111 protein-coding genes (2 of these 111 cut by a window edge) are annotated in these 114,745 nt (G+C 63.5%); 33 read left to right on the forward strand and 78 right to left on the reverse strand.

Annotation, left to right across the window (positions count from 1 at the left end; all coding sequences use genetic code 11):
- The 18 genes from nuoG to KPG71_RS00640 all read right to left on the reverse strand — a co-directional run.
- A protein-coding gene (gene nuoG, locus KPG71_RS00555; protein ID WP_216335974.1) for an NADH-quinone oxidoreductase subunit NuoG crosses the window boundary here: on the reverse strand, positions 1-1,941 show its 5' portion. It extends 81 nt beyond the left edge of the window; 1,941 of the gene's 2,022 nt are visible here — the first part of the coding sequence; the start codon lies at positions 1,939-1,941; the stop codon falls past the left edge of the window.
- 6 nt (positions 1,942-1,947) lie between these two features.
- The gene (locus tag KPG71_RS00560) at positions 1,948-2,349 is read right to left on the reverse strand and encodes a DUF5333 domain-containing protein (protein ID WP_216335976.1); all 402 of its coding nucleotides are present in this window, start codon (positions 2,347-2,349) and stop codon (positions 1,948-1,950) included.
- 127 nt (positions 2,350-2,476) lie between these two features.
- Positions 2,477-2,806: a hypothetical protein gene (locus KPG71_RS00565; protein WP_216335978.1), complete on the reverse strand. Its 330-nt coding sequence runs from the start codon at positions 2,804-2,806 to the stop codon at positions 2,477-2,479.
- Positions 2,807-2,811: 5 nt separating this feature from the next.
- The gene (gene nuoF, locus KPG71_RS00570; protein WP_073032355.1) at positions 2,812-4,107 is read right to left on the reverse strand and encodes an NADH-quinone oxidoreductase subunit NuoF; all 1,296 of its coding nucleotides are present in this window, start codon (positions 4,105-4,107) and stop codon (positions 2,812-2,814) included.
- 6 nt (positions 4,108-4,113) lie between these two features.
- On the reverse strand, positions 4,114-4,341 hold the full coding sequence (locus KPG71_RS00575; protein WP_216335980.1) for a DUF5337 domain-containing protein: 228 nt from the start codon (positions 4,339-4,341) through the stop codon (positions 4,114-4,116).
- Positions 4,342-4,358: 17 nt separating this feature from the next.
- Positions 4,359-5,099 (reverse strand): NADH:ubiquinone oxidoreductase, encoded by a 741-nt coding sequence (locus KPG71_RS00580; protein WP_216335983.1) that lies wholly within the window; start codon positions 5,097-5,099, stop codon positions 4,359-4,361.
- 37 nt (positions 5,100-5,136) lie between these two features.
- On the reverse strand, positions 5,137-6,330 hold the full coding sequence (locus KPG71_RS00585; RefSeq protein ID WP_216335985.1) for an NADH-quinone oxidoreductase subunit E: 1,194 nt from the start codon (positions 6,328-6,330) through the stop codon (positions 5,137-5,139).
- Positions 6,331-6,618, reverse strand: coding sequence for a hypothetical protein (locus tag KPG71_RS00590; RefSeq protein WP_253195992.1), 288 nt, complete (start codon positions 6,616-6,618; stop codon positions 6,331-6,333).
- The gene (locus KPG71_RS00595) at positions 6,615-7,832 is read right to left on the reverse strand and encodes an NADH-quinone oxidoreductase subunit D (RefSeq protein WP_216336684.1); all 1,218 of its coding nucleotides are present in this window, start codon (positions 7,830-7,832) and stop codon (positions 6,615-6,617) included. Before KPG71_RS00595 ends, KPG71_RS00590 begins: the two co-directional genes overlap by 4 nt.
- A complete protein-coding gene (locus tag KPG71_RS00600; protein ID WP_216335986.1) occupies positions 7,832-8,440 on the reverse strand; it encodes an NADH-quinone oxidoreductase subunit C in 609 nt (202 codons plus the stop codon). Before KPG71_RS00600 ends, KPG71_RS00595 begins: the two co-directional genes overlap by 1 nt.
- Positions 8,441-8,495: 55 nt before the next feature.
- On the reverse strand, positions 8,496-9,029 hold the full coding sequence (locus KPG71_RS00605) for an NADH-quinone oxidoreductase subunit B family protein (protein WP_073032376.1): 534 nt from the start codon (positions 9,027-9,029) through the stop codon (positions 8,496-8,498).
- Entirely contained in the window at positions 9,020-9,385 is a 366-nt protein-coding gene (locus KPG71_RS00610) for an NADH-quinone oxidoreductase subunit A (protein ID WP_073032378.1), read from the reverse strand. The genes KPG71_RS00605 and KPG71_RS00610 overlap by 10 nt, the downstream gene beginning before the upstream one ends.
- A gap of 264 nt (positions 9,386-9,649) precedes the next feature.
- The gene (locus tag KPG71_RS00615; RefSeq protein WP_216335987.1) at positions 9,650-10,432 is read right to left on the reverse strand and encodes a crotonase/enoyl-CoA hydratase family protein; all 783 of its coding nucleotides are present in this window, start codon (positions 10,430-10,432) and stop codon (positions 9,650-9,652) included.
- A 39-nt stretch (positions 10,433-10,471) separates the two neighbouring features.
- Positions 10,472-11,326, reverse strand: coding sequence for a hydroxymethylglutaryl-CoA lyase (locus KPG71_RS00620; RefSeq protein WP_216335988.1), 855 nt, complete (start codon positions 11,324-11,326; stop codon positions 10,472-10,474).
- Complete coding sequence (locus KPG71_RS00625; protein ID WP_216335989.1) at positions 11,319-11,987, reverse strand: glutathione S-transferase family protein; 669 nt, start codon at positions 11,985-11,987, stop codon at positions 11,319-11,321. Before KPG71_RS00625 ends, KPG71_RS00620 begins: the two co-directional genes overlap by 8 nt.
- Positions 11,984-13,939, reverse strand: a complete 1,956-nt coding sequence (locus KPG71_RS00630; RefSeq protein WP_216335990.1) for an acetyl/propionyl/methylcrotonyl-CoA carboxylase subunit alpha — start codon at positions 13,937-13,939, stop codon at positions 11,984-11,986. The genes KPG71_RS00625 and KPG71_RS00630 overlap by 4 nt, the downstream gene beginning before the upstream one ends.
- A 116-nt stretch (positions 13,940-14,055) precedes the next feature.
- The gene (locus KPG71_RS00635; RefSeq protein WP_216335991.1) at positions 14,056-15,018 is read right to left on the reverse strand and encodes a nitronate monooxygenase family protein; all 963 of its coding nucleotides are present in this window, start codon (positions 15,016-15,018) and stop codon (positions 14,056-14,058) included.
- Positions 15,019-15,057: 39 nt separating this feature from the next.
- Entirely contained in the window at positions 15,058-16,662 is a 1,605-nt protein-coding gene (locus KPG71_RS00640; RefSeq protein WP_216335992.1) for a carboxyl transferase domain-containing protein, read from the reverse strand.
- 155 nt (positions 16,663-16,817) lie between these two features.
- Here KPG71_RS00640 and KPG71_RS00645 point away from each other — a divergent pair, with 155 nt between their 5' ends.
- Entirely contained in the window at positions 16,818-17,432 is a 615-nt protein-coding gene (locus KPG71_RS00645) for an OmpW family protein (RefSeq protein WP_216335994.1), read from the forward strand.
- Positions 17,433-17,506: 74 nt separating this feature from the next.
- On the opposite strand, the gene KPG71_RS00650 is transcribed toward KPG71_RS00645, so the two are convergent.
- The 5 genes from KPG71_RS00650 to KPG71_RS00670 form a co-directional block, all read right to left on the reverse strand.
- Positions 17,507-19,066, reverse strand: a complete 1,560-nt coding sequence (locus KPG71_RS00650) for an AMP-binding protein (RefSeq protein WP_216335996.1) — start codon at positions 19,064-19,066, stop codon at positions 17,507-17,509.
- Between the two features lie 16 nt (positions 19,067-19,082).
- Positions 19,083-19,544 carry a lysozyme inhibitor LprI family protein gene (locus KPG71_RS00655; protein WP_216335998.1) on the reverse strand — a complete coding sequence of 154 codons (462 nt, stop codon included), beginning with the start codon at positions 19,542-19,544 and terminating at the stop codon, positions 19,083-19,085.
- A gap of 81 nt (positions 19,545-19,625) precedes the next feature.
- Positions 19,626-20,789, reverse strand: a complete 1,164-nt coding sequence (locus tag KPG71_RS00660) for an isovaleryl-CoA dehydrogenase (RefSeq protein ID WP_216336000.1) — start codon at positions 20,787-20,789, stop codon at positions 19,626-19,628.
- A gap of 267 nt (positions 20,790-21,056) precedes the next feature.
- Complete coding sequence (locus KPG71_RS00665; protein ID WP_216336002.1) at positions 21,057-22,250, reverse strand: DegT/DnrJ/EryC1/StrS aminotransferase family protein; 1,194 nt, start codon at positions 22,248-22,250, stop codon at positions 21,057-21,059.
- Positions 22,251-22,353: 103 nt separating this feature from the next.
- Positions 22,354-23,019, reverse strand: a complete 666-nt coding sequence (locus tag KPG71_RS00670; RefSeq protein ID WP_216336004.1) for an HAD-IA family hydrolase — start codon at positions 23,017-23,019, stop codon at positions 22,354-22,356.
- 143 nt (positions 23,020-23,162) lie between these two features.
- Between KPG71_RS00670 and glmU the strand changes: the two genes are divergently transcribed.
- Both glmU and glmS read left to right on the forward strand, forming a co-directional pair.
- Complete coding sequence (gene glmU / locus KPG71_RS00675; protein WP_216336006.1) at positions 23,163-24,518, forward strand: bifunctional UDP-N-acetylglucosamine diphosphorylase/glucosamine-1-phosphate N-acetyltransferase GlmU; 1,356 nt, start codon at positions 23,163-23,165, stop codon at positions 24,516-24,518.
- Entirely contained in the window at positions 24,518-26,341 is a 1,824-nt protein-coding gene (glmS, locus tag KPG71_RS00680; RefSeq protein WP_216336008.1) for a glutamine--fructose-6-phosphate transaminase (isomerizing), read from the forward strand. The genes glmU and glmS overlap by 1 nt, the downstream gene beginning before the upstream one ends.
- Before the next feature lie 69 nt (positions 26,342-26,410).
- Here glmS and KPG71_RS00685 read toward each other — a convergent pair whose 3' ends face one another.
- Positions 26,411-26,926, reverse strand: a complete 516-nt coding sequence (locus KPG71_RS00685) for a hypothetical protein (RefSeq protein ID WP_216336010.1) — start codon at positions 26,924-26,926, stop codon at positions 26,411-26,413.
- 86 nt (positions 26,927-27,012) lie between these two features.
- Here KPG71_RS00685 and moaA point away from each other — a divergent pair, with 86 nt between their 5' ends.
- The 4 genes from moaA (at position 27,013) to KPG71_RS00705 (ending at position 31,039) form a co-directional block, all read left to right on the forward strand.
- Positions 27,013-28,020, forward strand: coding sequence for a GTP 3',8-cyclase MoaA (moaA, locus tag KPG71_RS00690; protein ID WP_216336012.1), 1,008 nt, complete (start codon positions 27,013-27,015; stop codon positions 28,018-28,020).
- A 7-nt stretch (positions 28,021-28,027) separates the two neighbouring features.
- Positions 28,028-29,308 carry a 3-deoxy-D-manno-octulosonic acid transferase gene (locus tag KPG71_RS00695; RefSeq protein ID WP_216336015.1) on the forward strand — a complete coding sequence of 427 codons (1,281 nt, stop codon included), beginning with the start codon at positions 28,028-28,030 and terminating at the stop codon, positions 29,306-29,308.
- Positions 29,309-29,343: 35 nt separating this feature from the next.
- Positions 29,344-30,390 (forward strand): glycosyltransferase family 4 protein, encoded by a 1,047-nt coding sequence (locus KPG71_RS00700; protein ID WP_216336017.1) that lies wholly within the window; start codon positions 29,344-29,346, stop codon positions 30,388-30,390.
- Between the two features lie 85 nt (positions 30,391-30,475).
- Positions 30,476-31,039 carry a DedA family protein gene (locus KPG71_RS00705; protein ID WP_216336019.1) on the forward strand — a complete coding sequence of 188 codons (564 nt, stop codon included), beginning with the start codon at positions 30,476-30,478 and terminating at the stop codon, positions 31,037-31,039.
- Between the two features lie 85 nt (positions 31,040-31,124).
- On the opposite strand, the gene KPG71_RS00710 is transcribed toward KPG71_RS00705, so the two are convergent.
- Positions 31,125-32,288 carry a M20 aminoacylase family protein gene (locus KPG71_RS00710; RefSeq protein ID WP_216336021.1) on the reverse strand — a complete coding sequence of 388 codons (1,164 nt, stop codon included), beginning with the start codon at positions 32,286-32,288 and terminating at the stop codon, positions 31,125-31,127.
- A 334-nt stretch (positions 32,289-32,622) separates the two neighbouring features.
- On the opposite strand from KPG71_RS00710, the gene KPG71_RS00715 reads away from it, so the two are divergent.
- From KPG71_RS00715 to KPG71_RS00725, 3 genes are all read left to right on the forward strand, one after another.
- The gene (locus tag KPG71_RS00715) at positions 32,623-33,669 is read left to right on the forward strand and encodes a YeeE/YedE family protein (protein WP_216336023.1); all 1,047 of its coding nucleotides are present in this window, start codon (positions 32,623-32,625) and stop codon (positions 33,667-33,669) included.
- Positions 33,670-33,776: 107 nt separating this feature from the next.
- A complete protein-coding gene (locus tag KPG71_RS00720; RefSeq protein ID WP_216336025.1) occupies positions 33,777-34,193 on the forward strand; it encodes a DUF4177 domain-containing protein in 417 nt (138 codons plus the stop codon).
- Between the two features lie 156 nt (positions 34,194-34,349).
- A complete protein-coding gene (locus tag KPG71_RS00725) occupies positions 34,350-34,973 on the forward strand; it encodes a DnaJ domain-containing protein (protein ID WP_073032432.1) in 624 nt (207 codons plus the stop codon).
- A 47-nt stretch (positions 34,974-35,020) separates the two neighbouring features.
- Here the strand turns inward: KPG71_RS00725 and msrB are convergent, their stop codons facing one another.
- The 4 genes from msrB to KPG71_RS00745 form a co-directional block, all read right to left on the reverse strand.
- The gene (gene msrB, locus KPG71_RS00730) at positions 35,021-35,497 is read right to left on the reverse strand and encodes a peptide-methionine (R)-S-oxide reductase MsrB (protein WP_216336026.1); all 477 of its coding nucleotides are present in this window, start codon (positions 35,495-35,497) and stop codon (positions 35,021-35,023) included.
- Positions 35,498-35,589: 92 nt separating this feature from the next.
- Positions 35,590-36,147 (reverse strand): fasciclin domain-containing protein, encoded by a 558-nt coding sequence (locus KPG71_RS00735; protein ID WP_216336027.1) that lies wholly within the window; start codon positions 36,145-36,147, stop codon positions 35,590-35,592.
- Between the two features lie 121 nt (positions 36,148-36,268).
- Positions 36,269-36,961: an anti-sigma factor gene (locus KPG71_RS00740; RefSeq protein WP_216336028.1), complete on the reverse strand. Its 693-nt coding sequence runs from the start codon at positions 36,959-36,961 to the stop codon at positions 36,269-36,271.
- A complete protein-coding gene (locus KPG71_RS00745; protein WP_216336029.1) occupies positions 36,958-37,500 on the reverse strand; it encodes a sigma-70 family RNA polymerase sigma factor in 543 nt (180 codons plus the stop codon). The genes KPG71_RS00740 and KPG71_RS00745 overlap by 4 nt, the downstream gene beginning before the upstream one ends.
- 145 nt (positions 37,501-37,645) lie before the next feature.
- On the opposite strand from KPG71_RS00745, the gene cobS reads away from it, so the two are divergent.
- The 17 genes from cobS (at position 37,646) to KPG71_RS00830 (ending at position 58,033) form a co-directional block, all read left to right on the forward strand.
- Positions 37,646-38,632, forward strand: a complete 987-nt coding sequence (cobS, locus tag KPG71_RS00750) for a cobaltochelatase subunit CobS (RefSeq protein ID WP_216336030.1) — start codon at positions 37,646-37,648, stop codon at positions 38,630-38,632.
- Positions 38,629-39,006: a hypothetical protein gene (locus KPG71_RS00755; protein ID WP_216336031.1), complete on the forward strand. Its 378-nt coding sequence runs from the start codon at positions 38,629-38,631 to the stop codon at positions 39,004-39,006. The genes cobS and KPG71_RS00755 overlap by 4 nt, the downstream gene beginning before the upstream one ends.
- Entirely contained in the window at positions 39,003-40,883 is a 1,881-nt protein-coding gene (cobT, locus tag KPG71_RS00760) for a cobaltochelatase subunit CobT (protein ID WP_216336032.1), read from the forward strand. Before KPG71_RS00755 ends, cobT begins: the two co-directional genes overlap by 4 nt.
- 172 nt (positions 40,884-41,055) lie before the next feature.
- On the forward strand, positions 41,056-42,864 hold the full coding sequence (locus KPG71_RS00765; RefSeq protein WP_216336035.1) for an aminopeptidase P family protein: 1,809 nt from the start codon (positions 41,056-41,058) through the stop codon (positions 42,862-42,864).
- A gap of 57 nt (positions 42,865-42,921) precedes the next feature.
- Positions 42,922-43,263 carry a DUF427 domain-containing protein gene (locus tag KPG71_RS00770; RefSeq protein WP_216336037.1) on the forward strand — a complete coding sequence of 114 codons (342 nt, stop codon included), beginning with the start codon at positions 42,922-42,924 and terminating at the stop codon, positions 43,261-43,263.
- A 342-nt stretch (positions 43,264-43,605) separates the two neighbouring features.
- The gene (locus KPG71_RS00775) at positions 43,606-44,682 is read left to right on the forward strand and encodes a response regulator (protein WP_216336039.1); all 1,077 of its coding nucleotides are present in this window, start codon (positions 43,606-43,608) and stop codon (positions 44,680-44,682) included.
- Between the two features lie 190 nt (positions 44,683-44,872).
- Positions 44,873-46,252 (forward strand): serine/threonine-protein kinase, encoded by a 1,380-nt coding sequence (locus KPG71_RS00780; RefSeq protein WP_216336041.1) that lies wholly within the window; start codon positions 44,873-44,875, stop codon positions 46,250-46,252.
- A gap of 10 nt (positions 46,253-46,262) precedes the next feature.
- Positions 46,263-47,510, forward strand: a complete 1,248-nt coding sequence (locus KPG71_RS00785) for an FHA domain-containing protein (RefSeq protein WP_216336042.1) — start codon at positions 46,263-46,265, stop codon at positions 47,508-47,510.
- Positions 47,494-48,402 (forward strand): PP2C family serine/threonine-protein phosphatase, encoded by a 909-nt coding sequence (locus KPG71_RS00790; RefSeq protein ID WP_216336043.1) that lies wholly within the window; start codon positions 47,494-47,496, stop codon positions 48,400-48,402. Before KPG71_RS00785 ends, KPG71_RS00790 begins: the two co-directional genes overlap by 17 nt.
- A 25-nt stretch (positions 48,403-48,427) precedes the next feature.
- Positions 48,428-49,669: a hypothetical protein gene (locus KPG71_RS00795; RefSeq protein ID WP_216336044.1), complete on the forward strand. Its 1,242-nt coding sequence runs from the start codon at positions 48,428-48,430 to the stop codon at positions 49,667-49,669.
- Positions 49,670-49,835: 166 nt separating this feature from the next.
- Complete coding sequence (locus KPG71_RS00800) at positions 49,836-51,899, forward strand: dynamin family protein (protein ID WP_216336045.1); 2,064 nt, start codon at positions 49,836-49,838, stop codon at positions 51,897-51,899.
- Positions 51,896-52,813: a dynamin family protein gene (locus tag KPG71_RS00805; RefSeq protein WP_216336046.1), complete on the forward strand. Its 918-nt coding sequence runs from the start codon at positions 51,896-51,898 to the stop codon at positions 52,811-52,813. The genes KPG71_RS00800 and KPG71_RS00805 overlap by 4 nt, the downstream gene beginning before the upstream one ends.
- A 76-nt stretch (positions 52,814-52,889) precedes the next feature.
- On the forward strand, positions 52,890-53,267 hold the full coding sequence (locus tag KPG71_RS00810; protein ID WP_216336047.1) for a hypothetical protein: 378 nt from the start codon (positions 52,890-52,892) through the stop codon (positions 53,265-53,267).
- Complete coding sequence (locus tag KPG71_RS00815; protein WP_216336049.1) at positions 53,267-54,073, forward strand: hypothetical protein; 807 nt, start codon at positions 53,267-53,269, stop codon at positions 54,071-54,073. The genes KPG71_RS00810 and KPG71_RS00815 overlap by 1 nt, the downstream gene beginning before the upstream one ends.
- A 376-nt stretch (positions 54,074-54,449) precedes the next feature.
- Complete coding sequence (locus tag KPG71_RS00820; RefSeq protein ID WP_253195993.1) at positions 54,450-55,061, forward strand: acyl-homoserine-lactone synthase; 612 nt, start codon at positions 54,450-54,452, stop codon at positions 55,059-55,061.
- A gap of 201 nt (positions 55,062-55,262) precedes the next feature.
- A complete protein-coding gene (locus tag KPG71_RS00825; RefSeq protein WP_073032474.1) occupies positions 55,263-56,405 on the forward strand; it encodes a PleD family two-component system response regulator in 1,143 nt (380 codons plus the stop codon).
- A gap of 281 nt (positions 56,406-56,686) precedes the next feature.
- Complete coding sequence (locus KPG71_RS00830) at positions 56,687-58,033, forward strand: cytochrome P450 (RefSeq protein ID WP_216336050.1); 1,347 nt, start codon at positions 56,687-56,689, stop codon at positions 58,031-58,033.
- 19 nt (positions 58,034-58,052) lie between these two features.
- Here KPG71_RS00830 and KPG71_RS00835 read toward each other — a convergent pair whose 3' ends face one another.
- Complete coding sequence (locus KPG71_RS00835) at positions 58,053-59,429, reverse strand: FAD-binding oxidoreductase (protein ID WP_216336051.1); 1,377 nt, start codon at positions 59,427-59,429, stop codon at positions 58,053-58,055.
- Between the two features lie 83 nt (positions 59,430-59,512).
- Between KPG71_RS00835 and KPG71_RS00840 the strand changes: the two genes are divergently transcribed.
- Both KPG71_RS00840 and KPG71_RS00845 read left to right on the forward strand, forming a co-directional pair.
- Positions 59,513-61,201, forward strand: a complete 1,689-nt coding sequence (locus tag KPG71_RS00840) for a chloride channel protein (protein ID WP_216336052.1) — start codon at positions 59,513-59,515, stop codon at positions 61,199-61,201.
- Positions 61,202-61,418: 217 nt separating this feature from the next.
- Positions 61,419-62,738 (forward strand): sensor histidine kinase KdpD, encoded by a 1,320-nt coding sequence (locus tag KPG71_RS00845; RefSeq protein ID WP_253195994.1) that lies wholly within the window; start codon positions 61,419-61,421, stop codon positions 62,736-62,738.
- A gap of 59 nt (positions 62,739-62,797) precedes the next feature.
- Here the strand turns inward: KPG71_RS00845 and recN are convergent, their stop codons facing one another.
- The 13 genes from recN to ftsW all read right to left on the reverse strand — a co-directional run bounded on the left by recN (position 62,798) and on the right by ftsW (position 77,719).
- A complete protein-coding gene (gene recN, locus KPG71_RS00850) occupies positions 62,798-64,447 on the reverse strand; it encodes a DNA repair protein RecN (protein WP_216336054.1) in 1,650 nt (549 codons plus the stop codon).
- A gap of 39 nt (positions 64,448-64,486) precedes the next feature.
- Positions 64,487-65,335 carry an outer membrane protein assembly factor BamD gene (locus KPG71_RS00855; RefSeq protein ID WP_216336055.1) on the reverse strand — a complete coding sequence of 283 codons (849 nt, stop codon included), beginning with the start codon at positions 65,333-65,335 and terminating at the stop codon, positions 64,487-64,489.
- Positions 65,336-65,445: 110 nt separating this feature from the next.
- A complete protein-coding gene (gene lpxC, locus KPG71_RS00860) occupies positions 65,446-66,366 on the reverse strand; it encodes a UDP-3-O-acyl-N-acetylglucosamine deacetylase (RefSeq protein ID WP_216336057.1) in 921 nt (306 codons plus the stop codon).
- A 218-nt stretch (positions 66,367-66,584) separates the two neighbouring features.
- The gene (gene ftsZ / locus KPG71_RS00865) at positions 66,585-68,210 is read right to left on the reverse strand and encodes a cell division protein FtsZ (RefSeq protein ID WP_216336058.1); all 1,626 of its coding nucleotides are present in this window, start codon (positions 68,208-68,210) and stop codon (positions 66,585-66,587) included.
- A 206-nt stretch (positions 68,211-68,416) separates the two neighbouring features.
- Positions 68,417-69,751, reverse strand: coding sequence for a cell division protein FtsA (ftsA, locus tag KPG71_RS00870; RefSeq protein ID WP_073032488.1), 1,335 nt, complete (start codon positions 69,749-69,751; stop codon positions 68,417-68,419).
- Between the two features lie 4 nt (positions 69,752-69,755).
- Positions 69,756-70,622: a cell division protein FtsQ/DivIB gene (locus tag KPG71_RS00875; protein WP_288942001.1), complete on the reverse strand. Its 867-nt coding sequence runs from the start codon at positions 70,620-70,622 to the stop codon at positions 69,756-69,758.
- Positions 70,610-71,488 (reverse strand): D-alanine--D-alanine ligase, encoded by an 879-nt coding sequence (locus KPG71_RS00880; protein ID WP_253195995.1) that lies wholly within the window; start codon positions 71,486-71,488, stop codon positions 70,610-70,612. Before KPG71_RS00880 ends, KPG71_RS00875 begins: the two co-directional genes overlap by 13 nt.
- 104 nt (positions 71,489-71,592) lie before the next feature.
- The gene (gene murB, locus KPG71_RS00885) at positions 71,593-72,513 is read right to left on the reverse strand and encodes a UDP-N-acetylmuramate dehydrogenase (RefSeq protein ID WP_216336060.1); all 921 of its coding nucleotides are present in this window, start codon (positions 72,511-72,513) and stop codon (positions 71,593-71,595) included.
- On the reverse strand, positions 72,500-72,763 hold the full coding sequence (locus KPG71_RS00890) for a DUF2484 family protein (RefSeq protein WP_216336061.1): 264 nt from the start codon (positions 72,761-72,763) through the stop codon (positions 72,500-72,502). Before KPG71_RS00890 ends, murB begins: the two co-directional genes overlap by 14 nt.
- Positions 72,760-73,947 (reverse strand): APC family permease, encoded by a 1,188-nt coding sequence (locus KPG71_RS00895; protein WP_216336062.1) that lies wholly within the window; start codon positions 73,945-73,947, stop codon positions 72,760-72,762. The genes KPG71_RS00890 and KPG71_RS00895 overlap by 4 nt, the downstream gene beginning before the upstream one ends.
- A 63-nt stretch (positions 73,948-74,010) precedes the next feature.
- Positions 74,011-75,411, reverse strand: a complete 1,401-nt coding sequence (gene murC / locus KPG71_RS00900; RefSeq protein WP_216336687.1) for a UDP-N-acetylmuramate--L-alanine ligase — start codon at positions 75,409-75,411, stop codon at positions 74,011-74,013.
- 29 nt (positions 75,412-75,440) lie between these two features.
- Positions 75,441-76,556, reverse strand: coding sequence for a UDP-N-acetylglucosamine--N-acetylmuramyl-(pentapeptide) pyrophosphoryl-undecaprenol N-acetylglucosamine transferase (locus KPG71_RS00905; RefSeq protein WP_216336063.1), 1,116 nt, complete (start codon positions 76,554-76,556; stop codon positions 75,441-75,443).
- Positions 76,553-77,719 carry a putative lipid II flippase FtsW gene (ftsW, locus tag KPG71_RS00910; protein WP_216336065.1) on the reverse strand — a complete coding sequence of 389 codons (1,167 nt, stop codon included), beginning with the start codon at positions 77,717-77,719 and terminating at the stop codon, positions 76,553-76,555. Before ftsW ends, KPG71_RS00905 begins: the two co-directional genes overlap by 4 nt.
- A gap of 295 nt (positions 77,720-78,014) precedes the next feature.
- Between ftsW and KPG71_RS00915 the strand changes: the two genes are divergently transcribed.
- A complete protein-coding gene (locus KPG71_RS00915; RefSeq protein ID WP_216336067.1) occupies positions 78,015-79,202 on the forward strand; it encodes an NAD(P)/FAD-dependent oxidoreductase in 1,188 nt (395 codons plus the stop codon).
- Here KPG71_RS00915 and KPG71_RS00920 read toward each other — a convergent pair whose 3' ends face one another.
- The 15 genes from KPG71_RS00920 to KPG71_RS00990 form a co-directional block, all read right to left on the reverse strand.
- Positions 79,203-79,601 carry a hypothetical protein gene (locus KPG71_RS00920; protein ID WP_216336069.1) on the reverse strand — a complete coding sequence of 133 codons (399 nt, stop codon included), beginning with the start codon at positions 79,599-79,601 and terminating at the stop codon, positions 79,203-79,205.
- Between the two features lie 208 nt (positions 79,602-79,809).
- A complete protein-coding gene (gene murD, locus KPG71_RS00925) occupies positions 79,810-81,207 on the reverse strand; it encodes a UDP-N-acetylmuramoyl-L-alanine--D-glutamate ligase (RefSeq protein ID WP_216336071.1) in 1,398 nt (465 codons plus the stop codon).
- 293 nt (positions 81,208-81,500) lie between these two features.
- On the reverse strand, positions 81,501-82,583 hold the full coding sequence (mraY, locus tag KPG71_RS00930) for a phospho-N-acetylmuramoyl-pentapeptide-transferase (RefSeq protein ID WP_216336073.1): 1,083 nt from the start codon (positions 82,581-82,583) through the stop codon (positions 81,501-81,503).
- A complete protein-coding gene (gene murF, locus KPG71_RS00935; RefSeq protein WP_216336075.1) occupies positions 82,584-84,029 on the reverse strand; it encodes a UDP-N-acetylmuramoyl-tripeptide--D-alanyl-D-alanine ligase in 1,446 nt (481 codons plus the stop codon).
- Positions 84,026-85,534 carry a UDP-N-acetylmuramoyl-L-alanyl-D-glutamate--2,6-diaminopimelate ligase gene (locus tag KPG71_RS00940; RefSeq protein WP_216336688.1) on the reverse strand — a complete coding sequence of 503 codons (1,509 nt, stop codon included), beginning with the start codon at positions 85,532-85,534 and terminating at the stop codon, positions 84,026-84,028. The genes murF and KPG71_RS00940 overlap by 4 nt, the downstream gene beginning before the upstream one ends.
- Before the next feature lie 19 nt (positions 85,535-85,553).
- Positions 85,554-87,338 (reverse strand): penicillin-binding protein 2, encoded by a 1,785-nt coding sequence (locus KPG71_RS00945; RefSeq protein WP_216336076.1) that lies wholly within the window; start codon positions 87,336-87,338, stop codon positions 85,554-85,556.
- The gene (locus tag KPG71_RS00950; RefSeq protein ID WP_216336078.1) at positions 87,335-87,682 is read right to left on the reverse strand and encodes a cell division protein FtsL; all 348 of its coding nucleotides are present in this window, start codon (positions 87,680-87,682) and stop codon (positions 87,335-87,337) included. The genes KPG71_RS00945 and KPG71_RS00950 overlap by 4 nt, the downstream gene beginning before the upstream one ends.
- Positions 87,682-88,674, reverse strand: coding sequence for a 16S rRNA (cytosine(1402)-N(4))-methyltransferase RsmH (gene rsmH / locus KPG71_RS00955; protein WP_216336080.1), 993 nt, complete (start codon positions 88,672-88,674; stop codon positions 87,682-87,684). The genes KPG71_RS00950 and rsmH overlap by 1 nt, the downstream gene beginning before the upstream one ends.
- A 3-nt stretch (positions 88,675-88,677) precedes the next feature.
- Positions 88,678-89,181 carry a division/cell wall cluster transcriptional repressor MraZ gene (gene mraZ / locus KPG71_RS00960; RefSeq protein ID WP_216336082.1) on the reverse strand — a complete coding sequence of 168 codons (504 nt, stop codon included), beginning with the start codon at positions 89,179-89,181 and terminating at the stop codon, positions 88,678-88,680.
- Positions 89,182-89,827: 646 nt separating this feature from the next.
- Positions 89,828-90,343: an N-acetyltransferase family protein gene (locus tag KPG71_RS00965; protein WP_367397290.1), complete on the reverse strand. Its 516-nt coding sequence runs from the start codon at positions 90,341-90,343 to the stop codon at positions 89,828-89,830.
- Between the two features lie 127 nt (positions 90,344-90,470).
- Positions 90,471-90,887, reverse strand: a complete 417-nt coding sequence (locus tag KPG71_RS00970) for a universal stress protein (RefSeq protein ID WP_216336086.1) — start codon at positions 90,885-90,887, stop codon at positions 90,471-90,473.
- Positions 90,888-91,089: 202 nt separating this feature from the next.
- Positions 91,090-92,085, reverse strand: coding sequence for an acryloyl-CoA reductase (acuI, locus tag KPG71_RS00975; RefSeq protein WP_216336088.1), 996 nt, complete (start codon positions 92,083-92,085; stop codon positions 91,090-91,092).
- Positions 92,086-92,193: 108 nt separating this feature from the next.
- The gene (locus KPG71_RS00980) at positions 92,194-92,703 is read right to left on the reverse strand and encodes a DinB family protein (RefSeq protein WP_216336091.1); all 510 of its coding nucleotides are present in this window, start codon (positions 92,701-92,703) and stop codon (positions 92,194-92,196) included.
- Positions 92,703-93,332 carry a DUF1326 domain-containing protein gene (locus tag KPG71_RS00985; protein ID WP_216336093.1) on the reverse strand — a complete coding sequence of 210 codons (630 nt, stop codon included), beginning with the start codon at positions 93,330-93,332 and terminating at the stop codon, positions 92,703-92,705. The genes KPG71_RS00980 and KPG71_RS00985 overlap by 1 nt, the downstream gene beginning before the upstream one ends.
- An 18-nt stretch (positions 93,333-93,350) precedes the next feature.
- Positions 93,351-94,109 carry a DUF2182 domain-containing protein gene (locus KPG71_RS00990; protein WP_216336689.1) on the reverse strand — a complete coding sequence of 253 codons (759 nt, stop codon included), beginning with the start codon at positions 94,107-94,109 and terminating at the stop codon, positions 93,351-93,353.
- Between the two features lie 60 nt (positions 94,110-94,169).
- On the opposite strand from KPG71_RS00990, the gene KPG71_RS00995 reads away from it, so the two are divergent.
- The gene (locus KPG71_RS00995) at positions 94,170-94,904 is read left to right on the forward strand and encodes a FadR/GntR family transcriptional regulator (protein ID WP_073032563.1); all 735 of its coding nucleotides are present in this window, start codon (positions 94,170-94,172) and stop codon (positions 94,902-94,904) included.
- A 4-nt stretch (positions 94,905-94,908) separates the two neighbouring features.
- On the opposite strand, the gene KPG71_RS01000 is transcribed toward KPG71_RS00995, so the two are convergent.
- The 5 genes from KPG71_RS01000 to KPG71_RS01020 form a co-directional block, all read right to left on the reverse strand.
- Positions 94,909-95,118, reverse strand: a complete 210-nt coding sequence (locus KPG71_RS01000; protein ID WP_216336095.1) for a Trm112 family protein — start codon at positions 95,116-95,118, stop codon at positions 94,909-94,911.
- Complete coding sequence (locus tag KPG71_RS01005) at positions 95,115-95,774, reverse strand: LON peptidase substrate-binding domain-containing protein (RefSeq protein WP_216336097.1); 660 nt, start codon at positions 95,772-95,774, stop codon at positions 95,115-95,117. Before KPG71_RS01005 ends, KPG71_RS01000 begins: the two co-directional genes overlap by 4 nt.
- 27 nt (positions 95,775-95,801) lie before the next feature.
- Complete coding sequence (locus KPG71_RS01010; protein ID WP_216336099.1) at positions 95,802-96,713, reverse strand: co-chaperone YbbN; 912 nt, start codon at positions 96,711-96,713, stop codon at positions 95,802-95,804.
- Between the two features lie 305 nt (positions 96,714-97,018).
- Positions 97,019-97,807 carry an exodeoxyribonuclease III gene (locus KPG71_RS01015; protein WP_216336101.1) on the reverse strand — a complete coding sequence of 263 codons (789 nt, stop codon included), beginning with the start codon at positions 97,805-97,807 and terminating at the stop codon, positions 97,019-97,021.
- A 286-nt stretch (positions 97,808-98,093) separates the two neighbouring features.
- Complete coding sequence (locus KPG71_RS01020; protein ID WP_216336103.1) at positions 98,094-98,780, reverse strand: response regulator transcription factor; 687 nt, start codon at positions 98,778-98,780, stop codon at positions 98,094-98,096.
- A 175-nt stretch (positions 98,781-98,955) separates the two neighbouring features.
- Here KPG71_RS01020 and ribA point away from each other — a divergent pair, with 175 nt between their 5' ends.
- Positions 98,956-100,047 carry a GTP cyclohydrolase II gene (ribA, locus tag KPG71_RS01025; protein WP_073032574.1) on the forward strand — a complete coding sequence of 364 codons (1,092 nt, stop codon included), beginning with the start codon at positions 98,956-98,958 and terminating at the stop codon, positions 100,045-100,047.
- A gap of 35 nt (positions 100,048-100,082) precedes the next feature.
- On the opposite strand, the gene KPG71_RS01030 is transcribed toward ribA, so the two are convergent.
- From KPG71_RS01030 to KPG71_RS01055, 6 genes are all read right to left on the reverse strand, one after another.
- Positions 100,083-100,331: an aspartate aminotransferase gene (locus tag KPG71_RS01030; protein WP_216336105.1), complete on the reverse strand. Its 249-nt coding sequence runs from the start codon at positions 100,329-100,331 to the stop codon at positions 100,083-100,085.
- Positions 100,332-100,419: 88 nt separating this feature from the next.
- Positions 100,420-102,618 carry an excinuclease ABC subunit UvrB gene (gene uvrB / locus KPG71_RS01035; RefSeq protein WP_216336690.1) on the reverse strand — a complete coding sequence of 733 codons (2,199 nt, stop codon included), beginning with the start codon at positions 102,616-102,618 and terminating at the stop codon, positions 100,420-100,422.
- Between the two features lie 149 nt (positions 102,619-102,767).
- Positions 102,768-103,325 (reverse strand): rhodanese-like domain-containing protein, encoded by a 558-nt coding sequence (locus KPG71_RS01040; RefSeq protein ID WP_253196046.1) that lies wholly within the window; start codon positions 103,323-103,325, stop codon positions 102,768-102,770.
- 144 nt (positions 103,326-103,469) lie between these two features.
- Positions 103,470-103,877 carry a universal stress protein gene (locus tag KPG71_RS01045; RefSeq protein ID WP_216336107.1) on the reverse strand — a complete coding sequence of 136 codons (408 nt, stop codon included), beginning with the start codon at positions 103,875-103,877 and terminating at the stop codon, positions 103,470-103,472.
- 71 nt (positions 103,878-103,948) lie between these two features.
- The gene (locus KPG71_RS01050) at positions 103,949-104,260 is read right to left on the reverse strand and encodes a DUF5665 domain-containing protein (RefSeq protein WP_216336109.1); all 312 of its coding nucleotides are present in this window, start codon (positions 104,258-104,260) and stop codon (positions 103,949-103,951) included.
- Positions 104,261-104,581: an antibiotic biosynthesis monooxygenase gene (locus KPG71_RS01055; RefSeq protein WP_073032585.1), complete on the reverse strand. Its 321-nt coding sequence runs from the start codon at positions 104,579-104,581 to the stop codon at positions 104,261-104,263.
- 144 nt (positions 104,582-104,725) lie between these two features.
- Between KPG71_RS01055 and KPG71_RS01060 the strand changes: the two genes are divergently transcribed.
- Positions 104,726-105,385, forward strand: a complete 660-nt coding sequence (locus KPG71_RS01060; RefSeq protein WP_253195996.1) for a hypothetical protein — start codon at positions 104,726-104,728, stop codon at positions 105,383-105,385.
- A 22-nt stretch (positions 105,386-105,407) separates the two neighbouring features.
- On the opposite strand, the gene KPG71_RS01065 is transcribed toward KPG71_RS01060, so the two are convergent.
- The 9 genes from KPG71_RS01065 to KPG71_RS01105 all read right to left on the reverse strand — a co-directional run.
- Positions 105,408-107,702: a glycosyl hydrolase family 28-related protein gene (locus KPG71_RS01065; RefSeq protein WP_216336111.1), complete on the reverse strand. Its 2,295-nt coding sequence runs from the start codon at positions 107,700-107,702 to the stop codon at positions 105,408-105,410.
- Between the two features lie 167 nt (positions 107,703-107,869).
- Positions 107,870-108,313, reverse strand: coding sequence for a universal stress protein (locus tag KPG71_RS01070; protein WP_073032589.1), 444 nt, complete (start codon positions 108,311-108,313; stop codon positions 107,870-107,872).
- A 10-nt stretch (positions 108,314-108,323) separates the two neighbouring features.
- A complete protein-coding gene (locus KPG71_RS01075; protein ID WP_216336112.1) occupies positions 108,324-109,610 on the reverse strand; it encodes a TRAP transporter large permease in 1,287 nt (428 codons plus the stop codon).
- 3 nt (positions 109,611-109,613) lie between these two features.
- Positions 109,614-110,210, reverse strand: a complete 597-nt coding sequence (locus KPG71_RS01080; RefSeq protein ID WP_216336693.1) for a TRAP transporter small permease — start codon at positions 110,208-110,210, stop codon at positions 109,614-109,616.
- A gap of 145 nt (positions 110,211-110,355) precedes the next feature.
- A complete protein-coding gene (dctP, locus tag KPG71_RS01085) occupies positions 110,356-111,369 on the reverse strand; it encodes a TRAP transporter substrate-binding protein DctP (RefSeq protein ID WP_216336115.1) in 1,014 nt (337 codons plus the stop codon).
- Positions 111,370-111,528: 159 nt separating this feature from the next.
- A complete protein-coding gene (locus tag KPG71_RS01090; RefSeq protein ID WP_216336116.1) occupies positions 111,529-112,917 on the reverse strand; it encodes a PLP-dependent aminotransferase family protein in 1,389 nt (462 codons plus the stop codon).
- Between the two features lie 43 nt (positions 112,918-112,960).
- On the reverse strand, positions 112,961-113,374 hold the full coding sequence (locus tag KPG71_RS01095; protein ID WP_216336117.1) for a c-type cytochrome: 414 nt from the start codon (positions 113,372-113,374) through the stop codon (positions 112,961-112,963).
- Between the two features lie 30 nt (positions 113,375-113,404).
- Positions 113,405-113,821: a c-type cytochrome gene (locus tag KPG71_RS01100; protein WP_253195997.1), complete on the reverse strand. Its 417-nt coding sequence runs from the start codon at positions 113,819-113,821 to the stop codon at positions 113,405-113,407.
- 90 nt (positions 113,822-113,911) lie between these two features.
- A protein-coding gene (locus KPG71_RS01105) for an Ldh family oxidoreductase (protein ID WP_216336695.1) crosses the window boundary here: on the reverse strand, positions 113,912-114,745 show its 3' portion. It continues 156 nt past the right edge of the window; the window shows 834 of its 990 coding nt (coding positions 157-990); its start codon lies beyond the right edge, outside the window; it ends in the stop codon at positions 113,912-113,914.

The raw sequence follows: 114,745 nt of genomic DNA on the forward strand, positions 1-114,745 counted from the left end.
CGGGTTCGTCAGATAGAAATCCCGGATCGTCAGGCGGAAATCGGCCTTGCCAAGTTTGCCTGCCGACAAGGGCTGCCAATCGTTTTCGGGAACCTGGTCTATTTTCGCCAGATGCGGCACCTCGGCCACCAGAGCCTTGCGAAGCTGAACCAGGCTGTCATAGGGCAGCGCCTGCCCCATCTCACCCGACAACGCACGCAGGATCGCCCAGTTTTCCTTGGCCTCACCCGGTGCGAATCCGGCGCGCAGCGCCAGTTGCGGACGGCCTTCGGTATTCACGAACAGGCCCTGTTCCTCGGTGTAAGCGGCGCCCGGCAGGATCACATCGGCGCGATGCGCGCCACGGTCGCCATGGCTGCCCTGATAGATCACGAAGGGGCCGTCCTGAATCTCGACCTCGTCCGCGCCGAGATTGTAGATTACATCGGCCCCGTCGATTGCCGCCGTCATGCCGCCCTCGGTGACGCATCCGGCATCCATCGCGCCGACACGCGCCGCAGCGCTGTGCAGAACCATGAGTTTCGATTGCGTGTCCTCGGCCAGCTTCATGGCCGCCGCCAAAACCGCCTCGCCATCGGCTTCGTTGAGCGCGCTCTGGCCGACGATCACCACGGAAGGTGCTTCGAGAACTTGCCCATAGTCCTTGTCGAGCAGCGATTTAAGAGACTCACGGCCCGTCCCGACATGCTCGTATTCATAGGTCAGATCAACGGCTTCGCCCACAAGGCCAACCTGTGCCCCCCTGAGCCACGCCTTGCGAATGCGTGCGTTCAAAACCGGCGACTCGACCCGCGGGTCGGTGCCGATCAACTGAATGAACTTCGCATTGTCGATGTCGTCGATAGACGCCGTGCCGACATACCCCGAACGGTTGCCCGCAGGCAGGCGCACCCCGTCAGTACGGCATTCCACGGAACCGCCCTGCCCCTCGACCAATTGCCTCAGGGCAAATGCGGCCTCGACCGGGGCAAGGTCACCCACCAGACCGGCAAGTTTCGACGCGCCCTTGATCGCTTCTGCGGTCTTGGCCAGTGCCTCGCCCCAGGTGGCAGTGCGCAGCTTGCCGTTATCGCGCACATAGGGGCGGTCCAGCCGCTGGCGGCGCAGCCCGTCCCAGACAAAGCGCGTCTTGTCTGAAATCCATTCCTCGTTCACGCCATCATGGTTGCGCGGCAGGATACGCATCACTTCACGCCCCTTGGTATCCACCCGGATATTGGCACCAAGCGCATCCATCACGTCGATGGTTTCGGTCTTGCGCAACTCCCACGGGCGGGCCGTGAAGGCGTAGGGCTTGGAGACAAGCGCCCCAACCGGGCACAGGTCGATGATGTTGCCCTGCATGTTGCTGTCCAGCGTTTCGCCCAGATAGCTGGTGATCTCGGCGTCTTCGCCCCGGCCCGTCTGGCCCATCTGGTTGATGCCCGCCACCTCGGTTGTGAAACGTACGCAACGGGTGCAGGAAATGCAGCGCGTCATGTGGGTTTCGACCAGCGGGCCAAGATCCAGATCATCCACCGCACGCTTGGGTTCGCGGTAGCGGCTGAAATCCACACCATAGGCCATGGCCTGATCCTGAAGATCACACTCGCCGCCCTGATCGCAGATCGGGCAATCAAGCGGGTGGTTGATCAGAAGGAATTCCATCACCCCCTCGCGGGCCTTCTTGACCATCGGCGAATTCGTCTTGACCACCGGCGGCTGGCCCTCGGGGCCAGGCCGCAGGTCGCGCACCTGCATCGCACAGGAGGCGGCCGGTTTCGGCGGGCCGCCGACCACCTCGACAAGGCACATACGGCAGTTGCCGGCAATCGACAGCCGCTCGTGATAGCAGAACCGCGGGATTTCGATCCCGGCCTCTTCGCAGGCCTGGATCAGCGTCATGGCGCCGTCCACTTCCAGTTCCTGATCGTCGATGATGATCTTGCGCAGGTCAGACATGATTTCTCACTTCGCTTTCAGCAGCAGGCCAATCTGGCTCTGCTTCCGGATTTCTTCGCGGCCAAGGCTACACAGGCTGGCAGGGTCCAGATTGCTTGCGCCGCGGGCCTTGAAATAGGCATTGCGCTTCATGCGCATCTTGGCCTTTTCCACGTCGTTGTTGATGTAGGAGTCGATCTCGGCTTCCGAATACCCCTGCTCGGCAGCCCGATCCTTGAGATCGGTCAAGTAGGCGCGCGCGGTGAACAACCGCGCCGAAATGGAATCGCATTCGCGGCGTATCTTGTCGGCCACCGCGACCACCAGAAGACCGGCGTTGATTTCTTTCTCGGCAGGCAGGCCTGGCTTTGCAGTGGCGGCAGTCGCCGCCATCACGGCACCGAGAACCAGGGATTTCATCATACGCATGGCACATATCCTTTCATTGCATCAGCAGGCCGCGCATGACGCGCCGGCCCATCTGCGGCGCAGATGGGGGCCAAGGCGCATGCTATGCAATAACATGCCCCCCAAGCCGCTGATATAAAAAGGAGTTTCACCATAGAGAGCAGCGCCCCCGGAATGTCAAACTACCACCCGACAGCATCACGGTTCCGTCCTCGGCATCGGGGCCCTGGCTCCAGTCGATCTCAGAGGTCCCGAAATTCTGCAGGCAATAGCGTGTGCCCTCATAGCGTCCCGCTTCCCGTGCGAGTTCCAGGTTCTGCTCGGCCTTGCGAACCGTCACGACAAAATCCTGACGGTCATCCGAAGCCTTCTTGGACTTCAACGGGAAATAAACACCGTCGAACGTCACCCGCTCGGTTTTCTTCGCACAGGCCCCTAGGGCCAATGCCGCCATCAAGATGAGAGTTGCCTTGCGCATACCGCTTACTCCGCCGCCACTGCGCTGACACGACCGGATTTCTGGGCCTTGATACGGTCCTCGATCTCATCGCGGAAGTTGCGGATCAGGCCCTGGATGGGCCAGGCCGACGCATCGCCAAGCGCGCAGATCGTGTGCCCCTCCACCTGTTTGGTCACATCGAACAGCATGTCGATCTCTTCGACTTCGGCCTCGCCACGCACCAGCCGGTCCATGACCCGCATCATCCATCCCGTGCCTTCCCGGCATGGGGTGCACTGGCCACAGCTTTCGTGTTTGTAGAATTTCGACAGGCGCCAGATCGCCTTGATGATATCGGTCTGCTTGTCCATGACGATCACGGCCGCCGTACCGAGGCTCGATCCGACCTCGCGCAGGGCGTCGAAATCCATAACCGCGTCGCGCATGTTCTCGCCCCGCACACAGGGCACCGACGACCCGCCCGGAATCACGGCCTTGAGGTTGTCCCACCCCCCGCGAATACCGCCGCAATGCTTGTCGATCAGCTCTTCGAAGGTGATCGACATCGCCTCTTCGACAACGCAGGGATTGTTGACATGGCCAGACACCGCAAACAGCTTGGTTCCCGCATTGTTGGGCCGCCCGAACGAAGCGAACCAATCCGGTCCGCGCCGCAGGATCGTCGGCACGACAGCAATGGATTCCACGTTGTTCACCGTGGTCGGACAACCATAAACGCCAGCCATTGCCGGGAACGGCGGCTTCATGCGCGGCATGCCCTTCTTGCCTTCGAGGCTTTCCAGCAGCGCGGTTTCCTCGCCGCAGATATAGGCCCCGGCCCCGTGATGCAGGTAAAGATCAAAATCATAGCCCGATTTGCAGGCGTTCTTGCCGATCAGCCCGGCCTCGTAAGCCTCGTCGATCGCGGCCTGCAATGCCTCGCGCTCACGAATATACTCGCCGCGGATGTAGATATAACAGGCATGCGCGTTCATCGCGAAAGACGCGATCAGACATCCTTCGACCAGGGTGTGCGGATCATGGCGCATGATTTCGCGGTCCTTGCAGGTGCCCGGCTCGGACTCATCCGCATTGACCACCAGATATGACGGACGCCCATCACTTTCCTTGGGCATGAACGACCATTTGAGACCGGTCGGAAAGCCCGCACCGCCACGGCCCCGCAGCCCGCTGGCCTTCATCTGTTCGATGATCCAGTCGCGACCGTTTTGCAGGATTTTCGCCGTCCCGTCCCAATGTCCACGTGCCTTGGCCCCGTTGAGGGAGCGGTCATGCATCCCGTAGAGATTGGTAAAGATACGGTCTTCGTCCTTGAGCATCCGTTATCACCCTCGGTTATCCCGGCGCGCGCGCCAGATTTGATAAGTTACCACCAAGGCCCAGATCAGGGCCGCGATGGCGGCAAGATCGAACAGAAAGACAAAGCGCACCGGCCAGCCCATCTGCCCTCCCAGCCATTGGGCGCCCATCCAGACCAGCATCGTCACGGCAATCACCACACCCACGGTGCGGCCCTTGCGTGCCAGATACATATCGGTCGAACGGTCTCCCATCGTTTCGTTTCACTCCGTCAATACACGTCGCCGTCTTCGACGCGCTTGGAGAATTCCGTTTCACCACCCCCGGCCAGAATCCGGGCCTGCTCGACCCAGTTGTCGCGGCTGACCCGCCCGCGGAACCCCTTGAGGTTGGCATCGACCCAGGCGACCTCATCCACGCCCCAACCGGCGATCTGGTCGAAGTGGTAGAATCCCAATTCGTTGCACAAGAGTTCCAGTTTGGGTCCAACCCCCTTGATCTGCTTGAGATCATCGGCATTTCCACCGCGCGGCGCGGACAAACCTTCCGGGCGGCTGCCCTCTTCGGTGCCTTCCTTGACGCCGTCACCGTCATAATCGGGAATGGCGTCTTTCCCCGAAGCTTTGGCCGCCTCTACCGCATCGCCAGCCGTGTCCTTGGCCGACTTTGCCGCCTTGGCGATATCACTGGTGGCATCTTTCGCGGCGGCTGCGGCTTTCTCACCGGCGTCCCCGGCCATTTTTGCTGTATCGGCCGCAACGGTCCTGGCCTTGTCGGCCACATCGGCAGCGGTGTCCTTGACCGGGTGCGAGGCCGCGACAGGTTGTCCGGCTGCCGCGCAGAAAAGGCGTGTCAGGACCAAACCCAGAAATACCGCGACGGCTGCGCCGGCCAACAACGCCGCCACGAAACCTACTGCCGGCGTCGTGCCCCACAGCACCAGCACGCCAACAACGGCGGCGATGGCCCAGCAAACGATGCGGCACATGCTCCAACCTTCCGAATTCGACATCACTAACTACCCCCTATTGGTGTCTAGACGGGCGCCTTCAATAGACGCCTCCTTTCTTGACCTTGGAGGAAAACTCCGTCTCCTTGCCCTCGGCCAGCAGTTTCGCCTGTTCGACCCAATTGTCGCGGCTGACACGGCCCTTGAACCCTTCAAGGTTCTGGTCAACCCACTGCACCTCGTCCTCGCTCCATTTCGCCACCTGGTCGAAATGGAAGAATCCCAGCTCGTGAAGCAGTTTTTCAAGTTTCGGTCCGACGCCCTTGATCTGCTTGAGGTCATCGGCGCCCGCCTTGCGGGGCGCTTTCATCGTACGTGGTTTCTTACCCGGCCCGGCGGCCTTGGGTTCCGCGGCAGGTTTGACGTCGGGTTTGGCCTTGGTTTCGGCCTGCGCCGCGCGCTTGGAAATCCCCGTTTTATCAACGCTGGCATTGCCCGCAACCTTCGGTTTCGCGGCCTTGGCCCCCACCTCTTGAGGAGAGGCGTTCAGCTTGACGGCCGGGTCGGCGGGCTGATGGTTGGCCCCACGGTCACGCCACGGGGACAATAGCGGCACCTCGGTGCCGTCGATACGCTTGATCGTGTCGCCGATATCGGTGGCGCGCTGCACGCTGGCATTGTACTGGTGCCGACCGCTTTCGAAATCCTTGAGGCTGGTCAATCCCGACGCCGGTTCACTTGCATAACGGCCATTTTGCGGGCCCGGCGTGGGCACCTTGCCTGCGGCCATCTCGTCGATGAGGCGTGCGAAACTCTCGGCTGTCAGGTCTTCGTAGTAATCCTTGCCGATCTGCGCCATGGGCGCGTTCGCGCAGGCACCAAGGCACTCCACCTCTTCCCAGCTGAACTTGCCATCCGCCGACAGCTCATGCGCGTTCGGCGCGATCTTTTCACGGCAAACCGCGATCAGGTCTTCGGCACCGCAGATCATGCACGAGGTCGTGCCGCAAACCTGAATATGCGCCACACTGCCGACCGGCTGAAGCTGGAACATGAAATAGAAGGTCGCGACTTCGAGAGCGCGAATATACTGCATCCCCAGCATCTCGGCGACGTATTCGATCGCCTTGCGGGTCAACCAGCCTTCTTGCTCTTGCGCGCGCCACAACAATGGGATCACCGCACTGGCTTGGCGGCCCTCGGGATACTTGGTCATCTGAGCCTCGGCCCAGGCCTGGTTTTCAGGCGTGAAGGCAAAGCTGTCGGGCTGCTCGTGGTAGAGACGTCTCAGCATCTAGGCACAGGCTCCTGTCGTCAGTTTCACACCGCCTTCGGGCAAGCGTTCTGCCTTGCCCGTGGCCAGCATGTAAGAGGTAATCGCCTTGGATTGCTCGCGGGTCAGCCCCGCTTGCAACTCGACCGGCTGATAATCGGCTTCGGTCACCATTTGACAACCGATGGTCGCTACGGCCAGTTCGTATTCCGAAATATCGGCAGGTTCGACACCTTCGGGCGGTACATCACAGGCCGCCAGCGGAAGGATACACAGCGCGGCAAAGGCTTTCGTCAGATAGTTGATCAACGGTCGATCTCCCCGAACACAACATCCATGGTCCCGATAATGGCCGCCACATCGGCCAATTGATGCCCGCCAGCCACATGATCCATTGCCTGCAGATGCAGGAAACCGGGCGCGCGCAGCTTGGCGCGATAGGGTTTGTTGGTGCCATCGGCCACGAGGTAGACACCGAATTCCCCCTTGGGGGCCTCGACGGCGGCGTAAACTTCGCCCTCGGGCACGCGGAACCCTTCGGTATACAGCTTGAAGTGATGGATCAACGCCTCCATCGAGGTCTTCATCTCTCCACGGGCCGGCGGGGTCAGCTTGCCACGCGCCAGAACATCGCCCTGCCCTTCGGGCGCTCGCAGCTTCTCGATCGCCTGATGGATGATCGAAAGCGATTGGCGCATCTCTTCCATCCGCACCAGATAGCGATCATAGCAATCGCCGTTCTTTCCTACGGGAATCTGGAATTCGAACTCGTCATAGCATTCATAGGGCTGCGCCCGGCGCAGATCCCACGCCAAACCGCTGCCGCGCACCATCACGCCCGAAAAGCCCCAGTTCTGGATGTCTTCTTCGGTCACGACACCGATATCGGCGTTGCGCTGCTTGAAAATCCGGTTCTCGGTCAGCAGGCCGTCGATATCGTCAAGGGCCTTGGGAAATTCATGGGCCCATGTTTCGATATCGTCGATCAGGGCGGGCGGCAGATCCTGATGCACCCCACCGGGGCGGAAGTAAGCCGCGTGCAGGCGCGCGCCACAGGCACGCTCGTAGAATTCCATCAGCTTTTCGCGCTCTTCAAACCCCCAGAGCGGCGGGGTCAGCGCGCCCACGTCCATCGCCTGCGTGGTGACGTTCAGCAGGTGGTTCAGGATACGGCCGATTTCAGAATAGAGCACCCGGATCAGCTGTGCCCGGCGCGGCACCTCGACGCCCGTCAGCTTTTCGATGGCCAGACACCAGGCATGTTCCTGGTTCATCGGCGCCACGTAATCCAGCCGGTCGAAATAAGGCAGGTTCTGCAGGTACGTGCGGCTTTCCATCAGCTTTTCGGTGCCACGATGCAGCAGACCGATATGCGGGTCGCACCGCTCGACAATCTCACCGTCGAGTTCCAGCACAAGCCGCAACACCCCGTGCGCCGCCGGGTGCTGAGGCCCGAAGTTCAGGTTGAAATTGCGGATCTTCTGTTCGCCCGTCAGGGCATCGTCAAACTTGGAGCCGTCCATCATTTCGCTTCCTCCTTCTTCTCATCGCCAGGCAGGATGTATTCCGCCCCTTCCCACGGCGACATGAAGTCGAACTGTCGATACTCCTGAACCAGGCTGACGGGTTCGTAAACGACGCGCTTTTGCACCTCGTCATAGCGCACCTCGGTATACCCGGTGGTCGGGAAATCCTTGCGCAGCGGATGTCCGCGAAAGCCATAGTCGGTCAGGATGCGACGCAGGTCCGGATGGCCCGAAAACAGGATCCCGAACATGTCGAACACTTCGCGCTCGAACCAGTTGGCCGAAGGATGCACATCGGTGATCGAGGGCACCATATCCTCTTCGCGCACGGCAACACGCAGGCGAATACGCTGGTTCTGATACATGCTCAGGAAATGGTAGACCACATCGAACCGCTTGGCCCGCTCGGGGTAATCGACGGCGGTGATGTCCACCAAACTAGAGAAACGACAGGTCTGGTCGGTTTTCAGAAACTCCACCAGTCCCACGATATTGGCCAGCGCGACATCCACGTTCAGCTCGTCATGGGTGACATCCCAACCCAGCACGCAATCGGGGCGTTTGACCTCGATATGGGCGCCCAGTTCTTTCAGCGCGTTGCTCATCGTTTTCGTCCTTTCGCGCGGCCCGTATTGGCCCGCCGTTGTCTGTCAGGCGCGCTTAGCGCACGATCGTCCCGGTCCGGCGGATTTTCCGCTGCAGTTGCATGATGCCGTATACCAGCGCCTCGGCGGTCGGCGGGCAGCCCGGCACGTAAACGTCGACCGGCACGATCCGGTCGCATCCCCGCACAACCGAATAGCTGTAGTGATAATAGCCGCCCCCGTTGGCGCAGGACCCCATCGAGATCACATAACGCGGCTCGGGCATCTGGTCGTATACCTTGCGCAGAGCCGGGGCCATCTTGTTGGTCAGCGTACCGGCCACGATCATCAGGTCCGACTGGCGCGGACTGGCGCGCGGTGCGGTGCCAAAGCGTTCGAGGTCATAGCGCGGCATCGAGGAATGCATCATCTCGACCGCACAACAGGCCAGGCCGAAGGTCATCCAGTGCAGGCTGCCGGTCCGCGCCCAGTTGATGATGTCCTCGGTCGAGGTGACAAGGAACCCCTTGTCCTGCAACTCGCGGTTCAACTCCTGCGTGGCGACCTCGCGGTCGACCCCGGCAGTGTTCAGTCCGGTCGCTACTCCCATTCCATTGCCCCTTTCTTCCATTCATAGGCAAAGCCGGCGGTCAGCACGGCCAGGAACACCATCATCGACCAGAAGCCCACCATCGACACGTCCTTGAAGGCGACGGCCCAGGGGAAAAGCATCGCGATCTCCAGATCGAAGATGATGAACAGGATCGAGACCAGGTAGAACCGGACATCGAATTTCATGCGCGCATCGTCGAAGGCGTTGAAACCGCATTCATACGCGCTCAGTTTTTCGGGGTCGGGATGACGGACCGCAGCGACAACCGCCGCAAGGATGAGCACCAGACCAAGACCAATGGCAATGGCCAGAAGAACCAGAATGGGAAGATATTCCCTCAGCATCTCGTCCACGGGATGGCTCCTTTCATGCGCGTCGCACACGCATTCAGATGGCTGTACAGACTATCGCAGGGTTTACCCCCGCCCCCGATCAGGGTCAACCGACGCAGAACATATTCCAATCCGTGAAACTGTTTGCTGCAATCAATGTATTCCACAGTATACCAATAAGGCGAATACGCTGAACTTATACGCAGAAAACCCAAGCAGGCCAGGGTTTCAGGAGAATTGAACAAGACGGACGCACACGCCTTATCCGCGGGCCTGCCGAATCTTTCAGCCTGTCCAGGACGGTTTGCTCTTGCCGAAAAATGCGCCGATCCCTTCCGGGGCTTCCTCGCCCCGCCAGCACGCCGCCAGTTCCTCCACCGTGTGAGCGATAACCGAGTCGTCGATACGCGGGCCGAGATGGCGCAGCAGCGCCTTGGCCCGCGCGACCGCCCCTGGCGCGCACTCAAGATACGGGACGACTTCGGCTTCTATGGCCGCATCCAGTTCGGCCTCGGGCACGGCGCGGGCCAAAAGGTTCAGCGTCACCCCCTCATCCGCACCGAACCGGCGGCCCGACATGAACACACGCCGCGCCTTGTCTTCGCCCATCCGGGCGCAGACGTAAGGCCCGATGGTCGCCGGGATCAACCCCAGCCGGGTTTCCGTGAATCCCAGCAGGATATGATCGGCCCCGATGGCCACGTCACATACGCTGGCCATGCCCAACCCTCCGCCAAAGGCATTGCCATGCACCCGCCCGATCATGGGTTTCGGCAGGGTGTTGAGCGCCTGCAACATATGCGCCAGCTTGGCGGCTTCGCTCGAACGCGTTTCGGGATCGGCTTCGAACTGCTCGCGCATCCAGCCCAGATCTCCGCCCGCACAGAACGTCTTGCCCTTCGCAGCCAGAACAACCACGCGCACTTCATCATCCGCACCCAGTTGTCCTGCGGCCTGCGTCAGCTCCGCGATCATCTGCGCCGACAAGGCATTATGCTTTTCCGCCCGGTCCAGCCAAAGGGTGGCCACACCACGCGCGTCACGCTCGATACTGATGGTTTCAAACATTCCTTACCCTCCTGCAATCCCGACGTTGAGCGACCGGCGTCAACCGGCCCGCATCGCACGCGCCATGTCCGCCGCCTTGTCCAGAACCGCGCGGTCAAGGCCGGTCGCATATCCAAGCGCGGTCAGACGATCATGCACCGCCTCGGTCGCGACATTCCCGGCAGCACCAGGGGCGTATGGACATCCGCCCAAGCCTCCCACAGCGGCATCGAAAATCCGCAAGCCATGCGCCAGCGACGCCTCGATATTCTCCAGCGCGCGACCGCCGGTGTCATGATAGTGTCCGGCCAGCCTGTCCGCCGGAACCGCCTGACAGACAGCGTGCAACATCGCGTCGATGCTTTCGGGAGTGCCCTGTCCGATGGTGTCACCCAATGACACCTCGTAACAGCCCATCTCGAACAGCCTGGCCGCCACATGCGCCACATCGGACGGGGCAACCGGCCCGTCATAGGGACAATCCGTCACACATGACACATACCCCCGCACCGGCAAGCCGACGGTTTTCGCGGCCTCCATGACCGGCGCGAACCGCTCAAGACTTTCCTCAATCGTCGCGTTGATATTGGCCTTCGAAAACCCTTCCGAGGCCGATCCGAACACCGCCACCTCATCGGCTTTCGCCGCCACCGCGCCCTCGAACCCGCGCAGATTGGGGGTCAGCGCCGTATAATGCACCCCCGGCGCACGGGTGATCCCCGCCAGAACATCCGCCGAATCCGCCATTTGCGGCACCCATTTCGGGCTGACGAAACTGGCCACCTCGATACGCCGGAAGCCCGCGCCGCTCAGGCAATCGACCAGGGCGACCTTGTCCGCCGTCGGAATCTGGCGTTTCTCGTTCTGCAACCCGTCGCGTGGGCCTACCTCGAAAATCTCGACCGTCTCAGCCATCCCATACCTCATAGAAATCCTGTTCATAAATCAAGGAACTCTCCGCCCTCGGCAAAGACGCCTGAAATCCCTCGCGTTCGGTAATCCGCTCAAACCATTTTCCGGTTTCAGGGAACTCCTCCAGCCGCGCGAAGCGACGCGCCATATATACCGCCTGGCCGACAGCGATATCGCAGGCCGAGAACCCTCCCGTCAGCAGGTAATCGCGATTTTCCAAAGGCGTGGACAGGCGTGCCTCGATCGCCTCATAGCATTTGCGAATACGTGCGGCCTCGAGCTTCATGACGATCGGACTGCGCATCGAATCTTCGTAGAGCATGATATGCTGCTGCGTCAGCGCCGCCACATGCTGACTGACGGTTTCGGCAAAATGCACCCAGACCAGCCACGCCATGCGATCCATGCTGCCCGGCAACCGGCCAAGCCCCGCCTCGGGAAAGCGTTCGCAAAGATATTCTACCATCGCGCCGGATTCGAACATCCGCTCGCCTTCGATCTCGAGCGCGGGCACCCGCCCCGCCGGAGACAGCGACAGGAATTCGGGCGCGCGCAAGGATTTGTCGAAGGCGTGTTCGACCACCTGAAAGTCTACATCCAGTTCATGCAACAACCACAAGACCCGCATCGAACGGCTTTGCGGAACATGATGCAGGGTGATCATGCCGCCTCTCCTTCCTCGTCCTCGCTGGCCAGCCGGATCAGCGCCGCTCCGGCCTCGACCTGCGCGCCTTCCTCGACCAGCACCTCGTCAACCGTGCCGTCTCGCGCCGCCAGCAGGGAATGCTCCATCTTCATGGCCTCCAGCACCGCCAGCCGGTCGCCTTCGCTGACCTCCTGCCCCGGTTTGGCCAGAACCGCCTTGACCAGTCCGGGCATCGGCGCCTCGATCACGTCACGATCCCCGCCAGCCATGGCCGCGCGATCCAGTGGATCGACGATATCGAACCCCAGACCGTAGTCGTCGAACACCGTCACCAGATGCCCCGACACCGCCACGTTTGCGGCCGCCTGCCCATCGAGTTGCCATCGCCCCCCCACGCGCCGCGCTTCCACCTTGATGTCACCGAGATGCACATCATGGGCCTCCGGCGACAGGCTCTGAACACGCGCTGCAATCTCATCGCCCTGACGGTGCAGGTGCACCGTACGGGTCAGCGGCGACCACAGGGCGAAGCCCGTCGCGCCGTCTGTTGCATCCAGCACGCCCATGGCGGCAAGGGCGGCCAGGGCGATATCGCGCGTATCCGGCACGGACTCGACCACCAGCATATCCAGATCGCGCGCGATCAGGCCCGTGTCGACTTCGCCCGCGGCAAACCCCTCATGCACGGCCAGGGCCCCCAGAAAGCCGAGATTGGTCACCGTCCCCGCCACCTCGCAATCCCGCAAGGCGGATGACAGGCGGCGCAGCGCGCCCGCACGGGTTGCCCCGTGAGTGATCAGCTTGGCGATCATCGGGTCGTAATGCGGCGATATCTCATCGCCCGCACGCACCCCGGTATCGGCGCGCGCCCCATCGGGGAACCGCAGATGCGCCAGCCGCCCCGTCGCGGGCAGGAACCCCTTGGGCACATCCTCGGCATAAAGCCGCGCCTCGAAGGCGTGACCGTTGATCTGCAACTCATCCTGCCGTTTGGGCAGCCCTTCGCCACTGGCCACGCGCAGCTGCCACTCGACAAGGTCAACGCCGGTAATCGCCTCGGTCACCGGATGCTCGACCTGCAAGCGCGTGTTCATTTCCATGAACCAGAACCCGTCCGAACGCAGCCCGCGGCTTCCATCCACGATGAACTCCACCGTCCCGGCCCCGGCATAGCCGATCGCCTCGGCGGCACGCACCGCCGCCTGCCCCATCGCCGCGCGCATCTCCTCGGTCATGCCCGGCGCGGGCGCCTCTTCGATGACCTTCTGGTGACGGCGCTGAAGCGAGCAATCACGCTCGAACAGATGAACGGCGCCTTGCCCGTCGCCGAAAACCTGCACCTCGATATGGCGCGGCTTCTGGATGAACTTCTCGATCAGCACCGCATCGTTGCCAAAGGCGGTCCTGGCTTCACTGCGCGCGCTGTCCAGCGCATCGGCAAAATCGCCTGCACGTTCCACCAGCCGCATACCCTTGCCGCCGCCCCCCGCAACGGCCTTGATCAGCACCGGATAGCCAATCGCATCGGCAGCCCCCGACAGGTGCTCGGGGTCCTGGTTGTCGCCGTGATACCCCGGCACCACCGGCACGCCCGCCTCTTCCATCAGCACCTTGGCCGCATCCTTGAGCCCCATGGCGCGGATCGCCCTGGCCGACGGCCCGATAAAGGCCAGCCCCGCCGCTTCGACCGCCTCGACGAAATCGGGGTTCTCGGACAGGAACCCATAGCCGGGATGGATGGCCTGCGCCCCGGTCTGCAACGCCGCCTCGATGATCGCATCGCCCCGCAGATAACTGTCCGCGGGGGCCGGCCCACCGATATGCACGGCCCGGTCCGCCATTGCCACATGGCGCGCGGCCCGGTCGGCATCGGAATACACCGCCACCGTGCGCACTCCCATCTTCCTCGCGGTGTCGATCACCCGGCAGGCGATCTCGCCACGATTGGCTATCAGGATCGTTTCAAACATCGGTTTCTCTCCTGTCGGGCAGGTTTCGCCCGCGTTTCATCTTTCCCAAATACTCCCGCCGGAGGCATCATGCGTCTGCCCCGAACGGACCGGCATTAGAATAGGCAGAGGGCACGTCACCACTGGCCCAAGGCCTCCTGCGCCTCTGCGACCATACGCGCGACGATCTCGCCCGCCGGTCGCACCTCATGGATCAGGCCAACGGCTTCACCGGCAATGCCCGGCGCACCCGCCGCATCCCCATCGGCCACCGCCTTGACATACCCCGCCCGCGCCTGCGCCGACGCGGGTCCACCCGGCACATCCTGCCAATGATCGGTCCAGGCGTTGCGAAGCGTGCGGATCGTGTATGGTTCGGGCCATTTCAGCCCCCGTGCGATATCCGGCAGGGACGAGCGTAACGTGCGGTCCCCATCCGCATCCACTGCCGCGCGGTGGAATCCCGGCGCGACAAGCGCCTCGTCGCTGGCCCAGAACCGGGTGCCCACCAGCACCCCGTCGGCGCCCAGCATCAGCGCCGCCGCCAATCCCCGGCCATCGGCAATGCCCCCGGCGGCCAGCACAAGCGCGCGCTCGCCCACCGCATCCACCACCTCGGGCACAAGGCTGAACGTGCCGCGCGACGCGCCATGCCCTCCGGCCTCGCTCCCTTGCGCGACGACCACATCGGCCCCGGCCAGCGCAGCATCGCGTGCGCCCTGCACCGTCTGAACCTGCGCGAACACCGGCACAGCTGCGGCTTGCGCGCGTTCGGCAAAGGGCGACAGATCGCCAAATGACAGGAACACCCCCGCAGGCTTGCGGGCAAGCACGGCATCGAACACCCCCGGTGCTTCCGCCTCGCGCTCGGCCAGGGCCCAGGTGATGAAACCACAGCCCACGGCGCCATTCCCGGCCTCGGAAAACTGCGCATCGATCCATTCGGCATCGCAATAGCCCCCGCCGATGAACCCAAGCCCCCCGGCCCCGCTGACCGCAGCCGCCAGACGCCCGCCCGCAGCCATCGCCATAGGGGCCGACACGATCGGGGCGTCCAGACCGAACCGCTCGGTCAATCGGGTTGTCAAAACTGCGCTCATGTCACCTGTCCTGTTGCTTCCACTGACCGCCTTGTCCGATTACATGCGGAACACGCCAAACCGGGTTTCGTCGATGGGCGCGCACAGCGCCGCGCTCAGGCTCAGCGCCAAAACCTCGCGCGATTTGCGCGGATCGACGATTCCGTCATCCCACAGCCGCGCCGACGCGTATAGAGGGTGCGACTGGCGCTCGAACATCTCGATGGTGGGGCGTTTGAACTCAGCCTCTTCCTCGGCGGACCAAGCGCCACCCTTGCGCTCGATCGCGTCGCGGCGAACCGTGGCCAGCACGCCCGCCGCCTGTTCGCCGCCCATCACGCTGATCCGGCTGTTGGGCCATGACCACATGAAGCGCGGCTGATAGGCCCGCCCGGACATGCCGTAATTCCCTGCCCCGAACGAGCCGCCGACCACCATGGTCACCTTGGGTACGCGGGTCGTCGCCACCGCCGTCACCATCTTGGCGCCGTGGCGCGCGATGCCCTCGTTTTCGTATTTCCGGCCCACCATGAAACCGGTGATGTTTTGCAGGAACAACAGCGGGATCTTGCGCTGGCTGCACAATTCCACGAAATGCGCGCCCTTCTGCGCGGCCTCCGAGAACAACACGCCGTTATTGGCCACGATCCCCACCGGACAGCCCTTGAGATGCGCGAACCCGCAGACCAGCGTTTCCCCGAATCGCGCCTTGAACTCGTCAAAACGCGATCCATCCACCAGCCGCGCGATGACCTCGCGAATATCGTAGGGCGTGCGCAGACCGGCAGGCACGACGCCCAGCAATTCATCGGGATCATAGGCCGGGTCTTCGGGGCTGGCCCAATCGACCGTCGCGGGTTTCACCCGGTTCAGACCGGCCACCGCCCGGCGGGCCAGGGCAAGGGCATGCGCGTCATCCTCGGCCAGATAATCGGCAACGCCCGACAGGCGCGTATGCACGTCGCCGCCCCCCAGGTCCTCGGCTGTCACGACCTCGCCCGTCGCGGCCTTGACCAGCGGCGGACCGGCCAGAAAGATCGTTCCCTGATCCTTGACGATGATGGTCACATCCGACATCGCCGGAACATAGGCCCCGCCTGCGGTGCAGGACCCCATCACCACCGCGATCTGCGGGATTCCCTTGGCGGACATATTGGCCTGATTGTAGAAAATGCGCCCGAAATGATCCCGGTCGGGGAAAACCTCGTCCTGATTGGGCAGATTCGCACCTCCCGAATCCACCAGGTAGATACAGGGCAGATTGCATTCTTCCGCGATCTCCTGGGCACGCAGGTGCTTCTTGACGGTCATCGGGTAATAGGTGCCGCCTTTGACCGTGGCATCGTTGCACACGATCATGCATTCCAACCCCTGCACCCGGCCGATTCCCGCAATCACCCCGGCGCAAGGCGCTGCGCCTTCGTACAGCCCATGCGCCGCCGTCGCCCCGACTTCGAGGAAAGGCGAGCCGGGGTCCAGAAGGTTGGCCACCCGTTCACGAGGCAGCATCTTGCCGCGGCTCAAATGGCGCTCGCGAGCCGCCTCACCCCCGCCCGCTGCGGCCAATGCCGCGGCCTCCTGAACCACGCGGATCGCTTCAAGATGACCGTCGCGATTGGCCTGAAACTCGGCTGACGACGGAATTGCCTTGGACTGAAGCTTCATATTGCCCCCCAGAGTGGTCGGGGCCGGTATAAACCCGCCCCGAATGTTGCATTAATGCCGCATCGCGGCGAGCGTTTCGCAATTTGACCTGAATCAATGAGAAATTGCCCGGCGGCCACCATGTTCGCGAACACTCGCATAGGAATGGAAAGACCATGAAAAAGATCACCGCATTTACACTTGCAACTGCCCTGGCCACGGCAGCCGCACCGGCGCTGGCGCAGGAACAAGGTGATATGACTCTCGGCTTCGGCTTTGCCTCGGTGATGCCCGCCGACAAGACCAACACCACACTGGCCGGGAATCTCAGCGTCGACGACAACGTGCGCCCGACCCTGACCTTCGAATATTTCGTCGCGGACAATATCGGCGTCGAAGTTCTGGCCGCATGGCCGTTCGAACACACCGTCAGCCATCCGGCGCTCGGCGATATCGTCAAAACCAAGCACCTGCCGCCGACGATCTCGGTCAACTATCACTTCACCAACAAATCGTCGGTCACACCCTTCGTCGGTGTCGGTGTGAACTACACCACCTTCTGGGACGACAATGCCATCGGCCTGCTGACCGGCACCCCCGTCAGCCTCGACGACAGCTGGGGCATCGCCCTGCATGCCGGTCTGGACTTCAAACTGACCGAGCGTTCCTCGCTGCGCACCGACATTCGCTGGATCGACATCGACACCGACGTGACCGTCGGCGGCACCGATATCGGCACCGTCTCGATCGACCCGCTGGTTGTCGGCGTCTCCTACGTGATGAAGTTCTGATCCATATCGGAACAGTGACGTCAGGGGGCCGGCCATTGCGCCGGCCCCTTTCGTTATATGCGTGAGCCAAGCCATCATGACGCGGCCTCGGCAGTTGCACGCGCTTTCAGTTCACGGCGGATCACCTTGCCGGTCACCGTCATCGGCAACGCGTCGAGAAACCCGATCTCACGCGGGTAGGAATAGCTCGCCAGCCGCGCCTTGACGAAGCCCTGCAACTCCTTTGCCAATTCGCCGGACGGCGCGACACCCGGTTTCAGCACCACATACGCCTTGACGATCTCGGTGCGCAGCGCATCGGGCTTGCCCACCACGCCCACTGTCGCCACGGCCTCGTGCTGCAACAGGCAATCCTCGATCTCGGCAGGTCCGATGCGATAGCCCGCGCTGGTGATCACGTCGTCATCGCGGCCCACGAACCGCAAATAGCCTTCGTCCCACACACCGCGATCCCCGGTCAGCATCCACGCGCCCCGGAACTTGGCGGCTGTTTCATCCGGCTTGTTCCAGTACCCCAGCATCATGCTGGCCGCGCCGCGACGCACAGCGATGTCACCTTCGCCATCCGTTTCCTCGCCGCTGTCGTCAATCACGCCGATCCCGAACCCCGGCGCCGGTTTCCCGATACACCCCGGACGCGGCGGAAACAGCCGGTTGCAGGAACTGGCCACCATGTTGCATTCGGTCTGGCCGTAGAATTCGTTGATCGTCACGCCAAAGGCCTGCCGCCCCCATTCCAGCATCTCGGCCCCCAAGGGCTCTCCGCCACTGGCGATACTGCGCAGGCCCGCAATATGCTGATCCGCCGCCTTGAGCATACGCAGCGCCGTGGGCGGAAAGAACACGTTGCGCACCCCGCCCTCGCGCACGATCCGCGCGCAATCCTCGGGCGTGAACTTGGGCAGGCGCGCGGCCACCACCGGCACCCCAAGCGCCAGCCCCGGCATCAACACGTCGAACAGCCCCCCGATCCAGGCCCAATCCGCAGGCGTCCACAGGCAATCGCCCGGCTGTCCCAGGAAGTCGTGGCTCATCTCGACACCGGGCAAATGCCCCGTCAGAACTCGATGCCCGTGCAACGCCCCCTTGGGGCTGCCCGTGGTGCCGCTGGTATAGATCAGCACCGCCGGATCGTCCGGCCCGGTTTCGACCGGCTCCAACGGGTCACCGTCCAACACCAACTCTTCGGGGATCAGCGGTGTTGCCCCCGCGATCCCGTCCAGCATCCCTGCCCCCTCGGCATCGCAGATCACCCACGCCGCCCCGGCATCGCCCACCCGGCTGGCCAGCGCATCATGACGAAACAGCTTGAACAGAGGGATCGACACCGCGCCGATCTTCCAGATCGCCACATGCGCGGCCACGCACCACGCATCCTGACTGCGCAGGACACCCACACGATCGCCGCGCCCGACCCCGCGGGCCAGCAGATCGCGCGCCAGACCGTCCGACAGGCGTTTAAGCTCGCCATAGGAGGTCTCCCGACGCCCCTGCGTCAGGTCGATGACCGCCACGCGGCCCGGCTGATCCGCCGCCCAATCGTCGCAGACCTGCACGGCCATGTTCAACCGCTCGGGCAAATTCCAGCGGAAATTGCCGGTCAGCACGTCATAGCTGTCGCCCCGGCTCAACATGGCCGCTCCGGCGATTCTATTTGTTCAGCGCGTAATAGAACTCCACCGCCCGTTTTGCCGTCAGGTCGCGTTGGCATTCGGCACCATAGATCACCCGGATCGACCCGCCTCCGGCGGACGCGTAGGCGCGCTGACATTCGGCATCCCGCGCCTTGATCCATTGCCGTTGCGCGTTCAGCAGCCGATCCCAGTTGCCGTTGGCCTGCGCCCGCGCCTTCATGGGCTTCCACCAGGCATTGAGCAGGTAATCCCACGCTGCCGTTTCGCGCATGATGCATTCGGCGATCTCTATGGTTGTCTTGTTGCGGCAGGCGCCGTCGATGATTCCGACACATCCGCCGATCACCCGCTCCTGCGGAGCCCCTTTCGAATAGTTGCGAACGCAGTCCTCGATCTGCGCAACATCCGATCGGCTGGCGGATTGAGCATGAGAAACTGAAGGTAAAATCAAAATGAAAAGCAGTACGATCCAGCGCATAGCGACCCCCGTGGCAGTGCGGCGTGACACGCTCCACACTACCACAGATCGCCCTTGACGCACAGATGCGGCCAGAATGGCTCAACTCATGGCTCCCATCAGTTCGCGCCCCACCAGCATCCGGCGGATTTCCGAGGTGCCCGCGCCGATTTCCATCAGCTTGGCATCGCGGAAAATCCGCGCCACCGGTGCATCGTTCAGAAATCCGGCACCGCCCATGGCCTGCACCGCCTGGTGCGCCTGCACCATGGCCTGTTCGCTGGCGTAAAGACAGCACGCCGCGGCATCCTGACGGGTGACATCGCCCCGGTCGCAGGATTTGGCGACTTCGTACACATAGGCCCGCGCAGAATTCATCGCCGTATACATATCGGCGATCTTGCCCTGCATCAGTTGGAAATTCCCGATGGGCTGCCCGAACTGTTTGCGCTCGGCCATATAGGGCATGATCTCGTCCAGACAGGCGGCCATGATCCCCGTGCCGATACCCGCCAGAACGACGCGCTCGTAATCCAGCCCCGACATCAATACGCGCACGCCCTTGCCCTCTTCGCCGAGAATGTTCTCGAACGGGACTTCGACATCGTCAAAGATCAACTCGGCGGTGTTGCTGCCGCGCATCCCCAGCTTGTCGAAATGCGGGCTGGTCGAGAACCCTTTCATGCTTTTTTCGATCAGAAAGGCCGTGATTCCCCTGGAGCCTGCCTCGGGATCGGTCTTGGCGTAGACCACCAGCGTATCGGCATCCGGTCCGTTGGTGATCCAGTATTTGTTGCCGTTCAGCTTGTAGTGATCGTTGCGCTTTTCAGCGCGCAGCTTCATCGACACCACATCGCTGCCCGCACCGGCCTCGGACATGGCCAGGGCGCCGACATGCTCGCCACTGACCAGCTTGGGCAGGTATTGCGCCTTCTGCTCATCATTGCCGTTCAGCTTGATCTGGTTCACGCACAGGTTGGAATGCGCCCCGTAGCTGAGCGACACCGAGGCCGAGGCGCGCGCGATCTCTTCTACCGCGATCACATGCGCCAGATACGACATGCCCGCACCGCCGTATTCCTCGGGCACCGTAATACCCAACAGGCCCAACTCGCCCATCTCTTTCCAAAGTTCGTTGGGAAAGGCGTTGGTTTGGTCCACCTCCGCCGCCATCGGCTTGACGCGCTCCTGCGCCCACCTGTGAACCATATCCCGAAGGGCGTTCACATCCTCACCCAGGTCGTATTGCATCACCGCGTTGAACATCCGCCTTGCCTCCCGCTTCCGGCATTTATTGAACACTTGTTCATTTATAGGCGCAAGAGTCGAGTCGGGTCAATCCCGTCGTGGTGTCCGGCCCGTTAACCCTGGCCGATCCGACCCCGCGCACCGACGCGACACCGATGCATTACCGACGTGATACCGACACGGCAATTTGAGGCGTTTGACCTTGTTAACAAGGGAAATTCCGGCGCACCGACTCATCCGCGGCGCGGCGGCACAAGGTTTTGCTCATAGAGGTTAAGATCAGCCTTACGCAGCCTGATACACAGCGCCCACCTCGGCCCGGATGATCCGCGCAATCAATGCGCAATCCTCCAGGGAGAAGGTCAAAGGCAGGCGCATATCCAGAATCCCGCGCAGAATACGGTCGGACTCGGGCATCGCCTCGCTCGGCGCATAACGCCAACTGTCATAGCGGCTGGTAAAGCCCACCGGCTCGGCCCCGCCGAACCACTTCAGCTCGACCCCCCGCTTCAGGCAACGCGCGATGACCTCGTCAATCGCGCTATCCCCCCAATCCAAAAGAAGAAACTGGATCGACGAGCCGACATAGGTTTCCTCTTCGGGACGCTCCACCACGGCCAGGCCCGGCGTGCCGCGCAGGCCATCTTCGACCACCTTGTAACGGTCGTTCCACGCCGCGCACTGCGCATCCAGCCGGGCCAGTTGCGGTCGCAGGATTGCCGCGCGCAGATGGTCCATCCGCCCGGAAACATTGGGGGTTTCGTATTTCACCCCCTCGAACACGTCCTCAGGCGGCACCGTCCCGTTGCGCCCATAGAGCATGTAAGAGCCCGACAGGATCGTGGCGCGCGCCGCGATCTCGTCTTCATCGGTGATCAGCAATCCGCCTTCGCCGGAATTCATATGCTTGTAGGTCTGGGTCGAATAGCACCCCACCTTGCCCCACCGCCCCGAAGCACGCCCCTTCCACGCCGCGCCCATGGTGTGCGCACAATCCTCGATCACGGTTATTCCGGCGTCATCGCAGATGCGCATCAGCCGCTCCATGTCGCACAGATGCCCGCGCATATGGCTCAGCATCAGCACATCGGCCTGGTCCGACTTGGCCTTCAAGTCATTGAGATCAATCGTCAATTCACCGGTAACGCCGACGAATACCGGCACCGCGCCGACACTCGCGATAGCCCCTGGCACCGGGGCCAGCGTAAAGGCGTTGGTCAGCACCCGGTCGCCCGTCCGGACGCCCACGGCCCGCAATGCGGTGGCCAAAGCATACCCGCCCGACGCCACGGCCAGTGCGTATTTCGCCCCGGTATAGGCGGCAAATTCCCGTTCCAGAAGGGCCGTTTCCCCCGGTTCGTCCGGGGCAAGGTTATAGCGATGCAACCGACCGCTGCGCATCACCTCGAGCGCCGCGGCAATCCCGTCCTCGGGGATCGGCTCCTGCTGGGTGAAATTGCCTTTGAATATCTCAGTCATGTCCCTGTTCTGAGGGGCAAAACCTGCGCGGTCAATCTGTTTACCACAAAGCGCATGCAGAGTTCGGTATTCCCGAACATTCCCTGCACAACCATCGAACGCCCTACCCGATCAACCGGCGGGTGATATCCGGCAACTCGCTGTAATCGCTCAACAAGGCCTCCGGCATCAGATCGGCCACCGAGTGCCCGTCCGGCCCGAAGGTCACCAGCACCGACGGCACCCGCGCCGCCCGGCTGGTTTCACGATCGGTCACGGTGTCCCCGACCAGCAAACAGCGCTCAGGGTTTCCACCCGCCCGGCGCACCGCCTCGCGCAGCGGTTCGGGATCGGGCTTGCGCACGGGCAAGGTATCCGCTCCGATCAGCGCACCAAAGGCGTCCAGCACCCCCAGCCGGGTCATCAGCAAATGCGCCAGTTTCTCGGGTTTGTTGGTGCATATCGCTACCCTGTACCCCGCGCTGCGCAACGCCTCGACCGCGTCCATCGCACCGGGATACAGCAGCGTGTGCGTGTCGATAGCCGCCTCATAGGCCTGCAAAAGCAGCGGATACTGACGGTCCACTTCGGTCTCGCATTTCGTGTGCCCCAGACGTTCCAGCCCGAGCTTGAGCATCGCACGGCCCCCGCGAAACGCCGTGGCGGCGTCGTCCCGCACATCCAGCTGATCGCCCACACCCATAGCGCGAAAACAGGCATTTGCCGCCGCAATCAAATCGGCGCTGGTATCCGCCAAAGTTCCGTCCAGATCGAAAACAACCGTCCGCATCGCCACCTGCCCTTTTTTGCTTAAATGCGCAGTTTTCCGCGCATGGCTGACATATACCGCAATTCAGTTTGATGCACTGCCTCCTTGCGTAGCGGTGGCAACCCGATAAAACGGTCAACGCAGGAATACAAAGAGAAACATCCATGAGTACAGCCTTGATCATCCTGGCCGCCGGTCAGGGCACGCGCATGAAATCGGACCTGCCCAAGGTACTGCATCAGGTGGCCGGTGCGCCGCTTTTGGTCCACGCGATGAAAGCTGGTGCAGCCCTTGCGCCAGACCGGACGGTGATTGTGGCCGGGCATGGGGCCGAGGCCGTGACCGAGGCCGCGCAGGACTTTGATGGCGACGCGCAGATCGCCCTCCAGTCAGAACAGAAAGGCACGGCGCATGCCGTGGCACAGGCGGCACCACTGCTGGACAGCTACGAAGGCGATGCGCTGGTTCTCTATGGCGATACGCCGTTCATCCAGCCCGAAACGCTGGCCCACATGGCCAAAGCACGGGAGCAACACGACATCGTGGTTCTCGGGTTCGAAGCGGCGGAGCCGGGCCGGTATGGCCGCCTGAAGATGACGGGCGAAACCCTTGAAAAAATTGTCGAATTCAAAGATGCCGATGAATCCGAGCGCGCCATTACGTTCTGTAACTCCGGTGTCATCGCGGCCCCCGCGCCCCTGTTGTTCAGCCTGATTTCAGAGATCGACAACAACAATGCCAGTGGCGAATACTACCTGACAGACATCGTGGCTCTGGCGCGTAAGCGGGGCTTGTCGGCGACAGCCGTGGCCTGTGACGAATCCGAAACGATGGGCGTGAATTCGCGTGCCGAACTGGCCGTAGCCGAAGCCGCTTTTCAGACGCGCGCACGAGCAACGGCCCTTGCCGACGGAATCACACTGACCGCCCCCGAAACCGTGCATTTCGCCCATGATACCGTGATCGGCCGGGACTCTGTCATCGAACCCAATGTCGTGTTTGGCCCCGGAGTGACCATCGAATCCGGCGCGCGGATCAGGGCGTTTTCGCATCTCGAAGGATGCCATGTGTCACGCGGTGCGGTGGTCGGCCCCTATGCGCGCCTGCGGCCCGGCGCTGAACTGGCCGAGGATACACGCATCGGCAATTTCGTCGAGATCAAGAATGCGGTGATCGACGCCGGTGCGAAGGTCAATCACCTCAGCTATATCGGCGACGCCCATCTGGGCGAGGCGACGAATGTTGGCGCGGGGACGATTACCTGCAACTATGATGGTGTCATGAAGCACCACACCGAGATTGGCCGCAATGCCTTTATCGGGTCGAACACCATGCTGGTCGCTCCGGTCAGCATCGGCGACGAGGCGATGACGGCCTCGGGGTCGGTCATCACGCGCGATGTCCCGGATGGGGCGCTTGCCATCGCCCGCGGGGACCAGACGGTCAAACCCGGCATGGCACGTAAATTGTTCGATATTCTAAAGTCTAAAAAAGCGAAACGTGACAAAGGGGCAGGATAATGTGCGGTATTGTAGGCATACTCGGACAGCATGAAGTTGCCCCAACCCTGGTTGAGGCCCTGCGGCGGCTGGAATATCGCGGCTATGACAGCGCCGGGATCGCCACGCTGAAAGATGGGCGCCTGGATCGGCGCCGAGCTGTCGGCAAGCTGGTCAACCTGTCGGACCTGTTGGTGCACGAACCGCTGGCGGGCAAGGCCGGGATCGGGCACACCCGATGGGCCACGCATGGTGCGCCGAATCTGGCCAACACCCATCCGCACCGCGCCGGGCCGGTGGCCGTGGTGCACAACGGCATCATCGAAAATTATCGCGATCTGCGCGCCGATCTGGCGACGAAGGGGATCGGCCACGAAACCGACACCGACACAGAAACCGTCGCCCTGCTGGCCCGGCATTTCCTCGATCAGGGCCTGCCTCCGGTCGAGGCGGCGAAACGCACCATCGAACGGCTCGAAGGCGCGTATGCCCTGTTGTTCCTGTTCGATGGCGAGCCCGATCTTCTGGTCGCCGCACGCAAGGGCAGCCCGCTGGCCGTTGGCCACGGCACGGGCGAAATGTTCGTTGGTTCCGACGCCATCGCTCTGGCGCCGATGACCGACCGCGTAACCTATCTGGACGAGGGCGATATCGCCGTCGTGACGCGCGAGGGCGTCACGATCACCGACGAAACGGGAAACACCGTCGACAGACCGGTCAAGCGTATCCGCATCGGCAATACCCGCGTCGACAAGGCCGGGCACAAGCATTTCATGGCCAAGGAGATTGCCGAGCAACCCGCCGTGATCGGCGATGCGCTTGGGCATTACCTGTCGGCGGACGGGCGTGACGTGACCTTGCCCGGCGACGGGCTGGATTTCAGCGGGTTCGACCGGCTGACCATGGTGGCCTGCGGCACCGCGTATTACGCCTGCCTGACCGCGAAATACTGGTTCGAACAACTGGCCGGCATGCCCGTCGAAGTCGATATCGCATCCGAGTTCCGCTATCGCGAACCGCCCGTAACCCCCCGAACTTGCGCGATTTTTGTCAGCCAGTCGGGCGAAACCGCCGATACGTTGGCTGCTCTGCGCTATTGCGAGGGGAAGGCCGATACGATCCTGTCGGTGGTCAATGTGGATGAAAGCTCGATCGCGCGGGAAAGCGATCTGGCGCTGCCGATTCATGCCGGAGCCGAAATCGGCGTTGCCTCGACCAAGGCCTTTACATGCCAGTTGACGGTGCTTCTGTTGCTAGCGCTGAAGGCCGCCAAGGACCGGGGTGCGATGTCGGCCGATGACATGGCCGACACGCTGTCGAGCCTGCGCGGGCTGCCCGCCACGATCAATCACGCGCTTGAACTGGACGATGATTTCGCCAAGGCCGCGCGCCGTCTGTCCGAGGCTGACAACGCGCTGTTCCTGGGCCGGGGGCTGATGTATCCTCTGGCGCTTGAAGGCGCCCTGAAACTCAAAGAAATCAGCTATATACACGCCGAAGCTTATGCGTCTGGCGAGTTGAAACACGGCCCCATCGCGCTGATCGACAAAAGGATGCCGGTCGTGGTGATGGCTCCGCGGGATGGCTTGTTCGACAAGACCGTTTCCAACATGCAGGAGGTCATGGCGCGTGGCGGTAAGGTGATGCTGATCACCGATCATGCGGGCGCTGCGGAAACCGACGATGGGGTGTGGCGTCTGATCGAAATGCCCGAGGTCGATCCGCTTCTGGCGCCGATCCTCTATGCGATTCCGGCGCAATTGCTGGCCTATCACACGGCGGTTGCAAAAGGCACCGACGTGGATCAGCCGCGCAATCTGGCGAAATCGGTGACGGTGGAATAGCCTCGGAGTTTCGTACGTTTTGTACGAAGTGTACGCGGGTTTCGTACGAAACGTGCACAGCGCCCCAATTTAGTCGGGAAGGCGATACACCCGAAGCTCGGGCAGGCCGGTCAGATCGGCCCCGATCACGCGCATGGCGGCCAGCGATATCTGGCTGCCCGCACCCGGCGCGTCGGCGAGCGGGATCAGGTCGACCACGACGGAGGTTCCCTTGTCCGGGTATTCGACCCGCCCCTTGCCCGGCACATCGGCCAGCGGCGTCTTGAGCCAGAACCCCGGCTCGCCCGGTGCGCCAAGGGACGCGATGGTCGTGCCGAGATCGGTTTCACCGCCTGCCGGTGCGGCCCCGGCCACGGCCTCGGCGCGTTGCTGTTCGGTGGTGGTGTCGAATGCCTCGGCGGTGCGTGCGCCGGACACGGGGACCGGCGCGGTTTCCGGCGGGCGAACGCCGGACGGATCGACCTCGGAGGGAACGGCTGCGGAGTCCTCTGCCGCCGTTGCGCGGGAGCGGTCAAAAAGTCCCTCGACCTGGGCGCAACCGGCCAGGGAAATACCCAGAACGACACTGATCAACACGGGTTTCATATCCTGACCATACTGCCGCCCACGGGGCGCTTCAATCTGCAAGATCAGCCTTGCCCCATACCGCGTCACGCCTTAGGTAAATTCTTATGACCGCACCATTGATCGACCCTTTCCAACGCGCGATTTCCTACCTGCGCGTCTCTGTCACGGACCGCTGCGATTTCCGCTGCGTCTATTGCATGTCCGAGAACATGACCTTTCTACCCAAGAAAGAACTGCTGACGCTGGAGGAGCTGGACCGCATGTGTGCGACCTTCGTGCGCATGGGTGTTGAAAAGCTGCGCATCACGGGGGGTGAGCCGCTGGTGCGCAAGGGAATCATGACCTTTTTCAACGCCATGACCCGGCATCTGGACTCGGGCGATCTGAAGGAACTGACGCTGACCACCAACGGCAGTCAGCTGGAGCGGTTCGCCGACGATCTCTATGCAGCGGGCGTGCGGCGGGTGAATATCTCGCTCGATACGCTGGACGAGAAGAAATTCGCCGATATCACCCGCTGGGGCCGCCTGCCACAGGTGATCAAGGGCATCGACGCGGCGCAACGCGCCGGTTTGCGGGTCAAGATCAACACCGTGGCGCTGAAGGGGTTCAACGAGGACGAGTTGTTCGCGCTGGTCGACTGGTGCAAAAGCCGCGACATGGACCTGACCTTTATCGAGGTCATGCCGATGGGCGATATCGGCAACGAGGACCGGCTGGACCAGTATTGGAAGCTGAGCGATCTGCGCAAGGATCTGGCGCAGCGATACACGCTGACCGAGTTGAGCGAACGCACCGGGGGGCCTGCGCGGTATGTGCGGCTGGAAGAGACCGGGCAGAAGATCGGCTTCATCACGCCGCTGACCCATAATTTCTGCGAAAGCTGCAACCGGGTGCGCCTGACCTGCACGGGGGAATTGTACCTGTGCCTGGGACAGGAAGACATGGCCGACCTGCGCGCGCCCTTGCGCAACAATCCCGGCGACGACGCCCCGCTGGAGGCCGCGATCCGGCAGGCGATCACGCTCAAGCCCAAGGGGCACGATTTCGACTATTCCCGCCAGACGGTGGACGGGCGCGTGTCGCGCCACATGAGCCATACGGGCGGCTGAGGCGCGCATGGGCCGACGCCCCCTGCCCCTGCGGCTGTATGCGGCCGCGGCCAACCTGCTGGCCCCGGTGGCCTATAACCGGGTCAAGGCCAAGCTGCGTGCGCAGGGCATCCCCCCGGCCCGGTTCGGTGAGCGAATGGGCCGGGCCACGCAACCCCGCCCCGAAGGAACGCTGATCTGGTTTCATGCCGCCAGCGTAGGCGAAAGCCTGTCGGTGCTGCGGCTGATCGCGCATATGGCGCAGGCGCATGACGACTGGCATTTCCTGATCACCTCGGGGACGGCGACTTCGGGCAAGATACTGGCCGACCGTTTGCCGCCGCGTAGCACCCATCAGTTCGCCCCGCTGGACAGCGGCCCGGCGGTGGGGCGGTTTCTGAATCACTGGCAGCCCGATCTGGCGGTGTTCGTCGAAAGCGAATTCTGGCCGCAGATGTTGAACAAGACCCATGCGACGGGTGTTCCCATGGCGCTGCTGAACGCGCGCATTTCGGACGGCTCGGCGCGGAACTGGAAACGGTTCAGCACCACGGCGCGGCATTTGCTGAGCGTGTTTTCCATGATCCATTGTCAGGACAAGCGCACCGAGGGGCATTTGCGCGATATCGGGCTGACCCATGCGCAGGTGGGGCAGAACCTGAAGTCGCTGTCCGGGCCCCTGCCCTTTGACGCAGAAACCCTCGGCCAGATGCGGCAGAGTATCGGCGCGCGCCCGGTCTGGCTGGCCAGTTCCACCCATCCCGGCGAGGACGAGATCGTGCTGGAGGCGCATCGGCAATTGCTGGAGACGCACCCCGAGCTGTTGCTGATCCTCGTGCCGCGCCATCCCGAACGGGCAGGCGACATCGCCGCGCTGATCGGCAAGGCCGGGCTGCGCCATGCGCAGCGCTCTGCCGGGGCGCTACCGGGCACGGGCGATCAGGTGTATCTGGCCGACACGTTGGGGGAAACCGGGCTGTGGTATGCACTGTCGCCCATCACCTGCCTGTGCGGGTCGTTCAGCCCGGTGGGCGGGCACAACCCGTATGAGCCCGCCCATGCGGGATCGGCCCTGATCCACGGTCCGCTCTATGCGAATTTCGCGGATACCTATGGTGAGCTGGACGCGGCGCGCGCCAGCACCGAAGTGACGGATGCCGGGGCGTTGGCCGGGGCTGTCGCGCTGTGGCTTGACGATCCGGCGGCATTGCAGGGCGCGCGGGATCGCGTTTCGGCCTTTGCCGCTGCGCAGGAGGATGCGTTGGATGCGCTGGCGCTGGACCTTTCCGCGCTGGTCGATCCGGTGTAAGAGCGCGCGAAACCAGTTCAGCCAAGGCCGCCGTCATGCCCAACCCCGCCGACGCCATCGACGTGATCGCCCCGAATTTCAAATCCCGAATGTCGGGCGTGACCTCGACCGTGTTCCGGCTGGTGCCGATTCAGGCGCGCAGCATGGCGGTGGCGACCTGCGGGCCGAACATTCCCGAAGGCATCCCGCACATCCCGCCCGGTTGCCTGCCGACGATGAGCCGACGCCGCCGCGTGTGGCATGCGCGGCGTAACAACGAGATGCTGGCGGGGATCGCGCTCAAGCGCCTGTTGCGCAAGGATCTCAAGCTGATGTTCACCTCGGCGGCGCAGCGCGACCACAAGAAGCTGACCAAGTGGATGATCCGGCAGATGGACAAGGTGGTGGCGACCTCGGCGCGCTCGGCCTCGTTCCTGGAGGTCGAGTCGCAGGTGATCCATCACGGCATCGACGTGGAGCGGTTCGCCCCCGTGGCCGACAAGGCGGCGCTGCGGGCCGAATTGGGCCTACCGCAGGACAAGGTTCTGGTGGGCTGTTTCGGGCGCATCCGCCCGCAGAAGGGCAACGATCTGTTCACCGACATGATGCTGCGCCTGCTGCCCGAACGGCCCGATGCGGTGGCGGTGATGATGGGCGGGGTGACCGATCAGTTCCGTGATTTTCACAAGGGGCTGGTGGACAAGGTCGCGGCGGCGGGGTTGCAGGATCGGTTCCTGTTCCTGCCCGAAGACCCGCATTGGGACGTGTCGCGCTGGTTCAAGGCGCTGGATCTCTATATCGCGCCGCAACGCTGGGAAGGGTTCGGCCTGACCCCGCTGGAGGCGATGGCCTGCGGCAGTCCGGTGGTCGCCACCCGCGCGGGCGCGTTCGAGGAGCTGGTGCAGGACGGGCAGACCGGCACGCTGGTCGACATCGAGGATCTGGAGGCGATGACAGCGGCCACCGCGCGGCTGCTGGACGATGCGGACCTGCGCGCCGAATGGGCCCGCAACGCCCGCGCCCATGCCGAAACCCATTGCCGGATCGAACAGGAGGCCGAGGCGCTGTGCGCGATTTACCGAGGGTTGCTGGACGAGGCGTGAACCTTGTGCGGCATGAATCAGATGTACTGTGCGAGCCGGCCGTGTAACCCTTGGCCGCCAATATGCCGCCTTGTCAGAGACAGTCATGACCACGACCGAAGCCCTGATTGAAAATTATGGTTTGCTGGCCGTTTTCGCGGGCAGTCTTCTGGAAGGTGAAACCATCGTTGTTTTGGCGGCGTTGGCAGCCCATCACGGCATACTGTCCCTGCCATCGGTTTTTTTCGTTGCGGCATGTGCCGCGACAATCGGAGACCAGATTTGGTTTGCGCTTGGCCGCTTCGGTTCGGAGCGAAAAATCGTCAAACGCATGGTTGCCAGATCAATGGTGCAGCACTCCCTGACGAAAGTTCACCAACACCCCACGACATTCGTTCTGTCGTTTCGCTTTATCTATGGCTTGCGGATCGCCGGGGCACTTGCCTGTGGGCTCAGCCGAATGCCGCTTCCTGTGTTCGTGATCCTGAACATCATTGCGGCCTTGCTGTGGACGGCGGCCATTCTGGCCCTTGGCTATTCCTTCGGAAGTGCGATCGAGGCTTTCTTTGGCCAGGCCAAACAGATCGAATGGAAATTGATGGCGGCAATCGTCGCTTTCGCCGTCGTCTTCACGATCGGTCATTTGCTTTCAAAGCGAAAGAAAAAGTAGCGCCGGATCAAAAGCCGCGGGCATTTCCGCGATGGAGGCCCGCGAACGATGCCGGACCAACGCCCTGTACGCGCACCCGCCGGTTTCAGCCCAACGGCATCCGCTGTTCCACGATCCCGGCCCACCAACTGCATCCGGCGGGGATCACCGCGTCGTTGAAATTGTAATCGGGGCTGTGGACCATTGCCGTGTCACCGTTTCCGACAAGGATATAGGCGCCGGGGCGTTCTTCGAGCATGAAGGCGAAATCCTCGCCGCCCATGACCAGCGGCGCGTCGGCGCATTGCCCCGAGACCGAGCGCGCCACGTCGGCGGCAAATTCGGTCTGGGCGTCGTGATTGACCATCACCGGATAGTTGCGCTCGTACTCCAGCACAGCACGGCCACCGAACCCCGCCGGGATACTGTCGCACAGCGCCTGCATCCGGTTCTGGATCAGGTCGCGCATTTCGGGGCTGAGGCTGCGGGCGGTGCCCAGCAACTCCACCCGGTCGGGGATCACGTTGAACGCGTCCGAGCCGGTTTTCATCGCCGTGACCGACACGACGGCCTGCTCGGTCGGGTCGGCGTTGCGGCTGACGATGGATTGCAGCGCCAGCACGAGATGGCTGGCGATCACCACCGGGTCTATCGTGTCATGGGGTTTGGCGGCATGGCCGCCCTGCCCGGTCACGGTGATCTCGAACTTGTCGGTCGCGGCAAAGAACGGCCCCGGTCGGATGGCGAAGGTGCCTTCGGGCACGCCGGGCCAGTTGTGCATGCCGTACACTTCCTGAATGCCGAAGCGGTCCATCAGCCCGTCGGCGCACATCTCGCGCCCGCCGCCGCCGCCCTCTTCGGCGGGCTGGAAGATCACAACGCAGATGCCGTCGAAATTGCGGGTTTCGGCCAGGTATTGCGCCGCGCCAAGCAGCATCGCGGTATGTCCGTCATGGCCGCAGGCGTGCATCTTGCCCGGTGTCTGGCTGGCATAGTCGAGCCCGGTGGTTTCATGGATCGGCAGCGCGTCCATATCGGCGCGCAGCCCCACCACCTTGCCCGAGCCGGTATTGCGCCCCCTGATCACCCCGACAACCCCGGTGCGGCCCAGGCCCGTGACGACCTCGTCACAGCCGAAGTCGCGCAGCCTGTCGGCCACCAGCGCCGCCGTGCGATGCGTGTCGAACAGGATTTCGGGATGGGCATGAAGATCGCGCCGCCATTCGGTGATCTGGTCGTGCAACTCGGCAAAGCGGTTCTTGACGGGCATCGAAGTGTCCTTTCCTGCGGCGCGTGTGGCGTGACGCTACAGCCGGGCAGGATTGGCGTCAAACGGCAAGCCGCCGGAACCCGAGCGCAGCGCCGTTTACAGGCATTTGGCCAGGGATCGGTGCCTCAGAGCAGAAAAGAAAGCCGGTCACGGCGAGGGCGGGCGGCATGGATCATTAACCCGCCGCATCGCCACAAGCGAAACAGATGTTTTACCTCACCCCTATGCACGGTATTTTGTTCCGCTTCGCATAAGTTCACTCGATTTATACAGCCTTGATCGAAAGCCGATTCCGCTCCATTTGGGAAAAAATTCCGATTTCGGGAGAATCGATATGTTTGAGACACTGGGTTTCGAATCCCTGACCGCCCCGCAAGCCGCCGTCTGGTTCGCACTGGGGCTTGGCGTGCTGTTCGGTGCGCTGGCGCAGGTGACCCGTTTCTGCCTGCGCCGTGCCATCGTGGCCGGTGAGGATCGCCGACAGGCCGCCGGTGTCTGGCTGACCGCGCTGGCCGTGGCGGTTCTGGGCACGCAGTTTGCCGTCGCTCAGGGCTGGATCGGCTTTGGCGATCACCGGTTCATGGCGGGCGACCTGCCGATACTGGCCATCGTCGCCGGGGGCGTGATGTTCGGGATCGGCATGGTTCTGACCCGCGGCTGCATCTCGCGGCTGACCGTGCTGAGCGGGGCGGGCAACCTGCGCGCCGCGCTGGTTCTGGTGATTTTCGCAATCACCGCACATGCCACCCTCAAGGGCGTTCTGGCCCCGGTGCGCACCGCGCTCGGATCGCAGACCGTGGCGCTGGACAATGCCGCGCTGCCCGGCAATCCGGCGATCTGGGCCGGGCTGATCGCCATAGCGGCGCTGGCTTTTGGACTGCGTTCGGGCAATCGTGCGGGCGTTCTGGCCCTGGCGGCCCTGATCGGGGCGCTGGTGCCTCTGGGCTGGGTCGGCACGGGGTTCGTTCTGTATGATGATTTCGATCCCATCGCGATGCAATCGCTGTCCTTCACCTCGCCTGCCGCGGATGCGCTGTTCTATTCCGTCGCCTCGACGGCGGTGGGCGCGAATTTCGGTGCGGCGCTGATCGGCGGCGTGCTGATCGGGGCGCTTGCGGCGGCGCTGCTGAGCGGCGGTTTCGCCTGGCAGAGCTTTGAAAGCCCGCGCCAGACCGGGCGCTATATCGCCGGTGCGGTTCTGATGGGGCTGGGCGGCGTGCTGGCAGGCGGCTGCACCGTGGGGGCCGGTCTGGCCGGTATCCCGACGCTGTCGCTGGCGGCCATTCTTGCGCTGCTTTCGATTGTCGCGGGTGGCGTGCTGGCCGACAGGCTGTTGCGCGGTGCGCCCCGGCCCGCAACGCAGGTTCAGCCCGCCGAATAACCGGCCCGACGCCAAATTTCAGGCCCCCGTGCAAGCGATTGCCGGGGGCCTTGCGCTGTCCGGCTGTGCGGGTAGGATGCGCCAGCCATGAAACTGGACGGAACGCGATGCCCGCAACATTCGAATACAAGGTGATCCCTGCCCCGGCAAAAGGGCGCAAAGCGCCCGGCGTCAAAGGGGCCGAGGCCAGATTCGCCCATACGCTGGAGGCCGCGCTGAATGAAATGGCCGCGGAGGGGTGGGAATACCTGCGCTCGGATATCCTGCCATCGGAAGAACGGCAGGGGCTGACCTCGTCGCACACGGTGTATCGCAGCGTGCTGGTGTTTCAGCGCGCCTTGCAGGAGGGCGAGCGGCTGGACCCCGAACCCGCGCAGGCCGAAGCGGCCGTGCCCGACAGCGAGGCGGACACGGACGAACAGGACGGCATTGCGCCCGAAACCGCCAGCGAGGACGACGCGGCGCAGGGCGATATGGATACGTCCGGCGAGACCGACCCCAAGGCCCGGCCCGAGCGCCCCTGACACGGTTTCATGCGCCCGGCGTCCCGGTTGGGTGGCGTAGATTCGGCTGGGATCATGGCGGGTTTGCGCTGATCAACGGGATTTTTTGCACCCTGCCCCCTTCTATTCGCGCGCGTTTAGCATAAACTCTGCGCTCCGAGTCGCAAAGGTAGAGCCATGTCCAAGACAGATCCCTTCGGTTTCGACATGTCGGTTTCGTCGGCCAAGAAGAAGAATCCGCGTGGTCGGCGCGGCATGTCCGGCGCATCCGAAACGTCAACGCGCATCTGCGAGAAAGAGGGCTGTCAGGAGCCGGGCAAATATCGAGCCCCCAAGGCGCCCGACGTGCTGGATGAGTTCCACTGGTTCTGCAAGGAGCATGTGCGCGAATACAACCAGCAATGGAACTTCTTCCACGGCACGACCGAGGCCGAGATGAACGCGCAGATGTCCAAGGACAAGGTCTGGGAGCGTGAGACCAAGGCGTTTGTCGATCCCGAAACGCGGGCCTGGGCGCGGCTTGGCATCGAAGACCCGCATCAGGTGCTGGGCGAGAACGCCACCAAGAATCCGGGCCGCAAGAAGGCCGGCGGGCGCAAACTGCCACCGACCGAGCGCCGGGCCGTGGAAATCCTGGAGGTCGAGGACAACTGGACCAAGGCGGATATCCGCAAGAGCTACAAGAAGCTGATCAAGGTGCTGCACCCGGACATGAACGGCGGCGACCGCAGCCAGGAAGAGCAGTTGCAACAGGTCGTCTGGGCCTGGGATCAGATCAAGGCCAGCCGGAACTTCAAGTAAAACAGGCGACAAGGCCGTTCAACCGGCCTTGCGCGCCGGATGCCGGATCAGGCCGGTTTGAACACCAGGCAGACACCGTTGATGCAGTGGCGTTTGCCTGTCGGTTTGGGGCCGTCGTTGAACACATGCCCCAGGTGACTGCCGCAGCGGCTGCAATGGCATTCGGTACGCGGGATCACCAGTTTCCAGTCGCGTTTGGTGGCCACGGCAGAGGCATTGACCGGTTGCCAGAAGCTGGGCCAGCCGGTGCCGCTGTCGAACTTGTGCTTGCTGGAATACAGCGCCAGATCGCAGCCCCGGCAGTGATAGGTTCCCGGATCGTATTGTTTGTCCAATGGCGAACTGAAGGCCGGTTCGGTGCCCTCGCGGCGCATCACCTCGTATTGCCGGTCGGACAGCAACGCCTTCCATTCGGCCTCGGTGCGGGTGATCTCAAAGGTTTCTCCGGCGGCGAGGGCGTATCGTGTCAGGGACAGGCCGGTTCCCGCCCCGATGACGGTGGCGACAAAGCTGCGGCGGTTCATGCGGGGCTCCTTTTTTGCAGGGCTGTATCTCAGGAAGGATGACGGGTGTGGGGCCGTGGCGCAATGCACGGCCCCACACGATCGGGTGAGGATTACTGCATCGCCGGCAGGATCACCCGGTCGACCACGTGGATGACGCCGTTGGACTGATCGACATCGGCAATGGTCACGTTGATGGTGCGGCCACGCTCGTCTTCGAGCATGATCTTGTCCCCCTCATAGGTGGCCTGCAGGGTGCAACTGCCGAGGGTGGGCACGGGATGTACGCCGCCATCGTCGTCGATCATGCCCTTGATGGCCATCGACATGGCGTCGGCCCCGACGACGTGGCATTTCAGGATATTGGCCAGCTGATCCTTGGCCGCGGGTTCCAGCAACGCCTCGACGGTGCCTTCCTTGAGCATGCCGAACGCGTCGTCGGTGGGGGCGAACACGGTGAACGGCCCTTCCGAGTTCAGCACATCGACCAGACCGGCGGCCTTGACGGCGGCGACCAGCGTTTCGTGATCGGCCGAGTTCACCGCGTTTTCGACAATGGTCTTGTCCGCATACATCGCGGCCCCGCCGACCATCGGGTTTTCGGCAGCGGCAAAGCTGGCCGAAAGGCCGAGTGCGGTGGCTGCGGCGGCAAATGTCCTGATCGTAAACATATCGAGTTCCTCCTGTTATGACGTCGCGGCCTTGATCGCCGCGACAAGGGCGTGACGGGCCTGATTGCCCGCCGACACCCAAAGCCACGCAGATTTCGTCAAAGAGTTTCAGGACAGGCGATCACAGGTTCGTGATCTCTCCGACCGCCAGAATATCGCCCGTGGCGGTGCCCGTGGGCGATCCGCCCGGCGGTTCATCGGTGATCGCCAGCACCGCACCGTCGAGGCGCGATCGCAACGCAGCCGGCACAGTCAGGTCGGCCTGAGCCTCGGAGGGCAGCACACCGAGCGACACCGGCGCGTCCTCTCCTGCGATCAGCCACAATTCCAGCGCGCGCCCCTCCCGCGGGGCGCCACGCTGTCGGTCAATGAACAAACGCCCCTGCCCCGCATCATAGGCGGCGGCAACGACGAGGCTACGATCCTCGGCAGCGATTTCGGCCACATAGGCGGGGCTGCCCGGCGGCGTCGGGCCACGATCCAACACCCCAGTCCCAAGCCCGACCGCCACGACCACGACCACCGCCGCCACAGCGCCCATTATCCATGACAGCCAGGCCCTGCCTGAGCTGCGGCCGCTGCCGAACAGCCGAGCCTCGATCTTGCCAAACACCCGAGGCGGCGGGGCCACCGGCTCGATCCGGTCGGTCAACCTGGCCAGATCTTCGGCCCAATCGGCATAGATCGCGCGCAATGCGGGATCGGTGGCCAGACGCGCCTCGAACGCCGCCGCCTCGTCCGGCGGCAGCAATCCCAGGGCGTATTCCCCGGCCAGGGCCTTGTCGGCCTCGCGATCTGGTGTCTCATCGCTCATCGCGACAGGCACTCCCTCAGTTTCAGCAGGCTGCGGCGCAGCCATGTCCGCATCGTATTGAGCGGCACATCGAAGCGGCTGGCAAGCGCTGCATAGGTCTCGCCATCCAGATATGCACGACGCACGGCCTCGGCATGACCTTCGGCCAGTTCATCCATACAGTCCGAAAGGCGCGCATTTTCGGATGCGGCAATCGCGCGCTGTTCCGGCCCCGGCCCGCTGTCGGATTCGAATTCGATGGCCGACATATCCGCCGGGATCGCCACGCGCCGCCGCTTGCGGTCCACGGCGGCGTTGCGGGCAATTGTGATCAGCCATGTCATGGGGCTGAGCCCGTTGACCCGATAGCGCCCGGCATGCCGCCAGACGCGCATGTAAACCTCTTGCAGCACCTCTTCGGCTTCGGCCCTGTTGTCCAAGACACGCAAGATAACGCCAAAAAGTTTCGCAGATGTAGCCGAATACAACGCGGAAAAAGACGCACGGTCCCCCAATGCGATCTGCCCCAGCCAGTTTTCAATATCTTCACGCGTAGCCAAGATGGCGCCATTCCTCTTGTTCCATGGCCTGAGTTAGCGCGACTTTTTGCGGAGTCCATGACGCTTACCCTTCCCCTTGCCCTTTGCTGCAATATGTTGCACCACGTAACGCAACTTGAGACACCCGACTTGAAGGACCGCGCGAATGGCTGACGGCAGCATCGACACGAACGCAAAACCGACCGAAGAGATTTCCGTTCGCGAGGTATTCGGCATCGACACCGACATGATCGTGAAAGGCTTTGCCGAGCGCAGCGATCGCGTGCCCGAACTGGACAGCACCTACAAGTTCGACCCCGACACCACGCTGGCGATCCTTGCGGGCTTCAGCCACAATCGGCGCGTGATGATCCAAGGGTATCACGGCACGGGCAAATCCACCCATATCGAACAGGTCGCCAGCCGCCTGAACTGGCCCTGCGTGCGGGTCAACCTGGACAGCCATATCAGCCGGATCGACCTGATCGGCAAGGACGCGATCAAGCTGAAGGATGGTGTGCAGGTCACGGAATTCCACGAAGGCATCCTGCCCTGGGCGCTGCGCAACCCCACCGCCATCGTGTTCGACGAATACGACGCGGGGCGCGCGGACGTGATGTTCGTGATCCAGCGGGTGCTGGAAGTGGACGGCAAGCTGACGCTGCTGGACCAGAACGAGGTGATCACCCCGAACCCCTATTTCCGCCTGTTCGCCACCGCGAACACCGTCGGCCTCGGGGATACGACCGGCCTCTATCACGGCACGCAGCAGATCAACCAGGGCCAGATGGACCGCTGGAGCCTTGTGGCGACGCTGAACTATCTCAGCCATGACGCCGAAACCAATATCGTGCTGGCCAAGAACCCGCTCTACAACACCGAAAAGGGCCGCAAGATCATCAGCCAGATGGTGACCGTCGCGGATCTCAGTCGGTCGGCCTTCATGAATGGTGAGCTGAGCACGGTGATGAGCCCGCGGACGGTGATCGCATGGGCGCAGAACGCCACGATCTTCCGCGATGTGGGCTATGCGTTCCGCCTGACCTTCCTCAACAAGTGCGACGAGCTGGAGCGCCAGACCGTGGCCGAGTTCTATCAGCGCTGCTTTGACGAGGAACTGCCCGAAAGCGCCGCGAGCGTGAGTCTGGGGTGAGTGCGCAGGCCGCCCTTGCTCCGGCGCTGCTTTGCGCATGGCCCGCCTTTGCGGAGGGTGGCGAACTCTACCCGGCGGCGGACTGTGCGGCGCTTTGGTTCGGCTATGGGGATTATGCGGCTGTGTCGGCCTTTCTCGACGGGCAGCAGGCGGCCTATGACAAGGCGAACGCCTTTCGCGCGGCCGCGATCCGCCTGACCGGCGATGCAGAGGCGGTGGAGGCCCATATCGCCAGGTGGCGACCCTACATGGCACTGATGATGGAGGCCTATATCGGCCATGCCGACCGCTCCAGCCGCGAGATATTCGAACGCCTGTCAGACACCTGCAAAGATTTTGCCCGCACCCAACCCGAAACACGGCTATTGCAATGACCAAACCGACCGACAACCCCGCCGATCCGTTCAAGAAGGCCCTGGCCGAGGCCACCAAGGTCTTGGCCGACGACCCGGAACTGACGGTCAGCTATTCGGTCGATCCCTCGGGACTGACCGGCGATTCCATGCGCCTGCCGCAGGTCAGCCGCCGGATGACCCGTGACGAAGTCTTGCAGGCGCGCGGCACCGCCGATGCGCTGGCGCTGCGCCACAAGTATCACGATGCGGCCACCCATGCGCGCTATAACCCCGCAGGCGACATGGCACGCGATCTGTATGAGGCGATGGAAACCGCCCGTTGCGAAGCGATTGGTGCGCGTGACATGCCCGGCACCGCCGGCAATATCGACGCCAAAATCGGCGCCGAGGCCGAGCGCATGGGCTATGGCCAGATCACCGAAGCCTCGGACGCGCCGCTGGCCACCGCCGCCGGGTATCTGGTGCGCCACATGGCGACGGGGCGCAATCTGCCCCCGGCGGCGCAGAACGTCATGAACCTGTGGCGCGGGTTCATCGAGCAACAGGCCGGCGGCACGCTGGAGGGGCTCGGGGACACGCTGGCCGATCAGGCGGCCTTTGCCCGGTTCGCCCGCAAGGTGATCGAGGATCTGGGCTATGGCGATCAGTTGGGGGACGACCCCGATGCGCTGGACGACGATCAGGACGACGAGGCCGAGCAATCCCCCGACGACGAGGACGAGCAGCCCGACAGCAGCGGTCAGGACGACAGCGAAGACGATGACTCCGAGGCCAATCCAGAACAGGCCCAGGATCAGCAGATGGACGAGCAGCAGGCGCAGATATCGTCCGACGACATGGCCGAAGACGAGATGAGCGACGAAACCGAGCTGCCCGAAGGGGAAGCCCCGCTCGATCCGCCCCCGCCTGCGCCGGTGTCCGAAGCCGATCCCGACTACACCGTGTTCAGCACCGAGTTCGACGAGGAAATCCGCGCCGAGGATTTGGCCGAACCCGTCGAACTGGAACGCCTGCGCGCCTATCTGGATCAGCAGCTCGAGCCGCTCAAGGGCGCGGTCAGCCGCCTGGCCAACAAGCTGCAACGCCGCCTGCAGGCGCAGCAGAACCGAAGCTGGGAGTTCGACCGCGAAGAGGGTATTCTGGACGCGGGCCGGCTGGCGCGTGTGGTGGCCAACCCGACCACGCCGCTGTCTTTCAAGGTCGAAAAGGACACCGAATTCCGCGACACCGTCGTGACCCTTCTTCTGGACAATTCCGGCTCGATGCGGGGGCGGCCCATCTCCATCGCGGCGATCTGTGCGGACGTTCTGGCGCGCACGCTTGAGCGCTGCAACGTCAAGGTCGAGGTGCTGGGCTTCACCACCCGCGCGTGGAAAGGCGGCCAGAGCCGCGAAGCATGGCTGAACGAAGGGCGCGCGCAGTTGCCCGGCCGCCTGAACGATCTGCGCCATATCATCTACAAATCCGCCGACGCCCCGATGCGGCGCACCCGCGACAATCTGGGCCTGATGATGAAAGAGGGCCTGCTCAAGGAAAATATCGACGGCGAGGCGCTGGAATGGGCGCATCGGCGGCTGGCGGGACGCAAGGAGGCGCGCAAGATCCTGATGGTGATCTCGGACGGGGCGCCCGTGGATGACTCCACGCTGTCGGTCAACCCCGCGAACTACCTCGAAAAGCACCTGCGCGACGTGATCGCCATGGTCGAACGACGCAAGGCGGTGGAATTGCTGGCCATCGGCATCGGCCATGACGTGACCCGCTATTACGAGCGCGCGGTCACGATCACGGATGTCGATCAGCTGGCCGGCGCGATGACCGAACAACTGGCGGCGCTGTTCGATCCCGACCCGCGGGCGCGGGCCCGCGTGATGGGGATCAGGAAAGTGGGCTGAAGGCCGCAACCGGGCGGCCCGCCGTCTTCATCTTTCCCGAAATACTCCGGGGGAGTCGCCCAACGGGCGACGGGGGCAGCGCCCCCATCTTCCCTCCGGCGCATGCGCGGCGTTGATCTTCGGGGCCAGGTTCACTAGCACTGTCGGATTAGATCGTTTTCAGGAGATCGCGATGTTTCAGTCCTTCGACGACACTGCCAGCCCGGAACAGGGCCCGCCGCGTCTCGCGCAACTGCGCGAGGCGATGTCCGCCGAGGGGCTGGCCGGGTTTCTGGTGCCCCGCGCCGACGCCCATCAGGGCGAATACGTCGCCCCCTGCAACGACCGTCTGGCGTGGCTGACCGGGTTTACCGGATCGGCGGGCTTCTGCGCCGTTCTGTCCGGCATCGCGGGCGTCTTCGTCGATGGGCGCTATCGCGCTCAGGTCAGGACGCAGGTGGATACCGCGCATTTCACCCCCGTGGACTGGCCTGAAACGAAACTGGCCGTCTGGCTGAAAGAGCATCTTCCCGATGGCGGCGCGGTCGGCTTCGATCCGTGGCTGTATACGCCTGCGCAGGTCGCGGCGGTCGAGAAGGAGCTGGCCGTGTCCGGGATCGAGCTGAAAGCCACCGGCAACCTGATCGACCGTATCTGGCCCGACCGTCCGCCCCCCCCGCAAGGCGCGGTGCGGGTCTATCCCGAAACCCTCGCGGGCGAGCCGCAATCGGACAAGCGCCGCCGTCTGGCCGCCGCCCTGCGCAATGCGGGCCATGCCGCGACGGTGATCACCCTGCCGGATTCGATCGCGTGGCTGTTGAATATCCGCGGCAGCGACATCCCCCGCAACCCGGTGCCGCATGGTTTTGCCGTGCTGCATGACGATGCGCATCTGACGCTCTATATCGACGCGGCCAAGCTGGACGACAGGGTGCGCGACCATCTGGGCGGCGAGGTCACGATCCGCCCCACCAGTGCGTTCGGCCCCGGATTGCGCAGCCTGACGGGCAGCGTGCGTCTGGATCGGGCGAGCGTGCCGCTCTGGGTGGTGCAGCACCTGGACGAGGCCGGTGTCGCGCATGTCTGGGGCGACGATCCCTGTGTCCTGCCGAAAGCCACGAAAACCAGCGCCGAGATCGCCGCCACGCAAGAGGCGCATCTGCGCGACGGCGCGGCGCTGTGCGAGTTCCTGGCCTGGTTCGACGCTCAGGCCCCCGGCACCATCAGCGAAATCGACGTGGTCACCCGGCTGGAAGACAGCCGCCGCGCTACCGGCAAACTGCTGGACATCAGCTTTGACACCATTGCCGGGTCGGGCCCGCATGGCGCGCTGGCGCATTACCGGGTGACGCAGAAAACCAACCGTGTGCTGCAGGCGGGCGATCTTCTGGTGCTGGATGGGGGTGGGCAATACCTTGACGGTACCACCGACATCACCCGCACCCTGCCCGTGGGCGATGTGGGCGAGGACGAGTGCACCGCCTTTACCCGCGTGTTGCAGGGCATGATCGCGATGAGCCGCACGCGCTGGCCGCGCGGGCTGGCGGGGCGCGATCTGGACGCCATTGCGCGCTATCCGCTGTGGCTGGCCGATCAGGATTATGCGCATGGCACGGGCCACGGCGTGGGGGTGCATTTGTGCGTTCACGAGGGCCCGCAGCGCTTGTCGAAGATCAGCGACGTTCCGTTCGAGCCGGGCATGATCGTATCGAACGAACCGGGCTATTACCGCGAAGGCGCATTCGGCATCCGTATCGAGAACCTGTTGGTCGTGCGCGACGCCGAAACGCTGCCCGGTGGCGACGCAACCGGCAAGCTGTGCTTTGAAACGCTGAGCTTCGTGCCGATCGACCGGCGGCTGATCGTGACCGCTATGCTGAGCGATCCCGAGCGCGACTGGCTGGATGCCTATCACGCCGCGTGCCGCGACAAAATCGGGCCTCGGATATCCGGGGCGGCTCGTCTATGGTTGGAGCAAGCAACCACGCCTTTGCAACACTGACGTTACAAAAGCCGGGCAAGCACACAGCAGATACGAAAAGACACGAAAGGGACGGAGATGACCGGGATCAAGATACGCAAGGCCGAGGGAACATGGGTGGTCCGTGCAGGCGGCGCGGTTCTGGCCGAAAGCAAGGACGCGCTGGAACTGTCGGAAAACGGCCACCCGGATGTCATCTATTTTCCCCGCGGCGATATCGCCATGGCGTTTCTGGATGAAAGCGATCAACGCACCACCTGCCCGCTCAAGGGCGAGGCGCGCTATTATTCCATCGTGACCAAGAGCCAGACCTTGAAGAATGCGGCCTGGAGCTATGACGCCCCCAAGGACGACGTGGCCCGCATCAAGGACCATCTGGCCTTTTATCCCAGTGAAAAGGTCGCGGTCGAGCGCGTATAAGCCCCCTATCGGCATATATAGCGGGACGCGAACCGGCACTCGTTTCAGGCGGGAGTGCCGGGCACGTCCCGTGTGCCTTTCAGGATCGCGCGACACAGATCTAAGATGTCGGTCGGCACATGCCGCCGTCCGGTTTTTGTCAGCCATCGGCCTGTCCGGCATTCCCGCGGGTTTCATAGGAATTTCTTCTTGCCGGACGGGCCGATAGTGGCAAATTTCACCTCCGGGCGGGCAACAAGGGAAAAGGGTCAAAGTTCCACCACATTTCGCCTCTAAACCAAGATTCTGCGTAGCCAGTGACCTGTGTTTTCTCCTGAACTCACCACTAAAGGCCAACGCGAAATGAAGATCCTTGCGGTCGATGATGACGAAAGCATTTTGGAAATTCTTCGGCACGTTCTGGGAGGCACTGGGTATCACGAGGTCGAAACGGCGCAATCCGCCAAACATGCGCTGGAAACCATCAGCGATGAACAAAGGTTTTTCGACTGTTTCCTGATCGACATTCAAATGCCGGCCATGGATGGGATCGACCTGACGGGGTTGATCCGTCAAACACCGGGATACCGCCACAAGCCGGTCCTGATGCTGACCGCGATGGAAGACAAAGACTATCTCGACCGGGCCTTTGCCGCCGGTGCGACCGATTCCATCACCAAACCATTCGACTTCCTCGAACTTCGCGCCCGCCTTCACGAAGCGCAAAGGCTGACCCATGACAAGGAACATCACGATTTCTGGCCAAGCCTGGACAAGGCGATGGCACAGCCGGGCGCCGACCGCGCCGAGGACACGACAGACGAAGCCGGGGCGTTGATCGACTATGCGGAGTTCGAAAACTACCTGATCGCGCTTGGCCGTCGCAAATCGTGCAAGGCGATTCTCATCGCGTTCAAGATCAGGCATCCGGGGCGTGACTTTCCGAAGCATTCGCCAGACAATCTGGCGATCATGGCGCCCGATGTCGCCATATCGATTCAACAGGCGCTGTTGGGTCATCTGAGCAGCCTGTCCTATCGCGGTGACGGAACCTTCGTTTGCGTCCTCGAAAAACCGCTGAACGCGTTCCGGGACGAAATCGAAGACATGATAAACACCCGGATTGCCTCGCGTCCCCGGCAAGACAGGAAATCCTCCGTTCGGGTGGTCGCCGGGGATCAGGTATCGTTGAAGACGATCTCGCCGCAGAACCTGTTCAGATTGCTCGGGCGCGCCGTCGACAGCGTTGAGCAAAGGCACCTTTCGGCGAACGAGTTCGTTTCGATTTCGAAACGCTTCCTGAGCCGTGCGCTATTGTCGGATGAACAGCGGCGGCTCGATCAGAAGGCCTACAGGTCTGTACTGAAAGAGACCCTCCCGGAAGTGAACGACACGCTGTGGCATCAACGGCTTGCCGCCAGGAAGACCCGGACAGGCTGACGCGCGCGCCCGCGGCCCGAGGGCTCCTGCATAAACGCCTGCGACCATTTTGAGGCAAGTTTTACCCGCTTGCCAACTGATCGACCGATCTTGGCCACGATCTGATCACAATTCCGGTGCAGCGTATTAACGTTATGAGTGCAAACGTACCCTTCCCAATGGTTTTCAAGCTGTCCAATGGAAAGTTACATTGCCAAACACGGCCACCATTCAAAGCCTGCCTGAGGATCAACTCCTCTCTCCCGGCGCGACGCTTCTTTACGGTCAGTACACGATCGAACGGCATCTCATAGACGGGGGGTTCGGCATGACGTATCTTGCCCGTGACAGCCTTGATCGCCGTGTCGTGATCAAGGAATGCTTCCCCAGTTCGATCTGCCATCGCGTCGAAGGAGAAGTCCGTCCGACCGAGACGGACAATCAGGAGCAGTTCCAGAGCGTCATTCGCAATTTCCTGCGCGAGGCCCTGCGTCTGGCCAAGCTCGAACATCCCAATGTCGTCGGGGTTCATCAGGTCTTTCAGGAAAACAACACCGCCTATATCGCCATGGAGTACATTCAGGGCGTCGACCTGATCACCGTGCTCGAACGCGAGCCCGAGCGGCTGACGAACCGCCTCATCACCAAGTTGCTGCACGATACCCTGAACGCGCTGGATTACGTTCACGCCCAGGGGATGCTGCACCGCGATATCTCGCCCGACAACCTGTTGCTGGATATCAATGACAAGGTCACCATGATCGATTTCGGCGCCGCGCGTGAGGAGACTCGCAAATCGTCGCGCGCCCTTTCGACGCTGCTCGCCGTCAAAGAGGGCTATTCCCCGCAGGAATTCTATGTTCAGGACAGTATCCAGGACATGTCGAGCGATCTCTATTCCGTCGCGGCGACGTTCTATCACCTGGTCACGGGCGAAGCGCCACCGGAAAGCCAGAAACGGCTTGCGGCGCTGACCTCGGACGAACCGGACCCCTACGTTCCGCTGGCGGAAGGAAAGTGGCCTTTCGACAGGCCGTTCCTGGACGCCATCGACCGTGCCCTTTCGCTGTCACGGGGGGAACGCATCCGCTCGGTCGAAGAATGGCTGACCCTGCTCGATGCGAAACCGGATACGGTTGCAAGCGTTCCCGAGCTCGAGCCGGATGCAGATTTGCCGGACACGAGACTCGAAGCCGTGATTTCCTCGCTTGTGGCGGACACGAACAGGTATCTTACCGCCGCCGTGCCCGACACGGCCACGCAGGCCAAAGACACGACCGACGAATCCGCCGAACAAGAAGACGAGCTCCCGCAGCTTGTCGATATCTTCGGCAACCCGATTCAGGATCTCGAAGCCTGGCTGAAAGATCAGGACCGGCAATCGGAAAAACACACGGAAAAACACGGCCGCCGCAAAAAACCGGAGAGGGCTGAAATCCGGCACGAGATCGAAGCTGAAGAACCGGAAGCGCCTATGATGGCAGCGGCGGACGAAACGACCGGGGAGGACGCTCCGCGGTCCGGGCTATCGCGTATGTTGAATTCTCTAGTGAAACGGCGGAGCCGCGCAGCCGCCACGGGTCAAAACTGAAAGGACGATCATGAAATTCATTCGTGACATTATCGGAGAAAAGCGTCAGGCGCATTTCGAGGCTGGCGGCATTCCCTCAGCAGATATTCCCACGCCCGACAGGCCGCGCACCGACAGCGCGCAGGAAGAAATGCCGCACCGGACCGCGCAGGACCAGCAGGCAGAGCGGCTTGACGATATCCTGCTAGGGCAAGTCAGCGCGAAGGCCGAAGACGGTTTCGAACAGTTCGACCGGAAAACAGACGATCTGGCCGAGAGCCTGACAGAGGGTCCGAGCGAAAATGCGGATCACGACCTGATGGACGATCTGAACAATCTCTTTTCCGATACGGATTACGACGATCTGCAAGACGATGTGACCTTTGCGGATGCCGCAGCGATGCCCGCCACCCCTGCCCCGGCCGAAACATGCGCGACGGAGGAACCGCAGCAGGACGAAGCGGCCTCCCTTGCAGACGAGCCACCCGCGTGTCAGCCCGACGATACGGCCCCCGCATCGCAGCCCGATACGACCGCCCCGCAGCACATGACCGGCGAACACGAAGTGCCGCAATCGCAAGACCGTGTTGAGCCCCCTGCTGACGATCCTGCGCCCCTGCAACTCGGCGCCGAATACGAACGCACCGTCACCGTTTCTCCCGAAATACCTGCACAAGAGGCAAGTAACGAAACACCACCCCCCGCACCGGCCAGCGAGGCACCGACACCCGCCGCCGATCCGGCCCCCGCTGTCGCGGTCGATGTCCCTCAACCGACAGCGGGGCTTGGTGCCGGGCGCCGTGGCCGGGCCAAGACACGGTTGCTGGGTTTCCAGCCGGGGAACGACATCGGGCGGGACGTGCTGTCGCAAGCGCCGGTCGCCTCGCACGCGGAACACGCCATGTTCCCGGTCGGATGGCTGGTGGTGATCAGCGGCGCGGGCTATGGCGCGTCCTTCACCCTGCATAACGGTGTCTGCACCATCGGGCGCGGTGCGGATCAATCCGTTCGGCTGGATTTTGGCGACAACAGCATTTCGCGCGAGAACCACGCCTCGATCGCCTATGACGAACAGCAACGCGTCTTTTATATCGGGCATGGCGGCAAGGCAAACCTGGTTCGCCGCAACGACAGGCCGGTTCTGAGCACCGAAGACCTGTGCGCAGGCGACAAGATCACCATCGGTGAGACCGTTCTGAAGTTCATTCCGCTTTGCGGTCAGGATTTCAAATGGGGCACCCCGGACAACAATGGCTGGGCCCATGACACAAACGGTTGATCTGATCTACGAAACGTCGATGTCCATCGACCAGGGGCGTCGCGACCGCCAGGAAGACGCCGTCGTGTCCGATTTTCAGGCCGGATTCCCCTGCGGTTTCGTGGTCCTGGCGGACGGCATGGGCGGGCACGCCGCCGGCGATGTGGCCAGCAAGATCGTCGTGACCGAGGTTTTCAGCGAGTTGAAGCTGCAATCCGGCGATCCCGACCTGCTGGAGCCGCATATCGGAGATATATTGCGCCGTGCCGCCGAATGCGCGAACGAATGCGTCGGATTATACGCCAGCACGCGCGCAAACGTGGCCGGAATGGGCGCGACCCTTGTCGCCTCGGTCTTTATCGAGGACAGGCTTTACTGGGTTTCGGTCGGGGATTCGCCCCTGTACCTGTTTCGCGATGGTGTGTTGACGCGCCTGAACGAAAACCATGCGCTGGAATCCCAGATCGATTTCCTGGTGAACAACGGCATCATGGGCTACGAAGAAGCGCTGAACTATCCCGATCCAAGCTGCCTGACATCCGTCCTGATCGGGGATGACATCCCTCAGATGGACTGCCGGTCGATGCCTCTTCGGATACGGCATGACGATATCCTGATCGTGGCCAGCGACGGGTTGCAATTTCTGGACGACGCCCAGATCGAGGGCATCCTGCGGTTTTCGCGCAAACGCTCGGCCGACGATATCAGCGCGGCGCTGATGCGCGAAATTCACAAGCTCGACGACCCGGATCAGGACAACGTGTCGTTCTGCGTCATCAAGGCCGTGAAGGAAGGGGCAAAGATGTCCGAGCCCCCTTCCGAAGCGGTAACGCATTCAAGCACGCATCAGGCCGGGAACAAAACCATCACGATTCTGGCCAAGGTGTCCCGCTCGGGCGCCGGAACCGCATAGGCCGGATTTGGAAGAGAGTACACGCGTGACGAATATCGGGAACATCAGTCCGGTCATCGACCGTCTGGAAACCGCGCTATCCAGCGGAAACATACCGGCGCCCTACGACCGCTGGGGAGGGCGGCTGTTGTCGCACCTCACCAAACCGGTTCAGGTGGTCGTCACCGGCTTGCCGGGCAGTGGCAAGACGGCCCTTCTGGAAATGCTGTCGGGCCATTCGGTATCGACGGGCGGTCTGTCGCCGCCCATCATGGAACTGTCCTATGGCGAACATGAGCGCACCGTGATCGAGCGCCGCGACGGTTCGGTCCAGGAAACTGCGGGATTGCTGAAGGATATCGACCTGCCCGAGGATGTGGTGCGCGCACGCCAGGAGATCCCGACCCCGAGGCTGGCCTGTCAGGACTTCATTGAAATCGGCCTGACGGGAAACCCCGCTGACAACGGTTCCGTTCTCGATCAGATTGTCAGGCGGGCCGATATCGTCCTGTGGTGCAGCCAGGATTTCAACGGCGCGGAACAACAGCTTTGGGCGATGGCCCCGGACCACATCAAGGATCACAGCTTTCTGGTGCTGACCAAGGCGGACAAGCAAATGATGCGCGGCGTGCTGCCCGGTATCATGTCCCGTCTGGAGCCCGTCGTGGCCGAGGAATTTCTGGGCATGTGCCCGGTCGCGACGATTCAAGGCATTACGGCGCAGACCTCGGGCACGGCGGTGGACGATGCGCTCTGGGCGTCGAGCGGTGGCCAGCGCCTGATGAACCTGGTGCTGAACGAGGTGCGGCAAGGGCGTGCCGCGGATATCGACCAGGGCCGGGTCTTTCTGGAAAGGCTGTCGTCGCAGGCCCCGATGGCCCCGGACGCAAACGCCGCCTCGCCCTCAGCCGCTGTGGTCCCCGCTGCGGCATCGCCGCTGACCTCCGGCAATGAGACTGTCGCGACCGAAACCGGCGTGCTGCTGTCCGAAGCCGCCGATCTGCTGCAGAAACAGGCCGGGCAGATGCTCGACTCGCTGGATATGTCGGGGGAACTGAACTCCGACGCGATCCTGAATGGCTGCGTCGAAGCGGTATCGTCGCTCGGCACCCTGATGGACCGCATCGCCCCGAACGACCCGGCGGCGCAAACCGTGCGTGACGATCTTCAGGATGGCGAGGAAATGCTGGTTCTGTTTCAACTGGAACGCGGCGAAGACGCCGCCCTCGACGCCGTGACCCTGTTACTTCAGATGCGCAAGGAGCTGATCGAAAAAGCGGCAGGCTGAAAAGCGGGTTAACGAACGGGGCAAAAGCAAGATTATTTCCGCAGACGCGTCCAATTCTCACCACAATTGCTTGCCAGTTTCGTCAAATGTTGAACGCGGGCGGATGATATGGATGTCCCAACCAGGCCTGTCCATCCGTCTCGCCCAAGCCGACACCGGAAGCCGAATGAACGTCAAAGCTGAAATAGATCACGCAACCGGGCTCCTGACCTCCGCCGGTCCGGGCAATCTGTCGTCGGGCATGGAAGACCTGAGCGATTTCGCCTGCCGGACAGCCGAAATCGAACAGGCATTGGAAACGCTCGCCAATCTCGCGGGCAAAGGCACGCGCCGTTCGGTGCAGCGCTTGCAGGACGAACTTGCCGATTTCGAACCCTGTGTCACGGTTCTGGGACAGGTGAAATCGGGCAAGACGACCTTGCTGAACGCCATGGCTGGCTGGGCCGACCTGCTTCCGTCGGATGTCAATCCGTGGACCTCCGTAGTGACCTCCCTGCACCTGACACCGGGTCAGAAACGCGCCGAGAACGGCGCGAAATTCCAGTTCATGACCGAAGACGAATGGGACAGGCTGACCTCCAAGGGCGGTCGTCTCGGAGAACTGGCCGGACGCGCCGGGGCGGACAGCGAGCTGCAGAAAATTCAGCATCAGCTTGAAACCATGCGCGAAAAATCCCGCAAGCGCCTGGGCCGCAAATTCGAACTGTTGATGGGGCAAGAACACGAATACAGCTATTTCGACAAGAACCTGCTGGAACGCTATATCTGTCTGGGCGACGATTTCGGCGATGACAGCGACGATCCCGCCGATGACGGGCAGGGTCAGTTTGCCGATATCACCCGGTCGGCCGATCTGTATCTGAATTGCCGCACTGTTCCGCACAGGATTTGCCTGCGCGACACGCCGGGCGTCAACGACACCTTCATGATGCGCGAGATGATCACCATCAAGGCCGTCCGCGACAGCCGGATCTGCGTGGTCGTCCTGTCGGCGGCGCAGGCCCTGACCACGGTCGATCTTGCCCTGATCCGCCTGATATCGAACCTGCCGTCGCGTGACGTGGTGATCTTTGTCAACCGGATCGACGAATTGTCCGATCCGGTCAACCAGATCCCCGAGATCGAGGACAGCCTGCGCGAAACGCTGCAGGCCCATGATGGCCCGGCGGAGGCCGAGATCATTTTCGGCAGCGCCTATTGGGCGAACAAGGCACTCAGCGGAAAACTGGACGATATGCCCGATGTCAGCGCCGATGCGCTGCTGGCGATCACGAACGATCTGCTGGGCACCACCCGGATCGACCGCGAGCCCGCAGATCAGATATGGGACATGTCCGGCCTCCCTGCCCTGATGCAGGGCTTGTCGCAACGCATCGTGGACGGGCTTGGCGCGCCGCTGCTGGAAAAGCTGGCCTCTTCGGCGCTCTCCATCGCCACGTCCCAACAGGCAGCGCAATCGGTGATGATCGAAGCCGGCGATCACGGCGCCAATCTCAGCGGCTACGACCTGCGGAAAGAATTCGAACAGATCGCCCAAACCCATCTGGACGGGTTCGGCAGCGAGATCGACGAGATCATTGCGGATTTTCACCTGCGTGCCGACCGGGCGCATGAGAACTTCGTCGAACGCTCCACGCATTCGCTTCTGACGCATCTCGAACGTTTCGGCCCGGATCTGGTTTGGGAATACACCCCGACGGGGCTGCGTGTCCTGCTGCGGTCGGCCTATTCGTCGATGGGCGCGCGTATCCGCAAGGCTGCCGAGCAGCGCTATGAGGCCGCCGTGACCGATACGGCCCATCTTCTTTACCGCGCCTTCGGGAAGATGGTCGAAGGCATCCAGATAGGCGTGCCCGCAGTTCCCGATATCCCCGCCCCGGTCGCCCTGGGACAGACCATCGCACTGGATTTCAACGACAGCTGGTGGGTCATGTGGTGGCGCAAGACCCGCGGCTACAAGGCGTTCGCCAAACAGTTCCGCGAGTTGATCCGCGCCGAAACCGAAGATTTCATGACGCAGATGAAGGATGCGCAGACCGGCGACATTCGCACTGCCGTCCTCAAGGAACTGCAAGGGTTCCTGGACCAGCAGCATGACGTTCTGACCGACCTGATTTCAGGCCGCCAGCACGGCGAGAACATCGAGACCCTGTTTCAGACACCGGCAGGTCAGGACTGTCACGGCAGTCTCGACACGGCGATCGAAACATTCAGACGCTACACCTCATGACGAAGGAGACGACCTTGGATACCGCCGATACAAGTCTGCGCGTCGCCCCCCGCAAACCCCGGTTGGCGCTGATGGGCGAGTTCAGCGCAGGCAAAAGCACGCTGTCCAAACTGCTTCTGGGCGGGGCGCCGATGCCGGTGCGCGTGACCGCAACGCGGCTTCCGCCGGTCTGGCTCAGCAAAGGGGCGGACTCTGCGGTTGCGGTACGGCACGACGGAACGGAAATGCCCTGTGACATCGCCGCGCTCGACGAGGTATCGGTCGAAGATACACGTTATATCCGGCTCTATAACCCGTCCGAAACGCTGGATATCTGCGATCTTATCGACATGCCCGGCATTTCCGATCCGAACCTGTCCACCGAGGCGATGCTCTCCCTCGTGGATGATATCGATTGCGTCGTCTGGTGCACCCCGGCCACGCAGGCATGGCGGCAATCCGAGGCCGCGATGTGGGAGCGGATCAAGGACCGGACGAACGGCGACAACATTCTTCTTGTGACCCAGGCCGACAAGCTGCGCAACGATCGCGATACCGCGCGCATGCTGGCCCGCGTGCGCAAGGAAACCGAGGGGCTGTTCAAGGCCGTCTATCCGATTTCGATTCTCAAGGCGCTCGACTCGGGGGACGACGAAGCGAAATGGCAGGCCAGCGGCGCCGCGGAATTCGTCGATCACCTGGTGGAAATGCTGCTCAATCCATCGTCATCGGCCGCGCAGCAGACGCCGCATTATACGCCGCCCAACGCGCCTTCGGATATCGCCCAAAGTGGTGATGCCGGGGAAACATCTCTGGCCCTGGCAGGGTCCGACGACGACGAAACCACCTCCGATCCCGGAATCGTGCCAAAGCGCGTGCGCCGCGTGCGTACCGAACTGCGCGGGCGCCGGACGCGACCGGGGGCCGACCTATGACGCAACGCAGGACACAACGGCTGGTACGGGCGAGATAATCGTCACGCCAGCATGACCATCGCCGGGGGGGCGGAGCATGAACATTGCCGAATACCTGGACCAAATGCGCAGGGATATTCCCGATTGCTCGCTGGTTTCCTTCGGGGACCTGCGCACCGGGCTTTCGCTTCGTGCCAGCGCGGCAGACCCTCTGAGACAGGACCAACTGGAAGAGATTCTTCAACACGCGGCCTTTACCTTTTCCGTGTCCGACGCGCTGGCGGCGACAGGTGAAACGGAAACCGCCGACCGCCAAAGCGCCATCGTTGCCCGCCCGCAGGGTGTGCTGATTTTCGTGCGCTCCCCGGAAGAGCCATCCGATGTCATATGCTGCCTTTGCCGGGATGCCGCGGCGGAGGCCCGTGTCGTGAACGGCGCGAACAATCTGTTTCATGGCATGGCGGGGGGCTCCTGATGGCAAGGACAGCCCAGATAACGCCGGGTCCGAACGACAAGGCGGAACAGCGCCTGCGAAAGGTGCTGAAACGCTTATGCGCCGAGCGGACCGTGCTGAGCGCCGAACGCGACACCCCTGCCGAAAATGGCCTCGGTCTGGTTCGCAGGGTCATAGACGAGATCGACGAAACCATCCTGCCCAGACGGATCGACATCGTGGCGAGCGGCAAGGTGGTGGGTCGGATGATCGCCTCGCATCGCAGGCTGATCGCCCTCGATACCGCCCACCCTGCCCCCGAAGGCAATGCCACCCCGGAAGGCATGGCGCGCGCCCATGTCGAAACCCTTGTGCACATCGGCGACAATCATCCCCAGGCATCGCTTTGCTGCCGCGGGCGCATCGAAAATGTCGCGACCGACAGTCAGTCCTGTTCGGTCGAGCAATTGGCGGCCTGCACCGTTGCAGACGACCGGGCCGCGCCGCTGGACCGTTTCCTTGGGGAAATCGAGGATCGGGCACAGGGCTGGATACGGCTCGAAGAGCGAACGACGATCCTGGGTTCCGGCGGTTCGGGAGATCTGGTCGCCCGCCTGGCCGATCTGGGACGGCTCGTTGTGGAAAAGCGCATGTACAAAGGATCGCTGTCGCGCCTCAAGCGAAGCGAGCCGACCTGTTCGGTGCTGCCTTTTTCCCGGACGTTGCGCGCCGTCGTGGCATCGGAGTCCGACGACTATGTCATCGCCCTCCTGCCCCCCGAGGATGTGGCCGGGACACTGGCGGATTGGCAACGGTTTTACGGCGCAAAATCGCCTGCATCGCCGTAAACATCCCCCCGATCGTCACACCCCAGCCCCGCCGCCGCGGGATGAGAGGCCCGACTCTCGCCTGACGCACAAAGAATGCGCGTAAGCGAAAAAGGCCGCACAACCACAGCAACCCATGAATTTGCTGCCCAATTTCCGGGCAGGGGAATGCGTATGACCTGTGCTGTGGCATTCTAAACTAACGAAATTTAATAAAAAATTAATACACGGTAGACTTGTTTGGTTAAAATTTGGCATAAATAAGTCAAAAATATGTTGAGAGCAGGCAATGAACCGATCGTGGTCGCCTTTTCGTGCGCCGTCCGAACTTCCTGACTGGCCAAATCCGGCGTCCCTGACGACCCCGGAAAACGCCAGAGGTGTTTCATCGGGGTTCATGACCCGCAGCAAGGCATCGAAGATCAAATCGGTCACGATGAATTTCCGCACGATTCACGAGCATGGCGATCTTCTGGTGAAATATCTCGAAGCGCGCAAAACGATATTCCTGGATCAGCTGAAATGGGACGTCTGCGAAGCCGACGGCATGGAGTTCGATCAGTACGATACGCCCGCGAGCCAATGGGTTGTCCTGCACGAATTCGGCGAGGTTCTGGGCGGCGTTCGCATGCTGCCGACCATAGCGAAATGCGGCATTTACAGTTACATGCTGCGCGATGCGCAAAACGGCCTTCTGGAAAGCCTGCCCACCGACGTTCTGTTCATCGAGGCCCCGGTCGAGCACGATGTCTGGGAGGCATCGCGCTTTTTCGTGACCGATATCGTCCCCGCCTCGCGGCGTCTGGAGGTCGAACAATTGCTGTTCAAGGGCATGACCCAAGTCGCGATCGACAACGGGGCGAAATATATCCTCGGGATCGTTCCCGCTGTCTGGTCGCGTTGGGCACGGCGCCTGGGCGTCAGCGCAACCCCGATCGGCGCGAAATTCACCATTGACGGCACCACCAGCCAATCGGTCCTGTTCAACGCGCAGGGTTTCGTGATCTGACCCGAACACCGCGTTTATTTCGGACGCAACGGAAACATTGCCGTGTCGAATGGCGGGTTTCCGTGCGATTCATCAACAATGTCACGGAAATGCCCGATTTTACACACAATCGGTCAGAATTCGCCGAAACCGGGCCTCAATAAAAGCACAATCTTTAATTATCGGTTGTTCGCTATTCCGCAGCAATAACGGCCGTGGCTCATGACCAACCTGATTTCAGCAAGTGACCGTTTCCAGCGCAAACTGGATGACCGTGCGAACAAGATTATGGCCTCCACCTTTCGGATTCTGGTGGTGGATGACGAGCCCAGCATCCTGGAGCTTGTGAAAACGGCCTTGGAAACGCTTGACGATTACAACGTATCGACCGCAACGAACGCGATTGCGGCGCTTGAGGAAATCCGCCGCGCCGAACGGCCCTTCGACTGCATCCTGCTCGACATCCAGATGCCCGAAACCGATGGCATCGAACTGCTGCGCGGGCTGCGATCCCTGCCCGATTATGCCGACATTCCGATTCTCATGCTGACCGCCATGAGCGATCGAAGCTATATTGACGAAGCCTTCAAGGAAGGCGCAACGGATTACGTCAACAAGCCCTTCGACTTTCTGGAACTGCGCAGCCGCATCAAATGCGCGCATCAGCTTGTCGACGAGCGGCGCAAGACCGAGCTCAGCCAGAAATGCGCCTATCAGTTGCAACAGAAGATGAAGCGGAACAAGCAGTTCAACTTCGACGATCCGATCTCGGTGTCCGACGTCGACAAGCACCTGCGCTACCTTGAATTCGACAACTACGTCACACAGCTTGCCCGCCGCAAGCTGTTCAATTCGCAGTCGATCGCGATCAAGATCCAGGATGCCCAACTGCTGTACGAGAAACAGGATTGCGACAGTTTCCGCAATGCGATCCAGACCGTCGCCGAAAGCATCCAACTGGCCACTCACAAGGTCGATTGTGTCTTTTCCTACCGTGGCGGCGGTATCTTTCTGGTCATTTCGCACGATGCTAAGGGGGCCGAAGCGCTCTCATGCGAAAAGAATCTGAACACCCTGATCCAGGAGCGGACTCCCCATCAGCAACCCGCCCCCGAACCGATCAATGTTCTGGTCAGCAACTCCGTCCCGATGCGCGGCCTGTCACGGTCGGCGGCCGCAACGGCCCTTCAGGACGCAATCAGCAACGTCAACGAACTGGAGCTCGCCTTGCAAAAGGATCAGGATACACAGACCGGCACGATGCACGATCACCGTCAGGATCTTCGCAAGCAGACGCGCAAGCGTGTCTACGAGCGTGTTCTCTTCGAACTTTTCGGGGAAGAAAACTATCTGAACATGCGATAAATTCGCAAAACCGATCTGTTTTACCCGTCCTGGAATACGCGGTAAAAAATAAACGGTTTGGTATACTTGCCAAACCGGCATCTGATGATTCACTATGTCCACACTTGGCAAGCGATGCGAGCCGGTTCGGGAATGCCTGACGGTATTTCTGTATGTGTCTGAACAAGTTGGGCGTGTTTTCCATAAAATCAACTTTGGCCTGTCCGGGTGTTTGTGCGCTTGTCAGGCCCTTATTCTGAATTTGGCTCGATTGCGCGCCTGGCCCGAGGAGGTCGTTGGCAATGACTGAACAGCCTCTGTTCGATGCGACGCCCATCGCGGCGCAGCTTGCCACGAAACCTGTCGGTTTGCTGAAATTCGCCCAGTTGGCAGGGCGCAACATGCTCGAAGTCATTCCTGACGAAACGCTTCGGCAGAAATACGTCCGCGGGCCTCTGAACATCCATTATTTCTGCGATCCCGATATCATTACCGAACTGCTTGTCGGCAAGGGCCGCTACTTTCCCAAGGCGAAGTTCACCAAGGACATCATCGGCTCGGCCGTGGGCAACGGGCTGATCCTGTCCGAGGGCGACAAATGGCGCAGTCAACGCCACCGCTATTCCCCCCTCTTCGCCGCGCGCAACCTACCCCTGCTGGCAACGCATTTCGCCGAAACCGGGATCGAAGTGGCCGACTCCCTTCTCGAAGGGCACGGTGTCGTGGATGTCACCCAGATGGCTCCGGCCTCGACGCTCACCAACATTTCCCGCGTCATTTTTTCCGGCAACGAAGAGGTCAGCGCCGAGGAAATCCGCGCCGGGCTGAAAGCCTATTTCGAATATATTTCAAGGATTTCGCTGTTCGATCTGATGCAGCTTCCCAAATGGCTTCCGCGCCGTAAATGGCTGCAAAGCAAGGCACCGGTCACCAACATGCGCAACCTGGCCCGGCAGGTCATTGTTGAACGGCGCAGCCAGAACCGGGAAGAGCCCGAGGATTTCCTAGACCTCATGATCGCGGCGCTGGACGAGGATTTCGAAGATCTCGAAACCACCGTGGACAACCTCCTGACCTTCGTCGTGGCCGGGCATGAAACCTCGGCCAATGCCTTGGCATGGGGGTATTACCTGCTGGCCCTGCATCCGCGCATGCAAACCCGGATTCGTCAGGAAATCCGCAAGATCACTCCCGATGCGCCGGTCACCTACGAGGATGTGCAGCACATGCCGCTCTTGCGGGCCCATATCAAGGAAACGCTGCGCCTCTACCCGTCGGCGGCCTTCTTTGCCCGCGATGCGTCGGACGATCTGCAAATCAAGAACGTGAGCATCTCCAAGGGCGATGCGCTGTTCTTCCCGGTCTATTCGCTGCACCGGAACGAAAAGCTATGGGACGCCCCCGAAAGCTATCGCCCCGAGCGGTTCCTGTCGGGCAAGATCCCACGCGGCCAGTATATCCCGTTCGGCGACGGGCCGCGGATTTGCCTTGGCGCGCAATATGCCGAAACCGAAATCATGGTTCTGATGGCCAGCGTGCTGCGTAAGATCACGTTCTCGCTTTCGGGGTCCCTCATCCCGCGCCCGGTGCTGACCTTCACGATGCGCCCCGAGGGGCCGATGATCCTCAACGCCCGGCCCGCACCGTAAACCCGAACGTCCGGCCGGCTCAGTTTCGCGGCGGCACGAGCTTGCCGGGGTTCATGATGTTCTGCGGGTCCAGCGCGGCCTTCACCGCGCCCATCACCTGCCATGCCCCGCCATGTTCGCGCGCCATGTAATTCAGCTTGCCCACTCCAATGCCATGCTCGCCCGTGGCCGTCCCGCCAAGCGCAAGCGCGCGGGTCACCATCTTGTCCGAAACGGTTTTGGCGCGGGCCACAGCGTCGGCGTCGTTTTCGTCGAACATCAGGATCGCATGGAAATTCCCGTCGCCCACATGCCCGAGGATCGGGCCGGGCAACCCGGCCTCTTCCAGATCGGCCTGCGTGCCCTCGATGGCCTCGGCCAGCCGCGAAATCGGCACACAATTGTCGGTCACCACCGCACGGGTGCCGGGCCGCGAGGCCAATATCGCGTGATAGGCATTGTGCCGCATGGTCCACAGCGCAGTCCGGTCTTCGGCCCGCGTGGCCCAGTCGAACCCGCTGCCGCCATGTTCGGCGGCGATCAGGCCGAAGGTTTCCGCCTGTTCCGCCACCCCCGCGTCCGAGCCGTGAAACTCCAGCAACAGGTGCGGCCGTTCCGGAAGGGTCATGCCGGAATAGGCGTTCACCGCCGCGACGCTGGCCTCGTCCATCAGTTCGATCCGGGCCATGGGCACCCCCATCTGGATCGTGTCGATCACCGCCTGCACCGCGCCGCCCATCGTGTCGAACCCGCAAACCGCACTGGAAATGGCCTCGGGCTGGCCGTGCAGGCGCAGGGTCAGTTCGGTGATCAGCCCCAGCGTGCCCTCGGCACCCACGAACAGCGAGGTCAGGTCGTACCCGCTGGACGATTTGCGCGCCCGTGTGCCGGTGCGGATGATCTCGCCACCGGCGGTGACCACCTCGAGGCCCAGAACATTCTCGCGCATCGTGCCATAGCGCACCGCCGTGGTGCCGCTGGCCCGCGTCGACGCCATACCGCCAAGCGAGGCATTCGCGCCCGGATCGACCGGAAAGAACAGCCCCGTCGCGCGCAACTCCTCGTTCAGGCTCTGGCGCGTCACGCCGGGCTGCACGGTCACGTCCATATCCTGCTGACGTATCTCCAGAACCCGGTTCATCCGGCTGAAATCCACGCTGATCCCGCCCTGAAACGCCTGGGCCTGCCCCTCAAGCGAGGTTCCCGTGCCCCAGCCGATCACCGGGCAGCCCGCCTTGGCGCAGGCGCGCAGGATCTGCGCCACCTCCTGCGTGGTTTCGGGATAAGCCACGGCATCCGGGGGCGTGAGCGGGAAATAACTTTCGCTGCGGCCATGCAAATCCAGATCGGACTTGGACCGCGTCAGCCGTTGGCCTAGAAATGTGGAAATCTCGGCGATTGCGTCCTGAACACCCATGCGTTTCCCCTCAAGCTGACTCCGGCGCACAGTAGGGCATGTGCTGGGTGGGGGAAAGATCGCCCCAGGGGAAACGGTGCGCGATGACCGACGGGGAACAGTCCATTTTTCGCCAGAAGGCCACAGCGGCCGCCGACGCGCTGCGCAACGGCTGGACGGTGCTGGTCACGCGCGGGCCGAGCCAGTTCCAGTTCTGGCTGATCGCCCTGACCATCGGCGTGGGCGCGGGCTTTGCCGCGTTGTTTTTCCGCAAGGGCATCAATGCCTTGCAGGGCCTTCTTTACGGCACGGACGATCCCGGCAGCCTGCACAGCCTGGCCGAAACCCTGCCGTGGTACTGGATTCTTATCATCCCCATCATCGGCGGGCTGGTGGTGGGGCTGATCCTGCACCATTTCACTGACGACGCGCGGGTGCGCACGGTCTCGGACGTGATCGAGGGCGCGGCGCTGAACGAAGGCCGCGTCGAAGGGCGTGCCGGTGTCGCTTCGATCTTTGCATCGCTCATCACGCTCGGTTCCGGCGGATCGTCCGGGCGCGAAGGGCCGGTCGTGCATATGGCCGGGGTGATCTCAAGCTGGGTCAGCGACCGGATCAATGCCGATGGCATCACCGGGCGCGATCTGCTGGGCTGTGCCGTGGCGGCTGCGGTGTCGGCCTCGTTCAACGCACCGATCGCCGGGGCGCTGTTCGCGCTCGAAGTGGTGCTGCGCCACTTCGCCCTGCATGCCTTTGCCCCCATCGTGATCGCCAGCGTGGCGGGCACGGTCATCAACCGGCTGGAATTCGGCGACATCACCGAATTCGCGCTGCCCACCTCCAGCGCCCTGGAATTCTATGTCGAACTGCCCGCCTTTCTTCTTCTGGGGCTGATCTGCGGTGTGGTGGCCACCATCCTCATGCACTCCATGCTTTTTGCCGAAGACATGGCCAGTTACATGCAGAAACGCGCCCGCGTGCCGCGCTGGCTGCGCCCGATGGTGGCCGGGGCGTTGCTGGGCGCGCTTGCCATCGGCTTTCCCCATATCATCGGCGTCGGGTATGAAACGACATCGCTGGCGCTGACCGGGCAGATGCTGCTGCACGAGGCAATCGTCTTTGCCGTGGTCAAGGTGCTGGCCGTGTCGATCACCATCGGCGGGCGCATGGGCGGCGGCGTGTTTTCGCCATCGCTCATGGTCGGTGCGCTGACAGGGCTGTCTTTCGGCCTGATCGCAACCGGGTTGTTCCCTGACGTGTCGGGATCGTCCACGCTCTATGCGCTGGCGGGGATGGGGGCAGTCGCCGCTGCGGTTCTGGGGGCACCGATTTCCACCACACTGATCGTGTTCGAACTGACCGGCGACTGGCAGACCGGCCTTGCCGTGATGGTCGCCGTGTCGATCTCCACCGCGCTTGGCGGGCGGCTGGTGCGGCGGTCGTTCTTCCTGACCCAGCTGGAGCGGCGCGGCACACGGCTGGCGGCCGGGCCGCAGGCCTATCTGCTGGCGATGTTCCGGGTCGAACGGCTGATGCGCGGCCCCGACCACGAGCGCCCAGCCAGGGAGGAGCAACTTTGGGAGCTGATCGAGGACGGCGTCTATATCGACGGCAACGCCACGCTCGAGGCGGCGATGCCGATTTTCGATCGCTCGGCCATTCCCTTCATCCCCGTGGTCACGCTCAGGGGCGGGGATCAGCCGCCCGAGTTGAAAGGCGCGCTTTTCCATGTCGATGCGCTCAAGGCCTATAACCGGGCGCTGGCCGCAGTCTCGGCGGAAGAACACAGCTGACCCACGGCGGAAACACTCAACCGGGCGGCGGTGACAAGATTTTAACAGATTGCGGGCGTATTCGTTCCACTTCACTATGAGAGAACGCACTGAACGGGGCGTATGTGGGTATTAACAACAGGTCATAAAAATGGCGTTCTTTGATATTGTTCAGCCGGGTTCCAAAACGGCTGCTCCGGACGAGCGGTTGCTGCAAAATCTGAAAGACTACACGTCGATGAGTCTGACTCTGCTCTGGCAGCGTCAGGCGATCTACCTCGCGGCGACCCTGCTGACCGCATTCTACTTCGATCCGATCAATGCAGCGCTTTTTTACGTGACGATCCTGTTCTGCGAAGTTCAGGACATCATGCTGGCCCGGCGCGTGGCGGCGCTTCTGCCGCGTCAGACCGATGCCATCTATTCCAGCCTCATCTGGATTCTCCTGAACACGATGCTGAGCGCGGCGGCAATCTGCCTGTTCGCGATCTCGGTCGCCTTCGAACAGGAAAGCGGCGGGCATTTCACGCCATTGTTCTTCCTGTTCGCCGCCGCGCTTTTTGCGGCGATGAACAACCATCAGCTGGTCATGGCGCTCACGATACGGCTGGCGATGTACGGCCTGTCGTTCTTCATCATCGTTCTGCGCGATCTGTGGCTGCACCGTCCCGGCCTGGATTCCGAACTGTGGCTGCACTTCTTCACGGTCGTGTTCGTCATGTATTTCCTGATCGACTGTTCGATCGTTTTCCTGAAACTCTACAAGAAGAACCTCAAGCAACTCGAAGCGCTCCGCGAGGAACACGAGCGCACCAAGGCCGCCTATATCGTCAAGTCGCAGTTCATCTCGACCGTCAGCCACGAATTGCGCACGCCGCTGACCTCGATCAAGGGGTCGCTCGACCTGCTGAATTCGGGAACGATGGGTCCGGTGCCCGACTCCATGCAGAAGCTCGTCGAAATCGCCGGCAAGAACGCCCTGCGCCTGTCCCATCTGATCGACGACGTTCTGGACCTGCAGAAAATCGAAGCCGGTGAAATGAACTACAAGATCACGGTGGTCGAGGTAAAAGCCCTGCTAGGCGAAGCCGTGAGTGGCAATTCGGGCTATGGCAACACCTACGGCGTGACCATCACCGAAGACTGCCCCCCGGACGAAACCATGCGGATCAGGGCCGACGAATCGCGCCTGATACAGGTTCTGAACAACATGATTTCCAACGCCGTGAAATTCTCGCCCGAAGGAAGCGAAGTGACGGTCGGCTGCAAGCGTTTCAGCGACACCGTCAGAATCTATGTCTCGGATCAGGGCAGCGGGATACCCGAAGGCGTCAAGCACAAGGTCTTCGACCGGTTCAGTCAGCTGGATTCCTCGGACCAGCGGCGCGCGGCGGGCAGCGGCCTCGGCATGAGCATTTCAAAGGAAATCGTCGAACAGCTGGGCGGCACCATCGACTATGTCAGCGAACTGGGGCGCGGAACGACCTTTTATTGCGATTTCCCCGCCTGCGGCGATTCCGATGAACAGTGGCTCAAGGGCACCTTCGGCAGCCTGTGATCCCCGGCGCGCGGGTCTCGTTCACGGCCGGGCCTTGGATACATCCCCGAAAGCGGCCCCTACCCCGCCATCAGCGCCTGCGCGGCGGCGCGGGCCTCTTCGGTGATCCGGTCGCCCGACAGCATGCGCGCGATTTCATCCACCCGCTCGGGCGTCGGCAGCGGCGTGACGGTGGACAGGGTCTGCGCCCCGGTCACCTTCTTTTCGACACGCCAGTGATGCGCCCCGCGCGCCGCCACCTGGGGCGAATGGGTCACCACCAGAACCTGCCCGTCTTCGGCCAGTTGCGCCAGACGCCGGCCCACGGCATCCGCCGTGGCCCCCCCGACCCCGCGGTCGATCTCGTCAAAGATCATCGTCAGCCCGCTGTCGGTGCCCGTCAGGCAAACCTTGAGCGCCAGCAGGAAGCGGCTGAGTTCCCCGCCCGAGGCAATCTTGTTCAGCGGCCCCGAGGGCGCACCGGGATTGGTGGCCACCGTGAATGTCACCGTATCGCGCCCCTCGGGCCCCGGATCGGACGGTTCGACCTGTGTGCTGAACACCGCGCGCTCCATCTTGAGCGGCGCCAGTTCCTCGCTGACGGCCCGGTCAAGTTCGCCTGCGGCTTCACTCCGCGCCGCGCTCAGCGCCCCGGCAGCGGCGTCATAGGCCGCCTGCGCCGCCGATAACGCCTCCTCCAGCGCCTTCAGGTCCGCATCCCCCTGATTGAGCGCCGCCAGTTTCCCGCGCAGCTCGGTCGCGAAATCCCCCAGGTCGTCCGCCGCGACCCCATGCTTGCGGGCCATGGCGCGGATGGCGAACAGGCGTTCCTCGGCCTCTTCCAGATCCAGCGGGTTGAAATTCAACCCCTCAAGGCATCGCGCCACGCCTTGTCCGGCCTCGTCCAGTTCCACCATCGCCCGGCCTATCGCACCGATGGCTTGATCAAGCTGCCCCTCGGCCCGGTCGGCAACCCCCTCCAGCCAGCGCAGCGCATCGCCTGCGGACCCTTCGGCCCCCTCCTGCCCAAGCGCGGCCTGCGCGCGGGCGATATCCTCGCGGATACGCTCGGCCTGCTGCATCAACCGGCGGCGGGTATCCAGCGCCTCTTCCTCGCCCGGCTGCGGGTCCAGCGCATCCAGTTCCGACACTGCATGGCGCAGGAATTCCTCTTCGGCGCGCACCTCGTCCAGCGCCGCAGTGGCGGTTTCCAACGCCTTGCGGGCCTCGGCCACACCGCGCCATGTGCTGCGGGCCTTGGTTTTCAACGGCTCGAGCCGCCCATAGGCATCCAACAGCGCGCGATGCCCCTTCGGGTCCAGCAAACCGCGATCGTCATGCTGCCCGTGCAACTCGACCAATGTCTCCGACAGCCGCCGCAGCACCTCGCCCGAACAGCGCCGGTCATTCACCCAGGCGGTCTTGCGCCCGTCGCGGGAATTGACCCGCCGCAGGATCAGTTCATCCCCCGCCGGAAGGCCCGCCTCTTGCAGCACATCGCGCGCCGGGTGTCCTTCGGGCAGGTCGAATTCGGCCATCACCTCGCCCTGATCGGCCCCCTGGCGCACCAGTTCGGCCCGCCCGCGCCAGCCCAGAACGAACCCCAGTGAATCGAGCAGGATCGACTTGCCCGCCCCGGTTTCCCCGGTCAGCACGTTCAGTCCGGGCTGAAACGCCAGCTCCAGATGGTCGATGATCAGAATGTCCCGGATATCAAGCGCGCGCAGCATCGGATGCATCCCGGCAGCGGGGCTGGCCCCGCCGCCCCTTTACAACCAACGGCCCTGGATCATCTGGCGATAGATCTGGCGCAACCAGCTATCGCCCGCCGCCTCCAGCGTCAGCCCCTGACCAGTCAGCAGCTTGTAGCTGTCTTCATACCATTCGGTGCCGCGGAAGTTATGACCCAGAATCGCACCGGCGGTGCGGGCCTCGTTCGTCAGCCCCAGAGACAGGTAGGATTCGACCAGACGGTGCAGGGCCTCGGGCGTATGCGTCGTGGTCTGGAAATCCTCGACCACCACGCGGAACCGGTTGATCGCGGCTGAAAAGTTGTCCCGGCGCAGGTAATACCGCCCGATTTCCATTTCCTTCGACGCCAGATGGTCGAACGCCAGGTCGAACTTGAGAATCGCCGAGCGCGCATATTCGCTGTCGGGGTAGCGCTCGATCACCTGCCGCAGGGATTGCAGCGCCTGAAAGGTCAGGCCCTGATCGCGTCCGACCTCGTCGATCTGGTCGTAATAGCTGAGCGCCAGAAGATACTGCGCATAGGCCGCATCCTCGTCGGTCGGGTAGAAGTCGATGAATCGCTGCGCAGCGGACCGGCTGTTCTCGTAATCCTTGTCCTGATGATAGGAATAGGCCTGCATGATCAGCGCCCGCTTGGCCCACTCCGAATAAGGGTACAGGCGTTCCACTTCGCCAAAGACTTCGGCGGCCATACCGGGATTGCGGCGGGCAAGATCGTATTCGGCACGCTCAAAAATCTGCTGGGCGCTGTAGTTCTCGAAATCGACGTCGCCGCGCTCGACCCGGCCATTGTCACTACAGGCTGCAAGGCCAAGGCCCACGACGATTGCACCGACCAGCTTTGCGCGGGACTTGCCGATAGTCATGCTCGAACTCACCTATCTTGCGTATCTGCGGGGAAAATCCCCAGCTTCCGGAACGGTCCTAGCACATAAATTTCCGGTGCAAAACGCCTTTGGCGCTTTTCTTGTGCTGTTCAGGCGACCTCGGGAATCTCATCCCAGTGGACATCCGCGCCGGGAAGCCGTGCCATCGTGGCCGCGTCGCATTCGACGATCTCGTAACAATCCGGCTGCGAGAACACCGCATGCAACAGATCATTGGTCAGCGCATGGCCCGCACGGACACCGTGGTAATGCCCGAGGATCGGCAGCCCGGCCAGGCCCAGATCGCCCACAGCGTCCAGCATTTTATGGCGCACCGCCTCGTCCTCGTGGCGCAGGCCACCGGGGCTGAGCACCTTTTCGCCATCCACGACCACCGCGTTTTCCAGCGTGCCGCCAAGCGCCAGACCGTTGGCGCGCATGGCGTCCACATCCGCCTTGCGGCAGAATGTGCGGCTGGTGCTGAGTTCGCGCACGAAGCTGCCATTCGACATGTTCAGGGTCTTTTTCTGGGTGCCGATCGCGGCATCCTCGAATTCGATGGCGAATTCGACCAGCAGCGTGTCATGCGGCGTCAGGCGGGCGCTGGCCGCGCCGCGGATCACTTCGACCGGGCGCAGGATACGCAGCGCCTGCAGGGGCGTCGCCATCCGGCGCACGCCGCGCGACAGGATGCCCCGCACGAACATCGCCGAACTGCCGTCGAGAATCGGAACCTCGGGGCCGTCGATCTCGATCACGGCGTTGTGGATGCCACAGCCGACGAGGGCGGCCATGATATGCTCGACCGTCGAAACACTCATCCCGTGTTCGTTTTCCAGCAGCGTGCACAGCGGCGACTGGTTCACATGATTCCACAGCGCCGGAATATCGGCCTGCGCGGGGTCGGCATCGGTACGGCGAAACACGATCCCCCGACCCGCGGGCGCGGGCACAATCGTTACACAGGCCGGTTGCCCGGAATGCAACCCGACCCCTTTGAACGTGACTGATGACTGAACCGTCGTCTGCAAGATACCCTCGATTGCGCAAAACAAGGCGCTTTAATGGTTACCGAGGGTTTAATTCTGCCGCGCCACAGCCTCAACTCAATCTTTGCAACGGCTTGAAACATCCCCGTTCAGACACCGGCGGATTTTTGCCAACAGAGCATCGTCACCCGCTATCCCATTGTTTCACAAAGAAAAAGGCCGCCCAAAAGGCGGCCTTTTCCTGCTTGTTGCGAAACCGTTCAGTTGGCCTGTCGGCGCAAAAATGCCGGAATTTCGATCTGTTCGTCTTCCGCCTCGTCGGGGGCCGGAGCCGCCTGCCGGGGCTGTTGCGCCTGCATGGTCGGTTGCTGACGCGCCGGACGCGGGGCCTCGGATTCGGCGCCGTGGCCGGTCATGCGGTTGATCAGCGAGTTGATCCCGAAACGCGGACGCTGCTCGGCTGCCGGGGCCTCTTCCTGGAAGGCCTCGCGCTGCACCGGCTGCGGGCGATACTGCTGCGACGGCGTGTTGGTCACCGCGCTTTGCAGGCGGGCCAGCGCCTCGGGCGACGGCGTGCCGGGGGCCGGGGCGCGAGGCGCGACAAAGCTGTCACGTTCCTCTTCTTCCTCGACACGATGCGCGCTCGGGTCGAACGTGTCGTGACTCGGCTGATAGGCCGGCGGCGGAACATCGTCGGTCATCTCTTCGGCTTCGGGCTCGAAGATATCCTCCATCTGATCCTCGGCAGCGGCGCGCTGCGCATCCAGACCATCCGTCCCGAACAGGCCCGGTTCGTTTTCGCTGCGTGCGGCGACCGGCGTCACCTCTTCGGTCGTTTCCTCCACCGGCATTTCGGCGGCGGGTTTCAGCGGCTCGGCCAGCGACCGGCGCGGCACCGGAATATCCTTATCGACCGCCGTGGCGTCGATGCCCGTAGCCACGACGCTGACGCGCATCGCGCCTTCCATCGCCGTGTCCAGCGTGCTGCCCACGATGATATTGGCATCGGGGTCCACCTCTTCGCGGATGCGGTTGGCGGCCTCGTCCAGTTCGAACAGTGTCAGGTCGTGCCCGCCGGTGATGTTGATCAGCACGCCGCGCGCGCCTTTCAGGCTGATTTCGTCCAGCAGCGGGTTGGCGATGGCCTTTTCGGCGGCCTGGATCGCGCGATCTTCGCCGCTGTCCTCGCCGGTGCCCATCATGGCCTTGCCCATCTCGTCCATCACGGCGCGCACGTCCGCGAAATCGAGGTTGATCAGACCGGGACGCACCATCAGGTCGGTCACACCCTTCACACCCTGATACAGAACATCGTCGGCCATCGAGAACGCCTCGGTAAAGGTCGTCTTCTCGTTCGCCAGACGGAACAGGTTCTGGTTGGGAATGATGATCAGCGTATCGACCATCTTCTGCAGCGCCTCGACCCCTTCTTCGGCCTGGCGCATGCGCTTGGCGCCCTCGAACTGGAACGGCTTGGTCACGACGCCGACGGTCAGCACGCCCAGTTCACGCGCCGCATGGGCGATGATCGGAGCGGCGCCGGTGCCGGTGCCCCCGCCCATCCCGGCGGTGATAAAGCACATATGCGCCCCCGCCAGGTGATCGACGATCTGCTCGATATTCTCTTCGGCGGCAGCGGCCCCGACCGAAGCCTTGGCGCCCGCGCCCAGCCCTTCGGTGACCTTCACCCCCAGTTGAACCCGGTGTTCCGCCCGGCTTTGCTGCAGCGCCTGCGCGTCCGTGTTGGCCACCACGAAATCAACACCGTCGAGCTGTTTCTCGATCATGTTGTTGACTGCGTTGCCACCTGCGCCGCCCACACCGAAAACGGTGATCCGGGGCTTCAGCTCGTGGTCCTGACCGGGCATCGTGAGGTTCAATGTCATTGCTCTATCCGCCTGCTGTTACGCCTGTCGTTACAGGCCGTTTTTCCGCCTAAACTGACTTATTCTTACTGATCGTTAACCCATACGTCACCCAAAAAACACCTTTTTACCACAAAATATGGCCTTTTTTTGGTCTCGATTCGCGGGATTTTGCCGATAGGGGCATATTTTGGGGTCTGAATTGACTTCAGACATAGCAGACATCCTTACCAATTGTCCCGAAACCACTTGACCGCGCGCTTCAAAGAGCGCGCCGGATAGCGGTCCTGGGGAATCTCGAAATCCCACCATTCGTCCTGAGGATTCGCCGCAAACAGGCACATTCCGACGGCACTGGAGAAGCCGGCGCCGGTGGCCGCCTGCGGCAGGCCATGCACCCGCAGCGGCCGCCCCAGACGCACCTGATGACCCAGAATCTTGCTGGCCAGCCCGTCAAGGCCGGGGATCTGGCTGCCGCCCCCGGTCAGCACGATCTGCTGACTCGGCAGGTGATCGAACCCGGCGGCATCCAGCCGCGCGCGCACCTCTTCGAGTATCTCCTCGACCCGCGGACGCATGATGCCGATCAGTTCGGCGCGGCTGACGGTGCGCCGGTCATGTTCCCAGTCGCCGGTCTCGCCGCCGATCTCGATCATCTCGCGGTCGTCCATGCCGGTGGCCACGACCCCACCATAGAATGTCTTGATCCGCTCGGCGGTGGCCTTGGGCACCTGAAGGCCCATGGAAATGTCGCTGGTCACGTGATCGCCGCCCATGCGCACGCTGTCGGCATAGATCATGTGCTTCTTGATAAAGACGGACACGCCCGCCGTACCGCCGCCAAGGTCGATACAGGCGGCGCCCAGTTCCTGCTCGTCCTCGACCAGTGCGGAAATCCCGCTGACATAGGCCGAGCTGGCCAGCCCGGCCAGTTCCAGATCGCAGCGTTTGATGCAATAGGCCAGATTCTGGATCGCGGCGCCTCCGACGGTCAGCATATGCATGTCGGTCGACAGGGTCTGACCCATCTGCCCGCGCGGATCGGCCAGCCCGCTGCGATGATCCAGCGCGAAATTCACCGGCTGGGCATGCAGCACCTCGCGCCCCTCGCCGTAATCGGGCACATCGCAGGAGCTCAGCACCCGGCTGATATCCTGTTCGCTGACGGTATGGCCTTCCAGTTCGACCTGCCCCGCCAACCCGTAAGAGCGCGGCTCGGCCCCGGAAAAACAGGCGATGACGTGATCGACCCGGATATTGGCCATTTTCTGCGCCGCCTGCACGGCGGTGCGGATCGCGCGCTCGGTCTCGGCCATGGCGCTGACCTCGCCAAAGCGCACCCCGCGCGACCGCGTCGTCGCCGCGCCGATCACGCGGAACCCCGCCTGCCCCGCCATCGCGCCAATGCCATCGGCCTCGGACAGGCGCTCGGTCCCGTCGAAGCGCAGAACCAGACAGGCGATCTTGGATGTGCCCACATCCAGGACCGCGACCACGCCGCGCTGCATTGCGGCCTTGCGCATGTTGCGCATCGCTCGTTGGGATTCGTAGAGCTCGATCATTTTCTTATTCTGCCCCTACAGTCATTCTTGTTACCTGCCACCATTCTTCGACGGCGTTTTCGCTCATTCTCAGCGTTGGGCGCGCGGCAAGCCGCATGTCTACCACGACAACATCGCGCGCCAGCGTCTCCTGCACCTCGTCCAGCACGATCACCCGCTCCAGCGCGCGCACGGGGTTGGCCTCGGGCAACAGGATGCGTTGGCCGCGATCCAGCACCACGTCCCACCGCCGCTCACCCATGCGCACCAAACCGCGCACCCGCTCCCTGAGAGGGGCGGCGGCGCGCAGGATTTCCAATGCCTCGGGCACGGCGCGATCGGCCCCCTCGCCGACGATCAGCGGCAGGTCGGCACGCGCCGCACGGCTGTCCAGATCGTCCACGACGACACCCTCGGCATCGACCGCACCCAGCCCGTCACGGGTCCGCCATACCGCCACCGGCTCGCGCTCGCGCACCTCGGCCACCAGAACGCCCCCTTGCCGGATGCGCAGGCTGGCCTCGGCCACGGCGGGCAGGCCCTGCACCATCTGCTGAACATGCTCCAGATCCAGATCGAAGGAACTGGCCGGCAGGTCGTAAGGGAAAATCTCGCGAATATCTTCTTCGACGCCGGTGCTGGCGCCTTCGACGGCCAGCAGCGACACCATGAATTCCGGGCGCGTGGCCAGTTGCTCGCGCATGTCGGCCACACTCAGCAGGATCGCCTCGCGCCGCGCATCGTCGGCCAGATACCATGTGCCGACGGCAAAGGTCAGGCAGAACGGAATGCCCGCCCGCAGGGCCAGCCGGAACAGCGGCGTCAGCATCAGCCGCTGGAACCTGTAGGACCAGCGCGAGGGGGCCGGATCGGGGCGTGTCACCTGTTGCACGATGCGTCCTCCACCAGCCAGTGGCACAGTTCGGGGAACGAAATCCCCACCGCCTGCGCCTGTTCCGGGCTCAGCGAGGTGGGCGTCATCCCCGGCTGCGTGTTGGTTTCCAGCAGGATCAGCCCGTCAAGCCCGCGCGACTCGTCCCAGCGAAAATCGGTGCGGCTCAGGCCACGACAGCCCAGCACCTCATGCGCGCGCACCGCGTAATCGAGGCAGGCCTGGAAAATCTCGTCCGGCAGGTCGGCGGGCACCACATGGCGCGATCCGCCCTCCTTGTACTTGGCGTCGTAATCGTACCAGCCTTCGGTCAGGATATCGGTCACGGTCAGCGCCCGGTCGCCCAACACGCTGGCGGTCAGTTCACGCCCCGGCGCAAAGGCCTCGACCATCACCTGCTCGGGCATGTCATCGGACAGCGCAGGCGGCGCATTCGCCGCCTCGTGCACCAGATACACCCCTACCGACGAACCCTCGTTGTTGGGCTTCACCACATAGGGCGGCGCGATCACGTGGCGCGTGCGCACCTCGTCGCGCGCGGCCAGAACGCTTTCGACCACCGGCAGACCGGCGGCGCGGTAGGCATCCTTGGATTTCTGCTTGTCCATCGCCAGCGCCGAAGCCAGCACACCGGAATGCGTATACGGAATCCGCATCCATTCCAGCAGCCCCTGCACGCAGCCATCCTCGCCCCAGCGGCCATGCAACGCGTTGAACACGACATCGGGCGCGGCGTCGGTCAGGCGCGCGGCCAGATCACGGCCCGCGTCCACTTCGATCACCTCGTAACCGGCTTCCCGCAATGCGGCGGCGCACTCACGTCCTGTGGAAAGCGACACTTCGCGCTCGGCCGAAGGTCCGCCCATGATCACCGCCACAATCGGGGATTTTCTGCTCGAAAGTCCCAACTTGTGCCTCAAAGTCCCGGACCGTTTTCCGGCCCTGTTTAATTCTGTCGCCTGCCTTGGCGTCACGGGGCCGGTTCGCCGACCCTCATGATTTCCCAATGTAACTCTATTCCGCTGTTTTGGAAAACCCTTTTTCGCACCTCTTCACCCAAGGTTTCCAGATCTTGCGCCGTGGCGTCGCCGGTGTTGATCAGGAAGTTCGAATGCTTCTCGCTCATTTGCGCGCCGCCGATGCGCGCGCCGCGCATGCCGGCATCGTCGATCACCTTCCACGCTTTCAGGTCATGCACGTCATCCGCGCGCCCCGTGCTGGAAATCCCCGCAGGGTTGCGAAAGGTGCTGCCGGCGGTGCGCTCCCTGGTGGGCTGGGTGGCGTCGCGCTTGGCCAGTTGCTCGGCCATGCGCGCCTCCAGCGCCCCGGCCTCGCCTTTCGGCGGGGCGAACACCGCCTCGACGATCACCCATCCCTCGGGCAGATCGGTCTGACGGTAGCGGAAATTCAGATCACCCGCCGTCAGGGTCACCACCTCGCCTGCGCGCGTCACCGCCGTGGCCTCGACGAAATGATCCGCCGTATAGATGCCATAGCACCCGGCATTCATCCGCACCGCACCGCCAATCGCGCCGGGGATGGTGCGCAAAAAGGTCAGGTCCAGCCCCGCCGCCGCCGCCTTGCGCGCCACATGCGCATCCAGCGCCGCCGCACCCGCACGCACCCGGTCGCCATCTATTTCGATATGGTTGAACCCCCGGCCCAGCCGGATCACCACGGCGCGCAAGCCTCCGTCGCGCACGATCAGGTTGCTGCCCACCCCCATCGGGAAAACCGGTGCCTCCGGCGGCAAATCGCGCAGGAACGCGGCCAGGTCCTCCACATCGGCGGGCTGGAACAGCCAGTCCGCAGGCCCTCCCACGCGCAACCATGTCAGATCCGACAAAACCCGGTGTTCCGTCAGCTTGCCGCGCGTTTCAGGCATCCGCATCCTTGTTCCCCACATTCCGGCGCAGCCAGCGCCCCAGATAGATGACCGGCCAGCGCAGCAGGCTCATGCCCGCCAGCAATACCGCCAACCCGATCCACGGGCCGTTCTGATAGGTGACATAGCCCAGAATGGGAACCCCCACAGCGATCAGCACATAGGCGCGACGCCAGTGATTGTCGCGGCTGGGGATCATCGCCAGGACATTGGCGGCAATCGCCCAGAGAAAGGCCAGGACCAGCGACAGGCTCATGACCCCACTCCGAAACTGACGGCCAGCGCCCCAAGCGCCGCCACCAGCCCCGCCACGGGCACCGCCATCGGCACCCGGAACGCCGCTTCGGGCTCTGCCCGCTTCATGGCGATGAGCGCAGCGTTGACCAGCACGAAGACCGACAACAGAATGGCCGAGGTCGCCTCGGCCAGATCGGCCACCGGCAGCAGAACCGCCATGGCGATCACCGCGACGCCGATCAGGGCCGTGGCCAGAACCGGCGTGCCGAACCGGGGATGCGCATGATGAAACACCGCCAGCGAAGGGTGCCGCCGCCCGACACCGAACATCACCCGGCTGGCCATGACGATCTGCGCCAGGATACCGTTCATCGCCGCCGCCACAGCGATCAGCGACAGGAACCCGGCATTGCCGCCCCGTGCGCTCGACCAGACCAGCGCCAGCGGCTGCTCGGACGCGCCGAGCCGCTCCAGCGGCACCGCACGCACGGCGGCCCAACTGACCAGCGCATACAGCAGGCTGGTGATCACCAGCGACATCAGGATCGCACGCGGCAGGGTGCGCAGCGGGTCGCGCACCTCTTCGGCCATGTTTACGATATCCTCGAACCCGATAAAGGCGAAAAACGCCAGCACCGCCGCCGAGGCCACGCCGGTCCAGACAATTGCGGCGGGCGCGGCGTAATCCGCTGTCGGCTCGGCCCCCGCCCCGGCCCAGACCACCAGCGCCAGCCCCAGAACCTCGACCGCCGTGAACAGGGCCGCGACGGTCAGGCTTTCCAGCACCCCGACAATCGCGACCCCGACCAGCACAAGCCCCATGACAATCGCCGTCGCGGCAAAGGGCAGGTCGACCACGCTCAGCAGATAGCCGGTGCCGCCGCGCAGCACCGCCGCCGCCGACACCGCGCCGGCGGCCACGATGGCCAACCCCACCAGCATCCCCAGCCATGCGCGTCCCAAACCTTTTTCGACGAAAACCGCCTCGCCCGCCGCTTCCGGCAGGCGGGTGGAAAACTCGGCATAGCTCAATGCCGTGGGGGCCGCGATCAGCCCGGCGATGACAAAGGACAACGGTGCCCAGACGCCCGCCTCGGCGGCCACCGCGCCGACCAGCACGTAAATTCCGGCCCCGACCATCACGCCCACGCCATAGGCGGTCAGCAGGCCCAGCCCGATCCGGCGCTTGAGGTGTTCGCTCATCTCACGCCCTTCCCGTTTGTCGTAAACCGGGGTTTCGTTGCCCCCGGTCCCCCCCGGTGATCGTTACCTGCGCTTCAGGCGCTCCGGCAACCCATTGGCCCATGCGCTGATCGTGCCCGCCCCAAGGCACACGACCATGTCGCCGGGCCGTGCCTGTTCGCGCACCAGCCGTTCCAGATCGTCCTCGTCCTGGATGGCGCGGGCATGGCGGTGGCCATGCCGGATCAGCCCCGCCACCAGATCGTCGCGCGTCGCGCCTTCGATCGGGTCTTCGCCCGCGGCATAGACTTCGGCAATCGCCACCACATCGGCCTCGTTGAAACAGGCGCAGAAATCGTCGAAATGATTGTGCAGGCGGCTGTAACGGTGCGGCTGATGCACCGCGATCACCCGCCCCTCGCAAGCCTGCCGCGCGGCCTTGAGGACGGCGGTGATTTCCGTCGGGTGATGGCCGTAATCGTCGATGATGGTCACGCCGTTCACCTCGCCCACGCGGGTAAAGCGGCGGTTCACCCCGCCGAACGCGGCCAGCGCCTGCCGGATTTCCACATCCTTCATGCCCAGATGACGCGCCACCGCCACGGCGCTCAGCGCGTTGCTGACATTGTGATCGCCGGGCATCGGCAATGTGCAGCCCTCGATGGTCTTGTCCTCGTTCTGCAGGCGGATATCGAAATGCGCCACGCCCTTTTCATAGCGCAGGTTCACCGCCCGGATATCGGCCTGCGCGTTGAACCCGTAGGTCACGACACGCCGGTCGGTCAGCTTGCCCACCAGCGCCTGCACATCCGTGTCATCGGTACAGCACACCGCCAGCCCGTAGAACGGGATATTGCTGACGAATTCGTAGAACCCGCGATGCAGGTTCTCCTCGGTGCCCCAATGCTCCATGTGTTCGGGGTCGATATTGGTGACGATGGCGATGGTCGCGGGCAGGCGGTTGAAGGTGCCGTCGCTTTCGTCGGCCTCCACCACCATCCATTCACCATCGCCGACACGGGCATTGCTGCCATAGGCGTGGATGATCCCGCCATTGATCACCGTAGGGTCGAAATTCCCGTGATCCAGCAGCGCGGCGACCATCGTCGTGGTGGTCGTCTTGCCATGCGTCCCGGCCACGGCCACATTGGATTTCAGCCGCATCAGCTCGGCCAGCATCTCGGCCCGGCGCACCACGGGCAGGCCCCGGCGGCGCGCCTCGTCCAGTTCCGGGTTGCCCGGCTTGATCGCCGACGAGATCACGACCACCTCGGCCCCCTCGAGGTTCTCCGCCGCCTGTCCCTCGAACACGGTCGCGCCCATGCCTTCGAGCCGCTTTGTTATGGCCGAGCGTTTCAGGTCGCTGCCCTGCACCACATACCCGTGATTGAGCAGGACCTCGGCAATGCCCGACATGCCGATACCCCCGATCCCCACGAAATGAATGGGGCCCACATCTCCGGGCAGTTTGGTCGCGGCATTCATCACAGGCTCTCCTTCACGCGCGAAATCCCTCATTGGTCGTTCTCCCTGCCAGCATCCGCCGCCAGCGCCTCGACCATGTCGGCCAGATGCTGCGGCGCGTCGGGCACCGCCACGCTCAACGCGGCCTGCGCCATCTGAAGGGCCCCTTCGGGAGTCGTCAAAACGCTGGCTATCTGCTCCGAAAGCGTCTCGACCGCAAGCTTCGATTCCGGAATCACGATCGCCGCCCCCGCCTGCGACAGCCCCTTCGCGTTGGCGCTCTGATGATCCGCCGCCGCCGCCGCATAGGGAATCAGGATCGAGGGCCGCCCGATCACGCTGATATCGGCCACGCTGCTGGCCCCGGCGCGGCTGATCACCAGCTGCGCCTCGCTCATCCGGCGCGGCACATCGCGGAAAAACCCGGCCACATCGGCGTCAATCCCGTGTTCGGTGTAAAACGCGGCGACCCGCTCGCCATCCTCGTCCCGCGCCTGATGGCTGACCCGGATGTTGCGGCGCAGCTCTTCGGGCAGGGCCGCAATCGCGCCGGGCACCACATCGCTCAGGATACGCGCGCCCTGGCTGCCGCCGATCACCAGAATCGACATCGGGTAATCCCCCGGCGGGATATAGGCCGCCCCCGCCCGTTCCAGCACCGCGGCGCGCACCGGGTTGCCCACATGCACCCCCTCGACGCCCTCGGGCAGCGCGGTCGGCCATGTGCCACAGGCCACACGATCCACCTTTTTCGAGAACACCTGATTCACCCGGCCCAACACGCCGTTCTGCTCATGCACCATGCGCGGCAGGCGCAACAGCCACGCCGCCCCAAGCGCCGGGATCGTCGGATACCCGCCGAATCCCACCACAACGGCGGGCCGCTCGCGCAGCATCCGGACCGTCGCGCCCAATACACCGCCCAGAATGTGAAACGGCGCCAGCAGCCTGTTGACAATGCCACCCCGCGCGAAGGTCGCGCTGGACACCTGCTCGATCTCCACCGAATGCGGAAAGCCCCCCACATAGCGCGCCCCGCGCGCATCGGTGCTCAGCCGCACATGCCAGCCCCGGCGCAGCATCACCTCGGCCAGCGCTTGGGCGGGAAACATATGCCCGCCCGTGCCGCCCGCGGCGATCACCAGCAAGGGCGCCTTGCCGTTCATCGGCCCCTCCCGCGCAGGATATCCCCGATCTCGCCCTGCGGACGGGTGCGGGTAAAGGCGAACAGCATGCCCACGGCGATGCCCCCGGCAATCAGGGACGACCCGCCATAGCTGACGAAAGGCAGCGTCATGCCCTTGGCCGGCAGCAGGCGCACGGCCACGCCCATGTTGATCATCGCCTGCACGCCGAACATCGCCACCATCCCGGTCCCGGCCAGACGGATGAAGGGATCGCGCTCGCGCATCAGGCGCATCAGCGAGCGCACGACGACAATGGCGTAAAGCGCGATGATGATCAGCACCAGGATCAGCCCGTATTCCTCGGCCGCCACGGCGATGATGAAATCGGTATGCGCATCCGGCAGGCTCCACTTGACCTCGCCCTCACCGACGCCCACGCCGAAAAACCCGCCCTCGCGGATCGCGTTGGTGGCAAAACCGAGCTGCGTGTTGGGGTCGACATCCGGGCTCAGGAACCCGTCGATCCGGCGCGCGAAATGCTCGGACCCGGAATAGGCGAAACTGCCCGCCAGCACCACGCAGACCGCCATGCCGATCAGCAGCAACAGCGGCGCCCCGGCCACAAAATACATCACGCCCCAGCCGAACAGCACCAGACAGGCCTGCCCGAAATCGGGCTGCATCGCCAGAAAGACCACGATCACCAGCGTCAGCAAGAACGACCAGCTCCGCCCCGGCGGGCCGTTGATCTCCTGACTGGCCGCCATCATCCAGGCCGCGACCACGACGAAACCGGGCTTCAGGAATTCCGACGGCTGCACGCTGGCAAAGCCCAGCGAATACCACCGCACCGCGCCCTTGCCGAAATCTGTGCCGAAAAACGGCAGCAGCATCAGCGCCGCAAAGGCCCCGAGAAACCCCAGAACGGCCAGCCGCCGCACCAGTTGCGGGGTCATCATCGAGGTCAGCATCATCGCGCTCAGCGCCAGCGCGCCGAACACCGCCTGCCGCTCCACGTAATGGAACGGCGCAAAGCCGTTCTTTTCCGCCAGCGGCGGCGATGCCGCCAGCCCCAGCAAGATCCCGATCCCGAACAGGATCAGAACACAGGACATCGACCATTTGTCGATCGTCCGCCACCACTTGGGAAGAACAGGCTCCGACTCCCGCACAGGGATCGTGCCATAGACCATTTCTGTCATCTGAACCGCCGACTACTGCCTCATGTCCCGCCCCTTTTCGGGGTCTGTTCGCACAGTTTAGCAGCAGAACGGCCCCGTGGGAAGCGTTCTTGACACCATGCGCGGCGCACCACGCATGGGCGCGATGCAAACGCACCCACCGCCCCATTGCCTGTTTTCACCGCCAGGAAGACCCGACGCGCCCCCTTTCTTCTTGCTCCAAATATCCCCGCCGGAGGCATCCGGCACCGGCCACCGGGCGCAGGGCCGTGAAACCGATTGACCCCACCCGCCCCATGCGCCACATCCTGCCCCCATGCAGGTCAACACACTGATCCTCGGCGCCGGGGCCGCCGGTATGATGTGCGCCGCCCAGGCGGGCGCGGGCACCCTGATCGTCGATCATGCCAGGGCGCCGGGCGAGAAAATCCGCATCTCGGGCGGCGGGCGCTGCAATTTCACCAACATGCATGCCGGGCCGGAAAACTTCCTGTCGGGAAATCCGCATTTCTGCAAATCCGCGCTGTCACGCTATACCCAGTGGGATTTCATCGACCTCGTGGCACGCTACGGCATCGCCTATCACGAAAAGACCCTCGGGCAGTTGTTCTGCGACGGCAAGTCCGGGCAGATCATCGCCCTTCTGCGCTCGGAAATGGCCCGCGCCGGGGCCGATCTGTGGCTGCAGACCGCGCTGGTCGAGCTGACCCATGACGGCAGCCGCTTCATCGCCACGCTCGACCGCGAGGGCCAGCGCACAACCCTCACCGCGCGTCACCTCGTGGTGGCCACCGGGGGCAAGTCGATTCCCAAGATGGGCGCGACGGGGCTCGCCTATGAGATCGCCGCGCAATTCGGGCATGGCCTGCGCGAAACGCGCCCGGCGCTTGTGCCGCTCACCTTTTCCGATCAGCGCTTTGCCGGTCTCTCGGGCGTGTCCGCCCCGGCGCGGGTGTCCAATACCCATGCCGCGTTCGACGAATCCGTCCTGTTCACCCATCGCGGCCTGTCCGGCCCCGCGATCCTGCAAATCTCCTCCTACTGGCGCGAGGGCGAGGATATCGTGATAAACCTCGACCCCGGCGGCGATCTGTTTGAAACCCTGCGCGCACAACGTCAGCAGGAAGGGCGGCGCAAGCTGACCACCGAACTGGCCCGCCATCTGCCCGCGCGTCTTGTCGACCACCTTGCCCCGGACCTGTTACCAAACGGTAACCTCGCCGATCAGTCCGACGCCGCGCTGGCCGAAATGGTGCGGAACCTGCGCGAATGGCGTCTCAGGCCCACCGGCTCCGAAGGCTACCGCACCGCCGAGGTCACCCTCGGCGGCATCGACACGGCGGGCCTGAATTCACAGTCCATGATGTCGCAAACCCTGCCCAACCTGTTCTTCATCGGCGAGGCCGTGGACGTGACCGGCTGGCTCGGGGGCTACAATTTCCAGTGGGCCTGGTCCTCGGGCTGGGCGGCGGGGCACGCCATTGCCGCAGGCCCGAAAGCCTGATCAGCGCCCGATACAGTAGGCCGCGCCGCCATAAAGGACCGGCGCGTTTCGCGGGCATGCTCCGCGCAGCACCTTGCGCGGTTTCTTCCCTGCCGGGGTGCGCGCACGACCCAGCTTTTCGTCGGCACAGGCATTGATCCACCGGGCATCCGCCTTGCTGACGCCGCCGCGCGGCAGAATGCGCAGAACGGAATTTCCGGCCAGCGGATATTCCTGCCAGACCGCCTGAAAAACCGCCCGGCCACCCCGGCCCAACTCATGTTTGCAATCCAGAATGGCGGCGCGCTGGTCGTTCGCCGAATAGTACCCGTCACGATCAGCACCGAGCGCCGCAGCGGGTGATGTCATCGGAAGAAGCGCCAACAGGGCGGCGCCGAATGTTGCGCTGAAATATCTCATCAAAGGTGTTTCCCGTCTTTTAATATCTCCTTCTGATTGATGCCGGTTTTGATGTCCAGGGTCAACGTCCCCCTCCCGGCGTGCTGTGGAGGTGGCGGCGGACCCGGCGGGCACGGGCGATTTGCGCCCCTCATGAACGCAAATCGCCCGGATACCCCCGATTTTCGTACAAAACCCGCGTACACATCGTACAAAACGTACGAAACGCTCAGAGGCGGGACATAACCTGGTGGATGAAATCCTCGCCGCGTTTTTCGAAATTGTCGTACTGGTCGAAACTGGCCGCCGCGGGGGCCAGCAAGACCGTCTCGCCCGGTTGCGCATCCTCCGTGGCGCGGGCGACGGCGCGCTCCATCGTGGTGCAGACCTCGGCCTCAAGCCCTTCCAATTGCAGGGAAAATTCCGCCGCTTCGCGCCCGATGACATAGGCCTTCGCGACATGGCCGAATCCCGGCACAAGCGCCGACAACCCGCCCTCCTTGGCCAGCCCGCCGCAAATCCAACGGATTTTATCGAACGCCATCAAGGCCTTGAGCGCCGAATCCACATTCGTCGCCTTGCTGTCGTTCACGAAAGCGACCCCCTCCTTCTCGGCAATCACCTGACTGCGATGCGGCAACCCCCCGAAGGACTGAAAGGCCCGCTCGATCACCTTGGGCGCCAGCCCGAGTGTGCGGCAGGCCGCATAGGCCGCACAGGCGTTCTGATGGTTATGCGCCCCCGGCAAGCCCTTGATATTCCTCAAATCTATCGACCCGGCCTGTTTGCCCTTGCGGTACTCCGACAGGAACCCCTTGCGCGCGAACACCGACCACCCCGGCCCCGACAGCTTGCGATCCGCCGACACCCGGATCACCCGGTCGTCACCACGCCCCACGGCCAGTTGCCCGGCCAGGAACAGGCCCTCGTCCTCGTCCACACCGATGATCGCACGATCCGGCCCGCCCTCGGCAAACAGCCGCCGCTTGGCCGCGAAATACCCGCCCAGACCGGCATGCCGGTCCAAGTGGTCGGGGGTCAGGTTGGTGAAGACCGCAATATCTGGTGTCAGGGCGCGGGCCAGCTCGGTCTGGTAACTGCTGAGTTCCAACACCACCACACCGCCATCGCCGGGCGGGTCGATATCGAGCACCCCGCGCCCGATATTCCCGGCCAGTTGCACGTCCTTTCCGGTCTCGTCCAGAACATGATGAATCAGCGCCGAAGTCGTTGATTTTCCATTGCTTCCGGTCACCGCGATCACCTTGGGGGGTTGGTCGTATTCCTCCCATCCGGAGCCCGAGAACGAGCGGAAGAACAGCCCGATATCGTTGTCCACGGGCACCCCGGCCTGCAAGGCATTGGCAACCACCTTGTTGGGCTGCGGATAAAGATGCGGAATGCCGGGGCTGACAATCAGCGACGCGATGTCATCGAACACGCCATCGCGCGATAAATCCTTGATTTCAAACCCTTCCTCGGACGCGACCTCACGTGCGGCGGGGTTATCGTCCCATGCCAGAACCTGTGCGCCGCCCGCCCGCAAGGCCCGCGCCGCCGACAGGCCCGACCGCCCCAGCCCCAGCACCGCCACACGCTGCCCGGATACGCCCTGCACCTCGATCATGCCTGTTTCCTTCGATAGTTGACCACGCCAAACTGCCCCCACAACGCCCCGCGCGCAAGCGGGTTAAAAAAGTGTTACGCCTCCCGAACGCTCCCGGCAGGGCGACAGTACCGAATCCCTTTGTTAACAAGGGCCGCGGCCCCATTCAGGCCATTCGGTATCGTGTCGGTATCACGTCGGTATCGCGTTGGAGCCGGAGCGGTGCGGCCTGCGGATGAACCGGGCGCACGCTGGAGGTTCGTACAAAGCGTACGCGCGTTTCGTACAAAAGGTGAAACAGCCCCCCGGCAGCGTCAGCGAACCTTCAGCGTCGCCAGCCCGATCATCGCCAGGATCAGCGCGATGATCCAGAACCGGATAACGATCTGCGGCTCGGCCCACCCCTTTTTCTCATAGTGATGATGGATCGGCGCCATCAGGAACACCCGCTTGCCGGTGCGTTTGAAATAGAGCACCTGAATGATCACGCTGAGCGCCTCGACCACGAACAACCCGCCGACAATGCCAAGGACGATCTCGTGCTTGGTGACCACCGCAATCGCGCCCAAGGCACCGCCAAGCGCCAGCGACCCGGTATCGCCCATGAACACCGCCGCAGGCGGGGCGTTGTACCACAGAAACCCGAGGCCACCGCCGAACAGGCCAGCGGCGAAGATCAGGATTTCCCCCGTGCCGGGGACGTAGTGCACATCGAGATATTCGGTAAAGTCCACACGCCCCACCGCATAGGCGATCACCCCCAGGGCGCCGCCCGCGATCATCACCGGCATGATCGCCAGACCGTCCAGCCCATCCGTCAGGTTCACGGCATTGGCCGCGCCCACGATGACGAACATCGCGAAGGGCACGAAGAACCAGCCGAGATTGATCAGCGTGTCCTTGAACACCGGCAGGGCCAGATGGAACTGCAACGTGTCAGGGTGATAGACCGACGCCCAGTACGAGGCGATACCGGCGATCAGGAAACCGAGCCCAAGGCGCACCTTGCCGGACACGCCCGACACGTTCTGCTTGGACACCTTGGCATAGTCATCGGCAAATCCGATCAGCCCGAAGGCCAGCGTCACGAACAGCACCAGCCAGACGAACGGATTGTCCAGCCGCGCCCAAAGCAGGGTCGATGTGAGCAGCGCCCCCACGATCAGCAAGCCGCCCATGGTGGGAGTGCCGGTCTTGGCAATGTGGCTTTCCGGGCCGTCGCTGCGGATCGGCTGCCCCTTGCCCTGGCGCTTGCGCAGCACGTTGATCAGCGGCGGCCCGAACAGGAAACCGAACAGCAGCGCCGTCATGAAGGCCCCGCCCGCGCGGAAGGTGATGTAGCGGAACAGGTTAAAGACATCCCCGCCATCCGACAACGCGGTCAACCAGTAAAGCATTCAACTGTCCTCTGTTTCCCGGCCCGAAGGCCGCACGGCGCGTCGCAGCGCATCGACCACAAGGCTGACTTTGCTGCCCTTGGAGCCCTTGACGAGCACGACATCGCCCGCGTCTATCATACGGCGGGCGCGCTCCGCCAGTTCCTGTGCCGTTTCGCACCATACGCCGCGCTTGTGCTCGGGCAGAACCTGCCATAGCGCCCGCATCCGCGGACCGACACAATGAATCACGTCCAGATCGGCAATGAAGGGCAGATCGGCCAGACCGGCATGCAGGGCGGTTTCATCCTCGCCCAGTTCCAGCATATCGCCCAGAATGGCGATGCGCCGCCCCTTGGACACCCGCCCGACGCCATCCTCGGGCGTGGTGGCTGCCAGGACTTCGAGCGAGGCGGCCATCGAGGTGGGGTTTGCATTGAACGCATCGTCGATCAGTGTCAGCGACAGATCGTCCACCGAATCCAGAACGATCCTCTCGCGTGTGCCCCGCCCTGCCGGGGGCCGCCATCTGGACAGGTCGCGCGCCGCCAGCGTCACGTCGCCCCCCAGGGCCTCGGCCACCGCCAGAACCCCAAGGGCGTTGGCCGCGAAATGGCGGCCCGGCGCGGACAGTTTCACGATTTGCGGCCCCGAGGGCAGGTCGGCCCGGATCACCGTGGCGTCTGCGGTCAACTGCGCCGATGTCAGGCGATATTGGCAGTCCTCACCCGCCCCGAAGCGGAGCACCGGCCCGCCCGTCGCCCGTGCCGCGCCCTCGATGGTGCGCGTCACGGTTTCGTCCAGATCGCCGTTGAAGATACAGGCGCCGCCCTCTTCCAGCCCTTCGAAGATCGCCGCCTTCTCCCGCGCAATCCCGTCGAGGTTCTCGAAAGCCTCCATATGCGCGGGCGCGACGGTGGTGATCATCGCCACATGGGGCCGCGCCAGGCGTGACAGCGGCGCGATTTCGCCGGGGTGGTTCATGCCGATCTCGATCACCGCGAATTCGGTCCCGGCAGGCATGCGCGCCAGTGTCAGAGGCACGCCCCAATGATTGTTATAGCTTGCCTCTGCGGCATGGGTGCGGCCCTGTCGGGACAGCACATCGCGCAGCATTTCCTTGGTCGAGGTCTTGCCGACCGAGCCGGTCACGGCCACCACACGGGCCTGCGTGCGGGCCCGCGCGGCACGGCCAAGCGCCTCGAGCGCGGTTTGCACGTCCTCCACGATCAGCAGCGGCGCGCTGTCGTCCAGCCCGTCGGGAATGTGGCTGACCAGTGCGGCGGCAGCCCCGTTTTCAAGTGCCTGCGCCACGAAATCATGCCCGTCGCGCGCCGCTTTCAGCGCCACGAACAGATCGCCGGATTGAATGGTGCGGGTGTCGATCGAAACGCCGGTGGCTTGCCAGTCGCGGGTGCTGCGCCCGCCGGTGGCCGTTGCGGCCTCCCGTGCCGTCCAGAGCGTCATGCGAGGCCCCCGTCGAGCGCCGACACCGCGACGCTGGCCTGTTCGCTGTCATCGAAGGGAAACACGTCATCGCCGACGATCTGCCCGGATTCATGGCCCTTGCCGCAAATCAGCAGCGCATCGCCCGGCCCCAGCATATCGACCCCGCGCAGGATCGCCTCGGCCCGGTCGCCCACCTCGGTGGCCGAGTCGGCCCCGCCCGCTGCGGCGACGCCCGCCATCACCGCGGCGCGGATCGTTGCCGGGTCTTCCGAGCGGGGGTTGTCATCGGTCACGATCACAAGATCGGCGTTCTCCACCGCCGCCCGGCCCATCAGCGGGCGCTTGGCCGCGTCACGATCCCCGCCCGCGCCGACGATGGCGATCAGGCGGCCCATCACATGCGGGCGCAGCGCCTTGAGGGCGGTCGAAACCGCATCGGGCGTATGGGCGAAATCCACGAAAACCGCCGCGCCATTGGCGCGGGTCGCGGCCAGTTGCATCCGGCCCCGCACGGTTTTCATATGCGGCAGGGTTTCAAAGACGCGCTCGGCATCGGCCCCGGCGGCAATGGCCAGACCGGCGGCCAATAGCACGTTTTCGGCCTGAAACCCGCCGATCAGCGGCATCCGGGCCTGGTGTATCCGGCCCTGCCAGTCAAAGCGCAATTCCTGCCCGGTTGGATCGAACCGCTGCGCCAGCATGTGCAGATCGCTCCCCTCGCGGCGGCCAACCGTGATCAGGTCCTGCCCGCGCGCGCTGGCGATTTCGGCCATCGTTTGGCCCTTGGGATCGTCGACGTTCAGCACCGCGACGCCATCCTCGGGCAACACACGGGCGAACAGCCCGGCCTTGGCCGCGAAATATTCATCGAACGTGGCGTGGTAATCCAGATGGTCCTGCGAAAAATTCGTGAACCCCGCCGCGCGCAGATGCACGCCGTCGAGCCGGCGCTGCTCCAACCCGTGCGAGGACGCCTCCATCGCCGCATGGGTCACGCCCGCCGCCTCGGCCGCAGCCAGAACGCGGTGCAGGGTGATGGGCTCGGGGGTGGTATGGGCCAGCGGCGCCTCGAACGCGCCTTCGACGCCGGTGGTGCCGATATTCACCGCCTCCAGCCCCAGTTCCATCCAGATCTGGCGGCAGAAACTGGCGACCGAGGTCTTGCCGTTGGTGCCGGTCACGGCAACCATCACCTCGGGCTGCGCGCCGAACCACAGGGCGGCGGTATAGGCCAGCGTCTGGCGCGGGTCTTCGGCCACGATCAGGGCGACATTGTCATACAAGGCCAGATCGTCAGCCGCCAACCGCGCGCCTCTTGAATCGGTCAGGATGGCCGCGGCCCCCATGCGCAACGCGTATTGAATGAATTCGCCGCCATGCACGCGGGTGCCGGGCAACGCCGCGAAGAGAAACCCGTCGGCCACCTCGCGGCTGTCCACGGCCAGGCCGGTGATCTGCGCCCGCTTGCCGCCTTGCGCGGTCAGGCCGAGTTCCGTCAGTGATTTCGTCTGGCCCGCCACCATATGTCCCCGCACGTCATGTCTAATTCGCTGTCAGCGTTATAGCAGCCAGTTCGCCGGGTTCAATCTGTGGACGGAGCCCCAACAGGGGGGCGACGCGACGTATGATTTCGGCAGCCACGGGCACGGCTGTCCAGCCCGCCGTGCGGCGCGGTTCGTCGCCCGAGGTTTCCACCGGCTCGTCCAGCGTGACCACCAGCACGTATTCCGGGTCATGGGCCGGAAAGACGCTGGCGAAGGTCGCGATCACCTTGTCCTCGTAATACCCGCCGCCCCGTTCCTTGGGCTTGTCGGCGGTGCCGGTCTTGCCGCCTACCGCGTATCCCGGCACTTCGCCAAAGCTGGCGGTGCCTTCGGTGACGACCTTACGCAGCATGTCCAGCGCGACGCGCGCGGTCTGTTCGGACATCACGCGCGGACCAAGCTGCGCCGTGGGCTGACGCAGCAATGTGGGGGTCACCTTGCGCCCGCCATTGGCCAGCGTGGCATAGGCGGCGGCCAGGTGCATCGGGCTGGCCGACAGGCCGTGGCCATAGGAAATCGTCATTGCCGACAACTCGGACCATTTCGGCGGCAACAGGGGCTGCCCGCCCGCGGCTTCGACGATCTCGACCGGAGTCGGATCGAAGAACCCAAGTTTTTTGAGGAACGTCTGCTGACGCTCGGCCCCGATCATCTGGGCGATACGCGCGGTGCCGATGTTCGAGGATTTGACGATTACCTTGGTGGCGGTCAGCTCCGGGCCGTAATTGTGGAAATCCCGAATGCGGAACCTGCCCCACCGCAGCGGCCCCGAGGTGTCGATCATCGTCGACGGGTTGATCAGGCCCAGTTCCAGCGCCTGCGCGACCGCGAAAATCTTGAAGGTCGAGCCCAGTTCGTAAACCCCCTGAACGGCGCGATTGAACAGCGGGCTGTCGCTGGGGTTGCCCTCGGTCGGCGGGCGGGGGCGGTCGTTGGGATCGAAATCGGGCAGCGACGCGACCGAGATCAACTCACCGGTTTTCGCCTCCATCAGGATCGCGGTGGCGCCCTTGGCGTTCATCAGGGTCATGCCGCCATGCAAAACCCGCTCGACCGCCGCCTGCACCGACAGGTCGAGCGACAGGGTCAGCGGCTCGTGGCCATGCGCCGGATCGCGCAGGCGTTCGTCGAACTGCTTTTCGATACCCGCCACGCCGATCACCTCGGCGGCATGGACGCCCTCACGGCCGAAACTGGCCCCGCCCATCACATGCGCGGCCAGCTTGCCGTTGGGGTAAAGGCGCATTTCACGCGGTCCGAACAACAGGCCCGGCTCACCAATGTCATGCACGGCCTGTTTCTGTTCGGGGCTGAGTTTCTTCTTGATCCACAGGAACTTGCGCTTGCCGGTGAAATCCTTGATCAGCCTCTCGCGATCCAGATCGGGAAAGATCTTGACCAGCTCATCCGCCGCCCGCTCCGGTTCGATCATCTGGGGCGGCTGCGCATAGAGGCTGTGGGTTTCGAAATTGGTGGCCAGGATACGGCCCTTGCGATCCACGATATCGGCGCGCTGCGCCAGTATCTGCGCCCCGGCAACGGAACTGCGCGGCTCGGACGGCTCGGAACTGGCCAGAACGCCCATTCGCCCGCCGATCACCGCGAAGGCGCAAAAGAACATCGCCCCCAGAACCAGAAGGCGCCCCTCGGCGCGCACACGGGCGCGATCCCGCATCTGTTCGTGCCGGATGCGGATATTCTCGCGCTCGATGGCATCGGGGTTTTCGCCCTTTGCGCGGGCATCGAGGATACGGGCCAGCGGGCGCAGCGGGGTGCGGATCATTGCGTGTCCTCCATGTTGGAAACCTCGACCGGAGTCAGGATCGGCAGGGTTTCGTCCTCGGGCGGAAAGGCCACCTGGTCGATCCGGCCGAACTGATAGGGCTGCAGCGGCACAAGGCCCAGCTTGTCGAAATTGATCTCGGCCAGATCGCGCAGACGGTCGGGCCGGTTCAGATAGGCCCATTCGGCATTCAGTACGCGCAGGCGCTGACGGGCATCGGAAATCTGAATCTGGAGCCTCTCGGCGCGGTTCAGCGCCGCCTGGGTTTCGTAATTCTCGCGATAGGCCCAAAAGGCCAGGCCGATCACCGATAAAGCGGTCAGAACGTAAAACAGGCTGCGCATTATCTGTCCCCCTTGAGCAACGGCATGCCGATGGCCTTGCGATCCGCCGGCGTGGCCGGTGCATCCGTACGGATCGCCACGCGCAGCTTGGCGCTGCGCGAGCGTGGATTTTCACCGAGTTCGCGATCGTCCGGGCCAATGGCTTTGCGGTTTCGGACCTCGAATTCCGGCGCGATGGCCTGCACCTCGGGCGCGTGGCGGCTGCCCCGCCCGCCCCCGCCGGACTTGGCCTGAAGGAAGCGTTTGACCATCCGGTCCTCGATCGAATGGAAGGTCACCACCGCCAGTTGCCCGCCGGGTTTCAAGGCGCGTTCGGCGGCCTCCAGCCCGGCGACCAGTTCACCGAATTCATCGTTCACCGCGATGCGCAACGCCTGAAAGCTGCGGGTCGCGGGATGAGCCTGCCCCGGCTTGGGACGCGGCAGGCATTTTTCCACGATTTCAACCAGTTGAAAGGTAGTCTTTATGGGATTTTCCTCGCGGGCACGAACAATCGCACGGGAAATCCGGCGGCTGGCGCGCTCCTCGCCATAAAGATACAGGATATCGGCCAGATCGCTTTCGGACGCCGTGTTCACCAGATCTGCGGCGCTCGGGCCGTCCTGGCTCATCCGCATGTCCAGCGGGCCGTCCTGCATGAAGGAAAACCCCCGCTCGGCCCGGTCGAGCTGCATCGAGGACACCCCGAGATCCAGCACCACGCCATCCACGCCCTGCGCATGATCGTCCATGTTGGAAAACGTGTCCTGCACTAGGTCCAGCCGCGCGCCGTATTCCGCCCCCCATTCGCGCGCCATCTCGAGCGCCAGCGGGTCGCGGTCCACGCCGATCACACGCTCGGCCCCGGCCTCGAGCAGCGCACGGGTATAACCGCCCGCGCCGAGCGTCCCATCGACCCAAACGCCCCGAACGGGCGCGACGGCCTCCAGCAGCGGGCGCAGAAGAACAGGAATATGCGGGGCGGAATCGGGGGCGTGGGCAGCGGCAGCCATCCGTCAATCCCCTTTCGGCCCATCCAGGAAGGACAGCGGATCGAAATCCTCGGGCAGATCGTCCAGCCACTCCTCGGTCTTGGCCAGTTCTTCTTCCTCGTAGGTTTCGGGCTTCCAGACCTGAAAGGTGTCACCGGCGGCGATGAAGAACGCTTCGCTCTCCAGCCCGATCTTCTGGCGCAGCTTGGCCGGCAGGACCAGACGCCCGGTTTCGTCCACATTGGTGGGGTAGGATTGACCATGAAACAGGCGCTGCAGCATCTTGCGCTCCATCGAGCCGCGCGGCAACGCGTCGATCTTGGCGTCGACCTCGGCGATGGCGTCCATGGTATAGCATTCAAGGTAGCTGCGGCGGTGATCGCCATAGACGATGACCAGTTCGGGATTCAGCCCGTCGGTCCAGTTCGGGTCGGAGGCTTCGAGGACACGGCGAAAAGAGGCCGGGATCGACACCCTGCCCTTGCTGTCCACCTTGTGGTGGCTTTCACCTCTGAACCTGCGAACCACTGTCCCGTCCGCCTCTCTGTCGCCCCTGGTTGAAACACGTCCCCCTGAAACGAAACGACGGACTGAGCTGCTGCCACTGCCCAATCCGCCGCCCTCGTCCCGCCTTGCGGGGGTGTCCGACTGCGCGCGCCACCTGGGGGGATGTCTGCTCGCCCGCGCGCCGGATCTCTTCGTTCGATGAAAGCGGGTGCCTGTATGAAACCTGACTTGGGTGTTTTTTGTTCGGGGTCTTTGTTGCGCCCCTTTGTTCCCGTCCTCATCGTGATTAAAGGGATGACATGGGAATTCATGGAGATCAATAAGTTTTTGCGGGAAACAGGCACATGATCTTGTTCTCTACGCCCTTCAAAAACAACATGATGTGCCGAATTGGAGCATTCAGACGCATAACCTAGCGGAAAGAACCACAGACAAACACAACATATAGTAGGCAAATGCAGGGCCGGATTTTTCCCATGTTTTCCCGAAAAAATCCCATAAATCAGCGACCCGGCCAGAAATTCCAGGCGAAATCAGGCATACTCAGGACCGATCGCATCGATCACGCCGCCGTGATTCGGCGCGCGAACAGACCCCGCCCATGAATTCCCATGACGCGGTCCCATGAATTCCCGCTCAGCTTCCCAGGATGTCCCGAAAGGCGCCGTCAGCCCTGTGCAGGCGCCAGCCACTTATACATCACCAGCGCATCCACCAGCCCCGCCTCGGGGTGGTGAAACGCCCCCGGCAGGCGGCCCACGGTCTCGAACCCCAGATCCTGCCACAGACGGATCGCGCCGGTATTGGTGGACACGACCAGATTGAACTGCATCGCCAGATAGCCCAGCTTGACCGCCTCGTCCTGCGAATGCAGGCACATCGCGCGCGCGACCCCCTGCCCACGGGCCGAGGGGGCCACCATGTACCCGCAATTGCAGACATGAGCCCCGTTCCCGGCCTGGTTCGACTTGATGTAATAGCTGCCCAGGATTTCGCCCTCGCGCTCGGCCACATAGGCGGCACGGGGCTGCTCGACCCACAGCGTCAGCATACGGTCGCGTGTCAGGTTCGGGTCGATGGCATAGGTATCGCCCTTGCGGATCACGTCGCGCAACAGGGGCCACACCTTATCGGCATCCGAATCCCGCACCGGGCGGATCACAAGATCGCCGTTGTCCTTCACCCGATGCTCCTTGCGTGGCCGTTTCAGGAGAGGCCACATTACCCCTTGCGCCGCTCAGAGCAAGCCCTCGCGCAAAAGGCCGCGCCGCAGCCCCGGCGTCCGCCGCCGGGACCGCGCGTCATTCATATCAGCCGCGCACCACGAAAACCGAGCATTTGGCGTGTTCGGCCACCTTGCCGCCATTCGATGGCCAGATGTAATCGAGAATGTTCGGCATGTGGCTTTGCATCACGATAAGATCGACGCCCTCGTCCTTGACGGCCTTGATCAGCACATCGTCGATATCTGTTGTCGGATCATGCGCCATCACCATGTCCGCCGTGGCATTGATCCCGTGCGCCCCGGCCTGCTCTGCAGCAAAGGCCATCAGCTTGTCCTTGTACTCCGCAGGGTTGTGCGCGGTCGAACTGGGCGTGGGCGTGGTGGCCCCGACATAGACCACTTCGGCACCGTATTGCTTTGCAAGGTCTGCTGTCACGGCCAGCGATTTTGCCAGATCGCCTTTATGGGCCAGATCGACCGGCGTCATGATCTTCTTGAACATTCACTATCCTCCTGTCGTGCGGATTGCATCGCCGCTCCTGTCCGAAACCGGACAGGCCGCCTGTGCGCTCCGCCGAACGGGGGCCTGCGGCGGCTCCGCAGGATGCCCCTTGCGTCGACGGTAACGCGGCGCGGGGCCGGAAATCAATCAACCACGCCGTTTTCTATGCCAGTCGCGACATATGCGGCCCCGCAGGACGATCTCAGGCGTTCACATCCACCACGATACGCCCCTTGACCTGCCCCTTGAGGATATCGCGCCCCAACGCCGGCAGGTCCGACAACGTCGCGGGCTGCACCATGGCCTCCAGCTTGTCCATCGGCAGGTCGCTGGCCAGCCGCTGCCACGCGCGCAAACGGTTGTCATAGGGCTGCATCACGCTGTCGATCCCCAGCAGGTTGACACCGCGCAGGATAAACGGCGTGATCAGCGCCCCCTCGATCGCCGCGCCACCGGCCAGCCCCACGGCCGCAACCGAAGAGCCGTATTTCATCTGCTTGAGCACCCGGCCCAGCATGACACCCGCCACCGCATCGACGCAGCCCGCCCATTGCTCGGATTCCAGCGGCTTCCGGGTCACCTCGGTCAATTCCTCGCGCGCAACGATCTGACTCGCGCCAAGCCCCTTCAGGTATTCGCCGGTCTCGGGCCGCCCGGTCACCGCCGCCACCTCATACCCCAGATTGGCCAGGATCGCCGTGGCCACACTGCCCACGCCGCCCGCGGCCCCGGTCACCAGAACCGGCCCGTGACCCGGCTCCAGCCCGTGATTCTCCAGCGCCATGACCGACAGCATCGCAGTCAGCCCGGCGGTGCCCACCGCCATCGCCGCACGGGTATCCAGCCCCTCGGGCAAGGGCACCAGCCAGTCGGCCAGCACCCGCGCCTTCTGGGCATAGCCGCCCCAATGCGCCTCGCCCACGCGCCAGCCGGTCAGCACCACCTTGTCGCCGGGCTTGTAGCGCGCATCGCTGCTCTCTTCGACCGTCCCGGCAAAATCGATCCCCGGCACATGCGGATAGCGGCGCACCAGCCCGCCACCCGGCCCGACGCACAGCCCGTCCTTGTAGTTGACCGTGGAATAATCCACCGCCACCAGAACCTCGCCATGGGGCAGGTCATCGACCCCGATCTGCGTCACCGCGGCGCTCGTCTTGCCGCTGTCCTCGTCCTTGTCCACGACCAGTGCGTTGAACATCTGTCTCTCCCTTCGCGCGTTCAGGGCCAGCCCCCTGCTTCATCTTTCCCAAAATACTCCGGGGAGTGTGAGGGGCTGGCCCCTCACTCCCTCGCTCGCAACAGGCGCCTACGTCCCCGGCATCGCGAACAGGTCGCTGACCGGTGCATCGACCCCCGCCCGTGTCATCATCGCATGCAACTGCCCGCGATGATGGGTCTGGTGGTTGAACATATGCACCACGCACAGCGCCTTGGGCTTGCTCACCTCGCGGCCCAAGGCCCCCGAATGCCATGTCAGATCGCCGGTCAGATCCAACGCATGCAGCTTGTCGGCCCAACGGGCGATGGCCGCATCGGTCACGAACCGCTCGGCACTCCACACCGCGAGGGTCGGGCACAGCTCCGGGCTGCGCTTGATCCCGCCCTCGGGTGCGGCAACCAGATCGGGGGCGAACCGGCTCATCCAGATCCGGTCCCCCCACAGGATATGGCTCAGCGTTCCCAGGATCGAGCCGAAGAACGCACCGTGATCGGCCCGCAGATCGTCCAGCGACGCCCCGTCCAGCGCGGCGTGTATCTGGCGGTTCTGCCACGCGTTGTAGCGCGCCATCTCCCGTGGATACGCCGGGCCGATCATCAGCGGGGCCCGTGCCAGTCAATCTGGCAGATTTCCGCGCTGCGCCCGTCGAAATCCCACACCCGGCCAAAGGCGCGCACCCGCCCCTTGGTGGCGGTGGCCACGGTGATGTCGGGGCCCATCCAGTATTCGGTGTTGGTCACGACGATATCTTCGCCGCCCTTGCCTTCGACCGGCACCACCTCGCCCTGGATCTTCTTGCCCACCATCAGGCGGCGCGCCTTGCCCTCGGTTTCGAACACCACCGGCGCACGCTCGGCGCCCAGGAATTCGCTGACCAGCATACTGAACAGCCCGGTGGTGCCGCGCGCCTTGCCGCTGAAGATATTGACCAGCGCCTCATAGGCCGCGTCATCGGCGCGCTCGTCGATATAGGCCGCCGCCTTCCAGTTGCCGCGCGCCATCAGGCCCGGAATTTCCAGCATCAGGCCCACGTTCAGCCCCGACAGGTCGGCATCGCCATACTGCCCCTCGTCGATGCGCACCCCGGCCCAGGCTTGGCAATGACCTTCCGTCGGCGGATGCTTCCCAAGGCTGACGACACAGGGGCAGAACACCGTGCAGTTGCAGTTGAGGATCAACTCCCCCTTGATGGTCCAGGGCACCGTGCCCAACTCGTCGAACGGCATGTTTCACTCTCCTCCGTTTCAAATTCCGCCTGCCAGCATCCAGAGCCCGGCCAGCCCCAGCCCCGCCCCCAGCGGGCGGGTCAGCCAGCGGCCCAGATCGGGCAGTTTCTCGATGATCATGATCGCCGTGGCGAGCCCCATGAAGGCCAGGTTCATCACCCCGCCCACAAAGGCCAGCGCCATCAGCGCCCAGCAACAGCCAAGGCACACCAGCCCCAGCCGCAGCCCGTTGCGCCACGCGCCTTCGTCCCAGTGCTGCATGAAAAAGGTCAGCGGCGCGCGGCACTTGGCAAGGCAGGCCTCTTTCACCGGGCTGAACTGATACGCCCCGGCGATCAGCAACAGCGCACCGGACAAGACCCGTGAACGACTGTCGCCAAAGGCGCTGACCAGATCGCCCCGGTAGAGCCCCATCTGCGCCCCCGCCGCCAGCAGCGAAAAGCCCAGCCAGATCGCCAGATACCCCGCCAGCAGCGCCGTGAACCCTGCCCGCCCGGTCGTGGGCAACTCGTCATAGGTGGCCAGCGCCGGCAGCGCCGTGGGGGCCATCATCGCCGCCGACATCAGCGCCCACATGACCGTGATCCGCCCGAACCCCGCCGCGTCGGGCGTGACCACGCACAGGCTGGCCAGGAACTCGGCCCCGTAAACCTGCCCCGCCGCCCGAAGGCTCTCGGGCAAGGCCATCGCATAGAGCAGCGCCCAGGCCAGAACGATCACACCGAACAGCGTCAGCCAGTGCAGGCCCGTCATCCGTCTGATCCGTGCTGAAATCATGTCACCCTCATGCGACTCATGGCTTGCCATCAAATTGTCAGACATTTAAATGTAAGACAAATGAAAATCGACCCGAACACCAAAACCGACCTCTCGGCCCAGATCGCCAAGGCCATCCGCGACGCCATCGTCGAAGGGCGCATGATCGTGGACGAGCGCCTGCCCTCCGAGGCCGAACTGGCCGAGCAGTTCGAGGTCTCCCGCCCCACCGTGCGCGAGGCGCTCAAACGGCTGGCGGCGCAATCGCTGATCCGCACGCAGCGCGGGGCTTTCGGCGGGGCTTTCGTCAAGCGGCTCAGCTACGAAGAGGCCTACGGGCAGCACGTCACCACCTCGACGCTGCTGTTGTCGATGAACGCGGTCAGCTTCGAAACCGCCTGCGAAGCCCGCTATGCGCTGGAACGCGCCTGCGCGCCGCTGGCCTGCGCGCGCCGCAGCGCCGATCATCTCGCCACGATGCGCGCCGAGATTCACCGCCAGACCCAGCCGGGCCTGTCCGATGAATCCTTCTGCGCGTCGGACGTGGCCTTTCACCGCGCCCTCGTGGATGCTGCCGGAAATCCGGTGCTCAGCTATCAGTTGGCGGGCGCGGTCGAGGCGATGCAGCCGCTGATGAACATGATCACCTTCACCGCCCGCTCACGCGAAACCATCGAACGGCTGCACACCCGCATCGCCGATGCGCTCGACACGCAGGACGCCGCCGCCGCCGATACCGCCCTGCACGAGCTCGAAGCCTATACACTGACCCTCGGGCACGATGTCATGGCCGCCCGCGCCCGCAAGGCCACCTGACCCGTCAGTCGTCCAGCCGGCGCGCCTCGTCCAGCAACATCACCGGAATCCCGTCGCGGATCGGATAGGCCAGACCGGCGGCGCGGCTGATCAGTTCCTGACGCTCGGCGTCATATTCCAGCGTCACCTGGGATTGCGGGCAGATCAGCGCCTCCAGCATGCGGCGGTCGAACCCGGCATGGTCATGACGGCTGTGTTCGGCGGTATCGTTCATTGCACGATCTCCTTGTCGTCGCCCCCGCGCAGGGCGTATTCGATCAGCGTCACCAGCGTTTCGCGCCGTGTCGACAGCGACGGCGCCTCCAGCAGCGCCTGCTTGTCCTCGGGCTCGAATCCCAGGAGCATCGACAGCGAATTGATCAGCAATTCGTCCTCGGCCTGCTCCAGCGTCTCCCAATCGGTCTGCAACTCGCGCGATTTGAAATAGCGCCCCAGCAGGGCCAGAAACGCCGCCCGGTCGAACTCCGGGTCGGCATCCGCCGGGCCGAGATCGCGCTCGAACCCCTCCCACGACACGCGCGCGCGCCGATACGGGGTGAACCCCTCGACCTCGTCCAGTATCCGATACCGGGAAAGCCCCGTCAGCGTGATCATGTATCTCCCGTCCTCGGTTTCCGAGAACTGGGTGACGCGCCCGACGCAACCGATGGCGTGCAAGCCCTTGTCCTTGCCGCTCTCGGGGGCCGAGGCCGGGCCGGGATTGGGCTGCACCATGCCGATCAGCCGCTCCGGCGTCTTCAGCACATCGTCGAGCATCGCCAGATAGCGCGGCTCGAACAGGTGCAACGGCAGGCGCGAGCGCGGCAACAGCAACGCCCCCGGTAGCGGAAAGACCGGGATGACATCGGGCAGATCGGATGCGTTGAACATATCGGTCAACCTAGCCCGCACAGGCGGTCAGGCAAATATCATCGAGCTGAGCTTGCGGCGTCCGTTCAAAACGATGGGATCGTTGGGCTTGAGTGCCTCGAAAATGGTGAAGAGCTGCTGCTTGGCCGCCGCGTCGTTCCATTCGCGGTCGCGGCGGAACAGGTCCAGCAACTGATCGACCGCCTCCTGCGTCTGGCCCGCCGCATTCAGCGCCTGGGCCAGGTCGAACCGCGCCTGATGATCGTTCGGATCGGCCTCGACCTTGTCCTGCAATTCGCCCACCGGTCCGGCATCCGCCGCCTGCCGCGCCAGTTCAAGCTGGGCATGGGCCGCCTCCAGTTCCGGGGCCTGCGATATCTCGGCGGGGGCGCCGTTCAGGATCGCCTCGGCCTGCTCCAGATCGTCCATCGCGATATGGGCCCGCACCAGCCCGCCATAGGCGGCGGCGTTCTGCGCATCCTCCTGCAGGATCGCGGCAAAGGTCTGGGCGGCATCGGTCGCCGCACCCTGCTCCAGCATCTCCTCGGCCGCCGCAAGCGCATCGTCGAGCCCGCCGCTGGCATCACCCCCGGCGGCCTGCACGACACGCTCGACAAAGGCGTCGATCTCCGACGGAGGAACCGCGCCCTGAAACCCGTCCACGGGCTGGCCCTGCCAGAAGGCATAGACCGTCGGGATAGACTGCACCCGCAACTGGCCCGCGATCATCTGGTTTTCGTCGACATTGACCTTGGCCATCCTGACCGCGCCCTTGGCCCTGGTCACCGCCGCTTCCAGCGCCGGACCGAGCGTCTTGCAGGGGCCGCACCACGGTGCCCAGAAATCCACGATGACCGGAACGGTCTGGCTGGCTTCGACGACTTCGCTCATGAAGTCCGCCTCGCTCACGTCCTTGATCAGATCGGTTGCAGGAGGGGTTTGGCCACCAAGTTCAAGCATGTCTCGGGCTCCGGATGCTGTGCGTGTATTCCCCGGTTACATGGAGCAGCCACGCGCATGTTGCAAGAGGGCAGCGCACTCACCCCGTTGCGCCCGAGAGTGCCCCGCCCCCGGACACCGGCCTGAGAGCCATGAGGCGGGCGGCAGCCAAAGTCCACAAGACAGAGCCACCGCCCAGGAAGGCGAAACCTCTGACACTCGCATTCATGAACCGTTTACTGTTTGGCCTCCCGCGGGTCTTCTTTCCGATCGGGGGGAAAATTGATAGGTCAGGTTTTCCTTACCTAAATGGAGGTAACGTAAAGCTAGAGATCGAATGTCGCGAATACGGGGGCGTGGTCACTCGGCTGCTCCCAGCCACGCGCGGCGCGCAAGATACGGCTGGAGTGAAAGGCGTTCTTCAGATCGCCGGACGTCCAGACATGATCCAGCCTGCGCCCCTTGTCCGCCGCGTCCCAGTCCCGCGCGCGATAGGACCACCAGCTATAGAGCTGCCCCTCGGGAATATCGGCACGGGTCACGTCCACCCAGCCCCCCGCCTCCTGGGCATTGGCCAGATGTTCGACCTCGATGGGGGTATGGCTGACCACCTTGAGAAGCTGCTTGTGCGACCACACGTCGTCCTCGCGCGGGGCGATATTGAGGTCGCCCACCAGAATCGCCTTTTCGGGGCGGCGGTCGCGGAACCAGTCCCGCATCTCGGTCAGGTAATCCAGCTTCTGGCCGAATTTCTCGTTGATCGCGCGGTCGGGCTTGTCACCGCCCGCAGGCACATAGAAATTATGGATCACCGTGCCGTTTTCCAGCCGCGCCGCCACATGGCGGGCATGGCCAAGCGCGGCGAAATCCATGTCGCCCGCATCTTCCAGCGGCAGGCGCGACAGGATTGCAACCCCGTTATACCCCTTCTGCCCACGCGCCACCATGTGGCCATAACCCAACGCGGCGAACTGCTCGCGCGGGATTTTCTCGACCGGGCTCTTGCATTCCTGAAGGCACAGGATGTCGGGGGCTTCTTCCTGCAACAGACGGGCCACCAGCCCTTCGCGCAACCTGACCGAGTTGATGTTCCATGTCGCCAGCGTGAATGCCATGAGCGCCCCCTTTCATTGCCTGCGCGTTCGAATACCCTGCCCGCTCTATACCGTGATGGGCGGCCCGCGACACCCTCGAAAACACGCCGTAGCTTCTCCGCCCCACCGGACAAAAAAGACCCCGACACAATGCCGGGGTCAGTCCAACAGGGAGGTGCATGCGATAACCCGCACATGCAACGGGAACTCTGACACCATACTAAAGTATAGAATAGTGATCCTTGATATTCGTCAAGCCCTGCGCGTGCGCCTGCATGACGTGATCCTTACATAGGCTCTCTTTGCGCTATGCCAAGAGCCGATACCCGCCTGTTTCCGTCACCAACAGGCGCGCATTCGACGGATCGGGTTCGATTTTCTGGCGCAGGCGGTAGATATGGGTCTCCAGCGTGTGGGTCGTGACCCCCGCATTATAGCCCCAGACCTCGTGCAGCAGCACATCTCGCGCGACAACCCCGTCAGGCGAGCGATACAGGAATTTCAGGATGTTGGTTTCCTTCTCGGTCAGGCGAATCTTGCGATCCTCCTCGTCGACCAGCATCTTCATGGCGGGTTTGAAGGTATACGGCCCCAACTGAAACACCGCGTCCTCGGATTGCTCATGCTGGCGCAGCTGGGCCCGGATTCGCGCCAGAAGCACCGGAAACTTGAACGGCTTGGTCACGTAATCGTTGGCCCCGGCATCAAGGCCCAGAATGGTGTCGGCATCGCCATCATGGCCGGTCAACATCATGATCGGCGCCTTGACCCCCTGCTTGCGCATCAACCGGCACAGCTCGCGGCCATCGGTGTCGGGCAGGCCGACATCCAGAATCACCAGATCGTAGAGTCCGTCGCGCGCCTTCGTCATCGCCTCGGCCCCGTTGGCAGCCTCGAACACGTCGAAATCCTCGGTGATCACAAGCTGCTCGCTCAGCGCCTCGCGCAGGTCGTCATCGTCATCGACCAGAAGAATTTTCTTGAGCTGTCCCATGCAAATGGCTCCTCGTACTGGGTGCCGCAAAGATGTGGCAGCGAAGGCGATTGCACAAGATATGCAACAGCGGCCTCACAGCGACGTGTTGAATCGGGGGCGTATATTTCAATTCCCTGCAAAAGGGGCTAGATGTTACAGAGTAACAACGAAGACATCCCAAGGACACCGCGCCATGAGCCTTGCCCCGGACCTGACAGAAACGCTTGCACGCGCCCGCGCCGATCTGCGCATGGGCGTGCCCGTCGTGCTCGAGTCCGCGGACGGCGCGGCACTGGTGCTGGCCGCCGAAACGCTGGATGCGCAACGCCTGGCGGACCTGCGCGCGCTTGGCGGGCGCCCCATGCTGGCGATCACCGCGCGCCGCGCCGAAACGCTCAAGGCGCGCGCTTATGACGGCGACGTGGCGCGCATCCTCCTGCCGCCGGATGCCAGCCTGCCCTGGGTTCTGGGCGTGGCCGATCCCGCCGACGACCTGAAAACCCCGATGAAAGGCCCCCTGATGGCCGAACGCGGCGGCGATGCCGCGCTGCACCGCCTTGCCCTGTCGCTGGTCAAATCGGCCCGCCTCCTGCCCGCCGCGCTGGTGCTGGACCTCTCCGACCCCGACAGCTTTGCCGCCAGCCACAGCCTGACGCGCGTGCCCGCCACGCCCGCCGCCGCGATGATATCGGAAACCAGCCCCCTGCACCCGGTGGTCAGCGCCCGCCTGCCCTTGCAGGTGTCCGAGGCCGGGCGGCTGCACATTTTCCGCCCCGAGGACGGCGGCGAGGAACATTACGCCATCGAAATCGGCCAGCCGCCGCGCGACAAGCCGGTTCTGGCGCGCCTGCATTCGGCCTGTTTCACCGGCGACCTGATGGGCAGCCTGAAATGCGATTGCGGCCCGCAACTGCGCGGCGCGCTGGCGCAAATGGGGGCCGAAGGCGCGGGCGTGCTGCTCTATCTCAACCAGGAAGGGCGCGGCATCGGCCTTGCCAACAAGATGCGCGCCTATTCCCTGCAGGATCAGGGGTTCGACACGGTCGAGGCCAACCACCGCCTGGGGTTCGAGGATGACGAGCGCGATTTCCGCATCGGGGCGGAAATCCTCAAGCGCATGGGCTTTTCCTCGGTGCGGTTGCTGACCAACAACCCCGGCAAGATCGCCAAAATGGAAGAATGCGGCGTCAGCGTGACCGAGCGCGTGCCGCTGAAAGTGGGCGAAAACGCCCATAACCGCGCCTACCTCGCCACCAAGGCCGCCAAGTCGGGCCATCTCCTCTGACCGAAATCTTGAAAAGATTTCGAACCGCTTTCTTTTCAAGAAAGCGGCACCGGCCCCGACAGCCACCGCACAAGCGCACGGTTGCAGAAAATCACGATCTGCCCCGAGTTCTCTGCCACCTGAAACCCGCGCCGATGGATTTCACGCAAGAACAGCTCCATCCCCACAAAACGCTCCACATCCCGCGCCTTGCGCCGGATCACCCCACCCTGCTGCACCGCCTTGGACGCAAACAGATCGTTGAGCCATATTTCGGGGGATAAAGGAGAATTCAGGTTCTGCATGTGACGCAGACTGGCGCAGGCATGGTTAAAATCACGTTAAATGATGCCCCCGTAGGGTGCGCATTCACTGCGCACCAAGCCCTTTGCTCTACCGCCCCCGCCGCTTCACGTTCCCGCCGCGCTGCCCCGGACGTCCGGCCGTCGAGCGCCCGCGCGCTTTCACCGCGTCCTCGCTGGCCTTTTCCACCGCCTGTTGCCGTGCCAGCGGGTCGTCGTGGACGGCCAGATCGACCGCCTCCAGCCGCTTGACCTCGTCGCGCAGCCGCGCGGCCTCTTCGAATTCCAGGTTCTCGGCGGCCTTTCGCATCTCGGCGCGCAGCCCGTCCAAATGGGCCTGCAAATTGCTGCCCACCATCGGCTTGTCCACCGTCGCCGTCACCCGGTTCATGTCCACGTCGCCCTGATAGAGCCCGGCCAGAATGTCGTCGACATTCTTCTTCACCGTCGCGGGCGTGATGCCGTGTTCCTCGTTATAGGCGATCTGCCTTGTGCGGCGGCGGTCGGTTTCGTCCAGGGCCCGCTGCATCGATCCGGTGATCTTGTCGGCATACATGATCACCCGCCCCTCGGCATTGCGCGCCGCGCGCCCGATGGTCTGGATCAGCGAGGTTTCCGAGCGCAGGAACCCCTCCTTGTCGGCATCCAGAATGGCCACCAGCCCGCATTCGGGAATGTCCAGCCCCTCGCGCAGCAGGTTGATCCCCACCAGCACGTCGAACGCCCCAAGGCGCAGGTCGCGCAGGATCTCGATCCGCTCGATGGTGTCGATGTCCGAATGCATGTAGCGCACGCGAATGCCCTGCTCGTGCAGGTATTCCGTCAGGTCTTCGGCCATGCGCTTGGTCAGCGTGGTGCACAGCGTGCGATAGCCCGCCTCGGATACCCGGCGCACCTCGTCCAGCAAATCGTCCACCTGCATTTCGACGGGGCGGATTTCCACCTCCGGGTCCAGAAGGCCCGTGGGGCGGATCACCTGCTCGGTGAACACCCCGCCCGTCTGCTCCATCTCCCACGCAGCGGGCGTGGCGCTGACGAACACCGATTGCGGGCGCATAGCGTCCCATTCCTCGAATTTCAGCGGGCGGTTGTCCATGCAGCTCGGCAAGCGAAAGCCATGCTCGGCCAAGGTAAACTTGCGCCGATAGTCACCGCGATACATGCCGCCGATCTGCGGCACGCTGACATGGGATTCATCGGCGAACACGATTGCATGGTCGGGAATGAATTCGAACAACGTGGGCGGCGGCTCACCGGGGGCGCGCCCCGTCAGGTAGCGCGAATAATTCTCGATCCCGTTGCACACGCCGGTCGCCTCCAGCATCTCCAGATCGAAATTCGTGCGCTGCTCCAGCCGCTGCGCCTCAAGCAGCTTGCCCTCGCCCACCAACTGACCCAGCCGCTGGCGCAGTTCCTTGCGGATATGGACGATGGCCTGCTGCATGGTCGGCTTGGGCGTCACGTAATGCGAGTTGGCATAAACGCGGATCTGCTCGAAACTGCCGGTTTTCTCGCCGGTCAGCGGATCGAATTCTCCAATCGATTCAAGCTCCTCCCCGAAAAAGCTCAGCTTCCATGCCCGATCCTCAAGGTGCGCCGGCCAGATTTCGAGGCTGTCGCCCCGCACCCGGAAACTGCCGCGCTGGAACGCCTGATCGTTGCGGCGGTATTGCTGCGCCACCAGATCGGCCATGACCTTGCGCTGGTCATACTCCTCGCCCACCTTCAGGTCCTGCGTCATCGCGCCATAGGTTTCGACGCTGCCGATCCCGTAGATGCACGACACCGAGGCCACGATGATCACGTCATCCCGCTCCAGCAGCGCCCGCGTGGCCGAGTGGCGCATCCGGTCGATCTGCTCGTTGATCTGGGATTCCTTCTCGATATAGGTGTCGGAGCGCGGCACATAGGCCTCGGGCTGGTAGTAATCGTAGAAGCTGACGAAATACTCGACCGAGTTATGGGGGAAAAATCCCTTGAATTCCCCGTAAAGCTGCGCGGCCAGCGTCTTGTTGGGGGCCAGGATGATTGCCGGGCGCTGCGTTTCCTCGATCACTTTCGCCATCGTATAGGTCTTGCCGGTGCCCGTCGCGCCCAGCAACACCTGGTTGCGCTCGCCCTCGTTCACCCCTGCGGTCAGTTCGGCAATCGCCGTGGGCTGATCGCCCGCGGCCTCGAACTCCGTCACCATTTCGAACCGCTTGCCGCCTTCCAGCTTTTCGCGCGTTTTCACATCCGGCGCGGGGCTGTGCAGGATCGGCGGGGTTTTATCGGAATGGGCATAGGGCATATCGGGGGCGGTCCTCGTGGTTCCGCCCCACATTTGTTCTCTTTTCGTCCCGGATCAAGGGGCAATCCCCGAACGCGCCGGAAATGCCGCCCCTTCGCCTGCCCGGCTCAGCGGCGCAACCGGGGCGCGGCCGTCCTAAAGCCCCTGTCTCAGTTCGATGCTCCGGTCACGCTCAGCCCCAGCACCCGCCAGCTTTGCATACCGCCACGATAATAATGAATCCTGTCGGCAGGATAGCCCACCTCGATCATGTTGCGGATCGCCGTGGGGCTTTGCCCGCACCAGAGCCCGTTGCAAAACAGGGCGACGGGACGGGCCTCGTCACAGACCCAGCCCTCAAAGTCGATCTCGCAACCCAACTCGCCCAGTCGATCCACCACCTGCGTATAGGGGATGTTGACCGCGCCGGGGATGGTGCCGCCCGCAAACCACTCAGGCGTGCGGCTGTCCACCACCACGGCCTCCTCGTCGGCCAGCATCTCCAGCAATTCCAACTCGCCAATCGTGGTCACGCCCGGCGCGGGCGTCATCGGCTGGATGCAGAACGGCGGACAGGCCCGCGAGGTGCGCGCCCATTCGCCGGTGATCTCGTGCGTATTGTCCTGAATGCGCGAAATCTCGACCGGCCCCGAGGGCGTCTGCACCGTAACCGAGGGGATATCGGGCCGGATATTGACCGGCTTCTGCTCCTGCGCCGCCACCGGCATCGCCAACAGGCCAAGCATGGCCGGAATGATCGTGAAACGCATCGAAACTCCTCCCTCTCGTGAACACCGATCAGATCACCACGAAACGCCCGCCCCCGCAAGGGACGGGCCTAGTGGCGCCGCCGGCGCCAATCGCCCGCGGTCTCAGCGGATCACATGCACCGCACAGCCCGCATGTCGCACCACCTGCGTCGCGGTGCTGCCCAACAGCAAATCCTGCATGCCGGGCCGGTGGCTGGCGATCACGATACAATCCACGCCGTTCTTTTCGGCGTAATCCAGAATGGTGCGGCCCGAATGCCCGTCGATCACCTCGGCCACACCGTTGGGCAGGGTCGCCGCCATTTCACTCAGTTCGGCCTCGATGGCCTGTCGGCTTTCCACCAAGTAATTCTCGGGCACGTAGGAAATGGCATAGCCCGGAATCTGCTCCATGACATGCAGCACGGTCACCTTGCCGCCGTCACCGGCCAGAACACGGGCCACATTTATCGCGCCCGCCGAATCGCGGTCTTCCTCAAAGGAAACAGGAACGAGAACATTCTTGTACATAAGAGCCTCCAATTGCAGTTCATGGCAGTATGGCACGGCATGTGCCGGGAAACATTGACGCAGGTCAGATGCTAAGGCAATTCCGTCGCGTCCTCGATCTGGCGTTTGATCTCGGCGCCCCATTCTCCGATCACCGGCAGAAGTTCGACCTGGCTCAGCGCCCAGACCACGATCGACAGGATCATCGACGCCCCCAGCAGCGTGCCCAGCGCAAAGGCCGCGCCGCGCGCGAAATTGAACATCAACAGCCGCGGGATCGAGTTGTGAATCCGCACGAAACGGTGCTTGTTCAGCCGCGCCACCTCGGCGCGCAGCGCTTCGAGCTCTTCGGCCAGCGCACGCTCGCCGTCCCCGTTCCCCTTGTCCATCTCGCCCCGGCTCATTCAGTCGAAAGTTCCGGCGACCTCGTACATCACCGGCTCGAACCCCTTGCACAGTTCGTTGATCCGGCGATTGCGCTTGCGCATTTCCTGACTGCGCAGCATCGCCTGGAAATCCTCGCGCCGCTTCCACTGGGAATAATTGGCGATCCGGGTCTGCGCATCGTTCACATGCAACCCCGCCGCGATGAAGCCGGGCTGTTTCGAAATGAACTCCTCATAGGCGCTGGTCAACTCGTCCAGAAGATCCTGACAGGTGCCGGGCGTCATCTCGAAGGTGGTGATCACGGTCTGATAACTGTTGTCGGTTCGGATCAAGGGCATGGCGGAACTCCTTTTACACGCTTCAGCCTAACATCCTTGCGTCACAGCGCAAATTCTAACCGCGCCCGATCAGAAATTAACCGCCGGTTTACCAAGACTAAGGATAACTGAATCCCGTGTGGGGGCCATCTGACCGGAGGGCCGATGCGGCGCGTTCTGCTCCTGATATGCCTGTGCGGCCTGCTGGCCGCCCTGCCCGCGCGCATAGCGCAGGCCGGCCCCTGGCCGCGCGGCAAGGGCGACACTTTCCTGTCATTTTCGTGGGAGCGCGACATCCTGCGCGACCGGGGATATGCAACCCTCTACGGCGAATACGGCCTGTCCGACCGGCTGACGCTCGGCCTCGATATCGGCGCAGGCCCCGGCGGGCTGGACAAGGCCATCACCTTCGCCCGCATCCCCTTCGGTCAGGCCCCCGGAGGAATGCGCCTCGCGCTGGAACTGGGCTCGGGCGTTCAGGGCACACGCCCGGTGCTGCGCCCCGGCCTGTCCTTCGGGCGCGGGATCGACATTGCCGGACGCTCCGGCTGGCTGGTGCTCGATATCCGCGCAACCGTCTTTCAGGACAGGTTCGACACCGCATGGGAAAGCGACCTGACACTCGGCCTCGACACCACAGCGCGCATCAAAACCATCCTGCAACTTCAGGCCGGACAACCGGCGCGAGGCGATGCCTATCTCAAGCTCGCCCCGTCCTGGGTGATACAGGGCCCGCCCGGTCGCCACATCGAAATCGGCGTGGTGACCGGGCTGAAGAACAGCCGGGCACTGGCAGCGAAAATCGCGCTCTGGCACGAATTCTGACCGCCGCCAGCGCCGCCGCCCATCACATCGGGTCGTCGATCCGCACCGTGATCCGCACCGTCCCCTGCACATCCTCGCTCCAACGCAGCACAACCTGATCGTTCTCCGGCCCCTGCTTGCCCTGGTAATACGGCGCACCGTAGAAAACCGCGCCACTGTCATCGCGCAGCGGCCCCGCGGCCACCACCGCATCCACCCCCTGCGCCCAGGCGTTGAACGGCAGGCGCGGTCCGGCATCTATGATCCAGGCCTGCGCCGGGCTGGCCTCGGTATGTTCGATCATGATCGGGCTGGCCACCGTGCGGTTCACGTTCTTGAACATGTTGTCGCGGAAGGTGACATTGGAGAACCGGTTGAAATCCAGCGCCGCGAAACTGGTGTCGATCCCCTCGACCCGGTCGACCGGATCGCCGATGATACGGAACGAATTGCCCGTCATCGTCAGCCCGTTCAGGAAATGCCCCGCGCCGTGCGGCTTGACCACGAAGAAATTGAACCACGGCGCCACATGGCTGGCCAGAAAGGTGTTGTCGGTCACGATCAACTGGCTGAACGAAAACTCGCTCGCGAATTCCGGCGCCTGATCGTGCTCGTTCGACCACTCGATGAAACTGTTGTCCACATAGTTGCCGTTGATCGTGCCCCGGTTGTTGGTGCGCGTCAGGACCAGCCCCGCCATGCGCGGCGAATTCTGCAACGTATCGCCCTGGAACCAGTGGTTGCCGGTGACAATCGTGCTGGAGCCGCCGATCACCGCGAAATGCCGGAAATGCACCGCCCGGTTGTTGCGCAGCTTGACATCGTTGGCATTGGCGTTGATCGCGATGGACTGCCGGTCCACGGCGGCCAGCGGGCTTTCGTTGGACAGGAACTGGCAGCGGTCGATCAACATCCCCTGACAGCCCTCGCCGTGGCTGGTGATACCGCGATCCTTCGGCCGCGTGATGAAACAATCCCGCAGGGCAAAGCCGCTGCCGGTCGGCGGCAACAGGATGCCGCTGCATTCGCCGCCGCACTGGAACTCGATATCCGACAGGGTAAAGCGGCCCAGATCCTCGAACCCGCTGAAATCGAGGATGTATTTGAACCGCCGGAAGGTGAACACCTGCGCGCCGTCCGCATCGTAGAGCGGCGCGCTCAACTCCACGCTTTGCGCCGCAAGGTTTTTTGAGCGCACGTAAACCTCGCGCCCCACGCCATTGCCTTCCACCAGCGCGCCCACCGGCACATTGGCCACATTCACCACCCCGGTCAGCCGCTTGGGATCGTTGGGCGAATAGCTCGCTTGCGAGGTCGCCACCTCGGTCTCCCAGGCCGGCCCGGAATAGATCGAAAACTGCCCGTTGCGGATCACCCGCCGCTGGTTGAAATAGGTCCGGTTGGCCAGCGCCGCCTGCATGTCGATGGGCGCGCGCACCCCGATGAGCCGCCCCCCCAGATCGAGAGAGTCATGCCCCGCCGTGTTCAGCAGCGCCTGAAACGCCTTTTTGAAGGCCAGTTCCTCGTCATCCCCGAACGCGTCGATATAGGCGGGCAGGTCGAAATTCTTGGTCAGGCCAAGGATCTTGTCCTCGGGCATCGCGACCGATCCTTCGAACCGCACCCGGTTCTGAAAGGTCACGCTGTCGGCAAGGTAATAGGTGCCCTGCGGCACCAGCACCTCGCGCCCGTTCGCCGCCGCATCGGCCCGCTCGAAGGCGGCGGAATCGTCGCTCACACCGTCGCCCAGCGCGCCATGGTCGCGCACATCCACCACGCTCAGCATGTCGCGCAGGAACACATGGGTGACATCCTCGATCGCGATGTCGTCGATGAGCACCACGCCGCCGCTCGGGCCGGTCAGGTCCAGCCCGAAATGCCCATAGAGCGCCTCGCTCCCCCACACCATGTCGACCCCGGTGCGCGCGCCGGAACCGACAATGGCGCTCACCTCGACCACCTCGCCATAGCTGGTCAGGCTCACCGCCGGGCCCGCCTCGCTCAGCCCGCCGACATGCGCCCCGCCCGCGCCCCCGGCCCAGCCCGCGATGCGCACCGACGGCAGGTTGCCCGCCACCGCCTTCACCCGCGCGCTGATCCGCAGGTAACAGCCCGGCAACAGCGGCGTTTCCCCCATATAGCGCAGCTTTTGCACCGTATCGGCCTTCTGGAGTTCCAGCGCCCCTCCAAAATCCTGATCCGCCGGGACAAAGGCCGCATTGACCGCGTTTTCATAGGTATCCGCGCCGGGCGTTCCGTTCCCGCTCGACCACACATCCAGCCCGCCCGCAAATTCGGGCGGCATGAAAACGACCCCGTCGGTGATTGCCTTGTTCATGAGACTTCCCTTTCCGCATCCCGGCCCCACGCGGCCCGGATGTCATACGTATCTGCACGACAGGCACGGCCCGCCGCCGCACCCGATACGCAAGGGAGGTATCAACAAGGAATTAACAGGCCCCGACACCACCGTGACGGTGCCCTGCTCTCAGGAATGAAGACGGATCAGATCACCAGCACCGGGATCGAGGTCAGGCTCGTCACCTTGTGACTGACCGAGCCCAGCATATAGCCCTCCGACGCGCCCAGCCCGCGCGAGCCGACAACGATCAGATCGCAGCCCTTTTCTTCCGCGAAGGACACGATGGTGCGCGCCGACGGACCGCCCTTGATGAAGGCATGCACCGACTCGACCCCAAGTTCCCCGGCGCGGGCCTTGGCGTGCTCCGCCGCCTCGCGCGAGACCGCGCGCATCGCATCGTCCAGACTGGCGCCGCTTTCGTCGCTGCCCCGCACCATGGACAGCGACGCTTCGAGGATCGAGTGATGCCGGTAAACCGTCAGCACCATCAGCTCGGCCCCGGTCAGCTTGCACAGTTCGGCCCCCTTCTCCAGCGCGGCCTCGGCCCCCTTGGACCCGTCATAGGCGACAAGTATCTTCCTGAACATCACGACCCCCTCACTTGGAGAATGCCAGATCACGCAGGAACAGCGCGATCTGCGGGAAAAAGATCAACAGCACCGCAACCGACAACAACATGATGATGAAGGGCGGCGTGCCCTTGACCACCTCGGCATAGGGCCGTTTGAACACCGCGATGGCGGTAAAGATATCGCAGCCGAACGGGGGCGTCGCACTCCCGATCGCGACCTGCAGCGTGATGATCGTGCCCACCAGAACCGGGTCCAGCCCGACCGAGGCCACCACCGGCGCGAAGATCGGCACAAGGATCAGGATCACCACGATGGGATCGACAAACATACAGCCGACGAAAAAGGCGATGGAAATCGTGAACAACACGCCATAGCCGCCCATCTCGTCGATGCCGATGCTGCCCAGCACCTGCTGCGGAATCTGCGCAAAGCTGATGACATAGGAAAACGCCGCACCGGCCCCGACAAGGATGAACACCACCGCCGTGATCAGCCCGGTGGATTTCGCCGTCGCGTATAGCTGCTTGACGTCCATTTCGCGAAACACGCCCATCTCCAGGATCAGCGCATAAAGGACACAGGCCGCCGCCGCCTCGGTGGGCGAGAAAATCCCGCCATAGATCCCGCCGACGATGATCACCGGAAAGCCCAGCGGCCACAGCGCACGCTGGATCGCCCGGCCCCGTTCGCCCCAGCTTGCCTTGGGCTCGGTCGGCACGTTGTGCTTGACCGCATAGAAATACGAATAGACCGAGAACATGAACAGGATCAGAAGCCCCGGCCCGATCCCGGCGATGAACAGTTCCGAAATCGAGGTGCCCGAAACCACGCCGTAAATGATCATCCCGATGGAGGGCGGGATCAGAAAGGCGATGTCCGACGAATTGACGATCAGCGCCAGCGCGAAACTGTCGTTATACCCCGCCTTCAGCATCCGCGGGCGCAGCGGCCCGCCCACGGCGACCACCGTCGCCTGGGTCGAGCCCGACACCGCCCCGAACAGCGTGCAGGCCGAGGCCGTCGACACCGCCAGACCGCCCTTGAGATGCCCGACAAAGGACATGACCAGGTCGATCAGCCGGTTCGCCGACTGTCCGCGCGTCATGATATCGGCGGCGAATATGAACATCGGCACCGCGATCAGGCTGGCGGGCTGTATCCCGCCAAGGATCTGCTGCACCATCGTATCGAGCTGGCCGAACCCGCCAAACAGCGACACGAACCCGATCAGCGATCCCGCGATCAGCGGAATCATCATCGGGAACCCCAGAAGCAATAGCACGATCATCGTGCCGAAGATTGCGATGGCCATGGCTCAGACCTCCTCTTCGCTGGTATCGTCGTAGCCTTCCAGCGTGCTCGTCGACAGCCAGATATCCTTGTGAATCGCGTTCTTGATCGCCGTCAGCGCATATTGCACCCCGGTCAGGAAGAACCCCAGCGGCGCCCAGACGATGATCCACCAGACCGGGACCTGCAGCGCCGGCAACAACCGTCCGCGCGATGCCTGCGTCATCAGGTAATCCAGCGCATACCACGCCAGCAGGAACATCGCCGCCGCCGTTATCACGGAGATCACCACCATCAACAGCTTGCGCAGCGGCGGTTTCATCGCGTCGAAAAACGCCGACATGCGGATATGGCGGCCGTGGCGCGCGGCATAGGAAATTCCGGCGAAGGTGATCAGGACGATCAACGCCCGGTTCACTTCTTCGGAAAAGAAAATGCTCTGACCCAGCAAGAATCGCCCGACCACATTCGCCATCGTGTTCACCGCCATGAGCAAGACCCCGACGGCCAGCAACACCGCCTCGATCCGGGCGATGGCGACGTCGATCACCCCGAGAAACCCCGGCAATCCCGAAACGTAGTTGGAATCGTCGATATCGTCGTCCGCCACCGGGACGGCCATTTCGGCAAGGAGGTCCGGATCGCTCGCGGACGCGCGTTCTTGTTCAGGCTTCATGGCCGCAATCCTCGGGATAATCTGTCAGGGTGGCGCGGCCGTCGCGAAACGGCCAGCGCCTGTTTGGCGTTGCGCATTCTGCGCGTGACGGTCAACCGCCGCTCTTGGCGGCGTCCAGATCGGCCTTGAGCTGATCCAGGATCGCCTGCGCCTGATCGCCACCGATCTCCAGGAACTCCTGCTCGACCGAATCCGCCGTCGCCATGAACGGCGCGCGCTCTTCCTCGGTGAGCGTGGTGATGGTCATCGAGGGCTTGGCCTCCATGATCTTCTCCAGCGAGGCTTCGGTCAGGCCGGACTGATACTCGATGATGTAATCGAACGCCGCGTCGATGGCGTTGTTCACCACTGTCTTGTCCTCGTCCGACAGCCCGTCATAGAAATCCTTGTTGGCCATGACGGCGGTGGTGAAGTTGTTGTGCCCGGCGCGGGTGATATGGTCGGTCACCTCGTACATCTTCGTCGACTCGATGAAGAAGGCGGGGTTTTCCTGCCCCTGGATGATGCCGGTCTGCAACGCGCCATAGACCTCGCCCCACGGCAGCGGCGTCGGCGTGGCCCCAAAGGCCTTGTAGCTTTCCACCAGCAGCGGGTTGGTCATGACCCTGAACTTCACTTCGTTCAGGTCGTCGGGGCCGCTGACCGCCTCGGTCGTGGTCATCATGACCTCGCCCTCGGGGAACATCGTCAGCAGTTCCAGCCCCTGCTCGGCGTAAAGCGGCGGGAACAACTCGTTGATGGCCTTGGAATTTTCAAAGAAGCTGGCCAGCGTCTCGGTATCCTGCGGCAGCAGATACGGTACAAAGAACACCTGCGCCTCGGGGATCAGCGCCCCGGTAAACCCCGGCGACTGGTCGACGAATTGCAGGATGCCCGACTGGGTCTGTTCCATGATGCTGTCGGATTCGCCCAGCGTGCCGAAGGGAAACAGCTGGATCGTGTGATCGGAATTGGCCTCGATCTCTTCCTTGAACTTCTGGGCGAATTTGCCCTGAACCTCTTCCATCGCCTCTTCGAACGCGTACCGCCACGTATCGGCCGCGGCAGCGCCCGCGCCCACGAGAAGCGCAATGGCACTGGTCGTTAAGAGTGATCTGTAAGTCATGTTTTACTCCCTGTCGTTAGACCCCGCCGCAGCGAAACACGCGGGCGGAATGGCTTCCAGGTTGCGGGGAAAACTCCCACACTGGCTACCGTCAAACTCCAAGGTCAAATTTTTCAAGTCAATTGATATATTAAATCATGACAATTTTCGCCGTGGTTTTCAGGGGTTTTCCACGGCTGGCTGTGCAGGAACGCTTGCCAGAGAGGCAAGTGTGTTCAGCGCCAGCTTCAGATCGCGCAACCCGACACCCCCCAGACACAACCGGACAGCCGGGCCTGTTTCGGACACCGCGAAACCGGCCCCCGCCGAAACCGCCACCCCATGCTCCAGCGCCGTTTGCCTGAACGCCCGCTCGTCCTGCGTGTCCGCCAGCGCCAGCCAGCGATGCAGCCCCTGATCCCCGCCGAGACAGCGCACCCCCAGAAGATTCTGCGCCAGCCGGTTGCGCAGCACCAGTTCCGCGCGCTGCGCCTCCAGCAACCTATCGGCGCTGCCGGTCTCCATCCAGTCCGACGCGATCTCCGCAATCAGCGGCGTCGCCATCCACGACACCGACAGATGCCGGCTGGCGGCGCAATCCGTCAGATAATCCGGCGTCACCAAGAACCCCAGCCGCAGCCCCGGCGCAAGGCACTTGGTCAGGCCGGTGAAATACAGCGTCCGGTCGGGGGCGAAGCTCGCGATCGGCGGGGGCCGCCGCGAAACCAGCGGCCCCAGCGGATCGCTTTCCAGAATGACCAGCCCCGCAACTTCCGCCGCCCGCGCCAGCGCCGCCCGCCGCTCCCGGTCGATGACACGGGCAAAGGGACCGGCCCCCGACGGCAACAGGAACACCGCCTTCATCTGCCCCGACGCCGCCTGCGCCGCCTCGATCAGCGCCTCCGGCAGCATCCCGCGCTCATCCCCGGCGATGCCCTGCATCCTCATATGCAAATGCTGCACGACCGGTCTCAGGGAATGGCAGGTCGCGCTTTCCGTCGCGATCACATCCCCCGGACTCGCCACCGCCGCCAGGGCGACGAACATCGCCGGGGTAACCCCGTTGGTCACCAGAATCCGGTCGCGCGGAACCGTCAGGCCACAGCGTTTCAGCCAGGCCTGCGCCATCTCTCCGTAATGCGACGAGGCCCGACCGGGGCGCGAATCGTGAAAGGCCCCCTCCGGCAGCCGCCCCGCCACGCGATGCAACGAGTCGGCCCAGGCCTCGGCGATCTGCGGCAGGCAGACCGGGGTCATCAGCGACAGGTCCATCGGCGGGCGCTCGGTGGCCCCGTGATGCCAGGGCATTTTCAGCGTTTCGCGCGGCCCCCTGTTCACAAAGGTTCCGCGCCCCACCTCGCCGGTGACCAGATCCGCCCGAATCAGCTCTTCATAGGCGCGGCTCACCGTCTGAACCGAGATTTCCAGCCGCCATGCCATGTCGCGATGCGGCGGCAGACGGTCTCCCGGCTGCAACGTGCCCGCCTGTATGGCCGAGGCAATGCCCTGTGCCAGACTGCGATAGGCCGGTCTGGTGATATCTTCGGGGGTAAGGGGCCAATGCGACATGGCGATCAGCGTCGCGCAGCCACCCCGGCTTGTCCAGCAGTTGCTACTGCACCTGCAAATTCTGCAGATAGGCCACCAGATCGGCCACCGGGGTCGAGGTGATCACCGGCTGGCCGCTCTCGGTGCGCAACGACGCCCCGTCGCCGTCGAAGAAATCGCCATAGACCGGCATCTGGCTGCCATGCGCCACCAGCGGATCGCGCCCGTCGATCCGCTTGACCACCCGCTCCATCGGGAACACACCGTCATTGCCCGCGCTCAGGGCGGTCAGGTCGCTCGGCTGCACCGTCAGAACGGCGCGCATCGGCCCTTGCCCCGTGGCCTCGGCCCCGTGGCAGGCCGCGCAATACCGGTCATACAGCGCCTCGCCGGTCGCCGCGTCCCCGTCCGCCGATGCCGTCGAAGCGCTCAGGGCGACGGCCAGGGACAGAACACTCAGGTCAAACACTCGGGTCATGGTCTTGCTCCTCCTGATGGGGCCGCGCGATCAGCCCCGTTGAATGCTGGCCAGATACCGCGCCAGAGCCAGCAACGCCCGCGGCGTTTCCACCGTCTCACCCGTGGCCGGATCGTGCCACGTTACGCGCGGCCCGTCCAGCAGCGGGCCGAATTGCGGCATCTCGTGAAACTGCCCCGGATAGCCGTGAATGCGCGCCATCGCCGCCGCATAGGGAAACACCCCGCCATTGCGCGCCGCCAGCCGCGTCAGATCCGCCGGAGGCACCGACAGATCCCCGGCCAGAGGCCCATCGCCGCGCGCCCCCGCCCCGTGGCACGAGGTGCAATAGGCCGCATAGAATTGTGCGCCGTCCTCTGCCTGCGCTTCGGCCCCGGTCTCGGGTGCAGGCATGCACCCCGCCACGGACAACGCGGCCAAAACCGCAAAAATACGTTCTTTCGTCATGGTCCCGCCGCCTGTTTCCACGTTCCATCAAGCCCCATCGCCCCGCGCGGCGCATTGATCTCGATCAGACGGGGCCTGTGCCCGGTCGCGTCAGTCCAGCCCGGCCAGCCCCCGCACCTGCGCCCAGATACCGTCGTCCAGCGCCACGGGATCGGCGGGCCGCTTGCCCTGTCCCGGCATCCGCGCGCCGCTGTCGCCATCCAGCGCCACACCCGCCCCGACCTGCGCCAGCCGCTCGAAAAACACCCCCGACACCTCGGGGTCCATCACCAGGTAATACTGGCCCAGATCGTGCGGCGGACCGTCGGGCGCTTTCAGCGGCTTTACATCCCGGCTGACCACGCCGCCGGTCATGCCCGCCGCCAGCAATTCCGCCATCAGGCCGAAGCCCCAGCCCTTGTAGCCCCCCACCGACACCAGCGACCCGGCCAGCGCCGCCTCGGGGTCGGTCGTGGGGCGGCCTTCGGCATCCACCGCCCAGCCCTCGGGAATGGGCTCTCCGGCGGCCTTCGCCATGGTGATCTTGCCCAAAGCCACGGTGGTGGTCGACTGATCGAACTGCATCGCGATCCCGCCCTGCCCGTCGGGCACCGAGAACGCGATCGGGTTGGTGCCGATCACCCGCGTCTTGCCCCCCGGCGGCGCGACGATGGGCGAGGCATTGGTCAGCCCCAGCCCGATCAGCCCCGCTCGCGCGATCTGTTCGGTGAAATAGCCTAGGCTGGTGCAGGTATGCGCATGCCCCACCGCAAGGCTCGCCACGCCGCACTCCCGCGCGGCCTCCAGCGCCTGCGGCAACCCACGGGCAAAGGCGGGCTGCGCAAAGCCGAACTTCGCATCCACCTCGACCACACCGGGACGCGGGCGCGTGACCACCGGCTCGGCATCGCCCCGGACCCGGCCGGTTTCCAACTGTTTGCAATA

This window comes from Roseovarius sp. PS-C2, assembly GCF_018862045.1.
Lineage (GTDB): Bacteria > Pseudomonadota > Alphaproteobacteria > Rhodobacterales > Rhodobacteraceae > Roseovarius.

Bases quoted from the DNA above. Each gene is read 5' to 3' on its own strand.
- cobT (WP_216336032.1), top strand. From the start codon at position 39,003: ATGACCAAACCGACCGACAACCCCGCCGATCCGTTCAAGAAGGCCCTG.
- KPG71_RS00695 (WP_216336015.1), top strand. From the start codon at position 28,028: ATGGGCCGACGCCCCCTGCCCCTGCGGCTGTATGCGGCCGCGGCCAAC.
- KPG71_RS00920 (WP_216336069.1), bottom strand. From the start codon at position 79,601: ATGAGATATTTCAGCGCAACATTCGGCGCCGCCCTGTTGGCGCTTCTT.
- KPG71_RS01095 (WP_216336117.1), bottom strand. From the start codon at position 113,374: ATGACCCGAGTGTTTGACCTGAGTGTTCTGTCCCTGGCCGTCGCCCTG.
- KPG71_RS01075 (WP_216336112.1), bottom strand. From the start codon at position 109,610: ATGGCCATCGCAATCTTCGGCACGATGATCGTGCTATTGCTTCTGGGG.
- KPG71_RS00665 (WP_216336002.1), bottom strand. From the start codon at position 22,250: ATGACTGAGATATTCAAAGGCAATTTCACCCAGCAGGAGCCGATCCCC.
- murF (WP_216336075.1), bottom strand. From the start codon at position 84,029: ATGACGCTCTGGACGGCACGGGAGGCCGCAACGGCCACCGGCGGGCGC.
- KPG71_RS00660 (WP_216336000.1), bottom strand. From the start codon at position 20,789: ATGTTCAACGCGGTGATGCAATACGACCTGGGTGAGGATGTGAACGCC.
- msrB (WP_216336026.1), bottom strand. From the start codon at position 35,497: ATGAACCGCCGCAGCTTTGTCGCCACCGTCATCGGGGCGGGAACCGGC.
- KPG71_RS00685 (WP_216336010.1), bottom strand. From the start codon at position 26,926: ATGAAACCCGTGTTGATCAGTGTCGTTCTGGGTATTTCCCTGGCCGGT.
- murC (WP_216336687.1), bottom strand. From the start codon at position 75,411: ATGAATGCCGCGACCAAACTGCCCGGAGATGTGGGCCCCATTCATTTC.
- KPG71_RS00995 (WP_073032563.1), top strand. From the start codon at position 94,170: ATGAAAATCGACCCGAACACCAAAACCGACCTCTCGGCCCAGATCGCC.
- KPG71_RS00565 (WP_216335978.1), bottom strand. From the start codon at position 2,806: ATGCGCAAGGCAACTCTCATCTTGATGGCGGCATTGGCCCTAGGGGCC.
- KPG71_RS00560 (WP_216335976.1), bottom strand. From the start codon at position 2,349: ATGCGTATGATGAAATCCCTGGTTCTCGGTGCCGTGATGGCGGCGACT.
- nuoF (WP_073032355.1), bottom strand. From the start codon at position 4,107: ATGCTCAAGGACGAAGACCGTATCTTTACCAATCTCTACGGGATGCAT.
- KPG71_RS00845 (WP_253195994.1), top strand. From the start codon at position 61,419: ATGAGTCTGACTCTGCTCTGGCAGCGTCAGGCGATCTACCTCGCGGCG.
- KPG71_RS00810 (WP_216336047.1), top strand. From the start codon at position 52,890: ATGAACATTGCCGAATACCTGGACCAAATGCGCAGGGATATTCCCGAT.
- KPG71_RS00670 (WP_216336004.1), bottom strand. From the start codon at position 23,019: ATGCGGACGGTTGTTTTCGATCTGGACGGAACTTTGGCGGATACCAGC.
- KPG71_RS01050 (WP_216336109.1), bottom strand. From the start codon at position 104,260: ATGAGCCGGGGCGAGATGGACAAGGGGAACGGGGACGGCGAGCGTGCG.
- KPG71_RS00735 (WP_216336027.1), bottom strand. From the start codon at position 36,147: ATGTTTACGATCAGGACATTTGCCGCCGCAGCCACCGCACTCGGCCTT.
- KPG71_RS00650 (WP_216335996.1), bottom strand. From the start codon at position 19,066: ATGTTGAGCCGGGGCGACAGCTATGACGTGCTGACCGGCAATTTCCGC.
- ftsW (WP_216336065.1), bottom strand. From the start codon at position 77,719: ATGACAGAAATGGTCTATGGCACGATCCCTGTGCGGGAGTCGGAGCCT.
- KPG71_RS01100 (WP_253195997.1), bottom strand. From the start codon at position 113,821: ATGACGAAAGAACGTATTTTTGCGGTTTTGGCCGCGTTGTCCGTGGCG.
- KPG71_RS00720 (WP_216336025.1), top strand. From the start codon at position 33,777: ATGCCCGCAACATTCGAATACAAGGTGATCCCTGCCCCGGCAAAAGGG.
- cobS (WP_216336030.1), top strand. From the start codon at position 37,646: ATGGCTGACGGCAGCATCGACACGAACGCAAAACCGACCGAAGAGATT.
- KPG71_RS01000 (WP_216336095.1), bottom strand. From the start codon at position 95,118: ATGAACGATACCGCCGAACACAGCCGTCATGACCATGCCGGGTTCGAC.
- KPG71_RS00645 (WP_216335994.1), top strand. From the start codon at position 16,818: ATGAAAAAGATCACCGCATTTACACTTGCAACTGCCCTGGCCACGGCA.
- KPG71_RS00805 (WP_216336046.1), top strand. From the start codon at position 51,896: ATGACGAAGGAGACGACCTTGGATACCGCCGATACAAGTCTGCGCGTC.
- KPG71_RS00800 (WP_216336045.1), top strand. From the start codon at position 49,836: ATGAACGTCAAAGCTGAAATAGATCACGCAACCGGGCTCCTGACCTCC.
- KPG71_RS00600 (WP_216335986.1), bottom strand. From the start codon at position 8,440: ATGAGCAACGCGCTGAAAGAACTGGGCGCCCATATCGAGGTCAAACGC.
- KPG71_RS00895 (WP_216336062.1), bottom strand. From the start codon at position 73,947: ATGAGCGAACACCTCAAGCGCCGGATCGGGCTGGGCCTGCTGACCGCC.
- ribA (WP_073032574.1), top strand. From the start codon at position 98,956: ATGAGCCTTGCCCCGGACCTGACAGAAACGCTTGCACGCGCCCGCGCC.
- recN (WP_216336054.1), bottom strand. From the start codon at position 64,447: ATGCTGCGCGCGCTTGATATCCGGGACATTCTGATCATCGACCATCTG.
- moaA (WP_216336012.1), top strand. From the start codon at position 27,013: ATGACCGCACCATTGATCGACCCTTTCCAACGCGCGATTTCCTACCTG.
- KPG71_RS01040 (WP_253196046.1), bottom strand. From the start codon at position 103,325: ATGCCGGTGGCGGCGCAGGAGCAGAAGCCGGTCAATATCCGGCCCGAT.
- KPG71_RS00835 (WP_216336051.1), bottom strand. From the start codon at position 59,429: ATGGGTGTTCAGGACGCAATCGCCGAGATTTCCACATTTCTAGGCCAA.
- glmS (WP_216336008.1), top strand. From the start codon at position 24,518: ATGTGCGGTATTGTAGGCATACTCGGACAGCATGAAGTTGCCCCAACC.
- KPG71_RS00980 (WP_216336091.1), bottom strand. From the start codon at position 92,703: ATGATCGGCCCGGCGTATCCACGGGAGATGGCGCGCTACAACGCGTGG.
- KPG71_RS00595 (WP_216336684.1), bottom strand. From the start codon at position 7,832: ATGGACGGCTCCAAGTTTGACGATGCCCTGACGGGCGAACAGAAGATC.
- KPG71_RS00985 (WP_216336093.1), bottom strand. From the start codon at position 93,332: ATGCCGTTCGACGAGTTGGGCACGGTGCCCTGGACCATCAAGGGGGAG.
- KPG71_RS00825 (WP_073032474.1), top strand. From the start codon at position 55,263: ATGACCAACCTGATTTCAGCAAGTGACCGTTTCCAGCGCAAACTGGAT.
- KPG71_RS00880 (WP_253195995.1), bottom strand. From the start codon at position 71,488: ATGGGCGGACCTTCGGCCGAGCGCGAAGTGTCGCTTTCCACAGGACGT.
- KPG71_RS00905 (WP_216336063.1), bottom strand. From the start codon at position 76,556: ATGAACGGCAAGGCGCCCTTGCTGGTGATCGCCGCGGGCGGCACGGGC.
- KPG71_RS00775 (WP_216336039.1), top strand. From the start codon at position 43,606: ATGAAGATCCTTGCGGTCGATGATGACGAAAGCATTTTGGAAATTCTT.
- KPG71_RS00820 (WP_253195993.1), top strand. From the start codon at position 54,450: ATGACCCGCAGCAAGGCATCGAAGATCAAATCGGTCACGATGAATTTC.
- KPG71_RS01080 (WP_216336693.1), bottom strand. From the start codon at position 110,210: ATGGCCGTCCCGGTGGCGGACGACGATATCGACGATTCCAACTACGTT.
- KPG71_RS00715 (WP_216336023.1), top strand. From the start codon at position 32,623: ATGTTTGAGACACTGGGTTTCGAATCCCTGACCGCCCCGCAAGCCGCC.
- KPG71_RS01065 (WP_216336111.1), bottom strand. From the start codon at position 107,702: ATGAACAAGGCAATCACCGACGGGGTCGTTTTCATGCCGCCCGAATTT.
- KPG71_RS01090 (WP_216336116.1), bottom strand. From the start codon at position 112,917: ATGTCGCATTGGCCCCTTACCCCCGAAGATATCACCAGACCGGCCTAT.
- KPG71_RS00815 (WP_216336049.1), top strand. From the start codon at position 53,267: ATGGCAAGGACAGCCCAGATAACGCCGGGTCCGAACGACAAGGCGGAA.
- KPG71_RS00620 (WP_216335988.1), bottom strand. From the start codon at position 11,326: ATGGCTGAGACGGTCGAGATTTTCGAGGTAGGCCCACGCGACGGGTTG.
- KPG71_RS00990 (WP_216336689.1), bottom strand. From the start codon at position 94,109: ATGATTTCAGCACGGATCAGACGGATGACGGGCCTGCACTGGCTGACG.
- KPG71_RS00785 (WP_216336042.1), top strand. From the start codon at position 46,263: ATGAAATTCATTCGTGACATTATCGGAGAAAAGCGTCAGGCGCATTTC.
- KPG71_RS00580 (WP_216335983.1), bottom strand. From the start codon at position 5,099: ATGTCGAATTCGGAAGGTTGGAGCATGTGCCGCATCGTTTGCTGGGCC.
- KPG71_RS01005 (WP_216336097.1), bottom strand. From the start codon at position 95,774: ATGTTCAACGCATCCGATCTGCCCGATGTCATCCCGGTCTTTCCGCTA.
- KPG71_RS00945 (WP_216336076.1), bottom strand. From the start codon at position 87,338: ATGATCCGCACCCCGCTGCGCCCGCTGGCCCGTATCCTCGATGCCCGC.
- KPG71_RS00655 (WP_216335998.1), bottom strand. From the start codon at position 19,544: ATGCGCTGGATCGTACTGCTTTTCATTTTGATTTTACCTTCAGTTTCT.
- KPG71_RS00855 (WP_216336055.1), bottom strand. From the start codon at position 65,335: ATGACTATCGGCAAGTCCCGCGCAAAGCTGGTCGGTGCAATCGTCGTG.
- KPG71_RS00790 (WP_216336043.1), top strand. From the start codon at position 47,494: ATGACACAAACGGTTGATCTGATCTACGAAACGTCGATGTCCATCGAC.
- KPG71_RS00830 (WP_216336050.1), top strand. From the start codon at position 56,687: ATGACTGAACAGCCTCTGTTCGATGCGACGCCCATCGCGGCGCAGCTT.
- ftsZ (WP_216336058.1), bottom strand. From the start codon at position 68,210: ATGACATTGAACCTCACGATGCCCGGTCAGGACCACGAGCTGAAGCCC.
- KPG71_RS01030 (WP_216336105.1), bottom strand. From the start codon at position 100,331: ATGCAGAACCTGAATTCTCCTTTATCCCCCGAAATATGGCTCAACGAT.
- KPG71_RS01055 (WP_073032585.1), bottom strand. From the start codon at position 104,581: ATGCCCTTGATCCGAACCGACAACAGTTATCAGACCGTGATCACCACC.
- KPG71_RS01060 (WP_253195996.1), top strand. From the start codon at position 104,726: ATGCGGCGCGTTCTGCTCCTGATATGCCTGTGCGGCCTGCTGGCCGCC.
- KPG71_RS00765 (WP_216336035.1), top strand. From the start codon at position 41,056: ATGTTTCAGTCCTTCGACGACACTGCCAGCCCGGAACAGGGCCCGCCG.
- KPG71_RS00725 (WP_073032432.1), top strand. From the start codon at position 34,350: ATGTCCAAGACAGATCCCTTCGGTTTCGACATGTCGGTTTCGTCGGCC.
- KPG71_RS00640 (WP_216335992.1), bottom strand. From the start codon at position 16,662: ATGAAGCTTCAGTCCAAGGCAATTCCGTCGTCAGCCGAGTTTCAGGCC.
- KPG71_RS00710 (WP_216336021.1), bottom strand. From the start codon at position 32,288: ATGCCCGTCAAGAACCGCTTTGCCGAGTTGCACGACCAGATCACCGAA.
- dctP (WP_216336115.1), bottom strand. From the start codon at position 111,369: ATGACTTACAGATCACTCTTAACGACCAGTGCCATTGCGCTTCTCGTG.
- KPG71_RS00585 (WP_216335985.1), bottom strand. From the start codon at position 6,330: ATGCTGAGACGTCTCTACCACGAGCAGCCCGACAGCTTTGCCTTCACG.
- KPG71_RS00575 (WP_216335980.1), bottom strand. From the start codon at position 4,341: ATGGGAGACCGTTCGACCGATATGTATCTGGCACGCAAGGGCCGCACC.
- KPG71_RS00970 (WP_216336086.1), bottom strand. From the start codon at position 90,887: ATGTTCAAGAAGATCATGACGCCGGTCGATCTGGCCCATAAAGGCGAT.
- murD (WP_216336071.1), bottom strand. From the start codon at position 81,207: ATGATCGAGGTGCAGGGCGTATCCGGGCAGCGTGTGGCGGTGCTGGGG.
- KPG71_RS00615 (WP_216335987.1), bottom strand. From the start codon at position 10,432: ATGTTTGAAACCATCAGTATCGAGCGTGACGCGCGTGGTGTGGCCACC.
- KPG71_RS00635 (WP_216335991.1), bottom strand. From the start codon at position 15,018: ATGAGCGCAGTTTTGACAACCCGATTGACCGAGCGGTTCGGTCTGGAC.
- uvrB (WP_216336690.1), bottom strand. From the start codon at position 102,618: ATGCCCTATGCCCATTCCGATAAAACCCCGCCGATCCTGCACAGCCCC.
- KPG71_RS00770 (WP_216336037.1), top strand. From the start codon at position 42,922: ATGACCGGGATCAAGATACGCAAGGCCGAGGGAACATGGGTGGTCCGT.
- ftsA (WP_073032488.1), bottom strand. From the start codon at position 69,751: ATGATCGAGCTCTACGAATCCCAACGAGCGATGCGCAACATGCGCAAG.
- murB (WP_216336060.1), bottom strand. From the start codon at position 72,513: ATGCGGATGCCTGAAACGCGCGGCAAGCTGACGGAACACCGGGTTTTG.
- acuI (WP_216336088.1), bottom strand. From the start codon at position 92,085: ATGTTCAACGCACTGGTCGTGGACAAGGACGAGGACAGCGGCAAGACG.
- KPG71_RS00700 (WP_216336017.1), top strand. From the start codon at position 29,344: ATGCCCAACCCCGCCGACGCCATCGACGTGATCGCCCCGAATTTCAAA.
- KPG71_RS00890 (WP_216336061.1), bottom strand. From the start codon at position 72,763: ATGAGCCTGTCGCTGGTCCTGGCCTTTCTCTGGGCGATTGCCGCCAAT.
- KPG71_RS01010 (WP_216336099.1), bottom strand. From the start codon at position 96,713: ATGCTTGAACTTGGTGGCCAAACCCCTCCTGCAACCGATCTGATCAAG.
- KPG71_RS00950 (WP_216336078.1), bottom strand. From the start codon at position 87,682: ATGCGCAGCCTGTTTTACGTTCTGACCGCTTTATCGGTGATCGGCCTG.
- KPG71_RS00740 (WP_216336028.1), bottom strand. From the start codon at position 36,961: ATGAGCGATGAGACACCAGATCGCGAGGCCGACAAGGCCCTGGCCGGG.
- KPG71_RS00840 (WP_216336052.1), top strand. From the start codon at position 59,513: ATGACCGACGGGGAACAGTCCATTTTTCGCCAGAAGGCCACAGCGGCC.
- KPG71_RS01015 (WP_216336101.1), bottom strand. From the start codon at position 97,807: ATGGCATTCACGCTGGCGACATGGAACATCAACTCGGTCAGGTTGCGC.
- KPG71_RS01070 (WP_073032589.1), bottom strand. From the start codon at position 108,313: ATGTTCAGGAAGATACTTGTCGCCTATGACGGGTCCAAGGGGGCCGAG.
- KPG71_RS00605 (WP_073032376.1), bottom strand. From the start codon at position 9,029: ATGGGAGTAGCGACCGGACTGAACACTGCCGGGGTCGACCGCGAGGTC.
- mraY (WP_216336073.1), bottom strand. From the start codon at position 82,583: ATGCTTTACTGGTTGACCGCGTTGTCGGATGGCGGGGATGTCTTTAAC.
- rsmH (WP_216336080.1), bottom strand. From the start codon at position 88,674: ATGGCTGCCGCTGCCCACGCCCCCGATTCCGCCCCGCATATTCCTGTT.
- KPG71_RS00940 (WP_216336688.1), bottom strand. From the start codon at position 85,534: ATGGTGGCGGGCCAGACGAAATCACTGACGGAACTCGGCCTGACCGCG.
- KPG71_RS00630 (WP_216335990.1), bottom strand. From the start codon at position 13,939: ATGTTTGAAACGATCCTGATAGCCAATCGTGGCGAGATCGCCTGCCGG.
- glmU (WP_216336006.1), top strand. From the start codon at position 23,163: ATGAGTACAGCCTTGATCATCCTGGCCGCCGGTCAGGGCACGCGCATG.
- KPG71_RS01020 (WP_216336103.1), bottom strand. From the start codon at position 98,780: ATGGGACAGCTCAAGAAAATTCTTCTGGTCGATGACGATGACGACCTG.
- KPG71_RS00915 (WP_216336067.1), top strand. From the start codon at position 78,015: ATGCAGGTCAACACACTGATCCTCGGCGCCGGGGCCGCCGGTATGATG.
- KPG71_RS00625 (WP_216335989.1), bottom strand. From the start codon at position 11,987: ATGATCACCCTGCATCATGTTCCGCAAAGCCGTTCGATGCGGGTCTTG.
- KPG71_RS00705 (WP_216336019.1), top strand. From the start codon at position 30,476: ATGACCACGACCGAAGCCCTGATTGAAAATTATGGTTTGCTGGCCGTT.
- KPG71_RS01045 (WP_216336107.1), bottom strand. From the start codon at position 103,877: ATGTACAAGAATGTTCTCGTTCCTGTTTCCTTTGAGGAAGACCGCGAT.